The organism is Kocuria salsicia (genome assembly GCF_007681555.1).
Classification (GTDB): domain Bacteria; phylum Actinomycetota; class Actinomycetes; order Actinomycetales; family Micrococcaceae; genus Kocuria; species Kocuria salsicia.
The window spans coordinates 1-112,635 of the sequence record NZ_VELE01000006.1; the positions used below are offsets into that span (position 1 = coordinate 1).

Sequence of the window (112,635 nt, forward strand, 5' to 3'; positions counted from 1 at the left end):
GCTAGGGGTTCGAGCACGCTCGAAGACAAGCCGCAACGTCGATCAACGTCCGCGGTCAGTACAGCTAGTAGAGGAATCCTCCCCGGCCGCGTCTTCGTGCTTTGGCGCGGAGTTCATCCAGTCGTACCAGCACCTCAATCTGAAGTAGGCACGGCCACCCGTGGACCACCAGCCCCAAACCCAAGCAACCCATGGCCCACCAGGGATGGGCGGAGACCGTGAGAGCAGCTGCGGCCAGCAGATGGATCGCAAGCGACACAGCGTGACTGACCAGTGACCCGGCGGCATCAGACCTGAACGGATTAAGGTCGGCGAAGGACCTGATGGGGCGACGTACCTGCCGGTTCCACCGCGCCCGGTCCAGCACTCGGGCCAGCGAACGTGGCCTGGTCCAGCGAATCATCGAGGACCCCAGAGCTGTTCGTCGCCACTGGTGGGCGAGCAGCCGCTGGGTGGGACGCCCGTAGAACACGCCCGCCCCGAAGGTCCCGGCGGTCACCAGCCCCACGTACCCGCCCGGGGATCGCGGCACGACGACAACGAAGCCACACGCCAGGACAAGTACGGTCACCAACGCGGCAAAAACACTGGAAATCGTCATCCCCGGCAATCCATTTGGCAATCTACGGTCTTCTCAGCGCAGGTCTCGATGCCTGCGCCCCATGGACACTGCTCCATCACCAGCCGCCGGTAGCCTCACCCGGGAACACCGTCATCCAGTAGTCCGGCAGCACCTCGCGCAACGACTTCCACACAAGCTGCGTGGGATCGTCCGGCGCCGCGACACCCACCAGCACGTCGGGTCCGTGAACGGCCAGCCTCTCCCGGCACACGCCGCACGGGCTGAGGACCAGGAACCTTCCCGCTTCATCCCGGTGCAAGCACACAGAGGCCACGATCTCCTGGTCGAGCCGGAACGCCGCCGCGTAGGGCTCGATCTCGTGGCACACCTCCACCGCCGGGTTCACCGCATCCGGAGCGGTGCCGGTGAGAACGGCCCCATCCGCGAGTAGCATCGCAGCAGCCCCGCGCTGGTCGCCCTGAGGAAAGCGAACTTCAATCAGATTCAGACAGGCGTTGACGGTTTCATCCAGTTGCTCTCGCTTCATACTGGAACTCTAGGCTGGCGCCAGGACACCTTTGCGGTACCCGCGTGAGCGCGTTCCTGGACACCCGGAATCCCCGCCAATATCGTGCTCATCACGACGAACCGGTCACCGGGGCGTTGTCTGCCGGAGGCCCTACTGGGGCCTCCGCGCTTAGGTGAGGCACCCACTTGCGTGCGGTCTGGTCCGTCCGCTTCCGGTTCCACGTGCATACACCCATGCGCGACGACGCACTGCACGCCGCGCCCTCTGCCCGGTCATGTCGTCAGACACCTACGCAGAAGCACCCAGGTGCGCCGCGAAGTAGTCCTCGATCCTCCGCCACGCGTGCTCGCGGTCCTCTCGGGTGCCCCCGAAACCCGCCACGTGCCACAGCGAAGCCAGGGCGGCAGGTCCCGGCATCGAGTCGTTGAGAAAGGCGTGCCCCGCGCTCGGGTACTCCTGGATGTCGTACCCCACCGAGGCGGCGTCGAGCTTTGCCTCCAGCTTCTGCGCCGCACCCCGGTTCTGCAGGTCCCGCGCACCGTAGGAACCCACCGCCGGGCAGGCGTGGCCCATGTCCTCGGGGACGGTTCCATAGTTCACGCTCGCCACGGCGTAGCGGTCCCGGTCGCAGGTCAGCAGCGCGAAGCCCCCGCCCATGCAGAAGCCGATGATGCCCACGGCCTCGGTGGTCTCCGGCTGGGCGAGCAGCCACTGCCGGCTGGTCTCGATGTCCACCAGCGCCTTGCCCGTGCCCGTCATCAGGGAACGCATCGTGGCAACCAGGCACCGCCGCGCCCCGCCGTCCGCGTACAGGTCCGGGACGACGACCTCGTAGCCCCACCCGGCAATGCGGCCGGGGTTCATTCATGCCCCGGAGGGCTCAGCCCCGGAACGCCCCCGCCAGGTTCCGTGCCCCGGAAGCCAGCAGGGCGACGTCGGCGCCCACGTTCACGAAGTCCGCGCCCGCGGCGAGGTAGTCCCGCGCCTGGTCCTGCGCGAACGCGTTGACGCCCACGAACTTGCCCGCCGCCTGCACCGCGGTGATCACGTGCTTCACGGCGGCGACGACGTCCGGGTGGGTCTGCTGCCCGATCAGCCCCATGGAGGCGGCGAGGTCCGAGGGGCCCACGAACACGCCGTCCACCCCGTCCACCGCGGCGATCTCCTCGATGCCCGCCACGGCCGCCGCGGACTCCGCCTGCACCACAAGGGTGATGGTCTCCCGGGCACGCGGCAGGTAGCCGGGGATCCCACCCCAGCGCCCGGAACGCGCCAGTGCCGCACCCACGCCGCGCACGCCCGCGGACGGGTACGCCACGGACCGGGCTGCGGCCTCCGCCTCGGCCACGGAGTCCACCATGGGCACGATCAGCGACTGCACCCCGAGGTCCAGGTACTGCTTGATGGTGACCTCGTCGTTGTCCGGCACCCGCACCACGGAGAGCGTGGGGTAGCCGGCGATCGCGCGCAGCTGCGCCTGGATGGACTCCAGGGACAGGGGCGAGTGCTCGCCGTCCACCAGGAGGTAGTCGAAGCCCGCACTCGCGCAGATCTCCGCCGCGGTGGGATCCCCCGAGGACAGGAAGATGCCCGTGACCGGGTCCTCCGGTGTGCGCGGCAGCGCGAAGAGGTCCTTGAGGCTCGGCAGCACGCCGGGCAGGTTGGCGGCGCCTTCAGCGCGGAAAGTGTGGATCAGCTCGTTCACTCGAAGCGACACGTGATGGCTCCCAACTGTCCGTAGTCCGCGTGGACGGTGTCCCCGGGGTGCACCCACATGGGCTTGGTGAAGGACCCGGCAAGCACGATGCTCCCGGCCTCCAGCGCGTCCCCGTGCGCGGCCAGCTTGTTGGCGAGCCACGCCACGCCGTTCGCGGGGTGGTTGAGCACGGCCGCGGCCACGCCCGTGTCCTCCAGGGTCTCGTTGCGGTACAGCAGCGCGGAGACCCACCGCAGGTCCACGGCGTCCGGAGCCACGGGGTTGCCGCCGTAGACCATCCCGCCGAGGGCGGCATTGTCCGAGATGGTGTCCACGATCGTGCGGCCCTCCATCTGGATCCGCGAGCTGAGGATCTCCAGCGCCGGCACCACGTACTCGGTGGCCCGCAGCACGTCGAAGATGCTCGTGTGCGGCCCGCGCAGCTCGTCCTTGAGCACGAACGCGAGCTCCACCTCGATCCGCACGTTCGAGTACTGCCCGTGCTCGATCACCGAGCCGTTCTCGTGCACCTGGTCCGCGAAGATCGCCCCGTAGTCCGGTTCCGTGATCCCCGTGGCCTCCTGCATCACCTTGGAGGTCAGCCCGATCTTCCGGCCCACCAGCCGCCGCCCGGACTCCTGCGCGCGCCGGCGCCACTCGTTCTGCACCGCGTAGGAGTCCTCCACGGTCATCTCCGGGTAGCGCAGCGTGAGCCGCTCGATCATCGTGCGGTTCGCCTCCGCGGCGGCCAGTTCGTCCGCGATGGCCACCACGCGTTCCTGGTCAAGCATGTCCTTGCCTTTCGGTTGGTCCGTGCGCCGTGGGCCGCGCCCGCCAGGGTGAACGGGCACGGCTCACGCGTAGGAGGCGGGCCTCAGAGCTGGTGGCCCATCTTGTACTCGCCCTGCTTCCACTCGGGCATGGACTCCTCGCCCTCCTCGGGGCGCGTGTAGGAGAAGCCGTCCGCGCCGATGGTCACCGCGAGCTCGGAGTCGTCCGTGCGGGAGACGACCTCCTGCGGGTTGCCGTCCAGGTCCAGCACCAGGGACGCCTCCGTGTACCAGGAGGGGACCACGGGGGTGCCCCACCAGTCGCGGCGCTGGTTGTCGTGGACGTCCCACGTGACCACGGGGTTGTCCGGGTCACCGGTGTAGTAGTCCTGCGTGTAGATCTCCACGCGGTGCCCGTCCGGGTCCCGCAGGTACAGGTAGAACGCGTTGGACACGCCGTGGCGGCCGGGGCCGCGCTCGATCCGGTCCGACTGGCGCAGCGCACCGAGCTTGTCGCAGATGGCCAGGATGTTGTGCTTCTCGTGGGTCGCGAAGGCCACGTGGTGCATGCGGGGGCCGTCCCCGCCGGTCATGGCGGTGTCGTGCACGGTGGGCTTGCGGCGCATCCACGCGGCGTACACGGTGCCCTGCTCGTCCTGGATGTCCTCGGTCACGCGGAAGCCCAGGTCCTGCATGAACTTGGTGGCGCGGGGCACGTCCGGGGTGACCTGGTTGAAGTGGTCCAGGCGCACCAGTGCGCCCGGGGTGTAGAGGTCGTAGCGCCACGCGAGGCGCTCCACGTGCTCCACGTCGTAGAAGAACTCGTAGGGGAAGCCCAGCGGGTCCTCCACGCGCACGGACTCGCCGATGCCCTTGGTGAACCCCTCGGGGCGGCGCTCCACGCGGCAACCGAGCTCCTCGTAGAAGGCCACGGCCCTGTCCAGGTCCTCCGGGGTGCGCACGCGGTAGGAGAACGCCGCCACGGCGGCCACGGGGCCCTGGCGCAGCACCAGGTTGTGGTGGATGAACTCCTCGATCGAACGCAGGTAGACGGTGTTCGCATCCTCCTCCGTGACCGTGAGCCCCAGCACATCCACGTAGAACTCGCGGGACGTCACGAGGTCCGTGACCACGAGCTCCATGTACGCGCAGCGCAGGATGTCCGGCGCGGGCACGGAGGGGGTCGTGATGGGGTTGTCGGTGGTGATCGGGGCTTCCTGCGAAACATAGAAGCCCGAGGACGTCATTGTCCGATCAGCGGGATTCGTCATGGTGTGTCCTTCGTGGTGAGAGTGCCTCGTGATGACAGTGAAAGGGTCGTGGGGGGTCTGGCGCCTCCCGCAGCCGCGGGCCGGGCGGCCCGCGGCGGCGGGAGCGGCGTGGGACCGGCGTGGGAGTGCTGCGTGGGCGGGGCTCAGCCGTCCGTCTTGGCGGCGGCGTCCTCCTGCTTGCCGAACACCGGGTTGTGCACCTCGCCCAGGTTGATGTGCACGGCCTGCTGGTCCGTGTAGAAGTCGATCGAGCGGTAGCCGCCCTCGTGGCCCAGCCCGGAGGCCTTCACACCGCCGAACGGGGTGCGCAGGTCGCGCACGTTGTTGGAGTTCAGCCACACCATGCCCGCCTCCACGTTCTGCGCGAAGTTGTGGGCGCGCTTGAGGTCGCTGGTCCAGATGTAGGCGGCCAGGCCGTACTTGGTGTTGTTGGCGAGCTCCAGCGCCTCCTCCTCCGTGTCGAACGGGGTGATGGCCACCACCGGACCGAAGATCTCCTCCTGGAAGATCCGGGCGTCCGGCTTGACGTCCACGAACACCGTGGGCGCCACGTAGTTGCCGGTCTCGAAGCCCTCGGGGCGGCCGCCACCGGCCACCAGGCGGGCCTCCTGCTTGCCGATCTCCACGTAGGACATGACCTTCTCGTAGTGCTCCGGGTGCACCAGGGCGCCCACCTCGGTGGACGGGTCCGAGGGCAGACCCACCTTCACCCGCTTGGCCTGCGCGGCGTAGCGCGCCACGAACTCGTCGTAGATCCCGCGCTGCACCAGGATGCGCGAGCCCGCGGTGCAGCGTTCGCCGTTGAGGGAGAACACCCCGAATACCGTGGCGTTGATCGCGGCCTCGAGGTCCGCGTCCTCGAAGACCACGGCCGGGGACTTGCCGCCCAGCTCCATGGACAGGCCCTTGAGGTACGGGGCGGCGTTGCCGAAGATGATCTGGCCCGTGCGGGACTCGCCCGTGAAGGAGATCAGGGGCACGTCCGGGTGCTTGACCAGGGAGTCACCGGCGTAGCCCTCCTCGCCGAAGCCGTTGACCAGGTTGAACACACCGGCGGGCACGCCGGCCTCCTCGAAGATCCCCGGCCACAGTGACGCGGACAGCGGGGTGAACTCTGCGGGCTTGAGCACCACGCAGTTGCCGGTGGCCAGGGCGGGCCCCAGCTTCCAGGACTCGAGCATGAACGGGGTGTTCCACGGGGTGATCAGACCGGCCACGCCGATGGGCTTGCGGTTCACGTAGTTCACCTGGCGCCCGGGGACCTTGTAGGCGTCGTCGATCTGGGCGACGACCAGGTCCGCGAAGAAGCGGAAGTTCTCCGCCGCGCGGCGCGCCTGGCCCAGGGCCTGGGTGATGGGCAGCCCGGAGTCATAGGACTCCATGGCGGCCAGCTGGTCACCGCGGGACTCCACGATGTCCGCGATCTTGTGCAGGATCCGGGAGCGCTCGCGCGGGAGCATCTTGGGCCAGGGGCCCTCCTCGAACGCCTTCTTGGCGGCGGCCACGGCGGCCTCGATGTCCGCCTTCTTGCCGGAAGCGGCCGTGATGTAGGGCTCGTTGGTCACGGGGTTGAGCACGTCGAACGTGTCGCCGTCGATCGAGTCCACCCACTCGCCGCCGATGTAGTGGCGGATGGAATCGGGAAGGTTCTCGGGCTTGGTGTCCTGCAGAGCGGCCATGTGATGGCTCCTCGAATCTGTGGCTGCGTCAGTGATTGCTTGTCTGTGGGTCACGCGGTGTGCCGTTGCGCCTCGTCCGGCTCCTCGCGGCTGCTGAGATAGCTGCGCAGGGTGGCCGCACGGTGCTGGCGCACGGCACGCTCCACGGCGTCCGCCGGGGCGTGGGTCTCGATGAGGTGGAGGATCTGGTGGTGCTCGTTGACCGAGGCGCGGGCGCGCTCCGGGACGAACGAGAACGTGGAGGTCCTCAGGTGGTTGAGGCGTTCCCACTCCACCGTGACCAGGTCGTTGAGACGTTCGTTGGGGCACCGGCACGCGAGCACGCGGTGGAACTCGTGGTTGGTCTCCGTGAACGTCTGCGGGTCGAAGTTCTTCAGGGAGGCTTCCATGGAGGCGTTGAGCTCGCGCGCGTGGGCGAGGTCCTCGGCGGTGATGTGCGCGGCGGACAGCGCGGTGGCCGCGCCCTCCAGGACCGCCAGGACTTCCATGCTGTAGCTGTACTGCTCGCCGTCCACCATGGACACCCGTGCGCCCACGTTGCGCTCGAACGTCACCAGCCCCTCGGCTTCGAGCCGTCGGATGGCCTCGCGCACCGGCACCACGGACATGCCCAGGGTCTCGGCAATGCTCGCGAGCACCAGGCGGTAGCCCGGGGAGAAGGCCTGGGACATGATCTGGGCCTTGATCCAGTCGTACGCGCGCTGCGCCTTGGAGGGTGCGGCATTCGCGGTCAGGGGCATGTGGTCCTCGGTTCGGTTCGGTGGGTTCGGGGGGGGTCAGGCGCGGGTCACTCGGAGGGCGGCGGGTTCTCGGCCAGCCACTGCTGGAACTTCTGCTTCCACTCCCCCGTGGGCGGGAACAGCCCGTCCACCGGGTGGCCCTCGGCCACGCGCTCGGCCACCCAGGCGTCCTCGTGCTCCTTGGCCAGGGCATCCTGGGCCACCTCCTCGGCGAGCTCTCGCGGGATCACGACGACGCCGTCGTCGTCCCCCACGACCACGTCACCCGGGAGCACCGTGACGTTGCCACAGGCCACGGCCACGTCCGACTCCCACGGCACGTGCCGCCGGCCGAGCACGGCAGGGTTGGGGCCCTTGCAGAACACGGGCAGCCCGATCTCCTGCACCGCCGCATAGTCACGCACGCCGCCGTCCGTGACCACACCGGCCGCGCCGTTGTGGCGGGCCCGCAGCGCGAGGACGTCACCGAGGGTCGCGGACCCGGTCTCCCCGCGCGCCTCGATCACGATCACCTCGCCCTCGCCCACGGCGTCGAACGCTCGTTTCTGGGCGTTGTAGCCACCGCCGTGGGCCTTGAAGAGGTCCTCGCGGTTGGGCACGAAGCGCAGGGTCTTGGCGGTGCCCACCAGCTTGGTCCCGGGGGTCTGCGGGAAGACGTCCGCGACCACCACGTTGTTCAGCCCGCGCTTGCGCAGCTGGGCGGAGAGGCCCGCGGTGGGGGCCTTGTCGAGCTTCGCCCGTAGCGCCGGGCTGAGCGCGTGCTCCCCGCCCTGCTCGGGCAGGCCCGCGGACTCGCGCGAGCCCCACGCCTCCTCGCGCTGGGTGTCGTTCACGGCGGGCATCGCACCCAGGCCCTCGTCGAAGCGCTCGTGGCCTTCGGTCACGCGGCTGAGCAGGCGGCCGGACGACGGCGCTCCGGCCGCGGTCGGCGCGTCCACCTCCACCTCCACGACGTCCCCGGGCTGCGCGACGGAAGAACCGGCGGGGGTGCCCGTGAGGATCACGTCCCCCTCCTCCAGGGTCACGTGCTGGGAGAGGTCCGCCACGAACTGGGCCAGCGGGAAGATCATGTTCTCGGGGGCCGTGGTGTCCTCCTGGACCACCTGGCCGTTGAGCCACGTGCGCACGCGCAGCTGCTCCGGCGAGACCTCGCGGGCGTCGATGAGGGAGGGGCCCAGGGAGGTGTAGCCGTCCCGGCCCTTGTTGCGCAGGTTGGAGCCCTTGTCCGCGGCGCGCAGGTCGTAGAGGCCCCAGTCGTTCGAGGCTGTGACTGCCGCCACATGGCTCCAGGCGTCCTCGAGGGACACGTTGCGGGCGGGCGAGCCGATCACCAGGGCAATCTCCCCCTCGAAGGCCAGCAGCTCGGTGCCCGCGGGGCGCTCCACGGCGGCACCGGACCCGGCCAGGGAGCTGGCGGGCTTGAGGAAGTAGGACGGCACGGCGGGCTTGCGACCGCGCTGGGCCGCGCGGGACTCATAGGCCACGTGCACGGCGACGATCTTGCCGGGCCGCACCGGGACGGGCTGCACCTCACCGGCTCCGACGGACGGGTTCTGAGCGTTCTGCGGGTTCTCGGTCACGGCGAGGGCCTCCTCGGATCATCAGAATGTTATTCGAAATCGTATATTATCCCGAGGGGGTGGGCAAGTGGTCCCGCTCACACCATTGTGCGCGGGGAAGCCAGGAAAGTCTCGCAGGCAAACCCTCGTGGACCCCGAGCGCTGAGACATGCATCCACCGTTCTCCCCGGTGGGGCCCGCGAGACAAGGGTCGACGCGCCGCGGAACCCGGCCGAGAGCAGAGCCTCCGAGAGCGACGGCCGGAGCGGCGTCGTGCCGGGCACCGTGACCCCTGTTACCCCGGCCACACATCGTATATGATCTGGATTACACCCTGAACTCCACCGACTCCCCGCGGAGCGAGCAACGTGGCTCCTCCCGGGCAGGGCCTGCCGGCCCACCCCATCGCAGAACGCAGGAGAAGGCATGCTCTTTCACCAGAACGGATACGTCTCCGAGGATCCCCGGATCGAGGAGGCGCGCGGTCACGGGATCGACCGCCCGGAGGACCTCCCGGACACCATGGACGTGCTCATCGTGGGCTCCGGCCCGGCCGGTGTGATCGCCGCGGCCCAGCTGTCCCAGTACCCGGAGGTGAGCACCCGGCTGATCGAGCGCCGCCCGGGCCGCCTGGAGATCGGCCAGGCGGACGGCATCCAGGCCCGCAGCGTGGAGACCTTCCAGTCTTTCGGCTTCGCCCAGGAGATCATCCAGGAGGCGTTCATGCTCCGCGAGATGTGCTTCTGGAACCCGGACCCCACCAACCCGCAGAACATCGTGCGCACGGGCCGCCCCGCGGACGACCCCCACGGCGTCTCCGAGTTCCCGCACATGATCGTGAACCAGGCGCGCGTGATGGACTACTTCCTGCGCTCCGCCAAGCGCGGCCCCGGGAAGATCGAGCCGGACTACGGCATCGAGTTCGTGGGCCTGGAGATCAACCAGGACCACGAGCATCCCGTAGCCGTGACCGTGCGCTACGCCGCCGGACCCCGCGAGGGCGAAGAGCGCACCGTGCGCGCCCAGTACGTGTTCGGCTGCGACGGCGCGGCCTCACGGGTGCGCAAGTCCATCGGCCGCAAGCTCGAGGGCCAGGGCGCCAACCACGCGTGGGGCGTCATGGACGTGCTGGCCAACACTGACTTCCCGGACATCCGCACCAAGTGCGCGATCAACTCCGTGAACGGCTCCATCCTGCTGATCCCCCGCGAGGGCGGCCTGCTGTTCCGCATGTACGTGGACCTGAGCGAGGTGCCCGAGGACGACAACCACGAGATCCGCAAGACCCCCGTGGAAGAGGTCATCCGCCGGGCCAACCAGATCATCCACCCCTACAGCGTGGACGTGAAGTCCGTGGCGTGGTCCTCCGTGTACGAGGTGGGCCACCGCCTCACGGACCACTTCGACGACGTCGACACCGAGGACCGCGGCACCCGCTGCCCCCGCGTGTTCATTGCCGGGGACGCCTGCCACACCCACTCCGCGAAGGCCGGCCAGGGCATGAACGTGTCCATGCAGGACGGCTGGAACCTGGGCTGGAAGCTTGGCGCGGTGCTCTCGGGCCGCGCGGACGAGTCCCTGCTGGACACCTACTCCGAGGAGCGGCAGGTGATCGCCAAGAACCTCATCGACTTCGACCGCGAGTGGTCCACGCTCATGGCCACCCCGCAGGACAAGCTCCCGGACCCCAAGTACCTGGAGGAGTTCTACGTGAAGACGGCCGAGTTCCCGGCCGGTTTCATGACCGAGTACCAGCCCTCGCTGATCGTGGCGGGCACCGAGCACCAGGACCTCGCCAAGGGCTTCCCGGTGGGCAAGCGTTTCAAGTCCGCCGAGGTCCAGCGCGTGTGCGACGCCATGGTGGTGCACCAGGGCCACGAGGCCACCGCGGACGGGCGCTGGCGCATCCACGTGTACGCCGACGCCGCCGTGGCCGGGGCGGACTCCCCCACCACCGCGTTCGCGCAGTGGCTGCACAACGACCCCACCTCCCCGCTCGTGGCGTTCCGCCGCGAGGGCGACGGCGAGGCCACCCTGTTCGACGTGGACGTCACCTACCAGCAGCCCTACGACCAGGTGGACATCAACGCCGTCCCGCGCGCCTTCAAGCCGCAGGTGGGCCCGTTCGAGCTGAACTACTGGGAGCGCGTGTACGCCGCGATCCCCGGCAACGACATCTTCGAGCAGCGCACCATCAGCCGTGACGGCGCCGTGGTGGTGGTCCGCCCGGACCACTACGTGGCCGCAGTCCTGCCGCTGGACGCCACCGCTGAGCTGGGCGAGTTCTTCGCCGGGTTCCTGCGCAGGGGGTGACCCGCAGGGCCCCTGCTACCCCCGGGGATGAAACGACCCGCCGCGCACTCCTTGGGGGAGTGCGCGGCGGGTTGTTCGTGCAGACCGGGGTCAGTGGGAAATGACCACGCTCGCCTCGGAGGTGTTGACCCGGAACGTGAGGGTCTCACGAAGGTACAGGTCCACGGTCTCAGCCGTGTGAGAGGAGTAGCCGATCGCGGTGTCCAGACCCAGGTGCAGCTCGTAGTCGCCACCGCGCGCGGAGAGCAGCAGGGCGTCGTCGAGCGCGGGGGCCCAGATGATGCTGCCGTCGCCCAGGATGCGGGAGATGTGGTCGTAGATCGGGTAGCCGTGGTCGGTGGTCTCCGTGACCTCCGTGTAGAGGTCCGCGGGCAGCAGCAGGTTGTACGGCCCGGCCACACCGGCCAGCCGCAGCTCCGTCTTGGCCTTCGCCACCGCGTTGGGAAACTCGCGGACGTCCTGCGGCATGGTGACGCGGCCGTTGTCGCTCGCGGGCGCGATGCCCTGGATCCCCGCGGCGTCCGAACCGTAGAACACCGTGCGGTCCTCGGCGGAGGCCAGGGCCACGGCGGCGTCCTTGACGGGCTGCCAGTCCGGGTCCGTGGCGCCGCGCTCGACGTCGTCCACGTCCGAGCGCTTCACGGTGAACGGCGCGCGCAGCTCCACCACGCGCACCACGTGGCGCTGCAGCGCCTGCACGCCGCTGGTGTCCGCCTCGATGCGACTCACGTGGCCGGTGCCCAGCGCGGAGAACTCCGCTCCGGCGGGCTCCGGCATGTCGACGACGCGGCGCGCGGCCACGCGGGCCCGGAAGGTCCTGCGGGCCTCGTCCTCCATGTCGGACCAGGCTGCGGAAGATATGGGGGCGAGATCGCGGTACAGGTTGTTCATCGTCAGCTCCTTGGATCAGGTTGTCGTGTGGTGGGTCCGGCTCGTGTCAGGGTCGCTTCAGGCTGCCGATGCCCAGGGAGCCGTCCGCTGAGGCGGCGGGCACAGGGGAGGCGGGCACAGCGTCGTCGTCCGGGGCGTCGGCACCGGAGGAGGTGTCCTGGGCGGGAACCGTGGTGGGGTCGTCCAGGAAGGACCTGGGCGGGGCGAAGAACAGGCCGCCCGTGACCGCCGTGGAGAAGTCGAGGATACGGTCGTACGTGCCCGGCGGGTTGCCGATGAACATGTTCTCCAGCATGGTCTCGGTGACCGCGGGGTCCGCGGCGTAGCCGATGAAGTAGGTGCCGAACTCGGCCGAGCCCACCTCGCCGAACGGCATGTTGTCCCGCATGATCTCGCGGGCGTGGCCGTCCACGTCGTCGAGGTCGTTCAGTGCCACGTGGGAGTTCGCCGGCTTCTGCTCGTCCGACATCTCAATGTCCTCGAGCTTCGAGCGCCCGATCACCCGCTCCTGCTCACCCGTGGACAGGGCCTCCCACTCGTCCATCTGGTGCAGGTACTTCTGGACGAGCACGTAGCTCCCCCCACGGTAGGAGGGGTCCTGGTCCCCCACCACGGCGGCCGACTGGGCGTCCTCGTCCTCCGGGTTGGCGGTGCCGTCCACGAAGCCCAGCAGGTCCCGCTCCTCGAAGAACTTGAAGCCGTGGACCTCGTCCTGCACCCGCGTGTACGGGCGCAGCCTGCTCATCAGCTGCTTGGCGAGCTCGAAGCACACGTCCTGTGTGCCGGCGCGCAGGTGGATGAGGATGTCCCCCGGGGTGGCCGGTGCGGAGTGCACCTCCCCGTGGAACTCCCGGAACGGGTGCAGGTCCCTGGGCAGCGGAGCGTCGAAGAGCCGACCCCAGGCGTCGTGCCCGATGCCCACCACGCACAGCAGGTTGCTCGTGGGCACACGGAACGAGACCGCCTTGGTGAGGTCCGAAACGCCGGTCAGGACATCCGCCACCTGGGCCTCCGCGCCCTCGTTGACGGTGAGGACCAGGAACATGGCGGCTTTGGCCGGTGGGGCCACGATCTTCTGAGTGGGCATGGTGCCTCCATGGGGTGAGCGGGCTACCGTTGCGGGCCGATGACTGATCCCACAGTAGCGCCCGAGCCCACCTCCTTCAGTGGGCCGCGCCCGAGCCCACCTCCTTCAGTGGGCCGCGCCCGTCTCGATGAGCAGCACGCCGCCCACGATCAGCACCAGCCCCAGGCTCATGACCCACGTGAGGGGTTCCTTGAAGACGAGACGGCTGATCACCGCCGTCAGCGCCACCCCGGCGGCGGCCCAGATGCCGTACGCCACCCCGAGCGCCATGCCCTGGGCGAGCACCGCCGCCAGCAGGGTGAAGGCGGTGAGGTAGCCCGCCACCACACCGATCCACCACCTCCCACCGCCCGCGCTCGCCATGCGCAGGCAGACCGTGGCGGTGACCTCCGAGAGGATGGCCAGCGCGAGGAGCAGAAGCGGGAACGCGGTCATCGGGTGGCCTCCGTTGCGGTGGGGGTCGAGCGGATGCTCCCGGGCGTCCGGCCGTCGTCCGCCCCGCTCTGGTCCGCCCCGCCCCGCCTGTCCAGCTGTGAGCCGACCTCCACGAGCAGCACGCCCAGCATGACGGCCACGAGACCCACGCCCATGAGCAGGGTGATGGGCTCGCCGAAGATCAGCATGGACATCACGGCGGTGGCGGCCACCCCGGCGGCGCCCCAGATGCCGTAGCCCACGCCCAGACTCATGCCGCTGCGCAGCGAGACGAACAGGCAGACGAACGCGCCCACGTAGCCGAGCGTGGCCAGGGCGTAGAAGCCGGGCGACTCCACGGCGGCCTTCATGGACAGCGAGCCGGTCACCTCGCAGCCGATCGCGAGGACCAGGAAGAGCCACTTCTTCACGAGTCCGCCCCCTCTGCCCCGAGGCCTTCCGCCGTGGGGCCGTCCCCTACCAGGCCCAGGGTCACGTCCACGACGGCGCGCCGATGGTCCTCGTCCAGGTCCAGCATCCCGAGGCAGCGGTCGATCCACGCACCGTCCGCCACCAGGCGGGCTGCCACGATGTTCGGGCGGTCGGAGTCCCCGAACCACTCGCTCATGCGCTCGCTCCACCGGGCGGCAAGCTCGGGACGCAGCCGTGAGTCTGCGAGGACGGCGAGGTCCGCCGGGTCCAGCTCGTTCAGCAGCGCGAACTCCACGTAGGCGCGCAGGCGTGTGACGGCGTCCGGGTCTGGTCCCGCGCGATGCATCAACTCCGTCTCCCAGTGGTCGAGCAGGTGGTCCACCACGGCCACGGAGAGCCTGTCCTTGGTGGGAAAGTGGTGCACCACCCCGGGCTTGGTGATGCCGACGGCGCGCGCCACGGCGTCCAGCGTCAGGGCATCCCCCGCGCGCAGCACGTCCAGCGCGCGGTCGAGGATCTCGGGTTTGGTCGTCATGCGGTGCAACCTACCATACGTATGGTAAGCATCGCCGAGCTGGCACGTGCCGCGAAACGCCGTGCGGCTCGGCCGGAGCACGTGCCCGAGAGCGTCCCAGTGACCGCGGCAGATCTCCTCGGTGCGTGCTCGGCTCGGCAACCGGCGGCCGGCCGCGGGTGCGATGACCTCCTCCGAACGGCGGTCACAACCCCCTGAACTGCTCCACCACGTCCGTCGCGGTGGTCTCCCGGCACGCCGCGAAGCCCGTTCCGGCCCACAGGTTCAACCCCGCGGGGTCCTGCGCGGAGGCCGCCCGCAGCGGGGCCGTCATGTGGTGGACCTGCGGGTAGCCGCTGATCTGCTCGACCTCCAGCCGGTCGGTGAACGCGTTGCGCAGCGCCCGAGCCGCCCGCCCGGAGAACACCCGGGTCACCACCGTCTCCCCAAACCTCCCGCTCAGCAGTGCCTCGCGGTGCGCCGGTTTGGTGCCCGCCTCCTCGGTGGTCAGGAACAGCGTGCCCACCTGCACGGCGTCCGCGCCGCGCTCCATCAGGTCCTCCGCGGTCTCCCGGTCGGCCACACCGCCCGCGGCGATCAGCGGCAGCGCCGTCGTCTCCCGCACCGCACTCACGAGGTCCGCGGTGGAGATCTCCAGGGGGGTTTTCGCCTGGCCGTGGGTGGCCCGGTGGCCCCCGGCCTCGGTCCCCTGCACCACGATCGCGTCCGGGTCCAGGACCAGCGCCGCGCGGACCTCGGCCTCGTCGGTCGCGTTGAGCACCACGACCGTGCCCGCGGACCGCAACCGGGCGACGTCGTCCGGGGACGGCAGCCCGAACGTGAAGGAGACGAGCGGTACGGAGTGGGTGGCGAGGTGGTCGAGCTTGGCGGCGTAGTGGTCGTCGGAGAACTCGCCGGGCTGCGGCGCGGCCACGCCAAGCTCAGCAGCCACCGGGGCCAGTGCGCGGGCGTAGGCCTCGAGCTCCCCAGGGTCGGACGGGTCCTGCTCAGGGACGAAGAGGTTCACGCCGAAGCGGTCCGTCTTCACGGCGACCTCCCGGATCTCCTGCGCCATGGCCTCCACGGTCTTGTACCCGGCGGCGAGCATCCCCAGCCCGCCGGCCCGGGCCACGGCAACCGCGAGCGCCGCGGTGGACGGCCCGCCCGCCATGGGCGCCTGGAGCAAGGGCACGGGCAGTTCGCTGAGGGGGTTGGTCACGGCGTCTCCTTAGACTGGCGGGCATGTCCGCTTCCCATGATGCTCGCCCGGGTGCCCTCGCGTCCTCTTCGAGTCCCCCGGCTGCTCCGGTTGTTCCAACCGCCTCGGCTTCCCCCGCCGACGACGACGCCCGCCCCGTCATCAAGGTCACCGGCGTGGTGCTGCGCCGGGCCCGAGACGGCCACGTGCTCACGGTGCGCAAGCGCGGGACGTCCATGTTCATGTTCCCCGGGGGCAAGCCCGAGGCCGGGGAGTCACCCGTGGAGGCGGGCGTCCGCGAGGTGCGCGAAGAGCTGGGGTTGGACCTGTCCCCCGCGGACCTGATGACGGTGGGCGAGTGGCACACGGACGCCGCGAACGAGCCGGGCCACGCCCTGCACAGTCACGTCTTCCTCAGCACCGTCCCGCTGGAGGGCACGCCGACGCCCGCAGCCGAGATCGAGGAGCTGCGCTGGCAGCCGCTCGACGGCGTGGAGGACGTCGAGGACCTCGCGCCCCTCTCCCGGTGGCATGCGATTCCGGCAGTGCGGGGGATGGGAATCTAACCCCGGGAGTCGTCGACCGCGGTCTTCTCAGCAGGCGGTATCTGCCCCGTGTTCTCCAGCATTCGTGAGCGAGCCCTGCGGCTCAAGAACTGGATGATCACGCTGAACGTGGCGAACGCGGCGGTGTAGGTCACGTAGTACCACCCGAACTCGTGGTCCGGAACCATGAGAATGATGAACGCGGTAAGCCCCAAGAAGAAAAAGAAGTACGCCAGCCATGCCACGGCCGCCCGCCACCCCGTGTGCGGGTAGTAAGGATCTGCTCTCAGAATCTCCTGCCGCCGGGGCCTCCGGCGAGTCCCGGCGGGCCGCCCTGCGGACCTGGAGGGCCCCGTGGAAGCCCAGCAGGATGAACCCGGTGGCTATCACGAGGGCCCACTGGGTGGCGTGGGTGGATCCTGTGGCGGTCAGTGCGGAGGGCAGCGTCAGGCCCATCGACACGGACAGCGCCGCGCCCGCGAAGGCGGTGCCAAGCGCCGAGCCGATCTGGCGCACGGTGCTCTGCGTTGCGGATGCCTGGCCCGACGACGCCACGGTCACGTCCCGCAGCACGGTTCCGGTCGGCTGGGCGGAGGCCAGGCAGAGGCCCACGCCGTAGCCGACGAGCGGCAGCGCGACGAGCCACGCGGAGGTGCTCGGCCCCATGAGCAGGGCCAGCACCACCACGCCAACCACCTCGAGACCGAGCCCGATCAGGACCGTCCCCGGCGCGGCGAACCGGGCGGCCAGGTGACGGGCGGAGGCACCGGAGATGAACGCGCCGACCGCCATGGCGGCGGCCAGGTGGCCCCACGAGAACGTGCGCAGCTGGAAGAGGTCCAGGTCCAGCAGGGCGGACCGGCGGACACGAACCCACGGGACGTCCCACGGAACAGGGCGTTCACCGTGGACAGGGTGGACGGCATGATGAACGCCGCACCCAGCGCCTGGACGGCACGAGCTGCGATCAGTGTCCCCGCCGTGCCGGACAGTGCCGCAAGCAGGCTGCCCCGGCGAAGACCACAAGCCCCGCGGCGAGCGCAATCAAGTCCCTGCGGATCGGGGCGGGGTCGTTCTCGACGTCACCCGGTTGCGGTTGCGCCGCAGGTGTCCGCGCCGTGGTCAGGCCTTCAAAGATGGTTCGTGCCGGTGCGCCCTCCCGTGGGCTCCTGCCCGGCGGCACCTGTGCTGGCGCGAGCTCTATCCGCCCGGTCCATGCGGGTGCATCTTCCCGTGGCGGCGTGAGCTCAGGTGCGGCGCATGACGGTGGCCGCGTCCACGGGGACGTCCCCTGCGCCCGGGACCGCGGCGTCGTCGTCCGTGAGACCCGCAAGGGTGACGTCCCAGAAGGGCGTGGGGGCCGTGGTCCCCAGGTCCTCGCGGGGGACGGCGTGGGTGTCCTGGGAGCGGTCGTCCACCGGGGCGCGCAGCAGCGTGGCCGTGGCCCAGCCGTGGGTGAGGAGGTAGTGGTCGCTGTCTGGCTCCTCCGGGCCGGTCTCCGCGCTGTAGGTGACCGCGATGTGCTTCTCGTCCCCGCGGCCGATCTGCGCCTGCACCGCCCCGAAGCTCGCCAGGTGGGCGGGCTTGAGACCGCGCAATCGCCCGGGGGCCACGTCGGGGACGTTGAGGTTGAGGATCCACTCGTCGAAAGGCCGGTCCTCCCAGTGCTCCAGCGCGAAGCGGGTGACCAGCAGGGCCGTGTCCCAGTGCTGCGGGGCGCCCGAGGTGATGGAGACGGCGATCCCGGGGATGCCGTGGGACGCGGCCGTCAGCACCGCACCCACCGTCCCCGAGTGCAACGTGGCCTTGCCCGTGTTGGCCCCCAGGTTCACCCCGGAGAGCACCATGTCCGGGCGCTTGCCGAACGCGCCGTAGGAGGCCAGGAAGGCAATCAGAGCGGGGGCGGCCTTCACACCCACGCACTCCACACCGTGGGGCATGTTCGGCGGCGCGGCCTCCACCAGGGCGATGCGGCCATCGACCTCCTCACCGGACAGCGAGGCGCTGGCACCCGAGTACTCCTCGGCCGGGGCGGCCACCGTGACGCTGTGCCCGCGGTCCAGGGCTGCCTGCGCGAGAACCGCAAGTCCCGCGGAGGAGATGCCGTCGTCATTGGTGACCAGGATGTGCATGGGCACCATGGTGGCACGCGGCGTGCGAGCGGGCCAGGGTGGATCCGGACGGGAGCACGCGGTACCGGACGGAACGGGGCAGTGCGGGCAGGTCCGGCGCGACGCCTCAGGAGACGGTGCGCACGGTGATCTGCCGGGCGAACTTCTCGATGGTCGTGCGGTTGCCCGTTCCCAGACCCCGGCGGGCCACGTTCAGTGCCCCGGCGGAGGCCCCGAGCGCGACGGCGTCCACCAGGTCCAGGCCCCGGGCGAGCCCCACCGAGATCCCCGCGGTCATGGAGTCCCCGGCGCCGCGGTGGTCGAGTGGGGTGATCGACGGCGCGGAGACCTCCCGCACCCGGTTCTTCTCCACGAGCAGGGCAGGGTCCTTCGCGCGGGAGACGACCACGGCACCCGCGCCACGCTCCAAGAGCATCCGGCCCGCCTCGACCAGCGACTCCGGGGTGTCATCCGAGCCCAGGTCCAGGTCCCGGACCTCCTCGTGGCTGATCTTGAGCACGTCCACCTTCGCGTCCACGGCCCCGAGCGCCGGGGCACCGCTGACGTCGGCGACCACCGTGGTTCCGGCATCCCGGGTGTCCCGGATGAGGCGGCCGAAGAAGGACGCGGGCACCACGTCCCCGGGCTCCGCTCCCGTGACGGTGAGGACGTCCGAGGCCAGCGCATCCACGAACGCCGTGCCGTAGAGGTCGTCCAGCTCGTGGCGGGAGAGCTCGGGCGGCGGCATGTGGGCCACGGTCTCCCGGTCCTCGCCGCGCAGGTCGTAGACGTAGCCGCCGTTGCCGTAGCCGTAGCGCACCGCGTTGACCTGCATGCCGAGCCCGTCCAGCATCGAGCGGATCAGGGCGCCCAGCTCACCGCCGAACGGGCCGCTCACGGACACGTCCGCCCCGAGCGAGCCGGCCATGCGCGCCACCCACAGGCCCTGCCCACCGGGGTGCATGTGCACGTCCGACTCGTGCGGGCTGCGGTTGCGGTACGCCGCCGGCTCCGTGATCTCCGTGATCAGCAGGGGCGTGGGCACCAGCACGGACAGGCGCGGTTTCTGGGGGCTGCGGGTCTCGGTCACGAACGAAAGCTACAGGAGCGGGCCGCTGGTGAACAGCACACCGAGGTGCCACCATGGTGGGATGAATGCCACCGCACCGATTCGCATCGTGGAGGGTCAGGCCGCCAGCGAGCACACGCTCCAGGCCCTGAGTTCCTACTTCAGCGAGCTGGACAACAGGATCGACGGCGGCTTCGACCCGGAGCTCACCGAGGTCACCCGCCCCGAGGACGTCACCCCGCCGCACGGCGACTTCTTCCTCATGACGGACCTGGTCACCGGCTCCGTGATCGCGTGCGGGGCCGTCCGCAGGATCGACGACGAGCGCGTGGAGCTGCGTCGGATCTGGGTCACCCCCGAGCACCGCGGGCAGGGCCACGCCCGCACCCTGGTGCGCGCCCTGGAGAACAAGGCGCGCTCCTTCGGTGCCACCACCGCCGTGGTCTCTCTCAACCCGGAGATGACCGAGGGCGTCGCGATGTTCCGCAACCGCGGCTACGAGTCGGTGGAGTCCTTCCACGACGCCACCACGGCCTCGGTGTTCCTGGCGCGGCAGCTCTAGCGCCGCGGCCGGTCCCCCGGTGCGGCCGGTCTGACATCTGAGGTGTAGAAGTACCCGGATTCTGTGCCGCTGGGCCGTCATCTCTACACCTCAGATTCGCGGGGTCCCGCGCCGGTGACGACGACGCCGCTCGCCCCCCGAGCGCGCGAGGCTCAGGACCGCGCGTCCCGCGTCTTCTTCTCGTTCGCCCTCTCGATGGCCGCCACCAGCTCGTCCTTGCTCATCTCCGAGCGCCCCTGGACGTCCAGCTCCTGAGCGATCCCGTAGAGGTGCTCCTTCGTGGCGTTCGCATCCACTCCCCCGGCGGTGTCCTCGGAGTTCAGCCCACCCTTCTCCGCGCTCGCGTCCGAGGGGCCGTTCTCCTCCTTGGGCTCCCAGCGGTCCCCGACCTTCTCGTGGGTGTGCTTCACGGCGGCCCACGCGGTGCGGGCGGCCCGGGCGTCGTCGTCGTACTCGTCCTGCGCGGCGTCGTAGGTCTGCGCGAACGTGTCCTGCGCCTTCTCGTCCGAGCGCCGCAGCGTGGACGGGATCTCGTCCTGGATCGCGTGGCCGTTCTTCTTCGCCTTGGGCACCGCTGCCTCCTGGGTCCGTGCCGGAATGGTGGGCACCTCCGATCCTAGGGACGACGACGCCGCCCGCCCCACCCTTTCGGGTCCCCCTGCGGAGTTCTCTGGGCACTTGTGCGCCTTGAGCTGAATCCGCTCAACTTTGCTGCGCAGGGTCTTGGCACTCACTTGGGGTGAGTGCTATCTTTTCAGTAGTTGAGTCACAGGGACTCAAGAAACGTGAAGGCTCCACTTCCAGGGGATGAACAGGACGGCGGGGCACCTCACGGTGGCGCCACGCATGCAAGGAGCAGACATCATGGCTACTTTCGATCCGTTCTCCGAGGTCCAGAACTTCGCCAACCAGGTCCTCTCCAGCCGCAACGGGCTGGAGCAGATGCCCATGGACCTCTACCGCCAGGGTTCCGACTACTTCCTCGCGGCTGACCTTCCGGGCATCGACCCGTCCAGCGTGGACGTGGACGTGGACGGCCAGCTGCTGACCATCCGCGCTCAGCGCCGCCTGCCCTCCGCAGAGAAGGACACCAAGTGGATCGTGCGGGAGCGCCGCAACCACTCCTTCGTGCGCCAGCTGAACCTGGGTCAGGGCATCGACACCGAGAACATCACCGCCGCCTACGACAACGGCGTGCTCACGGTGCGCATCCCCGTCTCCCCCAAGTCCCAGCCGCGCAAGATCCAGGTGGCCACCGGCCAGAACCAGGACAACGTGGTGCTGGAGCACGGCGGGAAGTCCGAGAAGTCCGACGAGAAGAAGGACTCCGAGAACTGACGGCACCACGGTTCGACATCATGACGGTCTGACGGCGTCCCGTCATGACGGTCATGCGACCACGGCGAACGGGCCCGCGGGAGAGATCCTGCGGGCCCGTCGTCGTACCCGGGGGGCCGCGAGTGGACGGTGCCGGTAGCAGCGCGGAAGGTGCGGCCGCGGCAGGGACGGACGGAGCGGCGTCGTCGTGCCCCGCACGCAGGACCCCCGCGACGACGCAGCCCGGGACCCGGCCCGCGCCCCACCTCACCCGGCGAAGAAGAACCTCGTGAGGTGGAAGAACACCGGGGCGGCGAAGATCAGGGAGTCCATGCGGTCCAGGATGCCGCCGTGGCCGGGGATGAGCGTGCCGAAGTCCTTGATCTCGCGGTCCCGCTTGAGGCTGCTCATCACCAGGCCGCCCGCGAATCCGAGGAGGCACGAGAGCAGAGCCAGCACGGCGGCTTGCCACGGCGTGAACGGGGTGAGCCACCACAGGGCGGCACCGAGCGCCGTCGCCGAGAGGATCCCTCCGACGAACCCCTCCCACGTCTTGTTGGGACTCACGGTGGGTGCGATCCTGTGCCGCCCCACAGTCTTGCCCCAGAGGTACTGGAGCACGTCCGAGCCCTGCACCACGACCACCAGGAACAGCAGCAGCGCCCCGGCCTCCGGCCCGCCGGATCCCACCGGGGAGCCGTCCGCCGCAGCCTTGCCGTCCCGGAACACCACGGGCAGCTGGAGCACCGCGGGCAGGTAGCTCAGCGCGTAGACGCACACCATGAGCCCCCACTGGCTCAGCGCGGCCCTGTGGAGGAAGGACTCCGTGCGCCCGGACAGGGCCAGCAGCACGGGCAGGAACAGGAACACGTAGACGGGGATGAAGATGGCGTACATCCCGTACCAGTGCTGCCACAGGAACCAGAAGTGCAGGGGGCTGAGCACGGCCATGATCCACACCATGACCCGCTGGTCCCGTTCCCCTCGCGGCATCAGGTCCGCGAACTCGTGCATGGCCACCAGCGAGAGCGCCAGGAACAGCAGCACCACCGCGGTCTCGCCGAGCGCCAGGGCGCCCACGAGCACACCCACCATGAGCCACCACGCGACGATCCGCTGCCGCACGTTCACGAGCGTGGTCCGCAGCCCGTCCGAGCGGGTGCGGCGGTACATCGCCTCGGCCGCGAGCGTGGCCAGCACCAGGACCACGAGCAGTCCGAGCACCAGGCGCCAGCTCTGCGGGCCGAGCAGGCCGATGGTCGTCACGGCCTAGCCCCGGGCCCGCAGCTCGCGGGAGATCGCGCCCAGCCGGGAGGCCACGGTGAGCGCACTGCCCAGCGCCACCACCAGGAGCGTGAGCCACAGGACGATCCCGGGCTGCCACCCCAGCAGGGGCTCGACCAGACTCAGGAGGATGCCTCCCATGAGCACCCACATGCGGCGCTGCTTGGGCAGCACTCCTCCGAACTGCTGCGCGCACCCCACGCTCACGCCGAGCGTGCGCACGTAGGCGGTCAGCACGGCGAGGCTGCCGGCGAGCCACCCGAGGGCAACACCGCCCGTCACGGACGACGCCGCCCAGCCCGCTCCCGCGAGAAGCGCGAGGTCCGAGACACGGTCCGGCACCTCGTTGTACAGCTCCCCGGTACGGGTCCGCAGACCGCCCTCGACGGCGAGCATCCCGTCCAGCATGTTGCACAGCAGCCGCAGCGGGATGCAGAGAGCGGCGAGCAGCAGCGCGACCGCGCGCAGTGCGCCGTCTGCGTGGCCCGCCACGACCAGGAAGCCGCAGCCCACGAGTGCTGTGACCACCGACGCCACGGACACGTGGTTGGGGCGGATGCCGGCGCGCTGCAGGGTCGAGGCGGCAGCGGTCGCCCACCCGGCGGTGCGCTGGGGAATGGGGCGGCGCAGGGGGCCGGTGGGGGACATGTCGCTCCTCGTCTCATGGGTTCCTCATGCATTTTCACAGAATTTGCGCCCTGAGGACACGAGGCAACAGTGGCAGGGGGGACGGTCCTGTGGGGTTGGATGTCCACAGGGCAGCAATCAAGACCGCTGAGGAGAGTGCCGTGGACAGGACGTCTGGTCGTCGCAGGGACCACGTGGTCGCCGGGCTCTGGGGTTTCGCGGAGGCCACGGGGTTCTTCGTGGTGCCGGACATGTGGCTCTCCGCGCTGGCCGTGAAGAACCTCCGGCGGGGACTGGCGAGCACCGTCTCCGCGACGGCCGGGGCCGTGGTGGGCGGGGCGCTCATGCACCGCTGGGGCGGGCGAGTTCCGGCGGGGCGCTCGGCCGGGCTGCTGACCCGGCTGCCCGCCGTCTCCCCCGCCATGGTGGAACGGGTGGAGCGGGACATGGCCTCGCGCGGGTTCGTCGCCGTGCTCCTGGGGCCGCTGCGGGGCACCCCGTACAAGCTCTACGCGCGCACCGCCGGGCTGCGCGGGGACCCGCTGCTGCCGTTCCTGGCATGGTCCGTTCCCGCCCGGGCGCCGCGGTTCGTGGTGGTCACGACGGCGGTCGGCGCGATCTCCGCCCTGCTCCGGTCCCTCCGCCCCCACACCCCGGAAGGGGTGCGCTGGACGATCTTCGCCGCCGGGTGGACCGCGTTCTACGCGTGGTACTTCCGCACGGTGGGCAGGGACTGAGTGGGTCTACGCGCGGGAGGGGCGCGGCTGACTGCGGCTCACCGCGGCTGACCGCTGCTTTCTCTGGCTGGCGCACCCGGGGACGACGACTCCGCGTCACGCCACGTAGCGCGCCCGCACCTCCTCCGGCAGCATCCCGCCACCGGTCAGCCACGCCATGTGGGTGATGTTCTCCGGTGCGGCACCGAAGGGCTCGCCCTCCTCCGAGACCCGCCGGATCGACTCCAGAGCAGCCGCGGCGGACGGCTCCACCACCATGCCCTCAGCCCTGTGCAGTGCCCTGACCTGCACGGACATCTGCTCGTCGGTCGCAGTGACGTAGCCGTCCACCAGCCTCTGGACCGCGCGCCCCACGAAGCCGGAGGGCCTGCCCACGGCCAGCCCGTCCGCAATGGTCCGGGTGCTCAGACCAAGCTCCGCCACGGATATCCCGTCGTGCCGGCCGGTGCGCACGCCCAGCAGCATGCACGGGGCCTGCGTGGGCTCCACAAACACGCAGTGCACGGCGTCACCGAACTCACGTTTGAGCCCGTAGGCCACGCCTCCCGGCGCACCGCCGATCCCGCAGGGCAGGTGCACCACCAGCGGGTGCTCGCTGTCCGCCGCAACACCCTGCTCTCGCAGCTGCGAGGCAACGCGGGCCCCCGCTACCGCATACCCCGCGAAGAGGCTCAGGGAGTGCTCGTCATCCACGAAGTGCACGGTCTCGTCCTGCTCCGCGGCGGCGCGTCCGGCGGCCACGGCCTCGGTGTAGTCGGTGACGTGCTCCACCACCTCCACGCCCCGGGAGCGCAGGAGGTCCTTCTTCCACTGCTGCGCGTGCGTGGACATGTGCACGGTGGCCTGCAGTCCCAGCGCGGAGGAGATGATCCCGATGGACATCCCCAGGTTGCCGGTGGAGCCCACCACCACGCGGTGCCCACCCATGAGCTTCCGGAAGGGCGCGGTGGCGAAGACGGAGTAGTCCACGTCTTCCCCAGCAGCTGTGAAGTGGGAGGGGGACGACAGGGCCAGCAGCCCGTGCCCGACGGCGAGCGCCTCCGCGTACTGCAGCACCTCGTGCACCCCGCCGCGGGCCTTGACGGAGCCGCTCACGGGGAGGATGTCGTCCCGTTTGAGCAGCACGCGCCCGACCGCGGGGGCCTGGTCTGCGCGCCACGCGGGAGCCGCGTGCAGGGGCGACTCGATGAGTCCACTGGCGGCAGCGGTGTCCGGGAACGTCGCGGCGATCCACGGCCGGAACCGTTCCAGCCGCGCGGCGGCGTCGGCCACGATGGATGGGTCCACGCCGGAGGCGGCGAGACCGCGGATGGTGTCCGAGGCGGCGTCGTTCCACCAGGTCACGGGCTCCTCGCGCGCGAGCCGGGAGACGAGCGGATCGGCGAGCAGAGCGGCGTCGGGCTCCGGGGAAGCGGCGGGCGGGGTGACTCCGGAGTTCGTCATGACCTCGTCATGTCGCGCCGGGCCAGCTCCCGGTACTGCGACGCCAGGCGCACCGGTGCGTTGGGTGCGCCGAAGCCCTCGTAGCCGTCGAGACGCTGCACCACCTCCACGAACACCTCCCCGAGCGTGGGCGTGTAGAAGTGCAGGAACTCGCCGGTCTCGTCCCGGTCGTAGAGCAGACCGTTGGACTCGAGCATCCCCACGAAGTCGGCGTCCAGGTCGAAGCGGGCCACGAGGTCCTCGTAGTAGTTGGTGGGGACCGGCAGGAAGGCGAGGCCGCGGCGTCGTGCCCGCTGGGCCACGGCCACGATGTCCGAGCAGGCGAGCGCGATGTGCTCCGGGTACGCCGCCCCCGTGAAGGCGACCTGCTCGGCAGCCATGGGCGCCACGTTGAGGGGGATACGCACGGCGCCGCCCGCCGAGCGCATGACCTGTGAGCGCACGAGCCCGGAGGGGCCCGCCACGTCCTGGGACGGCGCGGGGTGCAGGTCCAGCAGGGAGGTGAGGAACAGGACGGCCTCGTCGTAGTGCTGCCACGGCTGGGCGAGGTTCACGTGGTCCACCCCCGTGAGCAGGGACGCCGGGGCGTCGTCCTGCGGGTCCGCGCCGAACTCCGCGAGCCACGGGGGCACGCCCTGCTCGCCGCAGGGCCCGAAGAAGATCTCGGTGCCGTCCGGGGCGACGACGCCGTGCAGCACGGTCTCGTCCGGCAGCTGGGCGCGGTCCGCGGTCTGGGCGAGCAGCCTCTCGGCGCGGTACGCGGCGACGTCCGGGTCCGCGACCTGGAAGCCGAGCGCCGCGAGCCGCGTGGGCTGGGCCGTGGCGCGGGGGTCCTCCGAGACCACGATCCGCACGGGGCCCTGCGTCCACGCCTGCACCGAGTCCTTGGAGCGGTGGTGGCCGGAGAGCGAGAAGCCCAGCTGGTGCAGCATGCGGGTGACGTGGCCGAGCTCGCGGGTGCGCAGCTCCAGGAAGTCCCACGCGCGGGGCGCCTGGGGTGCCGGGAGGTCCGTGAGCATGAGCGGCGCCCGGTCCGGGTCACCGCCGGCCCCGCGGACCGCGTCCGCCGTCTGGTCCTCCAGCCAGCGCAGGGAGCGCAACCCGTCCACCGCGGTGCGGTGCACGTCCGCCTGGCGGAACGAGTCGTTGAAGATCTCCAGGGAGACCGGGCCCGCGTAGCCGACCTCGTGAAGCCGTCCCAGCAGGTCCACCAGGTCGAAGTCCCCCTCGCCCGGGAACACCCTGTGGTGGCGGGACCAAGAGAGGACGTCCTGCTTCAGCAGGGGTGCGTCCGCGAGCTGGACGAAGAAGAGCTTGCGGGGATCGCAGTCCTCCAACCCCTCCACGGTGTCCCCGCGGGAGAAGATGTGGAAACTGTCCAGACACGTGCCCACGCGAGGGTGGTCCGCGAGCTCCACGAGTCGGTGGGCGTGGCGCCACGTGTTCACGTGCGCGCCCCAGGCCAGGGCCTCGTAGGCCAGGTCGACGCCGCACTCGGCCGCGACGTCGCCCGCCGCGCGCAGCTGCTCCGCAATGGCGGCGTCGTCCTTCAGGACTCCCGTGGCCACGTTCGAGCACACCAGCAGCACCGAGGTGCCCAGCCGGTTCATGAGCTCGCACTTTACGCGCAACCGCCGCAGGGAGTCCGGGAACGCCTCGGGTGCCACCTCCACGCCGTCCCGGAAGGGCTGGTACATGTCCAGGGAGAGGTCCAGCTCGGCGGCGAGATCCCGCAGCTGCTCGGGCGAGGAGTCGGAGACCACGAGGTCCGGCTCGAAGACCTCGATGCCGTCGAAGCCGGCCGCCGCGGCGGCGCGCATCTTCTCCTCGAGCGTGCCGGACAGGCACACGGTCGCGATGCTGGTCCTCACAGGGCATCACCGCCGAGCACGTGGCCGGAGTCCGTGCCCGCCGGGGCCTCCTGGCCCGTGAGCTGCAGGAAGTGGGCGCGCATGCGTGCGCTGTCCGGCGTCGTTCCCGTAATCAATGCAAACGCATCGACAGCCTGGCCCACCGCCATGTGGCCGCCGTCCAGCACCGCGCAGCCCAGCGCGCGGGCCGCCCGCACGAGCGGGGTGTCCATGGGCAGGTAGACCACGTCCGCCACCCAGTGGGTGGGCCGCAGCAGGTCGAGGTCGAACGGGGCGCCCGGGTGGTGGTGCATTCCCATGGGGGTCGCGTTGACCACCCCGTCCGCCGCGGCGATCTGCCCTGGAGCCTGCGCGGCGGTGACCGACTCCACGGTGGCCTGCGGATAGCGTGCGGCCAGCTCCGCGGCCCGCTCCGCGGCGCGCGCCACGTCCATGTCCACCAGCGAAAGCTGCACGGCGCCCAGGCCCAGCAACGCCTCCGCCACCGCGGAGCCGGCACCGCCGGAGCCAAACTGCACCACCCGGCCCGGCGCCACGCCATCGAGCCCCTTCTCGAAGCCCCGGGTAAAGCCGGAGCAGTCCGTGTTGTGGCCGATGAACCTGCCGTCCTGGAGCAGCACCGTGTTCACCGCCTGGATCGCCTCGGCCTGCGGGTCGATCTCGTCCAGGTGCTCCAGCACCAGCTGCTTGCACGGGTGCGTGATGTTGAAGGCGTTGAAACCCAGGTCCCGACCGGCGCTCAGCAGCTGCCCCACGTCCTCGCCCGGGCGGCCGATCACCGCGAGGTCCACGGGGCGGTAGAGGTAGCGCAGACCGTGGTGGTCCGCCTCGCGCTCGTGCATGGGCGGAGTGAGGCTCTCGGTGATGCCGTCACCGACCAGCCCCACCAGGTAGGACTCGTTGCGAGTGGACATGGGATTCCCTTTCCGAAGGATGCGTGGGGCGCGAGATCCGCGGGATTCGTGGAGCACGTGCGCGGCGACATCGCCGCCCCAGGTTTTCAGCGTCGTTGCGGGAGCAGAGCGGCGAGCCTGTCGGCGGCCTCCCGCAGCAGCGGCAGGTGCTGCACCAGCTCGTGCGGGTCGCAACGGTGGACGGGGGCGGCCAGGGCGAGCGCGGCCCGCACGGGAGCCCCCGGGGACAGGACGGGGACGGCCAGGGCCGCCATGTCATCGTCGTGCTCCTGGTCCTGCAGCGCCCAGCCCTGCTCGCGGACGCGGCCGAGTTCGGCCCTCAGCCCGTCCCGATCCGTGAGCGAGTTCTCCGTACGGGCTGGCATCTCGATCGTCTCGACGAGGTGCTCCCGGGTCTGCGGGTCCGAGAACGCGAGCAGTGCACGGCCCAGCGCGGAGGTGTGCAGCTCTCCGCGGTCCCCGGGGTCCGTGGTGGTGCGGTGGTGGGGCCCGTCCACGGTGTGCACGGTCAGGAAGCGGTCCCCGTCCAGCACGGCCAGCAGGCAGCTCTCACCGGTGGCCTCCACCACCTCGCGCATCACAGGGAGCGCGGTGCCGGCCCAGCCCCTCGCCGAGGCCACCCTCTGGCCCATCGCGAAGAGCAGCAGCCCCAGCCGGTAGCGCTTCGTCTCCGGTTCGAACTCCGCGTAGCCCTCGTCCACGAGCGTGGACAGCAGCCGGTAGCACGTGCTGAAGGCGTAGCCCGAGTCCTCGACCAGCTGCTTCGCCGTGGCACCGTCCGGGTGCTCGGCGAGCAGCGGCAGCAGGGCCAGACCCTTGCGCACCGTGCCGGAGCGGTCGCCGGCACGGGACGTGCCGTTCGCCGCGGAGGCCCCGGACGACGTCGCCTCGCGGTCCAGGCGGGGCGACGCCGCCCCGTGGACCGGGCTCGCGACGTCCTGCCGCGCGGACGTGGAGGGGGTGGGGGACATGAGGTGCTCCTGCTTCACGGACGAACTTCTTGCGAAACCACTTGACGAACAGTGTGACCCACACCATGCTGGGGTTTCAAGTATTCGGAAGTGATTTTCATTATTCAGCAATCATCGTTCGTGCTTGCCTCTTCACCCGTTAGGACACGCTCATGACCACACCCCCGGAAACGGGCGGCCGCGACGGCGCGGCCCCCACGGGTGCCGAGCACTCCGGCCCCGCCAAGACCCCCAGGAAGGCCGCACTCGCCAGCTGGGTGGGCTCCGCGCTCGAGTACTACGACTTCGCGGTGTACGGCACGGCCGCCGCGCTCGTGCTCAACCACCTGTTCTTCCCCAAGGACACCTCCCCGGGTGCGGCCATCCTCTTCGCCATGGGGACCGTGGGTGTGGCCTACATCGTCCGCCCGCTGGGCGCGCTCATCATGGGTCCGCTGGGCGACCGCCTGGGGCGCAAGTTCGTACTCATGCTGACCCTGTTCCTCATGGGCGGCTCCACGTTCGCGGTGGGCTGCCTGCCCACCTACGACCAGGTGGGGCTGCTCGCGCCCGCGCTGCTCGTGCTGTGCCGCGTGATCCAGGGGCTCTCGGCCTCCGGGGAGCAGGCGAGCGCCATCTCCGTGTCGCTGGAGCACGCTGACGACCGCCACCGCGCCGTCACCACCTCATGGACACTGCAGGGCACCCAGTTCGGCACCCTGCTCGCGACCGCCGTCTTCATCCCCTTCACCCTGCTGCTGAGCGAGGAGCAGCTGTTCAGCTGGGGCTGGCGCATCCCGTTCTGGATCTCCGCTGTGGTGGTCCTGGCCGCCTACCTGATCCGCCGCCACCTGGAGGAGCCGCCGGCCTTCGAGGACGCCCAGTCCGAGATGCCGGAGGAGAAGCCCGCCACCCCGCTCTCGCTGATGTTCAAGTACCACAAGACCGCCGTGATCCGGATCGCCGCGGCCGCGCTGATCAACACGGTGAACGTGGTGTTCCTGGTGTGGTCCCTGTCGTTCGCCACCTCAGTGGTGGGTCTGGAGCGCTCCACGATGCTGTGGGTGTCCGTGCTGGCCAACTTCGTGGCACTGTTCACGATCCCCGCATGGGCCACCCTCGCGGACCGGATCGGGCGCAAGCCGGTGTTCATCGGCGGCGTCATCGGCTCCGCCGTGCTGATGTTCCCCTACCTGGCCGCGGTCTCCGCGGGGAACTGGGTCATGATCTTCGTGCTGGGTGCACTGCTCTCCGGCGTGCTGTACTCCATGGCCAATGGCGTGTGGCCGGCCTTCTACGCGGAGATGTTCCCCACACGGGTGCGCGTCTCCGGCCTGGCGCTCGGCACGCAGATCGGCTTCGCGATCTCCGGAGGCATCACCCCCACGCTCGCCACCGCCGTGGCGGGCAGCGCGGGCGACAACTGGTTCAACGTGGCCCTCGTGGTCTGCGGCGCGGCCCTGATCGCCGCGATCGCCGCCTTCACCGCCACCGAGACCAAGGACCGCTCGCTGCGCGACATCGACAACCTGCACACCACTCGCACCGAGGCGCTGGCCATCATCGCGCTCGACAAGCAGCAGGGCGCGCGCGGCTGAGCGCTCCCGCCGAGTGGCGGACGACGACGACGCGGTGGCCGGCTTCTTCCCGGCCACTGCGGCGTCGTCCCCGGCTCAGAACGGCACGCCGCTGCGCAGCGCGATGTTCGCGTACGGGGTGCACTCGCCGGTGCGGACGATGAGTTTGGCCCGGCCGAGCATGGCCTTGAGGGCCTCGTGGGAGACCTCCTGGACAGGGCATTCGAGGCCCGCCCACAGCTGCGACGCCTCGTGGCCCTTCGCCTCAGAGGCGACCGTGGCCCCCTCGACCTCCAGGGCACCCGTGACGGCGGCGTAGACGTCCGAGAACGTGGGCACACCGGCCACGAGGGCGAGGTCCACCACGGTGTCGGAGACCGGCAGGGGCATTCCCGCGTCCACGATGAACGTGAGATCCGTGTGACCCAGCAGGGACAGCCTCCGGTTGAGTTCCGAGTTCAGGATCCCGCGCTTCAGCACGTCGGCCCCTCTGCGATCAGCTCAGGCAGCTCGGCGCCGCGCAGAGGGTAAGAGGACTGCGTCCCGGCGCGTAGCACCGCTCCTGCCGCGAACCTTGCCGCGTACGAGGCCGCCGCGCCCAGGTCCGCCCCCTCGGCCAGCCGTGCCGCGGCGGCACCCACGAAGGCGTCGCCCGCCCCGGTCGTGTCCACGGCCCTCACCCGGGCCGCCGGTGTGGCACGGACTCCGGAGTCATCAGCCACCAGGGCCCCGCGGGCGCCCAGCGTCATGACCACGCTGGGGACACCCGCCGCGAGCAGTGCCACCACGACCTCCTCCTCGCTGGCGCCCTTCGGGTCTCCCCCGAGGATCCGCAGAGCCTCCGCACCCTCGTGCTCGTTCACGATCAGCGGGTCGGCGGCGGTGAGCACGCGGGGGGGCACCTCGATCACAGGAGCAAGGTTCACCACCACGCGCCCCGGGGCGCGTTCCGCAGCCCGGGTCACGGCCTCCGCCGGGATTTCGCCCTGCAGCAGGACGACGCCCTCGAGCCCACCGCGCTCGGCCACCCGGTCGACGTCCTGCGCCGTGATGCTGCCGTTGGCGCCCGGAACCACCACGATGGAGTTCTCCGCCGAGTCCTCCACCCAGATCAGGGCCGTGCCGGTCGGCACGCCCTCGCGGGTGAGGACCGCGGAGAGGTCCACACCGTCGGCCTGGAGGTGGGAGAGCGCGGTGGGTGCGGCGTCGTCGTTCCCCACCGCCCCCACGAAACGGACCGAGGCACCGCCACGAGAGGCGGCAAGCGCCTGGTTCGCACCCTTGCCGCCCGGGGAGGAGAGCAGCGAGGTGCCCAGAAGCGTCTCGCCCCGACCCGGAAGGCGCGGGACCGTGGCGGTGACGTCCACATTCGTGGACCCCACGATGGTCACGTCCACGGGCCGGGCGGGCCCCAGGAACGGCGAATCGGAGGGAGAGGGGTGCATCAGGACTCCTTGGCCTTGTTCATGAATTCGTCCACGTTCTTGCTCGTCACCGTGGTGACCGCTACGGGGACGCTCTCCTGCAGCGGCTTGCCGTCGATGGCTCGCAGCGCCTGCAGCACCGCCTGGCGGCCGAGCTCAGCGGGGCTCTGAGCGATCGTCCCGGACAGGGTGCCCGCCTTCACCGCCTCGAGCGCGTCCCCGCCGCCGTCGAACCCGATGATCTTCACGTCCTTGCCGGCACGGGACCCCAGGGCCACCGCGGCACCCAGTGCCATCTCGTCGTTGTGGGCGTAGACGGCGTCGATGTCCGGGGCGGCCTGGACCATGTTGGCCATGACGTCCAGCGCCTCCTCACGGTCGAAGTTCGCCGTCTGGGAGGCCACAACCTGCAGCCCGGAATGCTTGCGCAGCTCCTCCAGGAAACCCGCCCCGCGGTCGCGAGTGGCCGAGGCCCCCGGCTGGCCCTCCAGCACGGCGATCCTGCCTGCGCCGCCCAGCAGGCCCGCGAGCAGGGTTGCCGCCTGTCGTCCGCCCGCCACATTGTCGGAGGCGATGAAGCTGCCCGGCGTGCGGTCCGTGATTCCACGATCCACGGCGATCAGGGGAATGCCCTGGTCCATGACCGCGGTGGCGGCCGGTTTCGCAGCGTCGGAGTCCACGGGGTTGACGATCACCGCGCGGGACCCGTTGACCGCCGCGGTGCGCAGCTGGTCGAGCTGGCTTTCGGGATTGTCCTGCGCGTTGACCACCGCGAGGTCGATCCCGGCCGTTCGCGCCGCCTTCTGCGCGCCGTCGCGAAGGTCCGCGAAGAACGGGTTGGACAGCGTGGACAGCGCCAGCGTGGCCTTGGGCGCGGAGTCCCCGGAGGCGCAGCCCGTGAGGGCCACCCCGGTAATCCCGGCCAGCGCCAGGCTGATGAAGGTACGCCGTGTCGAGTGCGTCATAGTGTCTGCCTCCTCCGTCACAAGCGGGTGTTCTTGTGGCGGATCACGTCGAAGAGCACGGCCAGGGCGATGACCACCCCAATCACCACCTGCTGCCAGAACGGCGAGACGTTCAACAGGTTCAGGCCGTTGCGGATCACGGCCAGCACCAGTGCGCCCACGAGTGTGCCGGAGATCCGGCCCACTCCGCCAGACAGGGAGGCCCCACCGATCACGACGGCGGCGATGGCGTCCAGCTCCGCACCCGTGCCGATCGTCGGCTGCACGGAATCCAAGCGCCCCGCGGTGACCATGCCCGCGAGCGCCGCGAACACCCCGGAGAGCAGGAATACGAGCACGACCACGCGCTTGACCGGGATGCCCGAGAGCCGCGCTGCCTCGATGTTGCCGCCCACGGCGTACATGTAGGAACCGGCCACGGTGAAACGCAGGACGAACGCCGCCACCAGACCGGCGATCACCAGCACCACAATCGGCACGGGGATGGGACCCAGGTCACCGCCCAGAGCGGCAACCTGGCTCGGAGCCTCGACCGGACGACCGTCTGAGATCACCATGGTCAGGCCACGCGCTACGGACATCATCGCGAGGGATGCGATGAACGCGGGAAGCTTCCCGTACGCCGCGGCGATGCCGGTCACCGCACCTGCGAGGGCACCGACCACCAGACCGGCCACGATGGTCAAGACCTCCGGCAGGCCCCATCCGGCCACCATGGATGCGGAGGCCATAGCAGACAGCGCCGCCACCGACCCCACGGAGAGGTCGATGCCCGCGGCCACGATCACGAACGTCATGCCGAAGGCCAGGATGGCGATCGTCGCCACCTGCTCCCCCACGTTGACGAGGTTCTGCGCGCTCAGGAACGCAGGCGAGGCAATGGCCATGACCACGGCGAGGACGATCAGCCCGATCAGGGCGCCGTTGTTCGCGGCAAAGTTCTTGAGGTCGAAGCCACGCTGCCTCGAGATCCCGGTTGCAGTACTGTTCATGCTCGTTCTCTCGTCTCTCGTTCCAACGTGTCGATGGCGCGTTCCGCGCTCGCGTCACTGTGCGAATTGGACACGGCCAGTGCCATCACGGCGTCCTCTGTGGCCTCCTGCGCCTCCAGCTCCCCCGTGATCCGCCCCTCGGACATCACCAGGATCCGGTCGGACATCCCCAGCACCTCCGGCAGCTCGGAGGACACCAGCACCACGGCGCCGCCGGCATCCGTGACGTCACGGACCAGCTCGTAGATCTCGACCTTGGCCCCCACGTCCACACCGCGCGTGGGCTCGTCCAGAAGCAGCACGGTGGACCCGGCCACCACCCAGCGAGCGAAGACCACCTTCTGCTGGTTGCCCCCGGAGAGGTCCCGCACGTGCTGGTCCACGTCCCGCATGCGCACCCGCAGCTTCTGCGCCACGTCCTGCGCACGACGCCGCTGGCCCGCCCGGTCCACCAGCCCGGCCTTGGCCGTGCGGCCCAGCGTGGCGTAGCCGATGTTGTGCTTGACGGGGGCGTCCAGCACGAGGCCCTGGTGCTTTCGGTCCTCGGGCACGTGGCCGATGCCCGCGCGTACCGCGGCCCCCACGTCATTGGCGGACAGCTCCTCACCGCAGAGGGTGACGGAGCCGGTGCGCTTCTCAGCGCCGGCGATCGCCCGGACCAGCTCGGTGCGTCCGGCCCCGACCAGTCCTGCCAGACCCACGACCTCTCCGCGGTGGACGGAGAAGCTGGCGTCCTGGACCAGACCACCGGTGGAGACGCCCTCCACGCGCAGCAGCTCCTCGGCGTCGGCGTCCCTGCGGCGGGGCCGCCTGGGGAACTGCTCGCTGAGCTGGCGACCGACCATCAGGCGGATCAGCTCGTCCTCGGACGTGCTCGCCGGCACCTCGGTCACCACGTGTCCGTCCCGCAGGACCACCACGGTGTCCCCCACGCGGGCGAGCTCGTCCAGGTGGTGGCTGATGAAGACCATGCCCACCCCGCGAGCCTTGAGCTCGTCCATGACCGCAAACAGTGCAGCGGACTCGGCCCCGGTCAGGGCGGCCGTGGGCTCGTCGAGGATCAGGATCCGGGCGTCCAGGGACAGTGCCTTGGCCACCTCCACCAGCTGCTGGCGGGCAACGCCCATCTCGCCCAGGTTCGCGGCCGGGTCCAGGTTCATCCCGATCCTCGCCATGGCCTCCCGGGCGGTGCGGGCCAGTTCCTTCCGGTCCACGACCCCGAACCGGCGGGGCTCCCGCCCTAGGGAGATGTTCTGGGCCACACTCATCGTGGGCACCAGGTTGAGCTCCTGATGGATCGTGGCGATGCCCAGGCGCTCTGCGGCTTTAACATCCGGCAGGCTGACCTTCTCCCCCGCCACGTGGATCTCGCCGGCGTCCGGCTGGTAGATGCCGGACATCATCTTGATGAGGGTCGACTTGCCCGCACCGTTCTCACCCAGCAGCACGGTCACCCGCCCCGGGTGAACGTCCACACTGACGTCCTCGATCACGCGGACCGGACCGAACGCCTTGCAGACGTTCACCAGCCGCAGCAGCGGTTCACTCACGAGTCATCGCCTCCTTCCATGGTTGTCGTGCTCTTCTGGAGACCTGCTTCGGCCACGGACCCCCGTTGGATGAACAGCGTCGGTTGCCGCACCGTGCGTTCCTCACCGTCCGCGGGTGGTTCCAGCAGCAGGTTCAGCGCCACCGCCCCCATCGCGGCAATGTCCTGCGCGATCGCCGAGACCGGCGGATCGCACAGTCGGAACGCGTCGAGATCATCGTGTGCCACCACGGAGAGGTCCTGCGGGATCCTGACCCCGCGCTCGTTCAGCGCTGCGAGCGCACCCACAGCCATCGGCCCGTCCGCGATGACCACTGCACTCGGACGTCTTCCCGGAGGCAGGCCCAGCAGACGTGCAACACCCTCTCGACCGGACGCGGGCTGGAAGTCCCCCTCGTGCACCAGGTCCGGATCCGGCGTCGCCCCGGCCGCGTCCAACGCGGCGTCGAAAGCCAGACGCCGCTCTCGCCCCGTGGAGGATGTCGCCGGGCCCGCGATCAGCGCGATGCGCTCGTGGCCCAGTGCCAGCAGCTCGTTCACGGCGTCGGTGAGACCGTTCGTTCCAGGGACAACGGCGGGCACGTCCAGACCCGAGACCATCCGGTCCGCAAGCACCAGAGGGATTCCGCGCTGCACCACGGCGTCGAGCGCCTCCGGTCCCCTGGGGCTGTCGCGGCGACCCTGGGGCACCACGATCAGACCGTCCACGTTGTGGGACATCAGTAGCCGCAGGGCGGTCTCCTGGGTGTCCAGTCGCTCATCGGACGCTGAGATCAGGGTTACGAGGCCACGCTCCCGCGCATGCATCTCCACACAGTGGGCGAGGTCCCCGAAATGGGGGTTCCTGATGTCCGGGATCAGCAGACCGATCGACGCCGTGCGCGAGCTGCGCAGCGCCCGGGCCTGGACGTTCGGGTGGAAGTCGAGCTGCGCCGCAGCGGCGGTGACCGCCTGGCGGGAGGTGGAGCTCGTGGCGGGGTTTCCCGACAGGACGCGGGACGCCGTGGCCACGGAGACACCCGCCGCCGCCGCGACATCACGCAGGGTGGCCGGGGGCCGAGGTGTGGAGGGCAGCTGCGCCACGCCAAGCTCCTTTGCTCGCGTGTCAGGTGACAGCGTCATGGAAACGTTTCCATGACATCGTATCCACAGCATGCCACGGACATGTGATCCACGACAACCTCTGCTGTGCGCTGTGACATGGAGTGGCTGAGAGGCAACGCCGTTGTTCGGACGTCAGCGCAAGCCGCAGCCAACGACCGGCAGGGCACCCGGGGTGCCGCGGCGTCGTCGTCCCCTTCCTCTGCCGCCTACTCCACGACCGTGCGCCCGGGCTCCGAGCGGGTGACGTGCAGCGCCACGGCGGCCACCATTCCCACGAGCCCTGCGGCGAGGGTGAGCAGGAAACCGTGCCGGGGCACCGCGGAGAGCACACCGCCCAGGGCGGAGCCGAAGGCGACTCCCAGCACCAGGCAGGTGGTCAGCATGGTCATCACGCTCGCGATCCGGTGGGACGGCGCCACGTGCTCGCCGCGCGTGTAGGCGCTCACGAGCATCGTCCCGACGCCCAGGCCGGTTACCATGAACAGCAGCCCCAGCACCGCGGGCCCGGGAATGCTCAGGAGCACGAGCGCCACGAGCGAGACGAGCATCGCCCCGCCCGCCACGCGGACAGACAGCGGCAACCGCCGGGGCAGGCGGGAGACCAGCATGCTCGCCAGCGCACTGCCCACGCCCATGCAGCCGTAGATGAGACCCGTGTACCCGGCCGTACCGCGGGCGTCGTTGATGGCGGTCAGCACTGTCTGCGTGGAGCCGAACACGGTCCCCACGCACAGGCACACGAGCATGGGCGGCAGCACAGCGGCCCAGCGGATCCGGGGTGCGGTGCCGTCGGCGACGTCCAGCGTGTGGGTGTCCACGGCGAGTCCGCGGCGGCTGAGCAGGTACACGATGAAGCACCCCTGCCCCAGCACCACCCAGGCCATCAGCACCCCCAGCGCTGGGTTCGGTCCGAGCAGGCCCACCAGCACACCCGCGATCACGGGGCCCAGGATGAACCCCACCTCGTCGCACGCGGTCTCGTAGCCGAGCGCCCTGCTCACAAGTCCCGGTAGCCGACGTCGCCGCGCGATCGCCGACCAGCGCGCCCGCGCGATCGCACCCACCTGCGGGTTCGCGGAACCGATCAGTGCGGCGAAAACGAGCACGAGGGCGGAGGGCCCGTCATGGAGGACCACGAGCAGCAGCGACCCCATGCCGAGAAGCTGCACCACTGTGGCGGCGACGACCACGGGCAGCGGCCCGAACCGGTCCACCAGCCGCCCCACCAGCGGTGCACCGATCGCGGAGCCGAGACCGGCCGCGGCCACGGTGAGCCCGGCGAGCCCGAGACCCAGCCCGGCCCCGCTCACGTAGAGCAGCAGCCCGAGCTGCACGGTCGCGGCGGGCAGGCGCCCGATCAGCGCGGTGACGAGGAACGCCCAGCCGCCCACAGCCGGGAGGGACAGGGACCCGCCCGCCTCAGAGGGGTGGGACGACGTCACGGGGGCGGCAGCGGCGTCGGGCGCCGTGCCGGGCGAGGGGGAGGAAGTCATCAGAGTGCTCCAGGGTAGGGCGAACGCCCGCGCACCCGACCACACGCGCGGAGAATCCCCTGGCAACACCACGATGCTACCGGGAGGCCCGCACAAGTCCGCACGCAAAGACAACCACCGCACGTCCAGAAACGAGACTCACATCACATCGAAGGGCAGGATGGCCCCATGACTGAACAGACAAACCCCGCCCGCCACATCGTCGTCGTGGGCGCGGGAACCGCCGGATCCATCGTCGCGGGGCGCGCCGCCGCCGCGGGCCACCGGGTGACGCTGCTCGAGGCCGGCAGCCAGGACACCAACCCCGTCATCACACGGCTCGCCCGCCTGGGAGAGCTGTGGCACGGCCCGGAGGACTGGGACTACTTCACGGTCCCGCAGGAGCACGCGTCTGGCCGCGTCATCCACTGGCCGCGCGGACGGGTCCTCGGCGGCTCTCACGCCCTGAACGCCGCCATCTGGGTGCGCGGCAACCCGCTGGACTACGACGACTGGGCCGCTGCGGGCTGCAATGGCTGGGCCTGGAGCGACGTCGCCCCCGTCTTCGAGGCGCTGGAGGCCTACGACGGCCCCACCACGGACGACGCCGCCGCGGCGCCCCGCGGCACCGACGGTCCCGTTCCCGTGGTGGGCACGTACGAGCTCAGCCCCGTCTTCGACGCGATCATCGCCGCGTCCGAGGCGGTGGGCGTGCCCTTCAACGAGGACTACAACGGGGCCACCCAGGACGGTGTGTCCCAGGAGCAGCTCACCGTCCGGGACGGCAAGCGCGTGACCACGTACATGGCGTACGCGAAGCCGTGGGTGGACAAGGGGGCGATCGAGGTCCACACCGGCGCGGTCGTGGAGCGGCTGGTCATCCGGGACGGGCGCGTGGTCGGCGTCCAGCTTCACGCGGGGACGACCTCCGAGGTGGAGGGCATTTCCGGCGAGCCGCCCACGGCTGGTGAGTCCTCGGACGGCGAGGTGATCGAGGTGGACGAGGTGGTCCTGTGCGCTGGGGCCCTGGACAGCCCCAAGATCCTCATGCGCTCCGGGATCGGCCCGGCCGAGCACCTGCGGGAGGTGGGGATCGAGCCGGTCGTGGACCTGCCCGGCGTAGGGGAGAACCTGCACGACCACCTGCTGGTGCCGGTGATCGCTGAGGCCACCGCGAGGACCATCGAGCACGCCGAGGACGAGATCGCGGTGACCCAGACCCACCTGTTCTGGCGCTCCACGAAGGACCAGGACCGCCCGGACACCCAGCCCCTCCACTTCTGCGTGCCCATGTACGACGACTGGATGGAGGGCCCGGGCAACGCCTTCACCCTGCACTCCGGCCTGGTGCGCCCGTACTCGCGCGGCCGGATCACCCTGACCGGGCCCAGCAGCACGGACCCCGCCCGGTACGACCCGAACATCTTCGCCGACCCTCGGGACCGCGAGGCCCTGCGGGCGTCCTTCCACCAGGCACGCGCGATGGTCGCGACGCCGCCCCTCGCGGACGAGTGGGGTGCGCGGGAGATCTACCCCGGGCCGGAGGTCACGGACGAGGCGTCCGAGGACGCGTACATGGACCGCGCCGTGACGACGTACCACCACCAGGTGGGCACGTGCCGCATGGGAACGGACGAGCTGGCCGTGGTGGATCCCGCCACCCTGGAGGTTCACGGTGTGGCGGGCGTTCGGGTGGTGGACGCCTCGATCATGCCGTCCATTCCCACCGGCAACACGAACGCCCCGTCCGCGCTGATCGGCGAGAAGGGCGCGCGGATGCTCCTGGGCGAGTGACACCGCAGCTCATCCCGTGCAAAAACTGAGCAGATGCTGATTTCGGGGCTGAAATCTGCATCTGCTCAGTTTTTTGCAGCGGTAGGCGCGGCGCTCTACTGCACCGCCGTTGAGCCCACGGGGCGCTTTCGGCCCCTGAACTTCGCCGTCAGCGCCTGGTACGCCTCCTTGCCCACGCAGACCGTGGCAAGCATGAAGGTTCCCTTGGACGTCAGCAGGATGCCCGTGACGATGATCGCCCGCGTGCCTCCGCTCAGCGGCGCGAGCTTACCTTTGCGGGTATTCAGCGTTTTCCCACGGTTGCCGTGTCACACCCGGACGCGCGAGTCCGCGAACGGGTAGTCCACGTACCCCTTGGGACCCCCCAGGTAGAAGGTCTCGGGGTCCGGGGTGTTCAGAGCCAGCCCGTCGCGCCAGCGCTCCACGAGGTCCGGGTTGGCGAGGAGCTCGCGGCCCACCATCACGCCGTCTGCCAGGTCCGCGGCCATGATGTGCTCCGCCTCGGCCAGCTCGGTGTACTCGGAAAACCCGCTGTTGAGGTAGAAGACGCCGTCGAACTGCTCGCGCAGCTCGCGGACGAAGGGGCCGTCGATGTCCCGGTGCAGTACGGAGAGGTACGCAAGACCCAACCCGCGCAGGCCGGCGAGCAGCGCGGCGTAGGTGGCGCGGACGTCCTCATGGTCGTCCTCCAGAGCGCCCTGGACGTTGTGCTCCGGCGAGATCCGCAGGCCCACCCGGTCCGCGCCGATCTCCTCGGCGACGGCGCGCACCACCTCGACCACGAAGCGCGCACGGTTCTCCGGCGAGCCGCCATAGGAGTCGGTGCGGTGGTTGGCGGACGGCGCGAGGAACTCGTGGAGGATGTAGCCGTTGGCGCCGTGGACCTCCACGCCGTCGATCCCGGCGTCCACCGCGCGGCGGGCGGCGGCGACGAACTCCTCACGGATCCGGGGCAGCTCGTCCGTCTCCAGCGCGCGAGGAGTGGGCACTGCCTGCTTGCCGCTGGGCACGTGGATGGACTGGTCGATGCCGACGGCGCTCGGCGCCTCGGGCAGCGGACCACCCGTGAGCTCCGGGTGGGAGACGCGCCCGGCGTTCATGACCTGCAAGAACATCACCCCGCCCTTGTCGTGGACGGCCTCCGCCACGCGGGACCACCCGAGGGCCTGCTCGGCCGTCTCGATCCCTGCCTGGCCCCAGAAGCCGCGGCCCGTCACAGCGGGGAACGTCCCCTCGGTGACCACGAGCCCCGCGGAGGCACGCTGCGCGTAGTACTCGACGTTCATATCCTTGGGCACGCCGTCCTCGTCGGAGCGCATACGGGTGAGCGGCGCCATGGCCACGCGGTTCTTCACGTGCACGGCACCCACGGTCATGGGGTCGAAAAGACTGGGCACGGGTTTTCCTCCGTCGGGACGAGGTCTACTGACTGGTCATCAGGGCCAACACGCTTCCCCGCATCACTATTCCCCCGCCCACAGTTCCCCCGGAAAGTTCCCGCGGGAAGCTCGTGGCCTCCGGCACCCACGACGGTGCGGACGACCCGAGACCTGGGCCGCCCGCACCGTCGTGCCTGGTGGGCATCCAGGAGGGGGTCGGCGAGAGAAAACCTGCCCGCAGTCACGCCGAACCCGGCCCGCCCCACCCTGTCGAGTGGTCGCGGGCCCGTCTCCCCGTGGGGCCCGTCGAAGGAACCGGTCATTCCCCTGTTCCTGCAGGCAGGCTCCCGCTCAGCCGTACCACTTCTCCTCCGCGGCGGCCTTGGTGCCGTCCTGGCTGGCGATGTCCAGCCAGTTGTCCACGTACTCCTCCCACACGGTGTCCCCCTGCGGCAGCAGGTAGCCCTTGTCGAAGTGGTCGAAGGGCTTGTCGGGATGCACCGAGCACAGCTCCGGGTGGGTGTGCGCCACCCAGCGCGTCTCGGAGGCGTCCGTGACCATCACGTCCGCCGTGCCGTCCACGATCTGGTCGAAGATCGTGTTGTTGTCCTTGTACTTGGTGACCTGGGCGTCCGGGAAGTTCTTGTCGGCGAACTTCTCGTTGGTCCCGCCCAGCGGGGTGACGACCTTCACCGAGGGCTTGTTGATCTCCGCCACGGTGTCGTACTTCTCCTCCTCGCCGCAGCGCACCACGGGCGTCTTGCCGTCCGGGGAGGTCGTGTCCGAGAAGGCCGCCTTCTGGGCGCGGTCGGTCGTGTAGGAGATGCCGCCCACCGCGATGTCGCAGCTCGCGTCCATGTCCGTGACCACGTTCGCCCAGGAGGTCTGCACGAACTCCACCTCCGCGCCCAGGGACTTCCCCAGGCTGCGGGCCATGTCCACGTCGATCCCGGACCACTCACCGCTCTTCGGGTCCTTGTAGGTGTACGGCCGGTAGTCGCCGGTGGTGCACACCTGAATCCTCCCCTCCCGCTGCACCTCACCGAGGTGCGAGTGCTGGGCCGTGGGTGCCACACCGGCACTCGCGAACGACGACGATGTCGTGCCCTCCTGCCCCTGCGACCCGCACCCCGTGAGCACGGCGGCGATCCCCACGGCCACCGCAGCGGCCGTGATCCCTGCCGGGCGTGACCGTGTGATCATGCGCTTCCTCCCGTGCCTCACGGGGTGCCGGGCGGCAGACCTCAACGGGAGATGACCCTGCTGGCCGCGACCGACTTGAGGCCCTCCACGCCGAACTCCAGGCCGAAGCCGGACTTCTTGATGCCGCCGAAGGGGATGCGCGGGTCCACGGCGCCGTGCTTGTTGATCCACACCGTGCCGGCCTCGAGGCGCTGCGCCACGGCCATGGCGTTGTCCGTGCTGGAGCCCCACACGGAGGCACCGAGCCCCACGTCCAGGCCGTTGGCCATGGCCACGGCCTCGTCCACGTCCGAGTATCGGATGACGGGCAGTGCTGGGCCGAACTGCTCCTGGGTCACCAGGGGGTTGTCGTTGGGCAGGTCCGCGATGATCGTGGTGGGGTAGAAGTAGCCGGGCTGCTCGGCCACCGGGTCTCCGCCCATGAGCACGCGGCCGCCACCCTTCTTGGCGTCCTCCACGAGCCCGGCCACGATGTCGTACTGCTGCTTGTTCTGCAGCGGGCCCAGCACGTTCTGCTCCTCGCGGCCGTTGCCCATGGGCATCTGCCGGGCGACCTCCACGAGGGCCTCGCACACCTCCTCGTAGACGTCCTCGTGGACGTACAGCCGCTTGAGCGCCGCGCACGTCTGGCCGGTGTTGATGAACGCGCCCCAGAAGAGGTCCCCGGCCACCGCCCGGGCGTCCACGTCCGGGAGCACGACGCCGGCGTCGTTGCCTCCCAGCTCCAGGGTCAGGCGGGCGAGGCCGTCCGCCGCGGCGCGCATGATGGCCTGACCGGTCTTCGTGGAGCCGGTGAACATGATCTTGTCGACACCCTCGTGGGTGGACAGCGCCTTGCCCGCCTCACCGCCACCGGGGACCACGCGCAGGACGTCCTCCGGCAGGGCCTGGTTGAGCACGTGCACCAGGCCCACCACGGACAGCGGCGTGTACTCGGAGGGCTTGACCACCACGGTGTTGCCCATGCGCAGGGACGCGGCCACCTGCCACACGGTGATCATCATGGGCCAGTTCCAGGGGCCGATCGCCCCCACCACGCCCAGCGGCACGTACTCCATCTCCGCGTACCCGGACTCGTCGTCCACGAGCACCTCGGGCTCCAGCGGGAAGTCCGCGCTGGCACGCAGCCACCCCACGCAGCCACCCACCTCGAACGCCGCATTCGGGCCGTTCTTCACGGGCTTGCCCTGCTCGCGGGACAGCAGCTCGGCGAGCGCCTCCGCGTTCGCCTCGACGGCGTCCGCGGCCCGGTGCAGGTACTCGGAGCGCTTCGCGTGGCCCAGCCCCGCCCAGTCCGGCTGGGCCGCGCGGGCGGCGGCCACGGCGTCGTCGAGCTCGGCGGTGGTGGACTCGTGGACCGTGCCGACCACCTCCCCCGTGGCGGGGTCCAGGATCTCGCGGCCGGACGGGTCCGTGATGGCGGAGAGCAGGTCTTGGCAGGTGTTCACAGTGGCTCCTCTGGGGCGGTGGACGGGCGGCGCGGGTGAGCGCGGCCGGCTGCCCCCATTGTGCCGTGGATCACTCGCGCGCAGCAGGCGCCGGAGGTGCTGCGCAGGCAGAGACAAGTGGGGCGCACTGTGGGACAAGGTGCTGCGATGTGGTCCAGGACACACTGGGGACAACGATCCCCGGACCACAGGAGGCCCCCGTGGCAGAGACCACCACCCTTGCGAGACGTCACCTGTCCACCACGTCCGTGGTGTTCATGATCATTGCGGCATCCGCCCCGCTGACCGTGCTGGCGGGCGGCGTCCCCACCAGTTTCGCGGTGTCCGGGCTGCTGGGCGTGCCCCTGGGCTACCTGGCGCTGGGGATCGTGATCATGGTCTTCGCCGTGGGCTACGGCGCCATGAGCGGGCACGTGCAGAACGCCGGAGCGTTCTACGCCTACGTGACCGAGGGTCTGGGCAACCGACAGGGCATTGCCGCGGCCATCCTGGCCCTGGTGTCCTACAACATGATGCAGGTGGGCCTCTACGGCCTGTTCGGCTTCTCCCTGGCCACCCTGCTGTCCTCGACCCTGGGCGTGGCCGTCCCGTGGTGGGTGGCCGGGGGGATCGGGTGGCTGGTGGTCGCCGCGCTGGGCGTCAACAGCGTGGACCTCTCCGCGAAGGTGCTGGGCTTCCTGGTGGCCCTGGAGTTCCTGGTGGTCACCGTGGTCTCCGTGATGGCCCTGGTCAGTGCCCCGGAGGGCCTGTCCCTGGAGACCGTGAACCCCTCACACTTCCTCACCGGGGGTGTGGGCGTGCTGCTCGCCTTCGGCATCGCCGCGTTCATGGGCTTCGAGTCCGGCGCCATCTACTCGGAGGAGACCAGGAACCCGCGCCACACCGTGGCCCGTGCCACGTACATCGCGGTGGGTGTGATCGCCGTGTTCTACGCGCTGTCCGCGTGGGCGCTCTCCGTGGGGGTGGGCCCGTCCGCGATCGTGGGGGCCTCCCAGGAGCTCGGGCCGGACCTGGTGTTCGCGTGGCTCGGCGAGCGCAGCCCCGCCCTGGCCACGGTGGCCAACGTCCTGTTCATCACCTCGCTGCTCGCGGCCCTCGTGGCGTTCCACAACGGCGCGGCCCGCTACTTCTTCGCCCTGGGCCGCACCGGCGTGCTGCCCCGCGTGCTGGGCCGGGTGTCCGCCCACTCCGGCGCCCCCTTCGCGGGGTCCCTCGCGCAGTCCGTGGTGGGCCTGGTGGTCATCGTGGTCTTCGCGGTGGCCGGAGCGGGGTCGGAGCTCGGGGAGATGTTCCCCGTGCTCACCCTGTTCACGTGGCTGACCAACGCCGCCGCCTTCGGCCTGGTGTTCCTGCTGGCCGTGACGTCCGTGGCCGTGGTGGCCTGGTTCGCACGGGACCACCACGGCCACGGGCTCTGGACCCGGCTGGTGGCCCCGGTGATCTCGGCCGTGGCCCTGATCGCCGTGGCCGCACTGATCCTCTCCAACTTCGACCTCATGATCGGCGCGGAGGGCTTCTCCCCGCTGGTGGTCGTGATGCCCGGGATCATCATCGGCTCCGGCGTGGTGGGCCTGCTGTGGGGCGAGGTGCTGCGCCGCACCCGCCCGGAGATCTACGCCGGGATGGACCACGTGGACCGGATCCCCGAGTCCCAGGAGATCCCCGTGGTCCCCGAGCGCCGCTGAGCCCACCCCGTTCCCGGACGACGACGCCGCACCCGGCCCACGGACGCCCTGCACCACCGTGCACCACCCGCCGGCACCGGGCGCCCGAGGCGCGCTCGGCACCCGGGTGACCAGGCGGCGTCGTCCGCACCCTGTTCGTCCCGACAACCCGCAACCCCTGGAGGTACCCGTGAGCAACCCGCATGTCGTGATCGTCGGAGCCGGTTTCGCCGGCCTGGTGGCCGCCCGTGAACTGCAGATGGCAGGCGTGGACGTGGAGATCGTGGAGGCCCGCGACCGCGTGGGCGGCCGCGCCTGGACCGAGGAACGCATGGGCCGTCCCCTGGAACTGGGCGCCACGTGGGTGCACTGGATGCAGCCGCACGTGTGGAGCGAGATCACCCGCTACGACCAGAGCATCTACCCCAGCCCGTTCTGCGACGACGCCTACTGGATCACCGGGGGCCGGGTGGAGCACGGCACCGAGGCGGACCTGGATGCCGCTCTGGCCCGCCCCATGGCCAAGATCTTCGAGGACTCGCGGGAGTTCTTCCCGTACCCGTACGAGCCCCTGCACGTGCTGGACGAGAGCAGCGGCAGCACCCCCGAGCTGCGGGAGCGCTTCCGCGCGGCGGACCAGGGCAGTGTCCTGGACTGCCTCAAGGGCGGTGACTTCACCCAGGAGGAGCGGGACCTGTGCGACGCGTACTGGTCCGCCGCGTACATCGGGGACCCGCACCAGGGGTCACCGCTCATGGCCAAGCAGTGGGCGGCGCTGTCCGACCACCGGTTGAGCCTGGTGGACGAGCAGACCCTGCGCTTCAAGCTCACCCACGGCATGCGGGGACTGTACGAGAACATCGCCGCGGACCTGCGCTGCCCCATCCGCCTGAACACCCCGGTCACGGCGGTCGACCACCGCTCCGACGGCGCCACGGTCACCCTGGGCACCGGCGAGAAGATCTCGTGCGACAGCGTGATCGTCACGGTGCCGGTGGGGGCGCTGCCAACCATCGAGTTCACCCCGGGCCTGCCCTCGGGGATGCGCACCGTGATCGACCAGCGCTGGAACTCCACGGGCTGCAAGATCTGGGTCAAGGTCAAGGGCCACCACAGCATCCTGGGCTACGCCCCCACCCCTCACAAGGCCGCCGTGTTCCGCAGCGAGTTCTTCATGGACGACGACACCACCATCTGCGTGGGCTTCGGCTCCCACCACGACGCCGTGGACCTCACCGACCCGCGGGACGCCCAGGCAATCGTGGACCAGTGGCGCCCCGACCTGGAGGTCGTGGACTGCACGGGCCACGACTGGGTGGCGGACAGGTGGAGCGGTCAGGCGTGGGCCACGCTGCGCTCAGGGCAGTTCACCAACGGCTGGCACCACTTCCGCTCCACCGACTCGCGGCTGCGCTTCGCCGGGGCGGACTGGGCGCGCGGCTGGCGCGGCGTGGTGGTGGACGGCGCCATCGAGACAGGCCTGTCCACCGCCCGGGACGTCCTCCGGGACATCCGCGCCTGAGCCGCACCGCAGGACGACGCCGCTCGCGCCCTTCCCGGGGCGGGCGGCGTCCGCGCGTGCGAACCGTGCCGGTGTGTCTGCGGCGCGCGGGATGCTCCGCGCGGTGCGACACGGAGGCCGCCGGCGGCGTCGTGCGCCGGCACTTTCAGGAGGAGCTGAGCACGCGGCGTCGGTAGGCGGTGGGGGACTCCCCGTACTCGGCCTTGAAGGCCTTGCTCACGTGGGCGGGATCCGTGAGGCCGTGCCGGGCGCTGATGGTGTGGACGGTGTCGTCCCGGTGGGCCGGGTCCACGAGCTCCGCGCGGATGGCGGCCAGGCGCACCGCGCGGATGTGGGCGGCCACCGTGAGGTGCTGCGCCGCGAACCGGCTGTGCAGCTGACGCACCGACACGTACAGGGCGCGGGCGATGGACCCCGGGGAGAGCTCCGGATCCGCGAGGTGGTCGGCGATGTACGCGGTGGCCTGCTGCACCAGGAGGTCCCCCGCGTGCGCCCCGGCCGGCTCCACCACCTCCGCGGAGAGCACACTGACCAGCATGTCCAGCGCGGAGCGCACCAGCTTGCTCGCGTGGGGGCCGCGCAGCAGGTCCATGTTCTCAGCCAGGTTGCGGAACATGGGAACGGCCACCCGGCCCAGACCGTCTTCCTGGCCGATGCGCTGGGCGGTCACCAGGTCCAGCTGGGCGGGGATCAGCTGCACCACCGAGCGCGGGAAGGTCATCACCAGGCTGTGCTGGGGGCCGTCGTAGACCAGCTCGTACGGGCGGTAGGCCGCGTACAGGCCCAGTCCGCCGGGACCCAGCACGCACTCCCGCCCGTCCTGGCGCAGCCGCGCCCGACCCTGCAGCTGCAGGCTCAGCTTGAGGTACTCCCCCGCGTCCCGGGCCACCATCTCGGCGGTGCGCACCACCCGGTGGGCGCCGGTGGTCATGTCGAAGAGGTGGACGTCGTCCAGTTCCACCGTGGTGAGATCCGCACGGAACTCGCTGTCCACGGGAGCGGTGATCTCCAGGGCCGCGAAAGAGGCGTTGATGGTCTCGCGCCACTGCGCGAGGGTGAGGTCCGTGCGGCGCCCGGCGGCTTCCTGGCCCGTCATGCGCGCCCCCTCTCGGATCCGCCCGCGGCACTGCGGGCCCGTGTCCGCATGCTACGCCGCCGCGGGCCGCGGCTCCGGGCGTCACCGGGGAAACACCCGCACCCCCTGCCCCTAGAGTGTTCTCAGACCGCGCCGCCGCCCGCCCTCGGGTGCGGCTCCCCGGGCCTGCACCGCTGCGGCCCCGACGTCCGGAGGACCACCATGTACGCCGATCCGAACGACATGAACGCCATCCGCGAGTTCCTTCACGAGATCCTGCGCAACGACCCCACTCCCCTGCACCTGGGCATCGAGCTGGGCGAGATCGAGCAGGGCCGGGTGAGCATGACACTGAGCATCGAGGACTTCATGGCCAACGGCCACGGCATCTGCCACGGCGGCTACCTCTTCACCCTCGCGGACACGACCCTCGCGTACTGCTGTGCGACCGCCGGTGCGCCCATCGTGACCCGCAACGCCGAGATCACGTTCACGGCCCCCGCCCAGAAGGGCCAGACGGTCACCGCCACGGCCACGCGCCGGGTGAGCTTCGGCAGGAACCAGATCTGCGACGTCGTGCTCGAGGCCGACGGCGCCGTGGTCGCCTACTTCACCGGCCAGGGCACCACCCCGCCAGCCCCGAAGACCCAGGTACAGGCCTAGGGGGAGCTCCACTCACACGGCGTCCGTGCGGTGGACGATCCGCCCGTCGCACACCGTGAGCTCCGCCGTGACGTCCTTGAGCTCGGAGGGGTCCGCGTCGAACGGGTTGCGGTCCAGGAGGACGAGGTCCCCCAGGAACCCCTCCTCGATGCGGCCCAGCCGGTCCTCGTCGAAGGACGCCTTGGCAGCCTCCACGGTGTAGGCGTCCAGGGCCTCGGCCACAGTGACGTTCTGGACGGTGTCCGCGACCTGCCCGGAGACGGTGGTGCGGGTGACGCACGCGGAGATCCCGAGCCACGGGTTCGCGGTGGTCACGGGAAAGTCCGAGTTGCTGGGCGCAAGGATCCCGCGGTCCAGGAACGTGCGCATGGGGTACGTGCGGGCCATCCGCTGCGGGCCGAGGTTCCGGCAGTAGGAGTCCCCCAGCTCGTGGATGAACGCCGTGGAGGACGCCGCCACGATCCGGTTCTCCACCAGCCGCCGCAGGTCCTCCTCGGTGGGCAGCGCGCAGTGCTCCACCCGGTGCCGCCGGGTGGTGACGAGCGCGCGGTAGGCAGCCTCGGCGTCGTCGTCCTCCGCCGCGACCTCCCGGCCCGCGCCCTCGATGAGGTCCAGGGCCTGCTCCACGGCCCGCTCGCCGATGCCGTGGATGGCCAGCCGCAGCCCGTTGCGCAGCGCCTGGGCGGCCATGGGGGCGATGTCCGGGGTGTCGTAGTAGAGGATGCCGCACGAGTCGCCGCCCTCAAACGGTTCCGCGACCGCCGCGGTCTGCCCGCCCACGGAACCGTCCAGGATGAACTTCATGCCCTGGATCCGCACCATGTCGTCCCCGAGCCCGCTGCGGATGCCGGTGCCGATCACCTCGTCGTAGCTGCCGTGGAAGTCCCCCAGCTCCAGCGCGAAGTACCACGGGCGGAACCTGGTGCTCAGCTCCCCGGTCTCCTGCAGGTGCAGGTACGTGCCCATCTCCAGGGGCCCGGTGCTCATGTCGTGGACCGTGGTGAGGCCCCACGCCGCGAAGTCCTGCTGCGCCACGCGCATCCCGTCCAGCAGCTCGCGCGGCCCACTCTCGGGCAGGTCCGCCAGGGACATCGCCGTCTCCTGCAGCAGGCCCGTGGGCTCGCCGGAGCCGTCCCGCACGATCCGACCGCCGGAGGGGTCCGGGGTGTCCGCCGTGATCCCCATCCGCTCCAGTGCCGCGGTGTTCACCAGGGCCATGTGGGCGCAGGTGCGCTTGAGGTACACCGGGTGCTCCGGGGCCGCCTCGTCCAGGTCCTCGCGGGTGGGCCCGGGGCCCTCCATGCGGTGCTCGTCGTAGCCCCAGCCGACCACCCACTCGCCCGGCTCCGCGGCGGTCGCGGCCTCGCGGATGGCGGCCACGACATCGCCCGCGCGCGGTGTCGTGGCCGGGCGGCAGTCCGCGTTCAGCGCCAGTCGGGCGTAGAGGCCCGGATGGCCGTGGGTCTCGATGAACCCCGGCACGAGGTACCGCCCGCCCGCGTCCACGACCGGTGCGGAGGGGGCCGCGCGGCGTCGTGCCTCCTGCGGCTCCCCCACGAACGTGATCACGCCGTCCTCGACCACGACCCCCTTCGGCTCGCGCTCGAACGCCCCTCCGGGGCGGTGCACGACGGCGTCCAGCACGGTGACGCTGCGGGTGGTCGGCTGCTCCATGGGGGTCTCCTGGTGGTTAGTGGAATGCGGGCCTCGGTGCGCCGGCCCGGTCCGCCAACTCGGGCCCTGTGCTCCGGAGCTGCGGCGCGGCCCGACGGCGCGCTGGCCGCACGTCGTCGTCAGCGCTGCAGCAGGTCGCCGGTGATCTGGTCCACGTTCTGCTCCTCGTCCCGGCGGATCAGGCGCCGCGCGAAAATCGAGGAGACCAGGGAGATCAGCGCGAGCACCAGCAGCAGCAGGGTGGGCCCGAGCGAGGTGCCGCCGGTCGCCCCCAGGATCCACGCGGCCAGGGCGGGCATGAACCCGGCGACCACGCCTGCAATGTTGGCGCACAGGGCGATGGCCGAGTACCGCACCTTCACCGGGAACAGCTGGGTCAGCACGGTGCCGACCGGGGCGTACGGGATGGAGGCGAAGCCGATGCCCAGGACCATGGCGGCGGTGATCAGCACCGTGCTGCGCGTGTCCACGAGCCAGAAGATGGGGAACGCCAGGACCGCTGCGATGGCGTAGCCCACGACCACCACGATGGAGGGCGAGGTCCGGTCCGCGATCTTGCCCGCGATGGTCATGGTGATGATCTCCGCGACCGCGCCCCACGTGATGGCCGTGAGGATCACCGTGGAGGGCATGCCCAGCTGGCCGGTGGCGTAGCTGATCATGAAGGTGGTGAGCACGAAGAACCCGGCGTTGCCGAAGAGGTACGTGCCGATGCCCAGCAGCAGCCGGCCGGGCACGGTGCGCACGATCTCGACGGCGGGCAGGCCCTCCTTGACCTCGGGCGCGGCGGCGCGGGCGGCCTGGGCGTCCTTGTAGTCGTCAGTCTCGTCCACGCGCAGCCGGATCCACACGCCCACCACGACCAGCAGGATGGAGATCAGGTACGGGATGCGCCAGGCGCCCTCCAGGAACTTCTCCCCGGACAGTCCCACCACGGCGGCCACGATCATGGAGGAGAGGATGGTGCCGGTGGGAGAGCCCAGCTGCACGACGGCCCCGTAGAACCCGCGCTTGTCCTCCGGTGCGTTCTCCACGGCCATCAGGGTGGCCCCGCCCCACTCGCCGCCGGCGGCCATGCCCTGCACGAACCGCAGCGCGGCCAGCAGGACCGGTGCCACGATCCCCGCCGTCTCGTAGGTGGGCAGCACGCCGATCAGGGCGGAGGCCAGGCCCATCACCACGATGGTGACCATGAGGATGGTGCGCCGCCCGAGCCGGTCCCCGAAGTGCCCGGCGAGCAACGCACCCACGGGGCGGGCGAGGAACCCGATGCCGAACAGCAGGAAGGACTGGATGACCTTCAGCGCCGGGTCCTCCCCGCCGAAGAACAGCGGCGCGAAGACGATCGAGGCGGTGGTGCCGAACAGGAAGAAGTCGTACCACTCCAGGGACGTCCCCACGTAGGCGCCGATCAGGGCGCGGCGGGCCTTGCGGGGGTTGTGCTCGCGGACCGGGGCGGTCTCGGGCGTGGGGGACATGTGGACCTCTGGGTCGGGGACGGCTGGGCGGGCCCGCGTGCTCACGATCATTCACGAGGTCGTGGCCCTGGTCATGTCACTATGTGACCTGCTCCGCACGCCGTCAACTGGTGCGGGACGGCCCCCGCCTCAGCCCCGCAGCGTGCGCACGAACTCCCACAGGGTCTCGGCGGCCGCCGGGAGGTTGTGCGCGAAGCCCTCGAGGTCCTCGCTCGTGTCCCGGCGGTAGTTCACGCAGAGCTCGTAGCCGTCCGTGTGGGTGGTGTAGGTGACCCCGAAGCCCTCGGGCGTGGTGGGGGCGAATGCGTAGCGCACGATCCGGTCCGAGCTGCCGATGGACGTGGTGGAGAGGAAGTCCCGGCGCAGCGCGGCGAGCGCGGGGAGCTCGAAGAACGGAGACTCCTCACCCAGCGTGGCGGCCACGGTGGCGAGTCCCAGCAGGTGGCGGTCCACACCGTGGGCGCGCTTGCACGCCTTGACCCAGGCGCGGTGGGCGTCCAGAGCGGCGGTGAACTGCTCTGCGGTGGCCGTGCCCTCGTGCAGTGCGCGGACGAACGACACGGCCTGCGGGGTGACGGGGCGCAGGCACTCGGTGCGCCCGGCCTGGTACTCGCGCACATCCACGGCCTCGTAGACGCCGCGGGGCCTGCCGTACGTGGCAACCTGGGCGAGCAGCATGATCAGCTGCTGCGCAGCGTCGTCGCTGATGCGGAAGGGGCGCTCGGCGCGGTGCAGCCGGGGCACGAACACACGGTGCACGCCCAGCAGGGCGGCCTCGCTGCGGTAGGCGGCGGTCGCGGCCACGAGCTCCTCGCGCAGCGGTGCGTCCAGTTCCCAGGTGAGCGCGCGGGGTGCGGGGGTCTCGGCGGGCGGCTCCTCGTCCGGGATCGTGACCTCCTGCAGTGCGCCGACCACCGCGAGGATCGTGGCGCCGTCCACGGTGCTGTGCTCCACGTGCATCGCGAGCCAGTCGTCCTCCAGGCACACCTCGTACGTGATGGGCTTGTACGCCCACGCGTGGCCCACCTCGAACGCGGAGCGCTCCAGGTGCTCCACCACCTCAGCGCGAGCCTCCACCACGTTGACCACGAACAGCATGCGCGTCAGCCGCTCGTAGACCTCCCGGTTGTGCTCCACGCCGGTGAGCCGCTCCAGCAGGGGCGCGGCCACCTCGCCACCCAGGTAGGACAGCGCCCCGAAGGGCAGCTCGGTCTCGCGCGGCTCGTCCCGCTCGACCACGGCGCGCAGGGCCTCGGCCACCGAGCGCAGGGGCAGCGGCTTCAGCTGCGGGGTACCGATGGGCATCGCGTACAGCCTGCCGCGGTGGATCACGCCGATCTCCGGGACCGCGGCGGGGGCCGGCTCCGCCGTGGTTTCCCGGTGCGGTGACGACGACGCCGCCCAGCCCGGTCTGCGGATCTCGTCCCGTTCCGGAAGGGGGTGCCTGATGCCTCCCTCCAGGCACTCCCACTGGGTCATGTCCACGGGGTTGCCGCGCGGATCGACCTCCTGCGGGGTCTCCCGGCGGACCTGCCGCAAGTGCACGGACGCCGCCCGGTACACGAGCTCGGCGGCACGACCCACGCCCGGCGCCCCGAAGTCCCCGGTGATCTGGAAGCCCACGCTCGTGGTCAGGGGCAGGGGCGTGCGGACTGTGAGGTAGCCGTCCAACCACTGGCAGGAGAGCCAGCTGCGCCCCTCGGCGTCCTCGGAGCGGGCGAAGCCCTCGAGGGCGGCCTGCAGCCGCGGGCCCTCCTCAGACCCGAACCGCCGGACCTCGGTACGGGTCGCCGCGAGCGTCTCCGCGTCCACGAGGGGCTCGGCAGCGGTGAGGAAACGCTGAAGCGTCTCGCCCAGAGGCGGCACGGGGAGCGGCTTCACGCTCATGGCGGGGTCCTTTCGGTGGGTGGGGCAGGCCCTGGGGTGGAACTCAGTTCTCGCGCTGGTACCTCTCGATGGCGCTCGCCAGCCGCTCCACGCCCTCGCGGATCACGTCCGGGGCGTGGGTCACGAAGGACAGCCGCATGGTGGAGGTGTCCGGATCGTGCGCGTAGAACGAAGCACCGGGCACGAAGGCCACGCCCTCCTCCACGGCCATCTCCAGCAGCCGGGTGGTGTCGATGCCGTGGCCCAGACGCGCCCACAGGAACATGCCGCCGTCCGGGCGGGTGACCTGGGCACCGTCGGGCAGCACCCGCTCCAGCTCCGCGTACATGGCCCGCGCGCGCTCGGCATAGACGGGACGGACACGCTGGAGGTGCGCCTCGACGTCGGCGGTCTCCAGGTAGCGTGCCACGGCCAGCTGGTCCGGCACCGGGGACTGCAGCCCGATGGCCTGCTTGGCCACGGTGAGCGTGAACTGGATGGCGCCCTCGGAGCGCATCCACCCCACCCGCACGCCCGGGGCGATGATCTTGGACACCGAGTTCAGCAGGATGGTCTGCGCGGACATCCCCGGCAGGGACGCGATGGGCGGCATGGGGTCGCCCGCGTAGGCCAGTTCGCCGTACGGGTCGTCCTCCACGAGCGCCGTTCCCGTGCGCAGCAGCACGTCCGCGACGGCGCGGCGCCGCTCCATGGACATGCAGATGCCGGCGGGGTTCTGGAAGGACGGGATCAGGTACACGAACTTGGGGTGGTGCTCCCCGATCAGCCGCTCGAGCTCGTCCGGCAGCACACCGTGCTCGTCCGTGGGGACACCCACCATGTGCGCGCCGTTGAGGTCGAAGGCCTGCACCGCGGCGAGGTACGTGGGGCGCTCCACCAGGATGGTGTCCCCTGGGTTCACGAGAGCCTGCGCCACCACGAAGAGCCCCTCCTGGGAGCCCGTGGTCACCTGGATCTGCTCCGCGGTGGTGGGCAGGTCACGGCTGATCCGGAGCGCCGCCTGCTCGCGCAGCTCCGGCTCCCCCTCGCTGGAGGCGTACTGCAGGGCACGCTGCGGCTGGTGCTCGAAGACCCACGCGTAGGCCGCCCGGACGTCCTCCACCTCGAAGTAGTCCGGATCCGGGACACCGCCCGCGAAGGAGATCACCCCTTCCTTGGAGACGATCTCCAGCAGGTCCCGCACGGGCGAGGTGTCCACCCCTGCCAGACGGTCGGCAACGCGGAACGAGAAGGTCTCCGAAGTACTCATGCCGCCAGTATCCCACCGGCTCAGGACCCGCTCCCGCAGCGGCCGCGCCGTGTGCTCAGGAGGCCTGCAGGGGGTCCACGCACCACGCCCGCACCAGGGAGAGCACGTGCCGGTCGAAGGAGCGCTGCGCGCCCTCCCCGGCAACCACGGGACGGCGCAGCTCGATGGTCACCCAGCAGCGCCAGGCCCCGGCGCCCCCCGGCTGCCGCGGCGCAGCCGCCGTACCACCCACCACACGGCGACGAGGACCACGCTGACCAGCACCACTCGGGAGAAGATCCCCGCGTACTGCTCGGCGATGTGCCAGTTCTCACCCAGCACGTAGCCGACCAGCACAAAGAAGGTGTTCCAGATCAGCGAGCCGGCCGCACTGAGCAGCACGAAGCTTGCAAAGGGCATCCGCTCGATGCCGGCGGGGATGGAGATCAGGGAACGGAAGATGGGGACCATCCGGCCCAGGAAGACGGTGGCCCTGCCGTGGCGCGCGAACCACTCCTCGGTGCGGTCCAGATCCGCGAGGTCCACCAGGGGCATCTTCGCCACCACGAGGCGCAGGCGACGGCGCCCCACGGCCGCGCCGATCCAGTACAGGGCGGTCGCCCCCACCACCGAACCGAGCGTGGTCCAGAAGATGGCCTCCACCAGGGTGAAGCTGCCGCGGCTCGCGGTGAACCCGGCCAGCGGCAGGATCACCTCGGACGGCAACGGAGGGAAGAGGTTCTCGAGCGCCACCAGAAGACCCGCCCCGGGGGCTCCGATGGACTCCATGACGTCCACCACCCACCCAGAGATCCCGGTCATCGGTGAAGCGCTCTCGGACGGTGTGGCAGCCAGGGTGACAGGCAGGGACATGAAGAAGTTCTCCGCGCGTGGTCGTCAGGGGAGTCAACCACGCTATCCGAGGCGGCTGGGGTTGTACTCCGAGCTCTCCGGGCAGAACCTGGGCAGATCCCGTGGAACCGGGCGCCCTGCGGAACGCGGGAGCAGCACCGGCCTCCCGCAATGCGTTTGAATGGGCGCATGCGTCTGTGGTCCGTACACCCGTCTCTGCTCGACCGTCGCGCCCTCGTAGCCTGCTGGCGGGAGGGTCTGCTCGCGCAGAAGGTGCTGCTGGGGCGGACGAAGGGCTACACGAACCACCCGCAGCTGGAGCGGTTCCGTGCCACGAGCGATCCTGTCGCCTCCGTGGTCACCTACCTGCACGGCATCGCGGACGAGGCGGACCGCCGCGGCTACTCCTTCGACCGCACCCGTCTGGTGGGTCCGCCGGAGCCGGGCGTCTCGCTCACCGTCACGGACGGCCAGCTCGCGTACGAGTCCACCTTCCTGCTGCAGAAGGTCCTCGGGCGGGACCCGGGGTGGGCGGCCACCACCCTTGCCGAGCTCTCACCGGAGGAGGTCCGGCCACACCCCGTGTTCGTGCGCGTCGAGGGTCCCGTGGCCTCGTGGGAGCGCGTCAAGGACTGAGCTTACGATCACCTCGTGCCCTCCCGCGGACGCGGCCGTGCCGATGCTCCCCTACCTGGGACGAGTCACGGTCGCCGCCGCGCTGAACCCGAGGATCGCGCTGTTGAACTGAGCCAGCCTGCCCAACGAAAGGCCACCACTCATGAGCCACCTCTTCCAGACCGTCGACACCCCGGACGGCCCCTTCACCGCCGTCGCCGGACCGAGCGGCGCCGTGATCGCCTCCGGGTGGACGGACTCGGTGACCACGCTGCTCTCGCGGGTGCGGCCGGAGAACCGGCCCGGCGCCGTCGTGCCCGGAACCGTGACGGCGGTGGACGCGGTCCTCGCGTACTACGACGGTGGTCCCCGCAGCGTGACAGACGTTCCCGTGGAGCTGCACGGCACCGACGGCCAGCTCGCCGGGTGGGAGGCGCTGCGCCGGATCGCCCCCGGGCGGCCGTTGACGTACACGGAGTTCGCGGCGCAGCTGGGGAACCCGCGGGCGGTGCGGGCGGCGGCGTCCGTGTGCGCGCGCAATCCCGTGGCGCTGTTCGTGCCGTGCCACCGGGTGCTGCGCGCGGACGGATCACTGGGCGGGTTCGCGTGGGGTGAGGACGTCAAGCAGCGTCTGCTGGACCGCGAGGAGCGGACCACCACGGTGTGAACGGGCTCCCGGGCAGTCGTCCCGGGACGGGATGACAGACTGGACGGGTGGAACGAGAGCGCACGGAGAACGGTATGAGCTGCAGCGTTGTCATCCCAGTGCGCAACGACGTCCGCTACCTCGAGCGCTGCCTGCGGGCCCTCGGGCAGCAGACGTGCCCTCCGAACGAGATCGTGGTGGTGGACAACGGCTCCACGGACGGCCTGGCGCACCTCCTGGACCGCCACCCAGAGGTGCGCAGCGTGGCGGAGCCCGTGCGCGGCGTCGCCATCGCGGCAGCCGCGGGGTACGACGCCGCCCGAGGGGACATCATCCTGCGCTGCGACGCGGACAGTGTGCCGGCCCCCGGGTGGATCGAACGGCACGTGAGCATTCTGGACGCGGCGCAAACGGCACCCCGCGGCTCTTCGGCGCACAGGGGCACCGGACGGCAGCGGGAGACCGTAGCCGTCTCCGGGATCGCCCGTTTCGGCCCCCGCCACCCCGAGCTCGGACGTCTCACCGGCGCGGCCTACATCACGGCATACCGGCTCGTGGCTGGCACTGCCCTCGGCCACTGGGCCCTGTGGGGCTCCAACGTGGCGTTTCGGCGGGAGTGGTGGGAACAGGCGTCACCCCACGTCCACCGGACTCCGCGCGTGCACGACGACTTCGACCTCAGCTTCCGGGTCCAGCCCCACCAGCGTGTGGTCATGGACCCGCACAACGTTGCGGTGGTTTCCTGGCGCGCGGTGGTCTCCCCCGCGCGCATCCGCCGCCAGCTGGGCATGGCCGCCGCCACCGTTCTCACGAACTGGGCGGACGAACGGCCGTGGGTGCGGTGGGAAGGCCGCCTTGCCTGGCGGAGCGGCGGGCATCGGTGACCCGCGGGGCGGCTGGGGCCGGTGAGGCACGGAGGACACGTGGAGGAGTGGGCTGGGCCTCCGTGGGACGGCCGCTCGGGTCGGTCCTGGGGGCCACCACGTGCTTCACCGCGATCCTCGCGGCGGCGTACTACGCGCTGGACACGTGGTGGGTGGACACGGCCGTGCTGATGCTCGCGGGGCTTGGACAGGTGCTCGCGTTCCTGTGGTTCCGGGCGGCGGCGCCGCGGGCCATCTGCTCGCTGGTCCTGCTGGCCGCCGCGCTCAGTGCCGCCGCGCAGCTCTACAGTGCGATCTGGTGGTGGGACATCCTCATGCACTTCGTGACGCTGCACGCCCTGGTGTGGATGGCGTGGAACCGTGCCCTCACGGGGAGCCCTGAGCTGCGGGCACGTGCGCGGTCCCGGCCAGGGGAGGCATTTGCGCTGTGCGCGGTGGTGGGGTTCCTCATCGCGGTCGTGTGGGAGGTCATGGAGCTGCTGGGGTTCCTGTTCGTGACACCGGAGATCCACATTCCGCTGCTGGACACCCTCGGGGACGTGGCCGTGGGCGTGCTCGGTGCGGCGCTGGTGGGCTTCAACCGCGAACCGCGCTGAGTTCCCACCGGCTTCCTGCCGAGCCTCCCCGAGACCGGGGTGCCCGGGGGCAGTGCGGTGGCGGGGCGACGTCGTCGGGCCCGGCATGCAATTCTTGATCCCATGTCGCACGAGAACCCTTCCCAGAAAGCCCCCACCACCGCCGAGGAGTGGGACGAGCGCTACGGCACCGCGAACCTGTGGAGTGGTGAGCCCAACCAGACCCTCACCACGGTGGTTGCGGACCTCGTGCCGGGAACGGTGCCGGACGTCGGGTGCGGCGAGGGCGCCGACGCCGTGTGGCTGGCCCGGCACGGCTGGAGCGTGACCGCGCTGGACCTCTCCCGCGTGGCGGTCGAGCGAGGGCGGGCACGGGCGGACGCCGCCGGGCTGGCGATCACGTGGCTCGTGCAGGGGTTCGGGGAGGCGGAGACCGGGAAGTTCGACCTGGTCTCCGTGCAGTACCCGGCCATCCCGCGCGGCGGTGACGAGCATGTGGAGGAGGCGCTCGAACGGGCCGTGGCGCCGGGAGGAAGGCTGCTGTTCGTGCACCACGACATGGACGAGGCGCCCCACGGGTACGACACGCAGGACTACGTGATGCCGCAGCACGTGCTCGCGCACGTGGCCGGGCGCGGGTGGGAGATCGAACGGGACGAGGTCCGCGAGCGCCATGTGCCGGGCGGGGCCGGTGCGGGGCACAGCCGGGACCGGGTGGTGCTGGCTCGAAAAGTCTGACGCACCGGGCAGGCCGCGCGGGTCCGCGAGCGCCATGTGCCGGGCGGGGGCGCCGGCGGTTCCTCGTTGAACGACGCCGGGCCTGCGGGCCCAGGGCAGCACGCCCCACAGAGCGGTCCCCCACTCAGCGAGGCTCGATCCCCCAAGAACCGAGTCTCGCGTCGAACGCGTCCTCAGCAACGGCGGAGCTCCATTGCCTCGGGCAGAGGGTACCTCCGGTGCAGGCGTGCTGCTGCCTTCCACCGACGACACCGGGACGGGATCCTGGACGCGCCGGGAAAGGCCGCGAGTGAGTTTAGTTGCTCGCTTCTAAGTTGTCCACAATTGAATGCATACGGGTGGCACTTCCTGGTGGTCGGCCAGGGCTCCGGGCGCGTCGGGGAGCCTTGGTCGTTGAAAGGGCGGGCGGTTCAGAAGCTGCCGCCCACGCCACCGCCCATTCCACCCGGGCCGCGACCGCCGGGCCCGCCGGGGGCCCCACCGGGACCGACGCCGGGGCCACCACGACCCGGGCCCCCGAAACCGCCGGATCCGCCGTCGGGACCACCGGGGCCCCTCTCGCGGACGGACCCGCCGCCGCCGATGAACCCGCCACGGTGGCCGCCGCGGGAGGAGCCGTAGCCCTGGTCGTCGCCGTAGCCGCTCCCGTACGAGGAGCCGCCGAAGAGTCCACCCAGCCCGCCCGGGCGACGGCCACCACCGAACAGTCGGGAGAGCAGCCCGGGACGCCCGCCCACACCGTCGCCGCCCGTGAGTCCGCTCCACACCGCGGAGCCGACGAACCCGGCCGCCAGCGACGCCAGGACCGTACCGCCCCCGCCGAGCGAGCCCGTGAGGCTGCTCATGCTCCCCGGCTGGCGCATTTCCAGGCGGGTCGCCGAGCGGGCGAGCGACGCGGAGGACGTGTCCGCGGGAGACTCACCGTTCCGAGCGAGCGCGGCAAGAACCTCCTGACGCTCGGTGGGCGTCATCGCCGCGAACGCCTCCTCGTGGGCCTTCTCGATCTGCTCCGGGCTGCTCGTGGACAGCAGGTACCGGTACCGGGCCACGGCGTCCGTGCTCTGGGCGGATCCGTACGCGCTGGTGGTCATGGTCGCACTCTCCTTCGTGGATTCCTTGCGGGCTGTCGGCCCGTGCTTCCACGGTAGGAACGGCAGGTGTGGCCCGTGCTGGCGGCGGCTGTGCGGGGGCTGTGGGGCGTGTGCCGGTGAGGGGTGACGACAGCGCGGGAGGTGCGCATGCGACGTCGGCAACGGGTCAACCCGTCCCGGGAACCCGCCCAGAGAGGGGCAGCGACCCCGGGACGAAGAACGTCGCAGGGGCCGCCGCATGCCTGTCCGTGGGGGCTGGGCCTGATAAGGGCTACAGACCCTCGCCCGAGGGGGAGACCAGGATCTTGACCGCGGTCTCGGTGCGGTTGATGAGAGTGTCGAAGCCCTCCTCGACCAGGCCCTCCAGGCCAATCTTGCCGGTGATGAACGGCTTGAGGTCGATCTTGCCGGACTCCACGAGCGCGATGGTCGCGGGGTGCGAGTTCACGTAGGCGATCGTGCCCCGCAGGTCGATCTCCTTCATGACCAGCTTGTGCATGTCGAAGTCCGCACGCTTGCCCCAGATGGAGACGACCACAAGTACCCCTGTGGGACGCAGTGCATCCATGAGGGTATCGAGGACCACCTGGACGCTCGTGCACTCGAAGGCGACGTCCGCGCCCTTGCCGTTGGTGAGCTTGCGGACCTCCTCAGCCACGTCCGTCTCCCGGGGGTCCAGTGCGTAGTCGGCGACACCGGCCTCGACGGCCTTCTCGCGGCGCAGGGTGCTCAGTTCGGACATCACCACGGTGACGCCCAGGGCCTTGAGGACGGCGGCCGTCAGCAGACCGATGGGGCCGGCACCACCCACGAGGGCGACGTCACCGGCCTTCGCGCCGGAGCGCTCGACCGCGTGGTAACCCACCGACAGCGGCTCGATCAGAGCAGCCTCGTCCAGGGGGATCTCGTTGGAGATCGGGTGCACCCAGCGGCGCTTCACGGAGATCTTCTCCCCCAGACCGCCGCCGCCACCGGCCAGGCCGATGAAGTTCATGTTCTCCGAGAGGTGGTAGTCCCTGCTGTCCGGACCGGTGTCCACACCCTCACCGATGATGTAGGGCTCGACGACGACGTGCTGGCCGACCTCCACGTCGTCCACACCGTCGCCAACGGCGTACACGACGCCCGAGAACTCGTGTCCCAACGTGACCGGGGACGTCTCGCCCGAGATGGGGTGCGGGGTGTCCGGCGTGGGGCAGAAGATGGGACCCTCGAGGTACTCGTGCAGGTCCGTGCCGCAGATGCCGCACCAGGCCACATCGATTCCCACCATGCCGGGTCCGACCTCTGGCTCGGGCAGGTCGTCGATGCGAATGTCCTTGCGTCCGTAGTAGCGTGCCGCTCTCATGAAGGGCTCCTCCCATAGGCGGACGCGGACGTCCCGCGCCCTGCCCCCAATTTTATGCTTTTGCGGCGCCGATCATGCGGTCGCAAGCTTCAGGACATCTGTTGTGAGAGGTAGTCACGCCAGAAAGCATCATCCGCCCAGCCCTCGAACATTCCCCTGGGCCTCAGCGCAACGGCCGGCGTCTGGTCCAGACGTTCGACCAGTCATTACACCCAGCTGCTTCGAGGAGACAGCGTGTCGAGAACGGATACAGAGACGCTAGGACCGGGTAGAGACGCTTCCGCCGATGCGCCTCCTCCTCCAGGACGCTTCTTTCGTCCAGCCAGGCTATGGAACAGCCGGCGGGAATGGCGGGGTACACTCCCAGGCCAACATTTCAGAGACGACCGTGGTGAGCACAGACATTCAGCACTCGAACATATGTTTTCAGCCAGGACGACATCACGGACTCATTGAGCCCCAACCACCTGGCGACCGGTGCTCTGCGCCGCCGCACTCACTACCCTTGGCCCCATGACCTCCTCCCCCACCCACCGCTTCACCGGCCACATCGCCGGCGTCGGAACCGAAGGCGGCACGCGCCTTGTCCTCGGCTGCTGGTCGAGCACCCCGCACGGGCCGTTCGCTGACGTGATGGTCGCGCACCCGGACGGCCGCCGTGAGCTGCTCGCCCCGGACCCGTGGGTCGCCGAGTTCGTCTCCGCCACCTACACGTTCGACGCCGTCACCCGCGTGCCCGTGAGCGTGACCCGCACCGGGTTCTCCCGTGGCTCGCGCTGGACGGTCACCGCCGGGCCCCTCGCCTGGCAGTTCAGCGTGGGCCCGCGAGCACCGCTGGGGTACCTCCTGCAGGCGGTGCCGCGCCCGCTCGGCGCGTCGCTCGGTTTCGCCCGCCTCACGGATCCGGTGGCGCGCCGCGTCATGCCCGGCGTGCGCACGCTGGGCACCGCGGGCGGCGGCCGCACCGAGTGGTACTCCGCGCACGACCTCCACACCATCACGTTCTCGCATGCCACGTGGGGCGGCCACGATCTGGGCCCCCTCACGGACATGACCCCCGCCCCGGACTTCGGCTTCAGCTCCACCCCGCGCCGCCCGAGCCTCACCGCCCTGACAAGTTCCGTCCGCCTGCCGGACGACGCCGCTCACGCGCCCTCCGCACAGCAGCTCACCTCGGGCGCACCCACGTGACGATCCGGCTGTGGACCACCAGCCCGGCAATCGCCAGCGCGAGCCACTGAACGGACTGAGCCATCGTTTCTCCTGGGGTGGCGGGCTCAGCGCCGGGCCACCCGCGCCTCCAACCCGGTCTTCACCGAGGGCCACTCGTGGGCGAGGACCGAGTACACCACGGTGTCCCGCAGCACCCCGTTGCGCTCCAACCGGTCCGCGCGCAGCACACCGTCCAGGCGCGCGCCAAGGCGTTCGATGGCGGTGCGCGACTGCTGGTTGGCCCAGCTGGTCTCGTAGCGCACGCACTGGCAGCCGAGCTCCTCGAACGCGTGGGTCATCAGCAGCAGCTTGGACTCCGCGTTGGTGCCCGTTCCGTGGGTGGAGGCCCGGTTCCACGTGTGGCCCACGCTCACGCGCGGCACTGCCCACTGGGGGTCGTAGAACGTGGTCATCCCCAGCACGGCGCCGTCCGCCTGCCGCACGGTCACGAAGGGCAGCATGAATCCCTCGTCCTGCCACGTGAGCCGCTGCTCCACGGCCGCCGCCATCCCGTCCGGGTCCGCGACGCTCGTGTACCAGCGCTCCCACATGCGCCCGTCCTCGGTGGCCCCGATCAGCCCGTCCAGGTGCTCGCGGCTGAGGGGTTCCAGGCGGACCAGCCGCCCGCGCAGTGTCACCGGTGTCCACGTCATGGGATCACTGTCTCACGACGACGCCGCGCGGTCCGCGCGCGCAGCCCGTGACAGGTTCACAACCGGGCATGACGGCGACTGCCTCCCTACAGGTGTATGCCCACCCCCAAGGGTGCTGACAGTATGGGAGCACCAGGTCGCACTCCATGTCCGCGGCGTGCGTCAGCTTCGTAGGAGGATCGTCATGTCCGCACACGAGAACCAGTCACCCCAGGTCCCGGGAGTTCCCGGCACCAGCGAGCCGACCGTCGAAGAGCCCACCGCAGCACACCCGCCGCTGCCACCCAAGCCGGATCAGGGCTCGCCCGAGCGTGTCACCCCCACGGGTGCCACCACGGACGTCCCGGCCACGAGCATGGCCCAGCAGGGTGACTACCTGACCACCGCCCACGGCACGCGGCTGACCACCTCGGACCTGACACTGAAGGCCGGTGCCCGCGGGCCCGTCCTGCTGCAGGACCACCACTTCCGCGAGAAGATCTCCCACTTCGACCACGAGCGCATCCCGGAGCGCGTGGTGCACGCCCGCGGCGCGGGTGCCCACGGCACGTTCCGCGGCTACGGCTCGGCCACCAAGCTCAGCCGCGCGGGCCTGTTCGCCAAGGACAAGGAAACCTCCGTGTTCGTGCGCTTCTCCACCGTGCTGGGCTCCCGCGGCTCGGGCGATCTGGCCCGTGACACCCGCGGCTTCGCCACCAAGTTCTACACGGACGAGGGCACCTGGGACCTGGTGGGCAACAACATGCCGGTGTTCTTCATCCAGGACGCCATCAAGTTCCCGGACGTCATCCACGCCGGGAAACCCCACCCGGACCGCGAGATCCCCCAGGCGCAATCCGCGCACGACACCTTCTGGGACTTCGTGTCCCTGCACACCGAAGCACAGCACCACGCCATCTGGAACATGTCTGACCGCGGCATCCCGCGCTCCTTCCGCACCATGGAGGGCTTCGGCGTCCACACCTTCCGCCTGGTGGCAGCGGACGGGAGCACCGTGCTGGTGAAGTTCCACTGGAAGCCGCACCTGGGTGTGCACTCGGTGGCGTGGGAAGAGGCCCAGCTGATCAACGGCGCAGATCCGGACTTCCACCGCCGTGACCTGGCGGACGCCATCGAGGCCGGGGCGTTCCCGCAGTGGGAGCTGGGCGTGCAGGTCTTCGAGGACAACGAGGAGCAGAGCTTCCAGGGCATCGACCTGCTCGATCCCACCAAGCTCGTGCCGGAAGAGCTGGTTCCCGTGCAACCCGTGGGTCTCATGACCCTGGACAGGAACCCCTCCAACTACTTCGCGGAGACGGAGCAGGTGGCGTTCAACCCGAACAACCTGGTCCCGGGCATCGACGTGACCAACGATCCTCTGCTGCAGGGTCGGCTCTTCTCCTACTTGGACACCCAGATCACCCGCCTGGGCGGTCCCAACTGGAACCAGCTGCCCATCAACCGTCCGCACGCCCCGGTCAACGACATGCTGCGGGACGGCTATCACCAGAGCGCCGTGCACTCCGGTGTGGCCCCCTACCGCCCCAACTCGCTGGACGGCGGCAATCCGTTCGAGACGCCCGAGGGCGAGCACGCGTTCATCGACTACCCGGCCCCCGTGGCGGAGTCCGTGAAGGAACGCGCCCGGCCACAGTCCTTCGACGACCACTTCTCCCAGGCGCGCATGTTCTGGCTCTCCCTGAGCGAGGTGGAGCGTGAGCACACCGCGCAGGCGTACGCGTTCGAGCTCGGCAAGTGCTGGGACGAGACCATCCGGGTGCGTCAGCTGCGGCACCTCTTCACGATCGATCCCGCGCTCGGCCACGCGGTGGCGCAGGCGCTGGGTCTGCCGGACCAGGAGCCCACCGTGGCTCCCGCCCAGGACGTGGACCCCTCACCGGCGCTGTCCCAGGTGGGTGGCACGTGGCCCGTGGCCGGGCGCCAGGTGGGTATCCTCGTGGGCCCGGATACGGACGCCACCCAGCTGACCGAGCTGGTCTCGGGCATCGACGCCGCGGGCATGGTCCCGCTGGTGATCGCACCCCAGGGCGGGGAGGTGACCCCCGGCGTCGTCGCCCACCGGACGCTGCTCACGGCGCGTTCCATCGAGTTCGACGCCGCCGTGGTCACCACCGCGGGTGCCCCCGCGCACCAGGTGGCTGCGGGCCTGGACGCGAAGGCCGGTGCCCCCAGCCCGGGCGACATCGACCCCCGCGTGAGCCTGCTGCTCAACGAGATGTGGCGCCACGCCAAGGCGATCGCCGCGTTCGGCCCCGGCACAGACGTGCTGGACGCCCTGCAGATCGCCCAGACGCCCGGCGTCGTGAGCGCGGACTCCGCCAAGGACGTACTGAGCACCGTGTTGGAACTGCTCGGCAGCCACCGGGTCTGGGAACGTTTCCCGACCACGGGTATGTTGGCCTAATGAATAGGAAGTAGTCGTACTATTTCCGCCGATTGCCCGCGGACCGCACCACCGCGGTCCGCGGGCAATCCCCGTCTTCAGAGGCACCCCGCCCGCGCCGAGCACCCATCTTCCCGAGCGGAGAACACCATCATGACGACCGCCCCCACCCGAACCGTGGCCCCGACCGCTCGCGGACCCGTGAGCACGGCCCTCCTGGAGATCCTGACCGGCCCGGAGGAGACCCCGGCGAGCGGGTACGCGGCAATGTCCGAGGCTGCGGCCACCGCGGTTGACGCGTCGCAGGACGTCCTCGCGGACGAGGACCTGCAGCTGGCCCTGTTCCTGCTCTACCTGTTGCACTACGGGCCCGCGGAATTCGTGACCGCGGACCGCGAGTGGGATCCCGAGCTGCTGCGCGTGCGCACAGTGCTCGAGGCCGGTTTCGAGGCCGAGCTGCGCCGTCGCGTGCCCCTGCCCGATCCCCTGCCCGGTGACTCCGCGCAGCTCGTGGACACGATGTTCGCCATGACCGGCGGGGACGCCAAGCCCACCCTGGCCACGTGGCTCGCCCGGCACCCGAGCGAGGAGATCCTGAGCGAGTTCCTGGTCCACCGCTCCATCTACACGCTGCGCGAGGCGGACCCCCACGCGTGGGGCATCGCCCGGTTGCGGGGCCGCGCGAAGGCAGCGCTCGTGGAGATCCAGTCGGACGAGTACGGCGGGGGCCGTCCCGAGCGCGTGCACGCCACGATCTTCGCGCAGACCATGCGAGGTTTCGGCCTGGACGACACCCCGGACCACTACCTGGACCTCGTGCCCGCCCCCACGCTCGCGTCCATGAACCTCATGAGCCTGTTCGGACTGCACCGCCGGTTGCGCGGGGCCATCGCGGGTCACCTCGCGGCGTTCGAGATGACGTCCTCGATCCCCAACAAGTACTACGGACGGGCGTTCCGCAAGCTCGGCTACGACGCGGACGTCACCTGGTACTACGACGAGCACGTGGAGGCCGACGCCGTTCACGAACAGATCGCCGCGCGTGACCTCGCCGGGGCGCTCGCCCAGGACGAGCCCGAGCTGCTCGAGGACGTCCTGTTCGGCGCGGCCGCGTGCCTGTACGTGGACGGGCTCATGGGTGATCACATGCTCGAGTGCTGGTCTGACGGGAGGACCTCCCTGCGCGGGAGCATGCCGGGACTGCAGACCGTGGGTTCCGAGGCCCCGGCCGAAGAGCGGGTGGCCCTGTGAGCGAGCAGGATCCCCGCACCACGGACGACGGGAGCCCCGTCCTCTCGGTGGCGCACGACGCCGAGGATCCCGTGGTGATCACCCCGTGCCCGGACGGACCGCTCTTGGTGCGCGGTGACGTGCTGATCGCCCCGGAACCGGGGGCCGAGCCGCAGAAGCCGCCGCGGCGCGTCGTCGCCCTGTGCCGGTGCAACATGTCGTCGATCGCGCCGTTCTGCGACGGTTCGCACAAGCTCGCGAACTTCCGCACCCGCCCGCCGCGGTACAACATCGGCAACCCCCGCGAGGATCCCGGCGAGGAGGACTGAGCCGGACACCAGAGACCTGAGTACGCGATCGGCCCGTGGCATGTGCCACGGGCCGATCGCGTAGTGGTTCAGGTCAGTTCTCGGTGGCGGGCTCGTCGCCCTTGTTGTCCGTCATGGCGCCCACGCCCTCGTCGGCGGGTTCGGCGTCCTCCTGGGTCTCCTGACCTAGGGCCGCGCTCTCTTCCTGGGGGCTCATCTTGATGGATTCCTCGCCCGCGTTGGCGGGATTCTTCTCTGCCACGTGCTGTCCTTTCCTCGGACGTCTCGGTCGGCGGAATCGCTGACCCTCCCATCCTCGTCAGCGTACTGACGGCTGACAAGGGGAGACGCCCCCCCGGCCGATGTCAAGCGGATGTCATCGCACTACACGTTGTGACGCACGGCGCAACATTCCTTAGGTGAGCGCCCGCCCGGTTCCTAGGCTGAGCCATCTCACCCCTTCGACTGCACAGGAGTCGCACCGTGCGCACATTGATCTTGCTGGCCCTGGTGGGTTTCGGGGCGCAACTCGTGGACGGTTCGCTCGGTATGGCCTACGGCGTGACCTCCTCCACCCTGCTGTTGGCCGTGGGCCTGACCCCCGCCTCGGTCTCCGCGACCGTGCACCTCGCGGAGGTGGGCACCACCCTGGCCTCCGGGCTCTCGCACTGGCGCTTCGGCAACATCGATTGGCGCGTCGTGGGCTTCATGGCGGTTCCCGGCGGGATCGCCGCATTCGCGGGCGCCCATCTGCTGACCCTCTCCGGGGAGGCCGCCACACCGGTGATGTCCGTGATCCTGCTGCTGCTGGGCTGCTACGTGGTGTGGAGGTTCTTGCGGCTCGGCGGGCGGCGCCCGAACTTCACGGGCAAGGTGCGCGGATTCTTCCTGATCCCCCTGGCCACGGTCGCGGGCTTCATGGACGCGATCGGCGGCGGTGGGTGGGGCCCCGTGGGCACCCCCACCCTGCTGGCCTCCGGCAAGATCGCCCCGCGCAAGGTCATCGGATCCATCGACACGTCCGAGTTCGTGGTCAGTCTGGGTGCCTCCATCGGGTTCCTGATGGCACTCGGCAGCCAGGGCGTCGACTTCGGCATGGTCCTGGCTCTGCTGATCGGCGGTGTGGTGGCCGCGCCGATCGCCGCGTGGCTCGTGCGTTGGCTCGCCCCGCGCATCCTCGCCGTCGGCGCCGGCGGACTCATCATCTTCACGAACACGCGTACCCTGTTGCGCCTGGACGCCGTGCAGGCGCGCCTCCCCGGCGACGCCGCGTACTACGCGATCCTCGGCGCGCTCGCCCTGCTGTGGATCGTCGCGGTCGTCTGGGTCGTGCGCCGCGAACTCGCCGACCGCCGCTCCGCGACCCTGCGCACCGAGGTGCGCGTCCCCGAGAGCGTCTGAGGGCGACGTCGCGCCGAGGGGACGTGACATCCCCCTCGGCGCCGTGGGGCTCGTGGCCCCCGCCCGTGCGTCACGGCACGGCCCCGTCAGGGCCTCAGTGGGCCCCAGGACGCCGGGGACGTGCCGTGCGCTCTCGTCGGGCGCGGTGCGACGCGCTCGTCAGTCCTCCACCACGGTCACGGTGACCTCGATGTTGCCGCGCGTGGCGTTGGAATAGGGGCAGACCTGGTGCGCGGCGTCCGCGAGCTCCTGGGCCGCGTCGTGCTCGAGTTCGGGGATGATCACTTCCAACTGCACGGCCAGGGTGAACCCGCCTGCGCCGTTGTCGCCGATCTGCACGCGGGCACCCACGGCGGAATCACCGAGCGAGACCTTCTGCTGGCGGGCGACCATCTGCAGGGCGGAGTGGAAGCAGGCCGCGTACCCGGCGGCGAAAAGCTGCTCGGGATTGGCGCCGTCCCCGGATCCCCCCATCTCCTTCGGCACGGCCAGGTCGAACTGCAGCGACCCGTCCTTGGTGGCGACGCTGCCGTTGCGGCCCGCGCCCTGGGCAAGCGCTTCCGCGGTGTACATAGCGTTCATGGTGATTCCTCGTCCTTTCCGTGGCCGGTGAGCCCCGGCACTGAACGCCGGGTGGTGCGACCGCAATCGATGGTAGGTCGCGGTATTTGGATTGTCCACAATCTAGACGTGCACTTTTCATGCGGGACGGGCCGGTGAGGGCCACCCGGAATCCCCCTCCCCTGCACCCCACCGCGTGATCCGCACGCCGTTCTCCCTCGCTCCAAAATTGCCCCCCCGGGGGGCATGTGCTGCAGCGAGCACGGCTCGCTTCGGCACGCACCCCAGGACCGTCATCATCCCGCAGGGGTGATCGCGCTCATCGTCGTCATCGCAGGGCTGCTGGTGGGGCTCGTCATGGGCGCGCTGGGCGGCGGCGGGGCCATCATGACCGTGCCGATGCGCACCTTCGCCCCGGGACTCCCCCGACCCACGCAACGGTGGGTTCCCTGGTGGTCGTGATCTCGGGTGCGATTTCGGGCCTGGTCCCGCCCGTCCTCGAACCACGACGACCCCGAGAACCGTCCCGCGTGGGCCACCGGATCAACACGCGCCTGCTGTCGTTGGGCTTCGCCGGTCTGCTGGTGCTCACGGGGTGTTACACCGCCCTGCAAAGCGTGCCCCGGCTCCTGGGCTGACCCTGTGACACCCCGCACCCGAGCCGGGCACCGTCCCGTCCGACAGCCACTCGAGAAGGAGAACACCATGTCCTCACCCGCCACCGTTTCCGCCTCCGAACTCCAGGACCCCCATGAGGGTGCACCGCTGTTCCTGGACGTCAGGACCCCCGTGGAGTTCGGCATCAGTCACATTCCGGGCTCCGTCAACGCCCCCTGGCTCTCATCGAGAAGCACACCCGGCAGATCGGGCAGCTACTACCCCGCGTCACCGTGGTGATCTGCCGCTCCGGAGCCCGCTCAACGCGCGCCGCGGAGCTGTTGACCTCGGCGGGTATGACGAGCGCAACCGTCCTGACCGGCGGGATCGACGCATGGCGCGACGCCGGACGCGCGGTGCGCACCGGTCACGAACGCTGGGATCTGGAACGCCAGGTCCGACTGACCGCCGGGTCCCTGGTACTCGCAGGGATTCTGACGAGCACCGTGGCGCCGCGTGCCACATGGTTCTCCGGCGCCGCCGCTGTACCACTGCTTCGGGATGGTGATGGGAAACCTCGCGGCCACGTCCCACGGCAGCGCGATCATCCTGTCGGGGCCGGGGTTCGACCCGCGGGCCGCGCTGCGCGCCGTCTCCCAGGAGAAGGCCACAAGTGTGTACGGGCTGCCCACCATGTTCATCGCCGAGCTCGAGCTGCCAGACTTCGGGGACTACGACCTGTCCTCGCTGCGCAGCGGCGTGATGGCTGGTTCCCCGTGCCCCATGGAGGTCATGCGCAAGGTGATCGACAAGATGCACATGAGCGAGGTCGCGATCTGCTGCGGCATGACGGAGACCTCGCCGGTGAGCTTCCAGACGCGCGCGGACGACTCGTTGGACCGCTGCGTGGAGACCGTGGGCCGGGTGCGCCCGCCCGTGGAGGTCAGGATCGTGGATCCCTCCATGGGTGAGACCGTGCCGCGCGGCACGGCCGGGGAGTTCCACACCCGCGGCTACTCGGTCAGGAGGGCTGCTGAGGTCAGGAGGAGAAGACCCGCGAGACCATCGATTCCGACGGCTGGTTGCACACCGGGGACATCGCCGTGATGGACCAGGACGGCTACGCGCGGATCACCGGGCGCATCAAGGACATGGTGATCCGCGGCGGCGAGAACATCTACCCGCGCGAGGTGGAGGAGTTCCTCTGCACCCACCCGGACATCGTGGACGCCCAGGTGATCGGCGTGCCCAGCGAGAAGTACGGCGAGGAGCTCATGGCCTGGCTGCGGCTGCGCGACGGCGCTCCCGCCCTCACCGCCGAAGCCATCCTGGAGTTCGCGGACGGGAAGATCTCCCGCCACAAGATCCCCCGCTACGTGCACGTGGTGGACGAGTTCCCCATGACCGTGACCGGCAAGGTCCGCAAGGTGGAGATGCGCGAGGAAGCGCTGAAGCTCCTGGACCTGGAGCGGTGAGAGCACCAGTCGTTCGTTTATAAGTGGAAATGCGTTAGGTCTAACTGCACGAACAGTGACCACTGCACTCCAGGAGCACGCCATGACGACCACCGTCGAACGGATCAACATCTCGGCACAGACCGTGCGGGAGGCGCAACCCCCGGCACAGCACGGCACGAGCCTGGTTCTTCGCGATGCCGCAGGCCACGATGTAGCCCTCCCGGCGGAGGTTCAGAGAACACTTCTCCGCGCGCTGTCCGCCATCGCGGAACACGGCTCGGCGAACATCGCCCAGACGCCCGAGGAGCTGACGAGCACCGTGGCCGCCAATCTCCTGGGCGTCTCCCGCCCCACTCTCCTGCGGTGGGCTCGCGAGGGCATGATCGACTCCTTCAAGGTCGGATCCCATGCCCGGTTCCGCCGCACTGACGTGCTCCGCTTGCGCGAGGAGCGCGAAGCACAGCGGCGCACGGCCTTCCAGAAGCTGCGGGAGCTGGATGCCGACAACGACTTCGAGTTCTACACAGACTGACGACGCCCGCCCACAAGCGGTGGGCACCTTCCCGAAATGCCCGTGGCCTGCGAGGGCGCAGAGGCGCTGCGCCGCTTCTGGGGATCGACTGCGGCTGACCCGGCCCCGGAGTGCGACGCACGGGGCCCTCAGCGGGCCGGCGGCGTCCAGACCTGGATCTCAGCGGTGTCGTCGTACCAGTGCCCGCCCGGGATGGCCTGCAGCTCGAAGAGCGTTCCCCACGGCGCGCGCACGTAGACGCTCGCGTTGCCCTCCGTGTCCTCGTGCGGGGAGTTCGGGTGGGGCTCCGAGAGGGCTTCGCCGCCCGCCGCGACAGCCCGGCGCAGGGCGTCGTCGACGTCGTCCACGAACACCGAGAGGTGGTTCAGCCCCAGGTCGCTGAGCTTCGCGGGGGCCTGCTGCTGGGCCCCTCGACCTGGAACATCTCGATGCTCGGGCCCGTCCCGATCTGCACCATGCGCTGCCGGGTGATCGCGGCCCCGGACGGCAGCCCCAGCTGCTGCTCGGTCTCCTCGCCCTCGCGCGGCGGATCGCCGGGTCCCAGGCCGTCGTAGGCGAGCTTCGCGTCGAAGGCCGCGCGCAGGAAATCCGTGGCGGAGTCGATGTCGGGGACGGTCAGCCCCACGTGGTTGCACCCGCGGGGCAGGGTCCCGAACCGGTCCTCCCGGGGCCCCAGGGGCAGCACGGCGGACGTCTCGGTGGTCGCGTCACCGATGATCGGGTGGGCCTCGCCCACCACCACGAGCGTGGCCCGCTGGTCCAGGAAGTTCGGCTCGTCCGCTGCCACCACGTTCCTGAACGTCTCGGAGCCCATGACCGCGTCGAGCCCCTCGGGGCTGTCGAACCACAGCTGCGCGGTGCCGTCGAAGTCCGCGGGCGTGACCGAGGAGATGCCCGTGTCCCCCGGGTGGGTCTGCAGGTAGCGCAGGATGTGCTGGCGCCCCTCCGGAATGGAGCGCATCAGCGCGCCGTGCACCGTCACGTGGTGGTGCACGAACTCCTCGTGGGTGATGCCCGGGGCCTTCTTCAGGGACATGGTCATGGTGATCATTCGGGGGTGCCTTCCTCGTGGGACTCGGTGTGCTTCCGCTGTCGTTCCCCAGTCTGCTGAGCACCCGGCCACCGGATCCACGCCGCAGCACCGTTCCGGCCAAGTGGCGTGGTCAAACGATTTACCAAAGGATGGGGCCATGCACCGTTCCAGGATCACCATGTCGGAGGTGGCCCGCGCCGCCGGGGTTTCCGTCTCGAGCATCTCCAACGCCTACAACCGCCCGGAGAAGCTCTCACCCGCGGTGCGCAACCGCATCCTCGACGTCGCAACCTCCCTCGGTTACGTGGGACCGGACCCCGTGGCCCGCAGCCTGCGCCGCCGCCGGACAGGAGGCGTGGGGGTGGTGTTCACGGACGACCTCGAGTTCGCCTTCTCCGACCCCGCCTCCTCGGGCTTCCTCGCCGGGGTGGGCCGGGAGCTCATGGCCCGCAGCAACCACCTGGTCCTGCTGCCCACGGGCACCCCGGACCGGGACCGGCTGGCGGAACTGGACCGTGCCGCCGTGGACGGGGTGATCCTGCACTCCCTGCCCTCGCGCAACGCCACCCTGGACCTGCTCGAGCGCCGCGGTGCACCCGCTGTGGTGGTGGACCAGCCGGGCCCCGTCCCCGGCCTGGGATGGGTGGGCCTTGACGAGGTCGCCGGAATGCGCGCCGTGGGCGAGCACCTGCGCGACCTCGGCCACCGCCACGTGGGCGTCATCACCTCGCGCCTGTCCACCCGGCCCTACGACGGCCGGGTCGGCGGGGCACGGCGTCGCCGCAGCGTCTACGACCTCCCCCGCTGGCGGATCCACGGACTGGAGGAGGGCCTCGGCCGCACCGTCACGGTGGAGGAGCGGTGGCGGGTCAGTGAGGACGACGGCGCCCGGGCGGCCGCCGCGCTCTGGTCACAGCACCCGCGGGTCACCGCGATCGCCTGCATCGCGGACACCTACGCGCTCGGGGTGCTGCGCTGGGCGCGGGAGCGCAGCATCGAGGTCCCGCACCACCTGACCGTGACGGGCTACGACGACGTCGCCCGGGCCGCGGAAGTGGGTCTGACCACCGTGGCCCAGCCGTTCAGCGAGAAGGGACGCGCGGCCGCCGGCCTCCTGCTGGAGATGGTCGACGGCGTAGACCCCCGCCACGTGGTCCTGCCCACCCGCCTGCACGAACGCGCCAGCAGCGGCCCGCCCCTCGTCCGCTGACCCGTCCGGCTGCCGACACGGGGTATGACCGACCCCGAATCTACAGTTGACTACAAGTAGTCCTCTTGCTCCCAGCAGGAGAGGAAAACCATCATGACCACCGCGACATCAGTCAAACTGTCCGACGAGACGGCGGCGAAGCTCGAACGGCTGGCGGCCGAACCGGGCGCTCCAAGCGCTACTACCTTCGTGAGGCAGTAGAGACCCACATCAACCGGCTGGTACAGGAATACGAGATCCTCGAGACCGCCCAGAACGTCCGAGCTGGGCGGGAACGCACCTACACCCTTGCCGAGGTAGAGAAGATCCTTGACCTGGGCGATTGAGTTCTCTGAAACGTCCCTGCGAGCGTTGAAAAAACTCGACCGACAGGTCGCCAGGCAAATCACGGCATATCTCCGTGACGTGGTGACGTGGTTTCCCTGGACGACCCGCGAGCAGGCGGCAAGGGACTCACCGGAAACCTCGCGGGGCTCTGGCAATACCGCGTGGGCAACTACCGCGTCATCTGCGAGATCCACGATGAGATCGTGACCATCTACGTCATTGACGTCCCGCACCGATCAAGTGTCTGCCGCGGGTGAGATCCTCCCCGCCGCACTCTCCCGGCAGCCCTACCCCGCAAGCCACTCCTCGAACCGCGTGCTCGTGACGAACGCGTCCTGCGGGATGAGCCCGCCGTTGGCGATGCCCCGGCCGAGGTACGGCGCCTCCTTGACCGTGCGGGGTCGCTGACCGCCCAGGTCCCCGCCGGCCGCGAGGATGCGGCGTGCAAAGTTCGCGATGGTGTCCGCCTCCGGGCCGCGGATCGCGCGGATCTCGTGCCGCGCCTGCCCGGGTGCGGTTACGACGTCGGCGACGAAGTCCGCGACCTCCTCGCGCAGGGCCGGCGCCATGAGCATGGTGGGCGCCAAAGCCACGGACCCCTTGGAGACCATGCCCACGGTGGCGGGGACGAGGTCGAACCACTGGGTGGAGCGCACCGTGGTGGAGGGCACCGGGGCCTGCTGGTAGATGCTCTCCTGCGCGGCCTTGCCCTTGTAGTAGCCGAACCCGCCGTTCACGCGGGGATCCGCGGCACCGGCGATGGACAGGCACACGATCCGGGACACGCCCTGCTCGTGCGCGGCGGACGCGACGTTGCCGGCGGCCGCGGTGAAGAACGGGACGGACTTCCGCGCCCCGAACGTGTTGATGTGCAGCGCGTCCACCACGGCGTCAGCACCCTCGAACGCCCGGGCCAGCCCCTTGCCCGCCACCGCGTCCACGCCGGTGCTGCGGCTCGCGCGTACCACTGTGTGACCCCTCTGCTCGATGACGTCCGCCACGTTCGTCCCGAAGTTTCCACTTGCTCCCAGCACTGCGATCTTCATGGACCCCAGCGTAGCCACTGTCTCTTACGCCCTCACAGCCCCGGCACAGCACCGCCCCACACCCGACAAAGCCTCGGTTCGTAGCGTCGTGGGCAGCACGAAACCAGGACCACCACCTGTCGATGAGGAGACCCTCCATGACCCCGATCTTCCCCCGCCGCAGCATCCGCACCTACCCGGCCGCGTCCGAGGCGCCGCGGGTGCGCAACGACACAGGGGACGCCGCCCCGGGAGCGCAGGGCACGACGTCGCCCGCGGACTCCGCGCGCTCCGACCAGCAAGGTACCGGGCAGCAGGCCGGCACCACCCACGAGCAGCCCACCTTCGAGGGGCGCCCTCTGGACCGCCCGGAGGAGGACGTCGAGGACCAGGGCCTCGCTTTCGACCTCGGAACGCTGATCGACCGCCGCCGCGCGCTCGGCATCTTCGGGGCCGGCGCGAGCGTCTTCGCACTGGCGGCGTGCACGGGCACCACGACGTCGGGCTCGTCCGGCTCCGCCTCCGCGACGGCATCGGCGTCCGAGACCGCGAGCGCCACGCCATCGCCCTCCAAGACCTACGACGAGGAGATGCCGCAGGAGACCGCTGGGCCCTACCCCGGTGACGGCTCCAACGGTGCAGACGCGCTGGACGTCTCCGGGGTGGAGCGCAGCAACATCACCGCGAGCATCGACGGCGGCGCCGCGGTGGACGGCGTAGCCATGACCCTGACGATGAACATCGTGGACATGGTCAAGGACAACGGCCCCATGACGGGCGCGGCCGTGTACGTGTGGCACTGCGACCCGGACGGCAACTACTCCATGTACTCGGAGGGCGTGGAGGACGAGACGTACCTGCGCGGCGTCCAGGTGGTGGGTGACGACGGCAAGGTCACCTTCACGTCGATCGTCCCGGGCTGCTACGCGGGCCGCTGGCCGCACATCCACTTCGAGGTCTTCCCGGACATCGGCTCGATCACGGACGCCACCAACGCGGTGCTGACCTCGCAGATCGCGCTGCCGGAGGAGATGGCCAACACGGTCTACAAGGACTCCCGCTACCCGGACTCCGCCACGAACATGTCCCAGATCACCCTGGAGACGGACAACGTCTTCTCGGACGGGGTGGACATGCAGATGCCGAAGGTCTCAGGCAGCGTGGCCAAGGGGTACACGGTGACGATCGACGTCCCCGTCGACACGAGCACCGAGCCCACGGCCGCCGCAGCACCGGGCGGCGCGGGCGGTCCCGGCGGCGCCCCGGGCCAGTGATTCCGTCGAACGAGTGATCCCGCAGGTCCCGCCGCGGACGACGCCGCCGCACCGCCGGCTCCCCGGCACCCGTGCGCCGGGGCGCGAAGCCGGGTGGAGCGGCGTCGTCCGCGGGTCAGGCGTCGCCGCCCGGGCGTGGGAGCCTGCCGGGGTGGGGACTCAGGGCAGCAGCCCGTAGACGATCCCGCTCACGGCCACGATGCCGGCCACGGTGACGAACACGTTGGAGATCTTCCCGCGGTACGGCTCCAGCGCGGGGAGCCTGCGGATGGCGTACATGGGCATGAGGTAGAGGATCACGGCGATCACGGGTCCGGCCAGGGACTCGATGAGCGAGAGGATGCTGGGGTTCGCAATGGCCACGAGCCACGTGGTGATGAAGATGAACACGGCCACGGCGGTCTTCAGGGCCTTGTCGCTGATCTTCGTGCCCCGGGGGTCCACGGTGGAGCGGACGATGCCCACGGCGCCCTCCGCGGCACCCATGTAGTGCCCGAAGAAGGAGGAGGCGATGGCGGCGAGCGCCACGCCGGGGCCCAGGTAGGTGATGAACGGGCTGCCGTGCTCGTTGGCCAGGTAGGACAGCACGGGCAGGTTCTGGTCCTTGGCGGCCTGCAGCCCGGTGGGGCCCAGTGCCAGGACGCAGGACCACACGAAGCCCATGGTGAAGATGACCAGCAGCACGGTGCTGCGCTTGAGCACCACGGAGGCACGCTCGCTCGCGCGGTCCCCGTACTCGTGCTTCATGGCCACGGAGAACTGGGAGATGGCGGGCGAGTGGTTGAACGCGAACACCAGCACCGGGATGATCGTCCACACGGACATCAGGAAGTCGCCCGGGGCGTGCGCGCCCTGGAAGACGCTGAGGTCCCACCTGGGGATCAGGTAGAGCGTCACGCCCAGCAGGATCAGGATCAACGGGTAGACCAGCCACTGCGTGATGATCAGCATGATCCGCTGGCCCGCGAGCATCACGGCCATCATGGCGGCCACGAGCAGTCCGGAGAGCAACCAGCGCGGCGGGGAGGCCAGGTGGAACTGGTTGACCAGGAGGCTGTCCACGGTGTTGGTGATGCCCACGCCGTAGATCAGCACGATGGGGTAGATCGCCAGGAAGTACACCACTGTGACCACCCGGCCCAGCCCCTCACCGAAGGCGCGGCGGGCCACTCCGGTGATGTCCTCGCTGGGCACGGGCGAGGCGCACACGAACCGGGACAGCGCCCGGTGGGACAGGTACGTCATGGGCCCGATCAGGACGGTCACGACCAGCAGCGGCCACAGTCCACCGAGGCCCGCGTTGATGGGCAGGAAGAGCACACCCGCGCCCACCGCGGTGCCGAAGAGTGAGATGGCCCAGTTGGTCTCGAACCGGCGGTTCGCGTGGTCCGAAGCCGGGGCCGGCGCGGAAGTCGCCGTGGCCGTGGACGACCCCCCGGTGCGGGCGGTCGTGGGGTCGTGGTCGTGTTCCGCCACCGGGGTCTCCATGCTGTCGGGGAAAGGGAAGAGCAAGAGGATGCGGACACCCTGTGAGCCGGGTCATAGCTATACGCGACTCCCCCGGATTGTTCAACAAGTTTGCGTTGACCCAGTTCACGCGGCCCTCGCCGCCGCTGCCTCCGCGACTCGGCGAAGGGTGGCGGGCAATTGCGTGGCACGCCGCACGATGTGCTGTCGCATGTCCCCTGCACGCAGTGCGCCCCGTAGCATGTGTGCATGACTCCCGACCTCCGCCTGGACACGCAGCTGTGCTTCGCGCTGTACTCGGCTTCCCGCAAGGTCACCAGCGCGTACCGGGAACCCCTGTCGAAGATGGGGCTCACCTACCCCCAGTACCTTGTGCTCCTGGTGCTGTGGGAGCAGGACGAGCGCACCGTGAACCAGCTGGGGGAGGCGCTGATGCTGGACAGCGGCACTCTCTCCCCCCTGTTGCGCCGCATGGAGAACGCCGGTTTTGTGACCCGCCGACGCTCCGAGCAGGACGAGCGCTCCGTGATCGTGTCCCTCACGGACACCGGCCGCGCCCTCGAGGAGGACGCGGCCGGAATGCAGGAGAACCTGCTGGACAGTCTGGACATGAGCGTCCGGGACCGGCTGGCCCTGCACGGGCTGGCGCAGAAGCTGTGCCGCATGCTCTGACACCTCCTGCGCCGCGCCCGCGCGGCCACACCGGTCATCGGGCTCACATCACGCCGTACTCCTCCAGCAGCTCGCCGATCTCGCCGTCCTCCAGGCGACGGCGCAGCCGCTTGCGCAGCGGCTCCGGGCCCGGGATCCGGACCTTCTCACCGTCACGCAGCCGCGTCAACGCATCCAGCAGCACGCGGACGTCGTAGGTGCTGCCCCAGGTCTCGGGCACGCCGCGGTCCAGGTCCAGCAGCTCGTACACAGCCTCCATGCCGGTGCGCACCGAGTACTCGGTGGTGAAGATGCAGTCCCGGCCGGTCTCCGCGAACTGGCCCAGGAACGCGAAGTTCTTGGCGCCCTCGGGAACCACCTGCGGGCGGTCGCCGGCGTGACGGGGCATGAAGAAGCTGGTCACGTACGGCATCATCACGGGCACCGTCTTGGCGCCGGTGGCCGCGAGCTCCGGGATCTCCTCCACGGGCACACCCATGTGGTACAGCCACTCCTGGGTGATCTCCTCGCCGGTGCACTCGGACATGGACTTCTTGACGAAGTCGCCCGGGGTGTCCACGAACAGCGAGTAGACCCACACCACGATCTGGTCCTTGGGCTGCTTCTTGAAGTGCGGCTGCCGGTTGACCGTCCAGCTGAGCAGCCACGAGGAGTCCTCGGCGGTGACGATGCCGCCGGTGACCACGCGGCCGCTGAACGGGTCCCGCTGCGCGATCTTGCGGATGTACTCCGGGATCCGCTCGTCCAGGGTGGTGACGGTGGCGGACTCCCACTTGGTCTCGTCGATCGAGGAGCAGAACACCTCGGGACGCCCGAACGAGGGGTCCTTGGCGGCAATGCGCTTCCACAGGTCCCACGCGGAGGCGGGTCCGCGGTCCAGCTTCGCGGGGGTGGCGTGGTCGCCGTCGTTCGAGTTGTCCACCAGGGAGCCGATGGTGGTGAACACGAGGTCGTGCTCACCGAGCTCCTGGGTCTCCTCGGCGCCCTCGCGCGTCCAGTGGATCGCGGTGGCACGGATCTCGCCGTTGCGGTGGGAGAAGTCGATGTCGCGGACGTCCGTGTCGTACTGGAACGTCACACCCTTCTCCGTCAGGTACTTGATCAGGGGCAGCACGAAGGACTCGTACTGGTTGTACTTGGAGAACTTCAGCGCGGAGAAGTCCGGCAGACCGCCGATGTGGTGCACGAAGCGGTGCAGGTAGAGCTTGAACTCCAGCGCGGAGTGCCACTCCTCGAACGCGAACATGGTGCGCCAGTACATCCAGAACGGGGAGGCCAGGAACTCCTTGCTCATCACGTCCTGGATGCGCTTGCCCTCCATCTCCTCACGGGTGGCCAGGAAGACGTGCAGCAGGTCCTTCTGGGCGCGCTGCGGGAGGTCGAACTTCCCCTCGTGCCCGGCGTCCTGCCCGCGCTTCACCGTGGCGCGGCGCAGGGAGTAGTTGGGGTCGTCCCGGTTGAGCCACGCGAACTCGTCCAGCACGGACGCGCCCTCGATCTCCAGGGACGGAACGGAGCGCATCATGTCCCACAGGCACTCCATGTGGTTCTCCAGCTCGCGTCCGCCGCGGATCACGAAGCCCTTCTCGGGGACGTCCAGGCCGTCCAGGGCCCCGCCGGGCAGGTGGCCCTTCTCCACCACCGTGACGTTCTCGCCGGGAACACCGCCGTCACGGACCAGGAACACGGCGGCGGCGAGCCCCGCGAGCCCGGACCCCACGATCCAGGCGCGGGTGTCCTGCGCGTGCTCTGCCGGCCGTGCTTTCACGAAGGCCTCGTAGTTTCCTGCTGTGTGCTGCATGACGTTCCTCCTTCGTCTCCTGGGACGCCCGTCCGGCGTCCCGTGGGAATGTTCTTGAGTGTACTCAATATTGAGTGTCATACAATAATTTTCGTGCACACTTCAGCCCAGCCTTCGTCGCAGTCCCCCGAAAACATTCGGGGGACGACGCCGCCCGCGCCCCGCCGCGCGGCTGGCGCAACGCCCCCGACCACCGGCCGCCGGGCCCGTGCCAAAGCGGAGAAGCGGGCCAGGATCCTGCGCTCGGCGCGCTCGCTCATCAGCGAGAAGGGCTACGCGCAGATGTCCATGAGTGAGGTGGCCGCCCGCGCGGACGTGGCCGCCGGAACGGTGTTCCAGTACGCCGCCACCAAGGCGGAGCTGCTCATGATGGTCACGGAGAGCCTGTGGGCGGAGCACATCACCACCGTGGTGGCCACTCCGCTGGCCCCGGGCAGGCAGTCCCCCGCCGCGGTCGTGGAGCGGATCGTGGAGTTGCTCTCCCCGTTCTTCGAGATGTCCCTGCACTGGCCGGAGACCACGGCATGGATCGCGCGGGAGATCCTGTTCGGGGAGGAGCTGCCCCACCGAGCAGAGGTGCTCGCCCTGGTGGAGAAGCTGGAGGAGCACATCGCCCGGGTGCTGGGCGGGTGCCTGGACGAGGTGTCCCCCCGGCACGTCGCACACCTGGAGGTGGGGGCACGCATGATCGTCACCAGTTCGCTCGCGGAGCTCAACCGCGCGCGGCAGGGGCGCACGGAGGAGCGCACCCTCACGGACCGCATCCGGGGCGCCGCCACCCTCGTGGCCGCGGGCGTGAGCCACTGAACGGGCGGCCCCATGCTGCGGCGGTGCGCTGCCCCTGGAGGCGCAGCGCCCGCTCCCGCGCACGACGCCACCGCTCCCAGCCCCCCGTGGTCGCCCGGTGGCTTGCGCCCGAGAGGGCGAGGCAGCGCGAGGGGCCGGGCGTGCGGCGTCGTCTCCCGGGCATGAAAGAGCCCCGGCTCGCTGACGGGCCGGGGCTCTCTCCGGGGCTGATCAGGTGCGCGGCAGGGTGATCAGTGCGGTGTGGTCGTCGAGGTGCGGACGGTTGCGGCCGTTGCCCCTCACGAACAGGACATAGCCCACGCCGAGCAGCACGAGCCACACGGCTCCCACGATCAGCGCTACCCGGGTGTCCGGGAACCAGCCGAGGAGCACGATCACGAAGAGGATAGCGGCGGTGGCCACCCACGAGGCCACGGGCCACAGCGGCACCTTGAACGCGGACTCCGGGCGGCCCTTCTTCTCGATCTCGCGGCGCATGGCGATGTGCGAGAAGAGGATCATGAGCCACACCCACACGGTGGCAAACGTGGCGATCGAGGCGATCACCAGGAACACGTTCTCCGGGATCACCGCGTTGAGTACCGCGCCGATGCCCAGGGCCACACCCATGACCACCACGGTCAGCCAGGGCACGCCGTTGCGCGAGACCTTGGTGAACGCCCGGGGGGCCTGACCCTGCTCGGCGAGGCCGAAGAGCATGCGCCCGGCGCCGAAGGTGTCCGCGTTGATCGCGGAGATCGCCGCCACGATCACCACCACGTTGAGGATCGCGGGGGCGGCGGGGATGCCGAGGGCGGAGAAGATCTGCACGAACGGGCTGGCGTCCCCGGTGATCTGGTTCCACGGGACCAGGGACATGATGACCACCATGGTGCCCACGTAGAACAGCATGATGCGCGCGGGCACGGCGTTGACGGCCTTGGGGATGGAGCGCGCGGGATCGCCCGCCTCACCGGCGGTGATGCCGATGGTCTCGATGCCGCCGAACGCGAAGACCACCACGGACAGCGCGGCCAGCAGACCGCCCACGCCGTTGGGCATGAACCCGCCGTGGTCCACGAGGTTCTGCGGGCCCACGGTCTCCCCCGGGGCGAACGAGACACCGATGACCATCAGCGCGATGCCGCCGGCGATCATCGCGAGGATGGCGCCCACCTTGACGATGGTCAGCCAGAACTCGAGCTCACCGAAGATCTTCACGTTGCGGGTGTTGATCGCGGCGATGAACAGGATCACCGCGGCCACCCAGATCCAGCGGGGCGTGTCCGGGAACCAGAAGCCCATGTAGACGCCGAACGCGGTGACGTCCGCGATGGCCACCACTATCATCTCGAACACGAACGTCCAGCCCGTCACAAAGCCCGCGAACGGGCCCAGGTAGCGGGCGGCGTACTGACCGAAGGAGCCGGGCACGGGGTGGCGCACGGCCATCTCACCCAGGGCGCGCATGACCATGTACACCGCCGCACCCGCGAGCACGTAGGCCACGATCACGGCGGGACCAGCCATCTGGATGGCGGTCGCCGAGCCGTAGAACAGCCCCGTGCCGATCGCCGAGCCCAGCGCGATGAACTGGATGTGGCGCATGCTCAGACCGCGGGCCAGGGTGTGGGTCTCGTGCGCAGACGCCTGTGGAGCCGGGCTCTGCGGTGCGGGCGATGGGGACGCGGGACTACTCATGGCGCTCTCCTGTGGTGTTCCCGGCGCGGCCGGTCGGTGGGGTGGGTGTCGTGCTCAGGACGTCGTGCGCCAGGGTGGTGATGAGGCGCGCGGCGGTGCGGGCGGTGCGGCCGTCCACGTCCAGGCGGGGCAGCAGCTCCACGACGTCCACCAGCACAAGCTTGCCGCTGCGGGCCACCCGGTGGCACACGGCCTGGATGGTCTCCACGGGGACACCGTATCCCGCCGGGGCGCTCACACCGGGAGCCACGGAAGCGGGGAGGACGTCCAGGTCAATGCTCAGGTGGATTGCGTCCACACGCTCGACGAGGCGGTCCACGACCTCCAGGACGGCGTCGAGGTGGCGGGGCTGGCACTGCTCGTCCGTGAGGAACTCGACGCCCAGCTCCTCCGCCGTGCGGAACAGGATCCCGGTGTTGTTGGGCTCGCTGATGCCCAGCACGGTGTAGTCGAACTCGCGGCCGGCCGCCTGGTCCGCCTGTGCCATCTGCAGGAACGGGGTGCCGGATGAGGGCTCGTCCGCCTGGCGGAGGTCGAAGTGGGCATCCAGGTTCAGCACGCCCACCCGCTGGCCCCGCAGACGGTCGCTGCGGATGCGGCCCAGGTAGCTGCCCCACGCGGTGTCGTGCCCGCCGCCCAGGACCACCACGGGATTGCCTGTGTCCAGGAGCTTTGCGACCTCGTTGCCCAGGGTGTCCTGGCCGCCCTCCAGGTCACGGTCCGGGACCACCACGGTGCCGGCGTCGTGGATGCCGACATCGGCATGGAGGGCGAGCGGGGCGAGAGCGGCGCGCAGGGCGTCGGGCCCCTCGGAGGCACCCACGCGGCCCTTGTTGCGGCGCACACCCTCGTCGCAGGAGAAGCCAACGAGTTCGACGGCGGGCGCCTCCGCACTGGCGCCGCCCTGGTCGCTCCTTGCGGGGCGCACCCTCTGGTGCCAGCGCAGGTGCTCGGGGGTGTCCCCGTCCGTCCTGCCGCTCCACACCTCGGGGTTCGGCGGTGTGATCCGGGTGGTCGTCATGCAGCGTCCTCCCCCGCAGTGCCGCCTCCCCGGGCCGCCTCGCGGTACTCGCGTGTGATCTGAATTACCTTCTGCTCCACACAAGCCCATCACCGGGGATCGCGGGGCATCCCGACACCAGATATCGTCTGGTATTCCAGACACGCAGATCGTACGACACACGACGTCGACGGCGCCGCTCACCAGCTCTTCGGGGTGGGGCGCGGCACGGTGGAGACGGCCGGGGTGCGCGCAGGGTGACCGTGCGGCGTCGTCGAACACCACCACCGACCGGAGGAAACGCGATGACCGGAGCGAAAGTCCCCGCGGCGCAGAACACGCTGCGGATCCTGCGGTTCCTGGCGTCGCGGAAGGGGCCGGTGGCGGCGTCGTCAATTGCGACGGCGCTGGAGCTGCCGCGGTCCAGCGTGTACCACCTGCTGGCGGTCATGACGGAGCAGGGGTTCGTGGTCCACCTGCCGGAGGAGCGGCTGTACGGGTTGGGGATCGCGGCGTTCGAGTTGTCCTCTGCGTACACGCGGCAGGACCCGATGGCGCGGCTGGGCGAGCCGCTGCTGCGCGCTCTCGTGGACGCGGTGGGCGAGAACGCGCACCTGGCGGTGATGCACGGGCGGGACGTGGTCTACGTGGTGGAGGAGCGGGCGCCGTACAAGCCGTCGCTGGTGACGAACGTGGGGGTGCGCATCCCGGCGCACCTCACGGCGAGTGGGCGGTCGATGCTCGCGGGCCTGCCTGCGGCTCAAGTGCGGGCGCTGTACCCGGACCGGGGCTCGTTCGCGTCGCGCTGGGAGAGCACGGCGATCACGACGCCGGGTCAACTGCGCGCCGAACTGGAGCGGACCCGTGAGCGCGGCTGGGCCGTGGAAGAGGGGGACGTGACGCCGAACTTCGCATCCGTGGCAGTGGCGGCCCACGACCATCGGGGACTGCCGGTGGCGGGGGTGGCGCTCACGTTCCTAGGGCACAAGATCGACGACGAGCGGCGGGCAGAGCTGGTGGGGCACGTGCGGCGGACAGCGGAGGCGCTGACTCGGCGCTTGCACGGGGCGGTGCCGGGGGTTGGGGGCTGACAGTTGGGTGACTCAGCTAGTGCGTTCGCCGCAAGGGCCGATCCAATCCCACTTAAAGAGAAGCGGGTTTCGCTCACTTAGGGTGGCGTCAACAGCGACACACCTGCACTTCGCCTATCATTACCGCCATGTCCGACTACGACTTCCGCTCCCTCTCCCCCATCGATTTTGAACAGTTCGTCCGAGATCTACTCAACGCCGACCTTGGAACGCGCTTCGTGAGCTTCGCCGTGGGCCCGGATGGTGGGGTGGATCTGCGTGACACGAGCCATAATCAAGAAATTATAGCTCAATGCAAACACCGCCCCGACGCAAAAAAAGGCGAGCTGGCTGCAATGGCCAAAGCGGAAACCAGCCCTGATCGCTGGCAAAACAAAAACCTTAGCAAGTATTACTTCGTCGTGTCAGCACCCATGACCCCCGCCGTAGAGCAACAGGTGAAATTAGCCCTAGCGCCCCTCCCCGTAGATTCCGATTCAGTTTGGCATCAAGGTTCGTTGAACGCAGCCTTAGCGCGCCAACCGCATGTAGAAGAATCCCACTTTAAACTCTGGTTGTCGAGCGCAACCGTGCTCGGCAACATCATTGACGCAGCTTTATGGAAGCGGAGCGAGGAGCTGTTGCAACGAGTCAGCGAGCGTGTCAAGCTTTATGTACACACGCCCGCATATGCTCAAGCTTCGGACATCTTAAAGCAAGAGTCTGTAGTAATAATTTCCGGCGCCCCTGGCGTGGGCAAAAGTACCCTGGCAGAAATGATGCTGCTGGCCCTTTGGAACCAAGGCTGGACGGTGGTAAATATAGCTTCTGACATCCAGGAGGCATGGAGAAACCTCAAGGTCCAGGACGAAAAGATTGTATTTTTTTACGATGACTTTTTGGGTCAAACCAATGTCGCTGAGATGCAGAAAAACGAGGCTCCTGAAATTCTCGCATTGATGGATTTGGTTCGAAAAAGCCAAGGAAAGAAATTACTCATATTGACGACCAGGGAACAGGTACTCGGACAGGTCGAGTCAGGGGGAGACGATAGGGCACGTCGAATTGCTAAAGACCGCGCGAAAATGCGGGTTGAATTAAAAGAGATAGATCGAAGCAAGCGGGCTCAAATATTATTCAACCACTTACATTTTGGGTTTTCAGATAAAACGTCACGTCGATTGCTTGCGCATGATGTTCGATATCGCGATGTGGTCGATCATCAAGGTTTCAATCCGCGCGTATTAGAGTCAGTAATCTTGCGGCAGGACCACAAGAATATTGACTCATTTTATGCTACCCTCATGCATTCCCTTGACCATCCTGAAGATATCTGGTCCGGCAGTTTCCGTCAGCTTTCAACCACAGCTGTAGACATTTTGTTTCAGATCGCGAGCTGTCCCCCCTCCATGATTTCACTGGAAGAACTAAGGGAATTTGTCAGCTTCACAGATGCTCGAGAGTGGAATTCCGCCCTCAAAGTCCTTGAAAATACATGGGTGCGCCTTGTCTCTAAAAATAAGCAGAAAAATCCTGGGGTCGTCGACACAATTACACTCTTTGATGCTAGTCGCCGGGATTTTTTGCTAGATCTATTAAACGATCCAGCTTATTTCGATATGAATCTGGATAAGTTGTCATCTCTAAAACAATTGAATTATTTGTTGCGTCTTGCCAATTTATTAGGTTCTAAAATTACTAGAACGAACACTAGCCCCAAGGTGTTTCTGACCCAATCTTTCAAGCGTAGATCGAATGAAATCGACCAAATTTCCGCTTATCTGGCTAAAAAGGACCTCGAACGGGCAACCCGAAAGAAACAGAATTCACAAGAAAAAATTGAAGTTTTGATAAGGCTTGCTACCGTATGTTTTGACTCAAAATTACCCACTATTGAATCTGAGAGTTTCCTATATCAGCAGCTCGATGGGCTACTGCAGGTGCTCGGTCAGCGTAATTACATGCGTACTTCGTCAATTTTCAAGCTTTCTAGTCTTCTAGCAACTGATCTTGAACTACCCCATTTTGAAAAATACGCTTTCCCACTTGCACGTCTGGCCATTGAGGAAATGGATGATTTAGATGGCTTGGAGGCTTACTTTGAGTTGCCGGATGTATTTCGCGAAGATTACTTGGATCAACTTGCGAAAGTTCAAATCCAAAATGTATTTGATTGGGAATTGGAGAGTATAGATCAGGAAAATGATCCTGAGCTAATGAGATCGCTCCTGGACGACCTTGAAATGCTCGCACATATCAACGGATATGAGATCGATTCAGAGGCACTAAGTGAAAAAATTGAAAGTCTGGAAGACCTGGAGGAGATGCGGCGTGCAGACCGCGCACAAGATGGCTACTTCATGCCCGCACCTAGCGAATATTCTAGTCCCAGCGACGGCAATGAGGAATTGCAGGAACTTTTTAAAAAACTTATATAGTTCAGAGTTACGTAACTTTCACAATCTTCATTAGGCACTTATGTTTTTTTGCTATTTTGGCCTCGCAGAATTTCAATCGCATAATATACGCTCTACCCGAATTGCATGCTCCGTGAACCAGTTGATTGCCTGTCGAACAACCTACTCCACGTGAGCTTCACGTGTGCCCTACACGTTTTGGATACCGCCCCGATGGTCTCCCTTGGCCAAAACCATACCCGTCCATCATAGCGACGTAGACAGGGCCAGCGCTAGTGCACTATTTTTCCTTCGGTACATCTAACTGTTGTGGGTTATGACTTTGTTGACGCGGGCCCCACCATCACGCCACGAGCCGGGTGTACCGCTGCCGAGCGGCCTCACCGGTCGTTCCGACGAAAGTGCCGATTGCAGCCCATGACATGCCCGCGTGGCGAGCCGTGCGCACGGCGTCGATGACATGACGTTCCGCAACAGACTGTTCCGCAACGGCCGCGCGCAGAGCCGTGATTGCATCCACGTCCAGCTCGTCCTCGGGCCGCGCCTCGTACTGCTCGAAGCGCGCGGCCAGCTCATCGGCGTGCGCGAGGATCTCCTCCACAGTTCGGGGCATGGTCATCACCTCAGATATTTCCGACGGACAGGCATGGCGTGGAGAATGTCAGCCTCCGCGAGTCCATGCTTCAACGCTGACGGCGCGATGATCGGCTCATCCACACTTACAAGTTATTTCGCATTGCAGTAGAGCTATAAGGGTTTTGCCCCGCGCCTCTGTCTGGGATCCCAGACACAACCCCCTCCGGAACCCGTGACCCCCGTCACCGTCCGTGGTCCCATGGACTCATTCGCCGTCCGCAGCCCGCACGCCCCGGACCGACCCGCACCAGGAGGCACCTCATGGCACTGCCCAACGCCCGCCCCGTCCGCGCACCCCGCGGCGCCGACATCAGCGCCAAGAGCTGGCAGACCGAAGCGCCCATGCGCATGCTGATGAACAACCTGGACCCCGAGGTCGCCGAGCGTCCTGACGACCTGGTGGTCTACGGCGGCACCGGCCGCGCGGCCCGCAGCTGGGAGGCATTCGACGCCATCGTGAAGACCCTCAAGGAGTTGGAGGACGACGAGACCCTGCTGGTCCAGTCCGGCAAGCCGGTTGGCGTGTTTCGCACGCACAAGTGGGCCCCGCGCGTGCTGATCGCCAACTCCAACCTGGTGGGCGACTGGGCCACGTGGCCCGAGTTCCGCAAGCTCGAGGACGAAGGTCTCATGATGTACGGCCAGATGACCGCCGGGTCCTGGATCTACATCGCCACGCAGGGCATCCTGCAGGGCACCTACGAGACGTTCTACGCCGTCGCCCGCAAGATGCACGAGGAGGGGCGCATCCCCGAGGCCACCCTCGCCGGCACTCTGACCATCACCGGCGGCTGCGGTGGCATGGGAGGTGCCCAGCCGCTCGCGGTGACGCTCAACGGCGGCGCGTGCCTCGTCGTGGACGTGGACGAGACCCGCCTGAAGCGCCGCCAGTCCAAGCGCTACCTGGACGAGGTGGAGACGGACCTGGACACCGCGCTCGCCAAGGTCATGGCAGCCAAGAACGAGCACCGCGCGTTGTCCGTGGGGTACTTGGGCAACGCCGCGGACGTGTTCCCGGAGCTGCTGCGCCGCCACCGCGCGGGCGAGATCTCCGTGGACGTCGTGACCGACCAGACCTCCGCGCACGATCCCCTGTCCTACCTGCCCACCGAGTTCACCGTGGAGCAGTGGGATGCGGAGGCCAAGGCGGACCCGATCGGCTTCACCAAGAAGGCCCGCGAGGCCATGGCCGCGCAGGTGCAGTCGATGGTCGAGTTCCAGGACGAGGGCGCCGAGGTCTTCGACTACGGCAACTCCATCCGGGACGAGGCCCGCCACGCCGGCTACACCCGCGCGTTCGAGTTCCCGGGCTTCGTCCCGGCGTACATCCGACCGCTGTTCTGCGAGGGCCTCGGCCCCTTCCGCTGGGTGGCGCTCTCCGGTAACCCCAAGGACATCGAGGTCACGGACAACGCGATCAAGGAGCTCTTCCCGGACAACAAGCACCTGCACGAGTGGATCGACGCCGCGCAGGAGCACGTGGAGTTCGAGGGCCTGCCCGCGCGCATCTGCTGGCTGGGCTACGGCGAGCGCCACAAGGCCGGGCTGCTCTTCAACCAGCTCGTGGCCGAGGGCAAGGTCTCCGCGCCCATCGTGATCGGCCGCGACCACCTGGACTCCGGTTCGGTGGCCTCGCCCTACCGCGAGACCGAGTCCATGAAGGACGGTTCGGACGCGATCGCGGACTGGCCCCTGCTCAACGCGCTGACCGCCGCGTCCTCGGGCGCCACCTGGGTGTCCATCCACCACGGCGGCGGCGTGGGCATCGGCCGGTCGATCCACGCAGGCCAGGTCTCCGTGGCGGACGGCACGGATCTCGCGGCCGAGAAGCTCGAGCGCCTGCTCACCAACGACCCCGGCATGGGCGTGATCCGCCACGCGGACGCCGGCTACGAGCGTGCCATCCAGGTGGCGGACGAGCGCGGCGTCAACATCCCCATGCACAACGACCTCGCCACCACCCGGGACGCGGACCAGTGAGCGAGCTCATCACCGGCATCGGCGAGCTGCACACCGTGGACCCCGCCCGCGGCGAGGACTCCGTGCTCAGGGACGCGGCCGTCGTCGTCGAGAACGGGCTGATTGCGTGGGTGGGTCGCGCTTCCGAGGCGCCCGCGGCGGACCGCGCCGTGGGCGTGGAGGGACGCGCGGTGCTGCCCGGCTGGGTGGACTCGCACACGCACCTGGTGTTCGCCGGGGACCGCGGGGAGGAATTCGCGGCGCGTATGGCCGGTGAGGCATACGCGGCGGGCGGCATCGGCGTGACCACGAACGCCACCCGGGAAGCCAGCGACGAGACCCTGCGCGGGCTCGTGGCCGGGCGCGTGCGGGATGCCGTGGCCGGTGGCACCACCTACCTGGAGACGAAGACGGGCTACGGCCTGGACGTCGAGCAGGAGCTGCGCGCCGCGAAGATCGCCGCGGACGCCGCGGACGAGGTCACGTTCCTGGGCGCCCACCTGGTGCCCGAGGGTGTGGACGCGGACGAGTACGTGGAGACGGTGTGCGGGCCCATGCTCGAGGCCGTGACCCCGTACGTGCAGTGGGCGGACGTGTTCTGCGAGCGCGGCGCGTTCAATCCGGAGCAGTCCCGCCGCGTGCTGGAGGCGTGCCGGGAGGCGGGGCTCGGGCTGCGGGTGCACGGCAACCAGATCGGCCCCGGTGAGGGTGTGTCCCTGGCCGTGGAGCTGGGGGCGGCGTCCGTGGACCACTGCAACTTCCTCTCGGACGAGGACGTGGCGGCGCTGGCCGGCTCGGACACCGTGGCCACCGTGCTGCCGGCGTGCGACCTCTCCACCCGCGCCCCGCTGGCCCCGGCCCGTGACCTGCTGGACGCGGGTGCCACCGTGGCGATCGCCTCCAACTGCAACCCCGGCACCAGCTACACCACCTCCATGAACTTCTGCATGGCCACCGCCGTGCTGCAGATGAAGCTCACGGTGGACGAGGCGATCCGCGCGGCCACGCTCGGCGGTGCCAAAGCGCTGCGTCGGGACGTCTCCACCCCGGACCGCCCCGCCGTGGGCCACCTCGCGGTGGGAACGCGCGCGGACCTGCACGTGCTGGACGCCCCACAGGCCGTGCACCTGGCCTACCGCCCCGGCATGCCCCTCACGTGGGGCGTGTGGCGGGCGGGCCGCCGGGAGATCTGAGCCGGAGGCCCCGCGATGTGCCGCGGGGCCTCCCGGATCGGGTTCTTGCCCGGCACTGCCGCACCACGCGGCACACGACCACCACCCGCGATCCACCCATCACGAGGACGTGACATGAGCACACTCCAGGAACCCGCGCGCACCCGCCGCGCCGACGTGCTGCGCTTCGTGCTCTACAGCGCCATCGGCATTTTCATGTTCTTCGTGCCCGTCACCATCGGCGGCAAGAGCACCATTCCGCTGGATCACATTGTCACGTGGCTCCGGGAGAATGTGGGCGCCGCCGTGCCCTATTACGCGCTGGCGGTGATTCTCGCCGGGACGGTGTTCCCGTTCGTCACGGGCTCCTGGCGGGCCTCCCCTGTGAAGATGGTGTTCGCACTCCTGAACATCCTGGGTCTGGTGGTCGGCTGCGCCCTGGTCTTCGGTGTGGGCCCGGACTGGCTCATGGCCAAGGACATGGGCCCGTTCCTCTTCAACTCCCTGGTGATCCCGGTGGGTCTGATCGTGCCCATCGGCTCCGTGTTCCTGGCCCTGCTGATCGGGTACGGGCTCATGGAGTTCATCGGGGTGTTCCTGCAGCCGGTCATGCGCCCGGTGTGGCGCACCCCGGGCCGCTCGGCCATCGACGCAGTGGCGTCCTTCGTGGGCAGCTACTCCCTGGCACTCCTGCTCACCGACCGCGTCTACCGGGAGGGCCGCTACACGGCGCGGGAAGCCGCCATCATCGCCACGGGCTTCTCCACCGTGTCCGCGAGCTTCATGGTGATCGTGGCCAAGGCCCTGGACCTCATGGACCACTGGCTGCTCTACTTCTGGCTGGCCCTGGTGGTCACCTTCCTGGTCACCGCCATCACCGTGCGGATTCCTCCGCTGAGTCGCATTCCGGACGACCCGTACCCCGGCGTGGAGCACCAGCCGGAGAAGCTGGTCACCGGGCGGCGGTTTCACCACGCATGGGCCGAGGCACGCGAGGCCCTGCACACCGCCCCCAGCCTGGGCCGCAACGTGTGGGACAACCTGCGGGACGGTCTGAAAATGGCCATGTCCATCCTCCCGTCGATCCTCTCGATCGGTCTGATCGGACTGGTGCTGGCCCGCTACACTCCGATCTTCGACTGGCTGGGGTACCTCTTCGTGCCGTTCGCATGGATCGTGGGCCTGCCGGAGCCCCTGCTTGCGGGTAAGGCCTCGGCAACGGGCATCGCGGAGATGTTCCTCCCCGCAACCCTCGTGGCCGGGCAGGAGTCGCTCGTCCTGCGCCTGGTGATCGCGATCGTGTGCGTCTCGGCGATCATCTTCTTCTCCGCCCTCGTGCCCTCCATCCTGGCCACCAGGATCCCGGTCTCCATCCGATCGCTGGTGGTCATCTGGTTCGAGCGCGTGGCCCTCACCATTCTCATCGCCACTCCCCTCGTGAAGCTGCTCACCTAGCGCGCGGCACCCGGACTGCCCTGACACACTTCGCCCGAACCACTCCCGACCGGAAGGACCCTTCCCCATGACTCTCTTCGACACCGACCTCCCCACCACCGTGCAGCTGGGATCCTCCGGCGTCACGGTGGGTGACGTGATCGCCGTCGCCCGCCACGACGCCGGCGTGGAGCTGACCGGGGAAGCCCGCGAGCACGTCGCGACGGTGCGGCGCCACATCGACGAGCTGGCGGCGTCGGACGTGCCCGCGTACGGCATCTCCACCGGCTTCGGGGCGCTGGCCAACAAGCACATCCCGCTGGAGAAGCGCACGCGGCTGCAGAAGTCCCTGGTGCGCTCCCACGCCGCGGGCACCGGGCCCACCGTGGATCGCGAAGTGGTGCGGGCGCTCATGTTCCTGCGCGCCAAGACCCTGGCGTCCGGACACACGGGCATCCGGGTGGAGACCCTGGAGACGATGCTCGCCGTGCTCAACGCGGGCATCACCCCGGTGGTGCACGAGTTCGGATCCCTTGGCTGCTCGGGGGATCTAGCCCCGCTCGCGCACTGCGCGCTCGTGCTCATGGGCGAGGGCCGCGCCGTCGGACCGGACGGCACCGAGCGCCCCGTGCCCGAGCTGCTCGCCGAGGCCGGGATCGAGCCCGTGATCCTCGCCGAGAAGGAGGGCCTGGCGCTGATCAACGGCACCGACGGCATGCTGGGCCAGCTCATCATGGCGCTGGCGGACCTGCAGAACCTGCTCACCGCCGCGGACATCACCGCCGCGTTCTCGGTGGAGGGTCTGCTGGGTACGGACCGCGTGTTCGTCCCCGAGCTGCACGAGCCGCTGCGCCCCCACCCGAGCCAGAAGTATGCCGCGGCGAACATGCTCAAGGTGCTGGAGGGCTCCGGCATCGTGGCCTCCCACCGCGTGGGTGACAATCGCGTGCAGGACGCCTACTCGCTGCGCTGCGCCCCCCAGGTGGCGGGCGGCAGCCGGGACACCGCGGCGTACGCCCTGAACGTCGCGCAGCAGGAGCTCGCCGCGGCCGTGGACAACCCCGTGGTGCTGGACGACGGCACCGTGAGCTCCAACGGCAACTTCCACGGCGCCCCCGTGGCCTACGTGCTGGACTTCATGGCCATCCCCATCGCGGACCTGGCCTCCATGTCCGAGCGCCGCACGGACCGCATGCTGGACCCGGCCCGCTCCCACGGCCTGCCCCCATTCCTCGCGGAGGACCCGGGCACGGACTCTGGGCTGATGATCGCCCAGTACACCCAGGCCGGGCTGGTCTCGGACATGAAGCGCCTCGCGGTGCCGGCCTCGGTGGACTCGATCCCCAGCTCGGCCATGCAGGAGGACCACGTGTCCATGGGCTGGCACGCCGCCCGCAAGCTGCGTCAGGCCGTGCTGAACCTGCGCCGCGTGCTCGCCATCGAGCTGCTCACCTCCACCCGCGCAATCGCCCTGCGCGCTCCCCTGGAACCGGGCGCGGCGGCGTCGGCGGTCATTGCGGACCTGGACGGCCGCGTGGGCGCACCCGGTGAGGACCGTTTCATGGCGCCGGAGATCGAGGCCGCCGAGGAGTACGTGGCCTCGGGGCGCCTGGTGCGCACGGTCGAGTCCGCGGTGGGTCCGCTGAACTGACCGGCACGCGCGGGGGTGGGGCACGACGTCGCCCGCGCGTCTCCCCGCGCGCGGCGGGTACGCGCGGTGCGGAACGCCGCGTTTGCGGAGAGGCTCTGCCGCTGGATATTGCGTTGTCGGGGGCAGGACCTCTCCCTGCACGTCCGGCCTCCCGCAGGGCAGCCCCCGGCCCTGTCCCCTCTTCAGACCGGGTTGTATTGTGGCTTACACGCGTGAAGGGAGCATCCATGCCCGTCTACGAGTTCCGGTGCGAGGCCTGCGGGCCGTTCGACGCCCACCACGCCATGGCGCAGGTGCCGCGCTCCCAGGACTGTCCCGCGTGCGGCGCGGACGCACGGCGCGTGTTCTCCGCTGTGGGCCTGTCCCGCGCGAACTCTCCCCGGGCACGCGTGATTGACGACGCCGCCCGCACGGCTGACGCGCCAGACGTCGTACGATCCCTGCCCCGCCAGCTCGGCGCCCCCGGCGCGGCCCCGGCCGTGACCCGGGACCCCCGGCACGCGAAGCTGCCGCGGCCGTAGCTTCCCCGCACTGCCGCGCGGGAACCGCCCGCGGGGCTCTCCAGAAAGGTCACGGACCATGCCAGAAGTGATTTTCCCGCTGGACTCGACCAAGCCCTTCACCGAGCAGAAGCTGGCCGGCCACAACCGCTGGCACCCGGACATCCCGCCCGTGGCCACGCTCAAACGTGGCGAGAGCTACCGCATCGACTGCCGCGAGTGGTTCGACGGCGCCATCAAGAACGACGACTCCGCGGACGACATCAGGGACGCACCCCTGAACCGGGTGCACGCACTGTCCGGGCCGTTCCGAATCGAGGGCGCGGAGCCCGGTGACCTGCTGATCGTGGACATCCTGGACGTGGGTCCCATTCCGCAGGAGGAGGGGCCGCTGGCCGGGCAGGGCTGGGGCTACACCGGGATCTTCGCGCAGAAGAACGGCGGCAGCTTCCTGGTGGACCAGTTCCCGGACGCCTACAAGGCCGTGTGGGACTTCCGCGGCGGCGAGTGCACGTCCCGGCACATCCCCGGCGTGAAGTTCACGGGCATGGTCCACCCCGGTCTCATGGGCACCGCGCCGTCCTCCGAGCTGCTGAAAACGTGGAACAAGCGCGAGGGCGATCTGATCGCCACCGATCCGCAGCGCGTGCCCCCGCTGGCTCTGCCACCCGAACCCGACGCCGCGATCCTGGGTTCGCTGACCGGTACCGACTTCGACCGCGTGGCCGGCGAGGGCGCCCGCACGGCTCCCCCGCGCGAGAACGGCGGCAACCAGGACATCAAGAACTTCACCAAGGGCTCACGAGTGTTCTACCCGGTGTACGTGTCCGGGGCGAACCTCTCCATGGGGGACCTGCACTTCTCCCAGGGGGACGGTGAGATCACGTTCTGCGGCGGCATCGAGATGGGCGGGTTCATCGACATCCACGTGGACGTAATCAAGGGCGGCATGGACACCTACGGCGTGAGCGAGAACGCCATCTTCATGCCCGGGCGCAACGGTCCCGTCTACTCGGAGTGGCTGGCGTTCTCGGGCACGTCCGTAACGCTCGACGGCGAGCAGCGCTACCTGGACTCGCACCTGTCCTACCAGCGCGCGATCCTGCACGCGATCGACTACCTCGCCAAGTTCGGCTGGTCCAAGGAGCAGGCGTACCTGCTGCTGGGCGCCGCGCCCATCGAGGGCCGCTTCTCCGGGGTGGTGGACATCCCCAACTCGTGCGCCACGGTGTACCTGCCCACGGAGATCTTCGACGTGGACATCCGCCCCTCCGCCAGCGGCCCCACGCAGGTGGACCCGGGAATGGGCGCGCCGCGGGCGATGAACCCGGGCTGATCCCGCCACGGCCCCGCGCGGACGACGCCGCTGGGTCGCCTCGCGCAGGTGGGCGCACTTCCGTCGCGGGAACCACGGTTGCCCGCCGGTGGGAGTGCGCACGCATGTCTAACGGGAGACCCCCTCAGTTTCGTGCAGCGGCCGCCAGGTGCTCCTGGATCTCCGCCAGCACCTCGTCCGGGCGCTCCTCCACCATGAAGTGCCCGGTGGGAACCGCCCGGCCGGTGATGCGCGGCAACCACGGCCGCCACGCCTCCAGCGGATCCGTCTGGGCACCCACCACGCCGTTGCTGCCCCAGAGCAGCAGGGCGGGGAGGTCGCGGGAGGTGCCGCGGTCGGCGTCGTCGTGCTCCCGATCCACCCCGGCGGCTGCGGCGTAGTCCGCGCACCACGCGGCCACGACGGACGGGTTCCGGGCGGCGGCCTCGTAGGCGACGAGCGCCTCGGGGTCGAACGTGTCCAGGGAACCGGGAGTGCCACTGAGTCCCCCGAGGGCCGCGTGCAGGAACGTGAGGGGCTCGGCGCTGATGAGCCCCTGCGGCATGGGTGCTGGCTGGGCCAGGAACAGCCAGTGGTAGTACCGGATGGCCAGCCAGTCGTCCATGAGCTCCCACACGGTGGGGGTGGGGAGGATGTCCAGCAGCGCCACGGAGCGCACGGCGTCCGGGGCGTCCAGAGTCATGCGGTGGGCGGTGCGGGCGCCGCGGTCGTGGGCCACCACGTGGAAGGACTCGTGGCCCAGGTGGCGCATCACGGCCACCATGTCCGCGGCCATGGCCCGGAAGCTGAAGTCCTCACTGTCCGCGGTGGATTCTCCGTAGCCGCGCAGGTCCGCGACGACCATGCGGTGGTCCCGCGCGAGGGCCGGACCCAGGCGGTGCCACATGGCGTGGGTCTGCGGGAAGCCGTGCAGCAGCAGGAGCGGCTCGCCCCGCCCGGCGGTCCGCACGTGGATGGTGGCCCCGGGGACCGGGATGCGGTGGGTCTCGAAGTTCTCGAACATGGGGCCATTGTGCGCTTCCCAGGTGGGAGACCATCCATGTAGCCGGGCCCGCGCCACCAGGCCCGTCAATACGTTCGAGGCGGGATGCCACACGGCTGCGGTCGGAGCAGCACCGCGAGACGGCCGACGACGTCCCGTGGGCCTGGGTTGTCGGAGCCCTACTCCCCCTCGAACGGCCAGCCGTGGGCCTCGAGCATCGCGCGGATGCGTTCGAGCTCCTCGGGCTTGGGCTCGTCCTCGGTGGCGCGCTGGATGGCGGCGCGGGCGTCCGCCTCGGAGGGCGCCACCCCCTGCTCACGGGCGTCGTGGGCGAGCTGGTCCGCGATCGCGGCCATGTCCTCGTCGTTGAGCTGCGGGCGCAGCACGGCGAGCACGGGCAGGTAGTCCTGCGCGGGTACCCCGTTGGGGTAGTCTGCGCGCAGCCAGTTCATCACCCGGGCCACGTAGCCCGGCTGCCGGGGTGGCTCGTCCTGGCTCGCGCCCACCAGGGGCCACCCGGCGCGCGCGAGCTCCGCGGCGACGTCGCCCAGCTGTTCCGCGGAGGCCGCGGCGGGCCCCAGAAGGTCTCCCGCCTGGATGCCCAGGGTCTCGAGCAGCCGCTCGGTGCGGTGAGGGCCTACCGTGCGGGCCAGCAGCTCCGCGAGCGCCACGTGCTGCTCCGAGGGAACACCGTGGGGGTAGGCGGCGCGAATGTGGTCGAGTGCCGCATCGAAGGTCATCATCCGAACACCGAGATCCCTAGGTAGTGGTCCAAGCTCTTGCGGGTGATCCACAGGACCCCGATCACCACGGCAGCGAGCACGATCGCAAAGCAGAGTACCGCCCCGGCGAGCGCCAGCGGTTTGCGGCGGGCAACGCCGTCCGGGCCGGGCTCGGGGGTGGCCCGGCTCCACAGGGTGATGCCCACCGTGAACAGCGCGGGCAGTCCCGCCCCGAAGCACAGCCCGGCGAGCAGCACGGCGAGGACAGATCGGGCCATCTCGACAATCATCAGCGGGCCACCTCCTGGGCGTCGGCGCGGTCGGAGTCGGCGGGGACCACGGAGTGCGTGTCCTCGTCCCAGTCCGCGTTCACGTTGTGGCGGTCCACCTTCTGGTGCCGGGACCGCGCGAAGATCACGGCGGAGGCCACCACCAGCAGCAGGAAGATCACCACGGCGCCGGACAGCCCGCCCACGGCCCGAGCGATGATGAAGCACACCGCACCCACCACGGCCGCGGCGGGCAGGGTGAGCAGCCACCCCACGACCATGCGCCCGGCCACACCCCACCGCACGCGCGCGCCGGGCTTGCCCACGCCCGAGCCCAGGATGGAACCGGTGGCCACGTGCGTGGTGGACAGCGCCATGCCGAAGTGGCTGGAGGTCAGGATGATGGCCGCCGAGGATGCCTCGGCCGCCATCCCCTGCGGCGGTTCGATCTCCACAAGGCCCTTGCCGAGCGTGCGGATCACGCGCCATCCGCCCAGGTACGTGCCCAGGGCGATGGCCACCGCGCAGCTCACGATGATCCACACCGGCAGCCCGCTGCTCTCGATTCCCTGGACGCTGAGGCTGCCGTGGGCGATCAGCGCCAGGGCGATCACGCCCATGGTCTTCTGCGCGTCACCGGTGCCGTGGGCCAGGGACACCAGCGACGCCGTTCCCACCTGTCCCCAGCGGAACCCCCGGTCCCGGTGCGCCTGGGACGCCGCGCGGCCGATGAGGTAGACCAGGGCGGTGCCCACGGCGGCCACGCACCCGGCGATGAACGGCGCCAGCGCGGCCGGGACGAGGATCTTCTGGACCACACCGGCCCAGTTCACGCCGGCCACGCCCAGGGAGGCGAGCCCGGCCCCGATCAGCCCGCCGAACAGCGCGTGGGAGGAGCTGGAGGGCAGCCCGAACAGCCACGTGGCAAGGTTCCAGAGGATGCCCCCGATCAGCCCGGAGAAGATGAGGGTCAGGGCAATGGTGGGGTCCAGCCCGGAAACGAGTCCGCCGTCCTTGGTCTGGATGAGCAGCACGTCCTTGGTGACCGTGGTGGCCACTTCCACCGACAGGAACGCGCCCACCAGGTTCAGCACCGCGGACAGGGCCACCGCGGTACGGGGCTTGAGCGCCCCGGTGGCGATGGAGGTGGCCATCGCGTTGCCGGTGTCGTGGAATCCGTTGGTGAAGTCGAAGGCCAGAGCGGTCACGACCACCAGGCCCAGGATCACCAGTTCAGCTGTCATGGTCCCAGGATGACGGCCCCTGGCGCCGCACACCAAACCCGCCCCCAGGACGGCCCAGAGGAGCATGCGACGGGCAACCAGTTCATGCACACGAACAGGAGCGTTGGGCGCGTCTGAACCCGGGGGCATACTCTCCCCATGACCTCTGGCTCCCACCACGGACCGGGCTCCGGCGAGACCTGGCACGAACGCTCCCCGGCCACGGGAACCGGCGAGCTGCCCATCCTCAGCCCGCGCCCGGATCCCCAGACCCACCGGGGCTACGCCCACGGCACGGATCCGCGGCGGTGGCGGATCCTGGCCGTGCTGCTCGTGGCCATCTTCATGTCCCTGGTGGCCGTGAGCATCATCAACGTGGGGCTGCCCTCCATCCAGGAGGGGCTGGGCGCCTCCGAGTCCCAGCTGCAGTGGATCCTCTCCGGCTACGCACTGACCTTCGGGGTGGTCCTGGTGGCGGGTGGCCGCGCCGGGGACGTGTTCGGGCGCGGGTTCCTGTGGATGCTCGGGGTGGCCATCTTCACGCTGTCCTCGATCGCCGCGGGCCTGGCAGCGGATCCCACCATGCTGATCGTGGCGCGCTTCGTGCAGGGGGTGGGCTCCGGGCTGCTCAACCCTCAGGGCGTGGCCATGATCCAGCAGTACTTCAAGGGAGCGGAGCGCGGGAAGGCGTTCGGCATGCTGGGCAGCGCCGTGGGTGTCTCCGTGGCCATCGGCCCGGTCCTGGGAGGTCTGCTGATCCAGACGGGCGGCGCGGCCGAGGGGTGGCGGTGGCTGTTCGTGGTGAACGTCCCCGTGGGCGTCGTCGCGCTTGTGCTCGCGTTCCTGTGGTTCCCCCGCCCGCTGCTGCGCGGGCCCGAGGGCACCACCATCCGCCACGCCCTGCGGGAGATGGACCCCACGGGTGCGGTGCTCCTGGGCATCGCGCTGCTCGCCACCCTGCTCCCGTTCATCGAGATCGGCTCCCCCGGCACGAGCCCGTGGGTGTGGGCCCTACTCGCGGTCGCCGCCATGTTCCTGGCCCTGTGGATCGCGTGGGAGAAGCACTTCAAGGCCTCTGGGCACCAGCCCATGGTGGACCTGAACATCTTCAAGGTCAGCAGTTTCCTCAACGGCACCCTGCTGATCTCGCTGTACTTCCTGGGCATCACGAGCGTGTGGGTGCTTGTCACCCTCTACATGCAGAAGGGGCTCGGCCACACCGCGCTGGCCGCCGGTTGCGTGGGCCTGCTCAATGCCCTCGCGAGCGCGGTGGCCTCCAACCTTGCCGGCAGCCGCGTGAACCGGATGGGCCGCAAGATCGTGGTGCTCGGCATGCTCAGCGTGGTCGTGGGCCTGCTGCTGAGCATGGCGGTGATCCTGCTGCACGACTCCTGGCACATCAGTGAGTGGTGGCTCGTGCTCACCCTGGGCTTCGTGGGTTTCGGCCAGGGCGCCGTGGTGAGCCCCAACCAGACACTCACGCTCGCGGAGGTGCCGCTCGAGTACGCGGGCAGCGCCGGTGGTGTGATGCAGACCGGCCAGCGCGTGGGCACCGCCGTGGGCATCGCCATGATCACCGCGGTGGCGTACGGAGTGATTGCCGACCAGGGCTGGTCCGTGGGCATCGCGGCGGGACTGGGCGTTGTGGTGCTCGTGGTGCTCGTCGCCCTGGCCGTGGCCCTGCGGGACATGCGCCACCGCGCCCGGCAGGACTCCCGCGCCTGAGTCACGGCGCGCACACCACGACGACGCCGGAGCGCTCACCCCCCCGGGGGGGGCCGCGCTCCGCACTCTCCCGGTGGTACGACGATGCCGCCGCGCCCTCCCAGCCCCGGCCCCCGGCAGACGGGGATGTGAGGCGCGGAGGTGGCGCGGCGGCGTCGTGAACCGGGATGCCTGCCGGGTCAGCCCTTCTTCAGGGTGATCTGCCAGCTGGCGTCGCCCTTCTCCACGAAGTCGGTGACCTCGTGGCCGTCCGTGGCCGCCCACTGCGGAATGGCCTCGGTGGCCTGGGTGCAGTCGAAGTCGATCACCAGGTGGTCGCCGGTCTGCAGGGTCTGCATGACGTCCTTGGCCTCGATCAGCGGGAACGGGCACACGGCACCGAGCGAGTCCAGGGCGTAGTAGCCGTCGCCCAGGTCCGTGAGCTTCTTCGACGGTGCACCTGCCGGGTCCTTGACCATGAGCGCGGTGGGTGCCGCGGCGAAGCCCGAGAACACGTTCGCACCCGAGGTGCGGGGAGCGCCCGCGGTGGGGGCGGCGTCGATCGAGTTGTCGTCCGGTGCGGTGGCGTCCACCGTGTGGTCCAGGCTCTGGGCGGTGGAGTAGGTGCCGTCTTCGCCGGTGGCGGGCTGCGTGACGGTGGGCTTGAGCCAGATCTTCGTGGCCGCCCCCACGCCCAGGGCGATGAACAGCAGCGCGATCCAGCCCTGGAAGGTGAACAGGCTGGTCTGGACCATGCCGTTGCCCACTGTGCAGCCACCGGCCAGGGCCGCGCCCACACCCATGAGCAGGCCGCCCGCGATGGAGCGCACCGTGGTGGTGGCGTCCGGGACGCGCACGCGGAACTCACCCGTGGACTTGGCGGCGATGAACGAGCCCACCAGGATGCCGAGCACGAGCATCACGCCCCAGTCCAGCTTCCCGTCCGCTCCGGTGACCAGGAAGTTCAGCAGGTTGGCGGTGGGAGTGGTGATGCCCAACCCGTCATTGCGGCCGGTCGCGGCGGACAGCGGCCACGCGATGACGCCGATCAGACCCACGAGCGCGCCGGCGGTGTAGACGTGCAGGGGCTTCTTCCATGCGGGACGGCCGTTCAGCCGTGCGGGCTTCACAGTGTTCTTCTCGCGGTTGAGGAAGTGGCGCACCATCACACCGGTGACCGCGGCCAGGACGATCACGAACAGCCACGGGGAGACGCCCAGGGCACTGGGGATGGTGGTGAGCCCGGTGTCCCACTGCTTCATACCGGAGTTGAAGCCCTTGAGCACGCCGGTCTTCATGGCGGACGCGGACAGCGCGTACATGGCCAGCGCAATCCAGGAGCCCACGAGGCCCTCGCCGGAGCGGTACCACGTGCCGGAGGCGCAGCCACCGGCCAGGATGATGCCCACCCCGAACATGAACCCGCCCACGACCACGGCCAACGGCATGAACGAGGGGTAGTCGGGGGAGATCACCCCGAGGGTGGTGAGCGCAGCGAGCCCCACGGCGTGCACCGTGATCACCACGAGCAGAGCCGTGAACGTGCGCCACGAGCGCTGCAGGAAGATGTCCCGCAGCATGCCCGTCACGCAGAAGCGCCCGCGCTGCATCACGATGCCGAGCACGGCACCCAGGACGAGTCCGGAAAGGATCATGAGTGTGTACCTGGTTCCTGTGCGCCCGGGAGAGCGCACGTGTCGGAAATGGTTGACGAGGGAAGGACCACTACTGAACTACGCTCGAGCGCCGAGGTCCAGGGAGGTGTCACACGGCGCAACAGTGGGCCCAAGTTTGCTGCCCGAGTCGATGTTCCAGACTGAGGTATGCAGTCCACCCCCGCACCACCCCCGAGCAGGCTCCCGGCGACCACAACGGCGTCGTGATCCCCACGGACACGCATTTTGGGATCAGATGCACCGGCGGGTCCACCGCGCCCGCGTGGTCCGGGGCGTTTGCCAACAACTGTGCCACCCAGCTGATCGGGGGCGATGACTCAAGCCGATCACCCGGAGCAAAACTGAGGTTTTGTCGGCCATGATGAGAGGCCCCTGCTCAACACCGCCTTGAGCGCCTCCCCCACCCGCCCCACCGACATCGGCACCTGCCCGAACACCGCTCTGGGGATCGGGCAGCGGCACAGCTCCGCCGTGCGGGACTCGTCCCAGTCCACGTAGACGTACCAGCCGCCCTCGTTGTCGCCTCGGACCTCCGCGGGGTCGGCCTCCACACCGTCCACCTCGAACGCCGTCCGCCGCACCCTCCCCACCGCGCACAGCTCCTGCCGCTTGGACAGGTACGCCCAGATCACGTCCCCCGACTTCATGGTGCGGAAGCCCGTGCGCAGGCACCAGCGGTCGATGGGCTGCGAGCGCCCGATGGCCTCCCACACCTCGGTCGCGTCCTCACGGGTGCGCCAGTCCGCGGGCATGTGCTCCGCGTGCGATGCGGGGTTGATGGGCAGGAACCAGTGGACGTCCTCGCTCATCCTCGCCCCACCCACGAGTCCGCGGAGCCGTCCGCCAGCAGCGCGTCGTACCCCTCCCGGTACGTGGGGTACCGCCACTCCTCGCGGGGCACCAGGGCGTGCACCAGCTCCCCGTCCACGATCTTCCCGAGCGGCCCCTCCCCCGGCCCGGAGTCGTCCGGGGGCACGGGCACGCCCAGCCGGTGCGCGAGGTGCGCGGCCACGTCACCCAGCAGGGCGGCGTCGTGGTCCACGGCGTGCAGCAGCCGCGGGAGGCGGGAAGCAGCCGACGACGCCGCCGCGCCGCCTCCCCCCGTGACCGTCCCGTTCTGCGGGACGTCCGTTCGCTCACTCTCTGCAGCACCGCCCCCACCGGTGGTCAACGCCCGCTCGCCCGCCACGGTGCCCCGCTCCAGCAGGGTGGCCAGAACCGTCACGAGGTCGTCCCGGTGGATCCGGTTGGTCACCCGCCGGTGGGCCAGGGGCGCGCCGCGGCGCACCCGGTCGACCATGGACGTGCGCCCCGGGCCGTAGATCCCCGCGGGCCGCACGATCACGAGGTCCGGGAACAGCTGCCCGGCCAGCTCCTCCGCCGCGAGCAGCACGTGGGCGGTGGGCCGCTGCGGATCGGGCGGGGTGGCCTCGGTGACACGTTCGCCGTCGCCGCCGCCCAGCACACCCGTGGAGGACACCAGGACCACGAGTGGCTCTTGCTCCCCGAGTGCGCGCCGCAGCCCTCGCAGGCCGCCCAGGTAGGTGTGCTCGTAGCCGGCGACGTCGTGGCCGTCCGACGTGAGGGTGACCACCACCGCGTCGACCGCGGGAAGCTTCGTGCCCGCGGGGTCGGTGAGGTCCAGCGAGAGGCCGGTGAGCGGTGCGGGTAGCCGGTCCGCGTGGCGGCGCACACCCGTGGCCGCCCACCCCCGCTCCACCAGTCGCAGGCCCAGCGCGGTTCCCACGTCCCCGCAACCGGCCAGCAGAACGGTTCGCGTCGCGTTTTCAGTCATGCCCTCAGCCTGTCACGCGCACACCGCGTCGCAACCCCGCCGCCCGTTCCCCGGCCGCTCAGCACGACGACGCCGCCCGCCCCCGTTCCGCGCCACCCGCCCTCGTCCAGGGGGCCGGGCGCCAACTTCCGGCACTGCTGCGCGCTACGCGGTCGAACCGGCCAGGAGCTCCTGCACCGCACGCGTCATCGGCCCCGGGGCCCACGAGCCCACACCCGCGATACGACCCACGGGCCGGGCGCCGCGCAGAGCGTTGGTCACGAACACCTCCGAGGCCTCAACGCAGTCCTGCACGGTGAACGGCCGCTCCCGCACCTCGACCCCCGCGGTGCGCAGCGCCGAGAGAACCCGGGCGCGCATCACCCCGGGCAGGATCCGGCCGTCCACGGGCGGGGTGGTGACCACGCCGTCGCGCACCACGAACACGTTGGCCCGCCCGGTCTCCAGCACCGTGCCGTCCTCGTCTACCAGCAGCGGATCGCACACCGGGGACCACGGCCCGGGCACGGCGTCCAGGGCGCAGCGGTCCGCCCACTTGTGGCACCCCCACCCGCCGGGCACCACCACCGGGCGCAGCACCCACGGCTCCACGGGAGGGGCCGCGCCGGGAGGGTTCAGCGGCGCGTGGGGCATCTCGGTGCAGAGACCGCCCGCGTCCGGGACCGCCGTGACCCGCAACCGGTGCGGGCCGTCCAATCCGGCGGCACGCTGGATGATCTGCTCCGCGAGCGCCCCCGGCAGCTCACGGGAGAAGCACTCATGGACGCTGCTCCCGAGTCGCGCCAGGTGCTCCGCCAGCTGCTCGGGGCGGCCCTCACGCACGAGCATCGTGGTGAAGATCCCCAGGGAGGGGTCGGGGGTCGAGCGGATCACGGGCGCGCCCCGCAGGATGGCCGCGCACCCCGCAGGCTCGCGTTCTTTCGTGGCGGACCGCCCGACGAGCGACGTCGCAGAAACCGGTCCCCACCCGTCACCGCCGGGCGCCGCCCCGGCACGAGCGGACGGGCCCGGCGAGGCGGTCGGACCCGTCACGCTGCCGCTTCCCTCAGCCGCCTCGTCGCGGGCTCCGCCGTCCTGGGAGGCATCGACCACGCACCCCGGGGTCTCCACCTCCGCGGACTCCGCGTGCTCCCGCCACTCCCGGGACAGCCCCGCCCCGAACCGGGCGCCCACCGCATCCAGCAGCGGAGCGGCCTTCACGAGCGTCTCGAACGCCTCCCCGTCTGGGTCCGAGTCCGCGACGATCCCGCCGCCCACACCCAGGCGCACGGCCCCGCCGGAGAACTCGAAGGTCCGGATGGCCACGTTCATCGCGAGCCCCGCCACCGGGCTCACGCACCCCACGGCGCCGGTGTAGACGCCCCGGGCCGTGGTCTCCAGCGCGTTGATGATCTCGGTGGCCCTGATCTTCGGCGCCCCCGTGCACGAGCCGGGCGGGAACGTGGAACGCAGCAGGGCGGCGTCGTCGAGCCCGGGGCGCAGCGTGCCGTGGACGTCCGCGACCAGGTGGTGCACGCCCGTGTGCGGCTCCACACGCGGCACGGCGGGGCTCAGGACGGAACCGGGGACGCACGCGCGGGAGAGGTCGTTGCGCATGAGGTCCACGATCATCACGTTCTCCGCGCGGTTCTTGGCGGAGGAGTGCAGCGCGCGGGGGTCCGAGTCCGCGGGCGCGGTGCCCTTGATCGGGGAGGTCAGCACGTCGCGGCCGGTGCGGCGCAGGTAGAGCTCGGGCGAGAAGCTGGCCACCGCGCCGCCCGGCACGCGCAAAAACCCGGCGAAACGCGGCCGCAGCCACTCGTACCCGGCGCAGAACAGGTCCAGTGGGTCACCGTCGAATGCCGCCGTGAGCTCGCGGCAGATGTTCGCCTGGAAGATGTCCCCGTCCCGGATGTGCTCCAGCGCGCGCCGCACGGCCTTCGCGTGGGCCTCGCCGGTCACGGCGGCTTCGAACGGCCCGCACCGGTACGGGCGCGGGGCGCACACCCCGGACGACGACGCCGGGCCGGACCCGAGCGCCCGCCCCACCGCCGCGATCGTCTCGGCCACCCGGGCAGGGTCTGCTCCGGGAAGGGACTCGCAGAACCAGCGGTCCGCGGCGGCGTCGTGCACCAGGACGTGGTCATAGTGCGCGAGGTGGTGCTCCGGCAGGCCGCCCGAGCGCGGAGGGGCGGGCGGAAGCGACTCGAGGCGACGCGAGAGCTGGTAGCCGAGGTAGCCGATCCACCCGCCGCCGAACCGCGCGGGACCAGCGTCATTGCTTCCCGCAAGAGCGCGGACCGGAGCGTCGTCGGTCGCGGAGCCCAGCGCGGCGAACGGGTCCTCGTCCGCACCCACCACGCGCGTGGGCCGGACGCCGATCACCGCGTCCCCGTGCGCCCAGTCGCCGAGCAGCGCCGCGAGCCCGGGCTCGTCGCGCAGCGCGCGCAGCATCTGCACGGGACTCACGCGGTGCGGCAGGGCGGTGCGGGGCACGGGTTCCTCTCGAGGGCGGGGCTGGTCGAGCCCATGATACGAACCCACCGCCCCGCGCGGGTGCGCGGAGCGGCGGGTTCGACGAGGCAGGGGCGGGTGGCAGCGGCGTCGCCGTCCCGGGGGGGGAGGCACCCGCGGGGCACGACGACGCCGCGCGCTCAGTCCTCGGGCGCGGCCTCCAGGGCAGAGGCGTGGTGCGCGGCCCGCGAGCCGGTCTTCTCCGACTCGACCTCGTGCACCGGATCGTCGTCCGTGGCCTTGAACGTCTGACCCTTGAACTCGAACTCGTCCGTGTGCGTGGACCGGACCGTCCCCCGGGTGGGCCCCTGCGGGGTGTTCCACTGGACGCGGTCGCCCGTGCTGAACGCCATGGTGTGCCTCTCCTCAGTGGTGCGCGGTGATCAGATCTTCACGACCATCTTGCCGGTGTTCGCGCCCTTCATCATGTCGATGAAGGCGTCCACGGCGTGGTCCAGGCCCTCCACCACGGTCTCGTCGTAGGCGATCTTCCCGGAGGTGAACCACTCGGTCATCCGGGAGGTGTACTCCTCGGTGACGTCCCAGTGGTCACCCATGGTGAAGCCTTCGAGCATGAGCGAGTTCTTGATGATGTTGCCCATGTTGTCCGGACCGCAGGGGCGCTCGGTGGAGTTGTACTGGCTGATCGCGCCGCACACCGCCACCCGGCCGTGCCGGTTCAGCACGTCGAGGGCCGCCTCGAGGTGGTCGCCGCCCACGTTGTCGTAGTAGACGTCCACGCCGTCCTCGCCCACGGCCTTCGCGAGCTGCTCACGGATGGGGGCGTCCTTGTAGTTGAGCACCGCGTCGAAGCCGTACTTCTCGGTCAGCAGCTTGGCCTTCTCGTCCGAACCGGCGGAGCCGATCACGTACGAGGCGCCCAGCTGCTTGGCGATCTGACCGGCCGCGGAGCCCACGGCACCGGCAGCACCGGAGACGAACACGCGGTCGCCCTCCTTCAGCCCGGCAATGCGGGTGAGTCCGGTGTAGGCGGTCATGCCCGTCATCCCCAGGATGCCCAGGTACACGGACAGCGGGGTGTCCGGGAGCTCCTGGATGGCGGTGAACTCGTCCGCGGAGCCCTGTGCGAGGTCCCGCCAACCGTACTGGTGCAGCACGGGGGTGCCCTCAGGCAGCTTCTCGGAGCGGGACTCGACCACGCGGCCCACGGCGCCGCCGGTCATGGTCTCGTTCAGCGCGAACGGCGGCACGTAGCTCTTCTCGTCCCGCATACGGCCGCGCATGTAGGGGTCCACGGAGATGAACTCGTTGCGCACGCGCACCTGGCCGTCCTGCAGCTCGGGCAGCTCCACGGTCTCGGTGCGGAAGTTCTCGGGCTCGGGCCACCCCTCCGGGCGGGAGACGAGCTGGATCTGTGTGCTGATGGAATCGTTGGTAGCCATGTATGCATCGTGGCACGCCCGGACGCTTGCCGCAGCAAGGATTCGCGCCCAGCGGACGTTGCCCCCGGTTGCTCGTCACATGGGGCAGCCCAGGAGTAATTTACGCGCCCCACGGTGATTGCCGACGCCGCACGGACCGGCTCCCGGGGGCACCCCGCGCGCGGCTCAGCCCTGACGAGCCTTCATGCGCGGGTTCTTCTTGTTGATCACGTAGGTCTTGCCCCGGCGGCGGACCACCTGCGAGCCGGGGATCTGCTTGAGGGAGCGGAGCGAGTTGCGGACCTTCACGGACCCTCCTTTTTGCGAATAATTCTCATTCAGGAGAATAGCACGGCGGGTCGGCATCCACGGCCCGCTGCACCGGTTCGCCCTGCTGGGTCGCCAGGGGGAGATCCAGCGTGACGGTGGTGCCTTCCCCCTCCACCGACTCCAGGGCCACGGACCCCCCGTGCTGCTCCACGATGGTGCGCATGATCACGAGCCCCAGTCCCGTTCCGGGCACCTGCTGGGCCGTGGCGTTGGAGGCCCGGGTGAAGCTCGTGAAGAGGGACCCCACCTCTTTCTCGGGAATGCCCATCCCGGTGTCCGTGCACGTCAGGCGGACTCCCGTGCCACCGGAGGTGCGTTCCAGCGTCAGCGTGACCGCGCCGTGGGGCGGGGTGAACTTGATGGCGTTGCCCACCACGTTGGTGACGGCCCGCTCCAGACGGTCCCGGTCCCCGGACACGGGCCACGAACCGTCCGTGTCCACGTGGACGGTCACCTCGCCCGCCGCGGCCTGGGGAACGAGATTGGTGACCACCCCGGACACGCACTCTGCGAGGTCCATCACACGGTGGCGCGCCGAGCGGTTCTCCTGGTCCTGGTCCAGCTTGTTGATCAGCAGCAGGTCCTCGATCAGCAGCCGCAGCCGTTCCGTGTTGCGCCGCACCACTTCCAGCACGCGGGCCTGTTCCGGGCCGACACTGCCGAAGTCCCCGTCCTGGAGCATCTCCACATAGCCGCTGATGGACGTGAGCGGGGTTCGCAGCTCGTGGTTGGTGGTGGAGACGAACACGGATTTCTGGCGGTTGAGCTCCGTGAGCTGCTCCAAGGTGCGCTCCCGCTGCTCCGCCACGTCCCGGGCCTCGCGGGTGAAGGCGTTGAAGGACGCGGCGAGGCCCACCACTTCACGAGCGCCGTGGGAGGTTTCCGCGACGGCGTCGTGATCGCCCGCGCGCTGCCTCGCCACCGTGCACTGCAGCGCGAGCAGCGGCGCCCCGAGGGCGCGGTCCGCGCGGCCCAGGGCGAGGAACGCCACCGCGATCGACAGCATCGCGGCAGTCACCACGGCGGCCGCGGCCAGGGTCATGGACCGGTTCAGATCCGCTCTGCGCTGCTCCCGCAGGCGGGAGGCGTCCGCCCGGACGTCCTCCAGTGTGCCGAGGGCCCGGTCCATGGCGGATGTCGTAGTGGGCAGGTCCAGAGATCTCCGCGGGGTGTCCCTCCCTGGTTCCCGGGTGAGGCCTAGCCACGTGTCCACGGACTCGTTCAAGGACCGCAGCTGCGGCAGCCGTCCGGCCGCCACCTCACCCAGGACGTCCTGGGCTGCAGTGAGGTCCGCAGTGGCCTCAGCGTACTCCCGCGCGAAAGCCTGGTCTCCGCTGACCGAGTAGCCCCGCGCGGCCGTCTGGGCGCGCAGCAGCGTGGCCTCCACCTGGTGCGTGGCATCCATCAGGGGTGTGATGGTGGTGCGCGTGGCAGCCACGTTCTGCTGCACCGTGTGCAGTCCCCACAGTGCGGTGGCGCCGGTGAAGAGCAGTGCGAGGCACAACAGGGCGAGCACCTGCAGGAGGATGGCGCGCACCCCGCGGTGGCGGACACCGTCCCGCACGCGGGTTACTGCCGGGAAGCGGGCGCTCATTCGTTCACCTCCGTGAAACCCGAACGGGTCATGGTGCCCCACTTCTGCTCACGCCGGGTCAGGGCGGCGAACCAGCCCTCCATGCGCCACCACGCCGTGAGTTGGCGGTAGCCCACATTCTCGAGCACCGTGGCCACGAGGGTGACCCCCAGGTCCCGCCAGCGCGGGTACTTGTGGTAGCTCAGCTCCTCCACGGTCACGGCGGCAAGCGTCACGATGATCGCGTACGCATAGGCCACGAGCATGAATAACAGGAAGTACTGCCAGGACACGAGTCCCAGCGCGAAGCCCAGGGCGATCAACACCAGTCCGGCGAGTTCCAACAGCGGGGCAATCAGCTCGAAGAGCCAGTAGTACGGCACCGCCACGAGTCCCAGGCGGCCGTAGCGGGGGTTAAACAGCATGCCCCGGTAGGCCCACAGGGTCTCCCACAGACCGCGGTGCCAGCGGGAGCGCTGTCGGCGCAGCACGGGCAGGGTGCTGGGGACCTCCGTCCAGCAGATGGGCTCCGTGAGAAAGGTGACGCGGTAGGACCGGCGCTGCCTGCGGAAGGTCCGGTGCAGACGCATCACCAGTTCGAAGTCCTCACCGATGCTCGAGGCGTCCAGGCCTCCCACCGCCACGAGGGCATCCCGGCGGAAGACACCGAACGCGCCGCTGATCAGCAGCAGCGCGTTGATCCGGGACCAGCCTGCGCGTCCCAGGTGGAAGGCTCGCAGGTACTCCATCACCTGGATGTCCGCGAGCGGCGTGCCCGGCATGCGCACCTCCAGGACACGGCCGCCCTTCACGCGGCACCCGTTGACTGCGCGGATCACTCCCCCGGCGGAATTTTTCAAGGTGTTTGAGGCCAGTGGGTGTCAGGCGGCTACCGGTTCGGCGGCGGTTGGTTGGTTGATCCAGGCGTGGGTGGGTAGCGCGAGGATTTTCGGGTCAGCGGTGGTGGAGAAGCGCTCGGGGTGAGTAGCGCGGGCCGCGGCCAGGGCCGCTGAGCGCTGCTGACTCACGGTCGCGGCGTGGCCGTAGTGGACGTCGGCGGGGGTGTGCAGCCCGATCCCGGTGTGACGGTGTCCGTGGTTGTAGGTCTCGACGAAACCGGCCATGAACGCGCGGGCGTCGGCCAGAGACCCGAAGCGGTCCGGGAAGACCGGGGCGTACTTCAAGGTCTTGAACCACGCCTCGGAATACGGGTTGTCATTGCTCACGCTGGGTCTGGAGTGGGAACGGGTGACGCCGAGGTCGGCCAGCAGCGCGGCCACAGGTTTGGAGGTCATCGAGGTGCCGCGGTCGGCGTGCACCACGGTGGGCACACCGTGAACCCCGAAGATCTCCTTCATCATCTCCTCGGCCAGAGGCCCGGACTCTCGGGCGTGGACGTGGGCGCCGACGATGTAGCGGGAGTAGACGTCGAGCATCACGTAGGCGTCGTAGTAGACGCCCTTGGCCGGGCCGGGCAACTTGGTGATGTCCCAGGTGTAGACCTGACCGGATCCGTCGGCCATCAGCTCAGGGATCGCTCGGGCCGGGTGACGGGCCTGGCGCCGGCGTTCCTTCACCTGCGCGGCGGCTGCGAGGATGCGGTACATGGTGGCGATCGAGCACAGGTACACCCCGCGCTCCAGCAGCGTGGCGTAGACCTGGGCCGGGGGCTGGTCGACGAATTCGTCACTGTTGAGCACCTCCAGCACCCGTTCCCGCTCAACGCGACTGAGCCGGTTGGCCGGCTCC

The 112,635-nt window shown here is 69.8% G+C and carries 105 protein-coding genes and 3 pseudogenes (1 of these 108 only partly in view); 39 read left to right on the forward strand and 69 right to left on the reverse strand.

Translation table 11 applies throughout. The annotated features are described in order from the left end of the window. Positions 1 to 677: 677 nt before the first annotated feature. The 8 genes from FS770_RS09275 to FS770_RS09310 all read right to left on the reverse strand — a co-directional run bounded on the left by FS770_RS09275 (position 678) and on the right by FS770_RS09310 (position 8,827). The gene (locus FS770_RS09275) at positions 678 to 1,109 is read right to left on the reverse strand and encodes a cytidine deaminase (protein ID WP_145011305.1); all 432 of its coding nucleotides are present in this window, start codon (positions 1,107 to 1,109) and stop codon (positions 678 to 680) included. Between the two features lie 270 nt (positions 1,110 to 1,379). Next, a complete protein-coding gene (locus FS770_RS09280; protein WP_145011307.1) occupies positions 1,380 to 1,955 on the reverse strand; it encodes a dienelactone hydrolase family protein in 576 nt (191 codons plus the stop codon). Between the two features lie 16 nt (positions 1,956 to 1,971). Beyond that, entirely contained in the window at positions 1,972 to 2,742 is a 771-nt protein-coding gene (locus FS770_RS09285; RefSeq protein ID WP_145011492.1) for an HpcH/HpaI aldolase family protein, read from the reverse strand. Positions 2,743 to 2,792: 50 nt separating this feature from the next. Continuing rightward, positions 2,793 to 3,578, reverse strand: a complete 786-nt coding sequence (gene hpaH / locus FS770_RS09290; protein WP_145011309.1) for a 2-oxo-hept-4-ene-1,7-dioate hydratase — start codon at positions 3,576 to 3,578, stop codon at positions 2,793 to 2,795. Between the two features lie 83 nt (positions 3,579 to 3,661). Beyond that, a complete protein-coding gene (gene hpaD, locus FS770_RS09295) occupies positions 3,662 to 4,828 on the reverse strand; it encodes a 3,4-dihydroxyphenylacetate 2,3-dioxygenase (protein ID WP_145011311.1) in 1,167 nt (388 codons plus the stop codon). A gap of 143 nt (positions 4,829 to 4,971) precedes the next feature. Further along, positions 4,972 to 6,507, reverse strand: coding sequence for a 5-carboxymethyl-2-hydroxymuconate semialdehyde dehydrogenase (hpaE, locus tag FS770_RS09300; protein WP_145011313.1), 1,536 nt, complete (start codon positions 6,505 to 6,507; stop codon positions 4,972 to 4,974). A gap of 50 nt (positions 6,508 to 6,557) precedes the next feature. After that, positions 6,558 to 7,247, reverse strand: coding sequence for a GntR family transcriptional regulator (locus FS770_RS09305; protein WP_145011315.1), 690 nt, complete (start codon positions 7,245 to 7,247; stop codon positions 6,558 to 6,560). Positions 7,248 to 7,294: 47 nt separating this feature from the next. Continuing rightward, positions 7,295 to 8,827 carry a fumarylacetoacetate hydrolase family protein gene (locus FS770_RS09310; protein WP_145011319.1) on the reverse strand — a complete coding sequence of 511 codons (1,533 nt, stop codon included), beginning with the start codon at positions 8,825 to 8,827 and terminating at the stop codon, positions 7,295 to 7,297. 405 nt (positions 8,828 to 9,232) lie between these two features. Between FS770_RS09310 and FS770_RS09315 the strand changes: the two genes are divergently transcribed. After that, on the forward strand, positions 9,233 to 11,119 hold the full coding sequence (locus FS770_RS09315; protein ID WP_145011322.1) for an FAD-binding monooxygenase: 1,887 nt from the start codon (positions 9,233 to 9,235) through the stop codon (positions 11,117 to 11,119). Positions 11,120 to 11,209: 90 nt separating this feature from the next. Here the strand turns inward: FS770_RS09315 and FS770_RS09320 are convergent, their stop codons facing one another. From FS770_RS09320 to FS770_RS09345, 6 genes are all read right to left on the reverse strand, one after another. Next, positions 11,210 to 12,010: a family 1 encapsulin nanocompartment shell protein gene (locus FS770_RS09320; RefSeq protein WP_102613629.1), complete on the reverse strand. Its 801-nt coding sequence runs from the start codon at positions 12,008 to 12,010 to the stop codon at positions 11,210 to 11,212. Between the two features lie 46 nt (positions 12,011 to 12,056). Then, positions 12,057 to 13,097 carry a Dyp-type peroxidase gene (locus FS770_RS09325; RefSeq protein ID WP_145011325.1) on the reverse strand — a complete coding sequence of 347 codons (1,041 nt, stop codon included), beginning with the start codon at positions 13,095 to 13,097 and terminating at the stop codon, positions 12,057 to 12,059. Positions 13,098 to 13,202: 105 nt separating this feature from the next. After that, a complete protein-coding gene (locus FS770_RS09330; protein WP_145011328.1) occupies positions 13,203 to 13,532 on the reverse strand; it encodes a DMT family transporter in 330 nt (109 codons plus the stop codon). After that, positions 13,529 to 13,942 carry a DMT family transporter gene (locus FS770_RS09335; RefSeq protein WP_145011331.1) on the reverse strand — a complete coding sequence of 138 codons (414 nt, stop codon included), beginning with the start codon at positions 13,940 to 13,942 and terminating at the stop codon, positions 13,529 to 13,531. The genes FS770_RS09330 and FS770_RS09335 overlap by 4 nt, the downstream gene beginning before the upstream one ends. After that, positions 13,939 to 14,478 carry a TetR/AcrR family transcriptional regulator gene (locus tag FS770_RS09340; RefSeq protein ID WP_145011334.1) on the reverse strand — a complete coding sequence of 180 codons (540 nt, stop codon included), beginning with the start codon at positions 14,476 to 14,478 and terminating at the stop codon, positions 13,939 to 13,941. Before FS770_RS09340 ends, FS770_RS09335 begins: the two co-directional genes overlap by 4 nt. 184 nt (positions 14,479 to 14,662) lie before the next feature. Further along, complete coding sequence (locus tag FS770_RS09345; protein ID WP_145011337.1) at positions 14,663 to 15,676, reverse strand: NAD(P)H-dependent flavin oxidoreductase; 1,014 nt, start codon at positions 15,674 to 15,676, stop codon at positions 14,663 to 14,665. 23 nt (positions 15,677 to 15,699) lie between these two features. Between FS770_RS09345 and FS770_RS09350 the strand changes: the two genes are divergently transcribed. Further along, the gene (locus tag FS770_RS09350) at positions 15,700 to 16,221 is read left to right on the forward strand and encodes an NUDIX hydrolase (protein WP_144942987.1); all 522 of its coding nucleotides are present in this window, start codon (positions 15,700 to 15,702) and stop codon (positions 16,219 to 16,221) included. 27 nt (positions 16,222 to 16,248) lie between these two features. Here the strand turns inward: FS770_RS09350 and FS770_RS14120 are convergent, their stop codons facing one another. The 3 genes from FS770_RS14120 to FS770_RS09370 all read right to left on the reverse strand — a co-directional run bounded on the left by FS770_RS14120 (position 16,249) and on the right by FS770_RS09370 (position 19,401). Then, positions 16,249 to 16,992 carry an MFS transporter gene (locus FS770_RS14120; RefSeq protein WP_244944856.1) on the reverse strand — a complete coding sequence of 248 codons (744 nt, stop codon included), beginning with the start codon at positions 16,990 to 16,992 and terminating at the stop codon, positions 16,249 to 16,251. A gap of 455 nt (positions 16,993 to 17,447) precedes the next feature. Then, positions 17,448 to 18,332: a 5'/3'-nucleotidase SurE gene (surE, locus tag FS770_RS09365; protein ID WP_145011340.1), complete on the reverse strand. Its 885-nt coding sequence runs from the start codon at positions 18,330 to 18,332 to the stop codon at positions 17,448 to 17,450. A 106-nt stretch (positions 18,333 to 18,438) separates the two neighbouring features. Continuing rightward, positions 18,439 to 19,401 carry a 1-phosphofructokinase family hexose kinase gene (locus tag FS770_RS09370; RefSeq protein WP_145011343.1) on the reverse strand — a complete coding sequence of 321 codons (963 nt, stop codon included), beginning with the start codon at positions 19,399 to 19,401 and terminating at the stop codon, positions 18,439 to 18,441. Between the two features lie 61 nt (positions 19,402 to 19,462). On the opposite strand from FS770_RS09370, the gene FS770_RS09375 reads away from it, so the two are divergent. After that, positions 19,463 to 19,942, forward strand: a complete 480-nt coding sequence (locus FS770_RS09375) for a GNAT family N-acetyltransferase (protein WP_145011346.1) — start codon at positions 19,463 to 19,465, stop codon at positions 19,940 to 19,942. A 152-nt stretch (positions 19,943 to 20,094) separates the two neighbouring features. On the opposite strand, the gene FS770_RS09380 is transcribed toward FS770_RS09375, so the two are convergent. Then, positions 20,095 to 20,514, reverse strand: a complete 420-nt coding sequence (locus FS770_RS09380; protein ID WP_144943059.1) for a ChaB family protein — start codon at positions 20,512 to 20,514, stop codon at positions 20,095 to 20,097. A 292-nt stretch (positions 20,515 to 20,806) separates the two neighbouring features. Between FS770_RS09380 and FS770_RS09385 the strand changes: the two genes are divergently transcribed. After that, positions 20,807 to 21,280, forward strand: coding sequence for an Hsp20/alpha crystallin family protein (locus FS770_RS09385; RefSeq protein WP_144942991.1), 474 nt, complete (start codon positions 20,807 to 20,809; stop codon positions 21,278 to 21,280). 246 nt (positions 21,281 to 21,526) lie between these two features. Here the strand turns inward: FS770_RS09385 and FS770_RS09390 are convergent, their stop codons facing one another. Both FS770_RS09390 and FS770_RS09395 read right to left on the reverse strand, forming a co-directional pair. Continuing rightward, positions 21,527 to 22,525: a phosphatidate cytidylyltransferase gene (locus FS770_RS09390; RefSeq protein WP_244944857.1), complete on the reverse strand. Its 999-nt coding sequence runs from the start codon at positions 22,523 to 22,525 to the stop codon at positions 21,527 to 21,529. Positions 22,526 to 22,528: 3 nt separating this feature from the next. Continuing rightward, positions 22,529 to 23,191 carry a CDP-alcohol phosphatidyltransferase family protein gene (locus tag FS770_RS09395; protein WP_144942992.1) on the reverse strand — a complete coding sequence of 221 codons (663 nt, stop codon included), beginning with the start codon at positions 23,189 to 23,191 and terminating at the stop codon, positions 22,529 to 22,531. A 140-nt stretch (positions 23,192 to 23,331) separates the two neighbouring features. Between FS770_RS09395 and FS770_RS09400 the strand changes: the two genes are divergently transcribed. After that, positions 23,332 to 23,907, forward strand: coding sequence for a hypothetical protein (locus FS770_RS09400; protein WP_145011349.1), 576 nt, complete (start codon positions 23,332 to 23,334; stop codon positions 23,905 to 23,907). A 96-nt stretch (positions 23,908 to 24,003) separates the two neighbouring features. Here FS770_RS09400 and FS770_RS09405 read toward each other — a convergent pair whose 3' ends face one another. The 4 genes from FS770_RS09405 to FS770_RS09420 all read right to left on the reverse strand — a co-directional run bounded on the left by FS770_RS09405 (position 24,004) and on the right by FS770_RS09420 (position 29,124). Further along, positions 24,004 to 25,350: a D-serine ammonia-lyase gene (locus tag FS770_RS09405; protein ID WP_145011352.1), complete on the reverse strand. Its 1,347-nt coding sequence runs from the start codon at positions 25,348 to 25,350 to the stop codon at positions 24,004 to 24,006. Then, positions 25,347 to 27,221, reverse strand: a complete 1,875-nt coding sequence (locus tag FS770_RS09410; RefSeq protein WP_145011355.1) for a bifunctional sugar phosphate isomerase/epimerase/4-hydroxyphenylpyruvate dioxygenase family protein — start codon at positions 27,219 to 27,221, stop codon at positions 25,347 to 25,349. The genes FS770_RS09405 and FS770_RS09410 overlap by 4 nt, the downstream gene beginning before the upstream one ends. Continuing rightward, a complete protein-coding gene (locus FS770_RS09415) occupies positions 27,218 to 28,135 on the reverse strand; it encodes a shikimate dehydrogenase (RefSeq protein ID WP_144942996.1) in 918 nt (305 codons plus the stop codon). Before FS770_RS09415 ends, FS770_RS09410 begins: the two co-directional genes overlap by 4 nt. 86 nt (positions 28,136 to 28,221) lie before the next feature. Next, positions 28,222 to 29,124 carry an IclR family transcriptional regulator gene (locus FS770_RS09420; protein WP_244944858.1) on the reverse strand — a complete coding sequence of 301 codons (903 nt, stop codon included), beginning with the start codon at positions 29,122 to 29,124 and terminating at the stop codon, positions 28,222 to 28,224. 134 nt (positions 29,125 to 29,258) lie between these two features. Between FS770_RS09420 and FS770_RS09425 the strand changes: the two genes are divergently transcribed. Next, on the forward strand, positions 29,259 to 30,683 hold the full coding sequence (locus FS770_RS09425) for an MFS transporter (protein ID WP_144942998.1): 1,425 nt from the start codon (positions 29,259 to 29,261) through the stop codon (positions 30,681 to 30,683). A gap of 75 nt (positions 30,684 to 30,758) precedes the next feature. On the opposite strand, the gene rbsD is transcribed toward FS770_RS09425, so the two are convergent. The 7 genes from rbsD to FS770_RS09460 all read right to left on the reverse strand — a co-directional run bounded on the left by rbsD (position 30,759) and on the right by FS770_RS09460 (position 38,189). Beyond that, entirely contained in the window at positions 30,759 to 31,142 is a 384-nt protein-coding gene (gene rbsD, locus FS770_RS09430; RefSeq protein WP_144942999.1) for a D-ribose pyranase, read from the reverse strand. Further along, complete coding sequence (locus FS770_RS09435) at positions 31,136 to 32,107, reverse strand: ribokinase (RefSeq protein WP_145011358.1); 972 nt, start codon at positions 32,105 to 32,107, stop codon at positions 31,136 to 31,138. The genes rbsD and FS770_RS09435 overlap by 7 nt, the downstream gene beginning before the upstream one ends. Beyond that, complete coding sequence (locus tag FS770_RS09440; RefSeq protein ID WP_144943001.1) at positions 32,107 to 33,051, reverse strand: substrate-binding domain-containing protein; 945 nt, start codon at positions 33,049 to 33,051, stop codon at positions 32,107 to 32,109. The genes FS770_RS09435 and FS770_RS09440 overlap by 1 nt, the downstream gene beginning before the upstream one ends. 17 nt (positions 33,052 to 33,068) lie before the next feature. Continuing rightward, entirely contained in the window at positions 33,069 to 34,043 is a 975-nt protein-coding gene (locus FS770_RS09445) for an ABC transporter permease (RefSeq protein WP_144943002.1), read from the reverse strand. Beyond that, positions 34,040 to 35,593: a sugar ABC transporter ATP-binding protein gene (locus FS770_RS09450; RefSeq protein ID WP_144943003.1), complete on the reverse strand. Its 1,554-nt coding sequence runs from the start codon at positions 35,591 to 35,593 to the stop codon at positions 34,040 to 34,042. The genes FS770_RS09445 and FS770_RS09450 overlap by 4 nt, the downstream gene beginning before the upstream one ends. Next, positions 35,590 to 36,714, reverse strand: coding sequence for a LacI family DNA-binding transcriptional regulator (locus FS770_RS09455; protein WP_186366743.1), 1,125 nt, complete (start codon positions 36,712 to 36,714; stop codon positions 35,590 to 35,592). Before FS770_RS09455 ends, FS770_RS09450 begins: the two co-directional genes overlap by 4 nt. 188 nt (positions 36,715 to 36,902) lie before the next feature. After that, entirely contained in the window at positions 36,903 to 38,189 is a 1,287-nt protein-coding gene (locus FS770_RS09460) for an MFS transporter (protein ID WP_144943005.1), read from the reverse strand. Positions 38,190 to 38,357: 168 nt separating this feature from the next. Between FS770_RS09460 and FS770_RS09465 the strand changes: the two genes are divergently transcribed. Beyond that, positions 38,358 to 39,962 carry a GMC family oxidoreductase gene (locus FS770_RS09465; protein WP_144943006.1) on the forward strand — a complete coding sequence of 535 codons (1,605 nt, stop codon included), beginning with the start codon at positions 38,358 to 38,360 and terminating at the stop codon, positions 39,960 to 39,962. A gap of 308 nt (positions 39,963 to 40,270) precedes the next feature. Here FS770_RS09465 and FS770_RS09470 read toward each other — a convergent pair whose 3' ends face one another. The 3 genes from FS770_RS09470 to FS770_RS09480 all read right to left on the reverse strand — a co-directional run bounded on the left by FS770_RS09470 (position 40,271) and on the right by FS770_RS09480 (position 43,992). Further along, entirely contained in the window at positions 40,271 to 41,359 is a 1,089-nt protein-coding gene (locus FS770_RS09470; RefSeq protein WP_068469683.1) for an oxidoreductase, read from the reverse strand. A 333-nt stretch (positions 41,360 to 41,692) separates the two neighbouring features. Beyond that, positions 41,693 to 42,544: a transporter substrate-binding domain-containing protein gene (locus tag FS770_RS09475; protein ID WP_145011361.1), complete on the reverse strand. Its 852-nt coding sequence runs from the start codon at positions 42,542 to 42,544 to the stop codon at positions 41,693 to 41,695. Positions 42,545 to 42,585: 41 nt separating this feature from the next. Beyond that, complete coding sequence (locus FS770_RS09480; protein WP_144943008.1) at positions 42,586 to 43,992, reverse strand: aldehyde dehydrogenase family protein; 1,407 nt, start codon at positions 43,990 to 43,992, stop codon at positions 42,586 to 42,588. 200 nt (positions 43,993 to 44,192) lie between these two features. Between FS770_RS09480 and FS770_RS09485 the strand changes: the two genes are divergently transcribed. Together FS770_RS09485 and FS770_RS09490 are read left to right on the forward strand one after the other, a co-directional pair. Beyond that, positions 44,193 to 45,677: an APC family permease gene (locus tag FS770_RS09485; protein WP_144943009.1), complete on the forward strand. Its 1,485-nt coding sequence runs from the start codon at positions 44,193 to 44,195 to the stop codon at positions 45,675 to 45,677. Positions 45,678 to 45,846: 169 nt separating this feature from the next. After that, entirely contained in the window at positions 45,847 to 47,178 is a 1,332-nt protein-coding gene (locus FS770_RS09490; protein WP_012399304.1) for an NAD(P)/FAD-dependent oxidoreductase, read from the forward strand. 145 nt (positions 47,179 to 47,323) lie between these two features. On the opposite strand, the gene FS770_RS09495 is transcribed toward FS770_RS09490, so the two are convergent. Beyond that, a complete protein-coding gene (locus FS770_RS09495) occupies positions 47,324 to 48,274 on the reverse strand; it encodes an AraC-like ligand-binding domain-containing protein (RefSeq protein ID WP_144943010.1) in 951 nt (316 codons plus the stop codon). A 201-nt stretch (positions 48,275 to 48,475) separates the two neighbouring features. Here FS770_RS09495 and FS770_RS09500 point away from each other — a divergent pair, with 201 nt between their 5' ends. After that, positions 48,476 to 48,916: a PaaI family thioesterase gene (locus FS770_RS09500; RefSeq protein ID WP_144943011.1), complete on the forward strand. Its 441-nt coding sequence runs from the start codon at positions 48,476 to 48,478 to the stop codon at positions 48,914 to 48,916. A gap of 12 nt (positions 48,917 to 48,928) precedes the next feature. On the opposite strand, the gene FS770_RS09505 is transcribed toward FS770_RS09500, so the two are convergent. The 5 genes from FS770_RS09505 to FS770_RS09525 form a co-directional block, all read right to left on the reverse strand. Continuing rightward, positions 48,929 to 50,590 carry an amidohydrolase gene (locus tag FS770_RS09505; RefSeq protein ID WP_144943012.1) on the reverse strand — a complete coding sequence of 554 codons (1,662 nt, stop codon included), beginning with the start codon at positions 50,588 to 50,590 and terminating at the stop codon, positions 48,929 to 48,931. A gap of 119 nt (positions 50,591 to 50,709) precedes the next feature. Next, the gene (locus FS770_RS09510; protein ID WP_144943013.1) at positions 50,710 to 52,068 is read right to left on the reverse strand and encodes an MFS transporter; all 1,359 of its coding nucleotides are present in this window, start codon (positions 52,066 to 52,068) and stop codon (positions 50,710 to 50,712) included. Positions 52,069 to 52,197: 129 nt separating this feature from the next. Continuing rightward, positions 52,198 to 53,955 carry a choline/carnitine O-acyltransferase gene (locus tag FS770_RS09515; protein WP_144943014.1) on the reverse strand — a complete coding sequence of 586 codons (1,758 nt, stop codon included), beginning with the start codon at positions 53,953 to 53,955 and terminating at the stop codon, positions 52,198 to 52,200. A 43-nt stretch (positions 53,956 to 53,998) separates the two neighbouring features. Further along, the gene (locus tag FS770_RS09520) at positions 53,999 to 55,204 is read right to left on the reverse strand and encodes an aminotransferase-like domain-containing protein (protein WP_144943015.1); all 1,206 of its coding nucleotides are present in this window, start codon (positions 55,202 to 55,204) and stop codon (positions 53,999 to 54,001) included. A 168-nt stretch (positions 55,205 to 55,372) separates the two neighbouring features. Next, positions 55,373 to 56,056 carry a DedA family protein gene (locus FS770_RS09525; RefSeq protein WP_144943016.1) on the reverse strand — a complete coding sequence of 228 codons (684 nt, stop codon included), beginning with the start codon at positions 56,054 to 56,056 and terminating at the stop codon, positions 55,373 to 55,375. A 168-nt stretch (positions 56,057 to 56,224) separates the two neighbouring features. On the opposite strand from FS770_RS09525, the gene FS770_RS09530 reads away from it, so the two are divergent. The 5 genes from FS770_RS09530 (at position 56,225) to FS770_RS09550 (ending at position 59,493) form a co-directional block, all read left to right on the forward strand. Further along, the gene (locus FS770_RS09530; protein WP_094393306.1) at positions 56,225 to 56,671 is read left to right on the forward strand and encodes a pyrimidine dimer DNA glycosylase/endonuclease V; all 447 of its coding nucleotides are present in this window, start codon (positions 56,225 to 56,227) and stop codon (positions 56,669 to 56,671) included. 142 nt (positions 56,672 to 56,813) lie between these two features. Next, positions 56,814 to 57,317, forward strand: a complete 504-nt coding sequence (locus FS770_RS09535; RefSeq protein ID WP_145011364.1) for a methylated-DNA--[protein]-cysteine S-methyltransferase — start codon at positions 56,814 to 56,816, stop codon at positions 57,315 to 57,317. Positions 57,318 to 57,391: 74 nt separating this feature from the next. Then, positions 57,392 to 58,180: a glycosyltransferase family 2 protein gene (locus FS770_RS09540; RefSeq protein ID WP_145011368.1), complete on the forward strand. Its 789-nt coding sequence runs from the start codon at positions 57,392 to 57,394 to the stop codon at positions 58,178 to 58,180. A 62-nt stretch (positions 58,181 to 58,242) separates the two neighbouring features. Then, a complete protein-coding gene (locus tag FS770_RS09545; protein WP_244944859.1) occupies positions 58,243 to 58,776 on the forward strand; it encodes a hypothetical protein in 534 nt (177 codons plus the stop codon). A gap of 102 nt (positions 58,777 to 58,878) precedes the next feature. After that, positions 58,879 to 59,493 (forward strand): class I SAM-dependent methyltransferase, encoded by a 615-nt coding sequence (locus tag FS770_RS09550; protein WP_145011372.1) that lies wholly within the window; start codon positions 58,879 to 58,881, stop codon positions 59,491 to 59,493. Positions 59,494 to 59,903: 410 nt separating this feature from the next. Here FS770_RS09550 and FS770_RS13750 read toward each other — a convergent pair whose 3' ends face one another. Together FS770_RS13750 and FS770_RS09560 are read right to left on the reverse strand one after the other, a co-directional pair. Continuing rightward, positions 59,904 to 60,584 (reverse strand): hypothetical protein, encoded by a 681-nt coding sequence (locus FS770_RS13750; RefSeq protein WP_186366744.1) that lies wholly within the window; start codon positions 60,582 to 60,584, stop codon positions 59,904 to 59,906. A 271-nt stretch (positions 60,585 to 60,855) separates the two neighbouring features. Next, positions 60,856 to 61,932, reverse strand: coding sequence for a 2,3-butanediol dehydrogenase (locus tag FS770_RS09560; protein ID WP_055085784.1), 1,077 nt, complete (start codon positions 61,930 to 61,932; stop codon positions 60,856 to 60,858). Positions 61,933 to 62,445: 513 nt separating this feature from the next. Between FS770_RS09560 and FS770_RS09565 the strand changes: the two genes are divergently transcribed. After that, entirely contained in the window at positions 62,446 to 63,123 is a 678-nt protein-coding gene (locus FS770_RS09565) for a hypothetical protein (protein ID WP_145011378.1), read from the forward strand. An 86-nt stretch (positions 63,124 to 63,209) separates the two neighbouring features. On the opposite strand, the gene FS770_RS09570 is transcribed toward FS770_RS09565, so the two are convergent. Beyond that, on the reverse strand, positions 63,210 to 63,797 hold the full coding sequence (locus FS770_RS09570) for a GNAT family N-acetyltransferase (protein WP_144943022.1): 588 nt from the start codon (positions 63,795 to 63,797) through the stop codon (positions 63,210 to 63,212). A 184-nt stretch (positions 63,798 to 63,981) separates the two neighbouring features. Here FS770_RS09570 and FS770_RS09575 point away from each other — a divergent pair, with 184 nt between their 5' ends. The 3 genes from FS770_RS09575 to FS770_RS09585 all read left to right on the forward strand — a co-directional run bounded on the left by FS770_RS09575 (position 63,982) and on the right by FS770_RS09585 (position 67,739). Continuing rightward, positions 63,982 to 66,201: a catalase gene (locus FS770_RS09575; protein WP_145011399.1), complete on the forward strand. Its 2,220-nt coding sequence runs from the start codon at positions 63,982 to 63,984 to the stop codon at positions 66,199 to 66,201. Between the two features lie 132 nt (positions 66,202 to 66,333). Then, positions 66,334 to 67,431 (forward strand): iron-containing redox enzyme family protein, encoded by a 1,098-nt coding sequence (locus FS770_RS09580; RefSeq protein WP_145011402.1) that lies wholly within the window; start codon positions 66,334 to 66,336, stop codon positions 67,429 to 67,431. Then, positions 67,428 to 67,739 (forward strand): CDGSH iron-sulfur domain-containing protein, encoded by a 312-nt coding sequence (locus FS770_RS09585; protein ID WP_307723023.1) that lies wholly within the window; start codon positions 67,428 to 67,430, stop codon positions 67,737 to 67,739. The genes FS770_RS09580 and FS770_RS09585 overlap by 4 nt, the downstream gene beginning before the upstream one ends. A 73-nt stretch (positions 67,740 to 67,812) precedes the next feature. On the opposite strand, the gene FS770_RS13755 is transcribed toward FS770_RS09585, so the two are convergent. Next, positions 67,813 to 67,980 carry a hypothetical protein gene (locus FS770_RS13755; protein WP_186366745.1) on the reverse strand — a complete coding sequence of 56 codons (168 nt, stop codon included), beginning with the start codon at positions 67,978 to 67,980 and terminating at the stop codon, positions 67,813 to 67,815. Between the two features lie 221 nt (positions 67,981 to 68,201). Between FS770_RS13755 and FS770_RS09590 the strand changes: the two genes are divergently transcribed. Further along, positions 68,202 to 69,119 (forward strand): sulfite exporter TauE/SafE family protein, encoded by a 918-nt coding sequence (locus tag FS770_RS09590; RefSeq protein ID WP_094393296.1) that lies wholly within the window; start codon positions 68,202 to 68,204, stop codon positions 69,117 to 69,119. A 159-nt stretch (positions 69,120 to 69,278) separates the two neighbouring features. On the opposite strand, the gene FS770_RS09595 is transcribed toward FS770_RS09590, so the two are convergent. Next, complete coding sequence (locus FS770_RS09595; protein ID WP_055082468.1) at positions 69,279 to 69,701, reverse strand: organic hydroperoxide resistance protein; 423 nt, start codon at positions 69,699 to 69,701, stop codon at positions 69,279 to 69,281. Between the two features lie 288 nt (positions 69,702 to 69,989). Between FS770_RS09595 and FS770_RS13760 the strand changes: the two genes are divergently transcribed. The 5 genes and pseudogenes from FS770_RS13760 to FS770_RS09615 all read left to right on the forward strand — a co-directional run bounded on the left by FS770_RS13760 (position 69,990) and on the right by FS770_RS09615 (position 72,266). Beyond that, entirely contained in the window at positions 69,990 to 70,142 is a 153-nt protein-coding gene (locus FS770_RS13760; protein WP_157053080.1) for a hypothetical protein, read from the forward strand. 243 nt (positions 70,143 to 70,385) lie between these two features. Beyond that, the gene (locus FS770_RS09600) at positions 70,386 to 70,577 is read left to right on the forward strand and encodes a rhodanese-like domain-containing protein (protein ID WP_144943025.1); all 192 of its coding nucleotides are present in this window, start codon (positions 70,386 to 70,388) and stop codon (positions 70,575 to 70,577) included. Further along, positions 70,574 to 70,621, forward strand: a pseudogene (locus FS770_RS14320) (hypothetical protein); the annotation flags it as partial. The gene FS770_RS09600 and the pseudogene FS770_RS14320, both read left to right, overlap by 4 nt. A gap of 196 nt (positions 70,622 to 70,817) precedes the next feature. After that, positions 70,818 to 71,752 (forward strand): annotated as a pseudogene (locus FS770_RS09610) (AMP-binding protein); the annotation flags it as partial. Positions 71,753 to 71,834: 82 nt separating this feature from the next. Further along, on the forward strand, positions 71,835 to 72,266 hold the full coding sequence (locus tag FS770_RS09615; protein WP_145011405.1) for a helix-turn-helix domain-containing protein: 432 nt from the start codon (positions 71,835 to 71,837) through the stop codon (positions 72,264 to 72,266). A gap of 128 nt (positions 72,267 to 72,394) precedes the next feature. Here the strand turns inward: FS770_RS09615 and FS770_RS13890 are convergent, their stop codons facing one another. Continuing rightward, positions 72,395 to 72,619 (reverse strand): VOC family protein, encoded by a 225-nt coding sequence (locus FS770_RS13890; RefSeq protein ID WP_222126507.1) that lies wholly within the window; start codon positions 72,617 to 72,619, stop codon positions 72,395 to 72,397. Positions 72,620 to 72,630: 11 nt separating this feature from the next. After that, positions 72,631 to 73,317: an EthD family reductase gene (locus FS770_RS13895; RefSeq protein ID WP_198145159.1), complete on the reverse strand. Its 687-nt coding sequence runs from the start codon at positions 73,315 to 73,317 to the stop codon at positions 72,631 to 72,633. 139 nt (positions 73,318 to 73,456) lie between these two features. Here FS770_RS13895 and FS770_RS09630 point away from each other — a divergent pair, with 139 nt between their 5' ends. Beyond that, the gene (locus FS770_RS09630; RefSeq protein WP_186366746.1) at positions 73,457 to 74,509 is read left to right on the forward strand and encodes a LacI family DNA-binding transcriptional regulator; all 1,053 of its coding nucleotides are present in this window, start codon (positions 73,457 to 73,459) and stop codon (positions 74,507 to 74,509) included. 50 nt (positions 74,510 to 74,559) lie between these two features. Here the strand turns inward: FS770_RS09630 and FS770_RS13900 are convergent, their stop codons facing one another. After that, a complete protein-coding gene (locus FS770_RS13900) occupies positions 74,560 to 74,898 on the reverse strand; it encodes a hypothetical protein (protein ID WP_222126508.1) in 339 nt (112 codons plus the stop codon). A 24-nt stretch (positions 74,899 to 74,922) separates the two neighbouring features. On the opposite strand from FS770_RS13900, the gene FS770_RS09640 reads away from it, so the two are divergent. Continuing rightward, positions 74,923 to 75,093: a type II toxin-antitoxin system RelE family toxin gene (locus FS770_RS09640; RefSeq protein WP_222126509.1), complete on the forward strand. Its 171-nt coding sequence runs from the start codon at positions 74,923 to 74,925 to the stop codon at positions 75,091 to 75,093. Positions 75,094 to 75,123: 30 nt separating this feature from the next. Here the strand turns inward: FS770_RS09640 and FS770_RS09645 are convergent, their stop codons facing one another. After that, positions 75,124 to 75,882: an SDR family oxidoreductase gene (locus FS770_RS09645; protein WP_145011410.1), complete on the reverse strand. Its 759-nt coding sequence runs from the start codon at positions 75,880 to 75,882 to the stop codon at positions 75,124 to 75,126. Positions 75,883 to 76,019: 137 nt separating this feature from the next. On the opposite strand from FS770_RS09645, the gene FS770_RS09650 reads away from it, so the two are divergent. Further along, the gene (locus FS770_RS09650) at positions 76,020 to 77,135 is read left to right on the forward strand and encodes a dioxygenase family protein (protein WP_145011413.1); all 1,116 of its coding nucleotides are present in this window, start codon (positions 76,020 to 76,022) and stop codon (positions 77,133 to 77,135) included. A 159-nt stretch (positions 77,136 to 77,294) separates the two neighbouring features. Here the strand turns inward: FS770_RS09650 and FS770_RS09655 are convergent, their stop codons facing one another. Next, complete coding sequence (locus FS770_RS09655; protein ID WP_244944860.1) at positions 77,295 to 78,611, reverse strand: SLC5/6 family protein; 1,317 nt, start codon at positions 78,609 to 78,611, stop codon at positions 77,295 to 77,297. A 240-nt stretch (positions 78,612 to 78,851) separates the two neighbouring features. Between FS770_RS09655 and FS770_RS09660 the strand changes: the two genes are divergently transcribed. Then, positions 78,852 to 79,274: a MarR family winged helix-turn-helix transcriptional regulator gene (locus FS770_RS09660; protein WP_055082456.1), complete on the forward strand. Its 423-nt coding sequence runs from the start codon at positions 78,852 to 78,854 to the stop codon at positions 79,272 to 79,274. A 43-nt stretch (positions 79,275 to 79,317) separates the two neighbouring features. On the opposite strand, the gene FS770_RS09665 is transcribed toward FS770_RS09660, so the two are convergent. Beyond that, the gene (locus FS770_RS09665) at positions 79,318 to 81,075 is read right to left on the reverse strand and encodes an oleate hydratase (protein ID WP_055082454.1); all 1,758 of its coding nucleotides are present in this window, start codon (positions 81,073 to 81,075) and stop codon (positions 79,318 to 79,320) included. A 93-nt stretch (positions 81,076 to 81,168) separates the two neighbouring features. Between FS770_RS09665 and FS770_RS09670 the strand changes: the two genes are divergently transcribed. Further along, the gene (locus FS770_RS09670; RefSeq protein WP_232300186.1) at positions 81,169 to 81,882 is read left to right on the forward strand and encodes a TetR/AcrR family transcriptional regulator; all 714 of its coding nucleotides are present in this window, start codon (positions 81,169 to 81,171) and stop codon (positions 81,880 to 81,882) included. 210 nt (positions 81,883 to 82,092) lie between these two features. On the opposite strand, the gene FS770_RS09675 is transcribed toward FS770_RS09670, so the two are convergent. Both FS770_RS09675 and hutG read right to left on the reverse strand, forming a co-directional pair. After that, positions 82,093 to 83,562, reverse strand: coding sequence for an amino acid permease (locus FS770_RS09675; protein ID WP_145011416.1), 1,470 nt, complete (start codon positions 83,560 to 83,562; stop codon positions 82,093 to 82,095). Then, the gene (gene hutG, locus FS770_RS09680; RefSeq protein ID WP_144943034.1) at positions 83,555 to 84,583 is read right to left on the reverse strand and encodes a formimidoylglutamase; all 1,029 of its coding nucleotides are present in this window, start codon (positions 84,581 to 84,583) and stop codon (positions 83,555 to 83,557) included. The genes FS770_RS09675 and hutG overlap by 8 nt, the downstream gene beginning before the upstream one ends. A 284-nt stretch (positions 84,584 to 84,867) precedes the next feature. Between hutG and FS770_RS09685 the strand changes: the two genes are divergently transcribed. Continuing rightward, on the forward strand, positions 84,868 to 85,653 hold the full coding sequence (locus FS770_RS09685; protein ID WP_145011419.1) for an IclR family transcriptional regulator: 786 nt from the start codon (positions 84,868 to 84,870) through the stop codon (positions 85,651 to 85,653). Between the two features lie 128 nt (positions 85,654 to 85,781). Next, positions 85,782 to 88,070 (forward strand): nSTAND3 domain-containing NTPase, encoded by a 2,289-nt coding sequence (locus FS770_RS09690; protein WP_145011422.1) that lies wholly within the window; start codon positions 85,782 to 85,784, stop codon positions 88,068 to 88,070. A gap of 322 nt (positions 88,071 to 88,392) precedes the next feature. Here FS770_RS09690 and FS770_RS09695 read toward each other — a convergent pair whose 3' ends face one another. Next, complete coding sequence (locus FS770_RS09695; RefSeq protein WP_244944861.1) at positions 88,393 to 88,662, reverse strand: hypothetical protein; 270 nt, start codon at positions 88,660 to 88,662, stop codon at positions 88,393 to 88,395. 284 nt (positions 88,663 to 88,946) lie between these two features. Here FS770_RS09695 and FS770_RS09700 point away from each other — a divergent pair, with 284 nt between their 5' ends. The 6 genes from FS770_RS09700 (at position 88,947) to fmdA (ending at position 96,737) form a co-directional block, all read left to right on the forward strand. Beyond that, positions 88,947 to 90,665: a urocanate hydratase gene (locus FS770_RS09700; protein WP_145011429.1), complete on the forward strand. Its 1,719-nt coding sequence runs from the start codon at positions 88,947 to 88,949 to the stop codon at positions 90,663 to 90,665. Beyond that, the gene (gene hutI / locus FS770_RS09705; protein ID WP_145011432.1) at positions 90,662 to 91,837 is read left to right on the forward strand and encodes an imidazolonepropionase; all 1,176 of its coding nucleotides are present in this window, start codon (positions 90,662 to 90,664) and stop codon (positions 91,835 to 91,837) included. Before FS770_RS09700 ends, hutI begins: the two co-directional genes overlap by 4 nt. Before the next feature lie 114 nt (positions 91,838 to 91,951). Beyond that, complete coding sequence (locus FS770_RS09710) at positions 91,952 to 93,271, forward strand: YjiH family protein (RefSeq protein WP_145011435.1); 1,320 nt, start codon at positions 91,952 to 91,954, stop codon at positions 93,269 to 93,271. Between the two features lie 67 nt (positions 93,272 to 93,338). Beyond that, on the forward strand, positions 93,339 to 94,901 hold the full coding sequence (gene hutH / locus FS770_RS09715) for a histidine ammonia-lyase (RefSeq protein ID WP_145011439.1): 1,563 nt from the start codon (positions 93,339 to 93,341) through the stop codon (positions 94,899 to 94,901). Between the two features lie 227 nt (positions 94,902 to 95,128). Next, positions 95,129 to 95,422 carry an FmdB family zinc ribbon protein gene (locus FS770_RS09720; RefSeq protein WP_145011442.1) on the forward strand — a complete coding sequence of 98 codons (294 nt, stop codon included), beginning with the start codon at positions 95,129 to 95,131 and terminating at the stop codon, positions 95,420 to 95,422. A 58-nt stretch (positions 95,423 to 95,480) separates the two neighbouring features. Further along, positions 95,481 to 96,737: a formamidase gene (fmdA, locus tag FS770_RS09725; protein WP_145011445.1), complete on the forward strand. Its 1,257-nt coding sequence runs from the start codon at positions 95,481 to 95,483 to the stop codon at positions 96,735 to 96,737. 124 nt (positions 96,738 to 96,861) lie between these two features. Here fmdA and FS770_RS09730 read toward each other — a convergent pair whose 3' ends face one another. The 4 genes from FS770_RS09730 to FS770_RS09745 form a co-directional block, all read right to left on the reverse strand. Continuing rightward, positions 96,862 to 97,740, reverse strand: coding sequence for an alpha/beta fold hydrolase (locus FS770_RS09730; RefSeq protein WP_145011448.1), 879 nt, complete (start codon positions 97,738 to 97,740; stop codon positions 96,862 to 96,864). Positions 97,741 to 97,898: 158 nt separating this feature from the next. Next, positions 97,899 to 98,462 (reverse strand): DUF3349 domain-containing protein, encoded by a 564-nt coding sequence (locus FS770_RS09735; protein WP_145011452.1) that lies wholly within the window; start codon positions 98,460 to 98,462, stop codon positions 97,899 to 97,901. Further along, positions 98,459 to 98,719: a hypothetical protein gene (locus FS770_RS09740; RefSeq protein ID WP_226905803.1), complete on the reverse strand. Its 261-nt coding sequence runs from the start codon at positions 98,717 to 98,719 to the stop codon at positions 98,459 to 98,461. The genes FS770_RS09735 and FS770_RS09740 overlap by 4 nt, the downstream gene beginning before the upstream one ends. 11 nt (positions 98,720 to 98,730) lie before the next feature. Beyond that, positions 98,731 to 99,954: an inorganic phosphate transporter gene (locus FS770_RS09745; protein WP_145011455.1), complete on the reverse strand. Its 1,224-nt coding sequence runs from the start codon at positions 99,952 to 99,954 to the stop codon at positions 98,731 to 98,733. A 138-nt stretch (positions 99,955 to 100,092) separates the two neighbouring features. Here FS770_RS09745 and FS770_RS09750 point away from each other — a divergent pair, with 138 nt between their 5' ends. After that, positions 100,093 to 101,658, forward strand: coding sequence for an MFS transporter (locus tag FS770_RS09750; RefSeq protein WP_145011458.1), 1,566 nt, complete (start codon positions 100,093 to 100,095; stop codon positions 101,656 to 101,658). A 179-nt stretch (positions 101,659 to 101,837) separates the two neighbouring features. Here the strand turns inward: FS770_RS09750 and FS770_RS14125 are convergent, their stop codons facing one another. The 11 genes and pseudogenes from FS770_RS14125 to FS770_RS09800 all read right to left on the reverse strand — a co-directional run. Beyond that, positions 101,838 to 102,071: a sulfurtransferase TusA family protein gene (locus FS770_RS14125; RefSeq protein WP_226905974.1), complete on the reverse strand. Its 234-nt coding sequence runs from the start codon at positions 102,069 to 102,071 to the stop codon at positions 101,838 to 101,840. A 315-nt stretch (positions 102,072 to 102,386) separates the two neighbouring features. Continuing rightward, positions 102,387 to 103,292: pseudogene (locus tag FS770_RS14130) on the reverse strand (YeeE/YedE family protein); the annotation flags it as partial. Between the two features lie 347 nt (positions 103,293 to 103,639). Further along, entirely contained in the window at positions 103,640 to 104,122 is a 483-nt protein-coding gene (locus tag FS770_RS09760; protein ID WP_144943047.1) for a hypothetical protein, read from the reverse strand. Continuing rightward, positions 104,119 to 105,108: a Rossmann-fold NAD(P)-binding domain-containing protein gene (locus FS770_RS09765; protein ID WP_144943048.1), complete on the reverse strand. Its 990-nt coding sequence runs from the start codon at positions 105,106 to 105,108 to the stop codon at positions 104,119 to 104,121. The genes FS770_RS09760 and FS770_RS09765 overlap by 4 nt, the downstream gene beginning before the upstream one ends. A gap of 144 nt (positions 105,109 to 105,252) precedes the next feature. Next, positions 105,253 to 107,583, reverse strand: coding sequence for a bifunctional anthranilate synthase component I family protein/class IV aminotransferase (locus tag FS770_RS09770; RefSeq protein WP_244944862.1), 2,331 nt, complete (start codon positions 107,581 to 107,583; stop codon positions 105,253 to 105,255). A 158-nt stretch (positions 107,584 to 107,741) separates the two neighbouring features. Further along, positions 107,742 to 107,954, reverse strand: a complete 213-nt coding sequence (locus FS770_RS09775) for a hypervirulence associated TUDOR domain-containing protein (protein WP_144943050.1) — start codon at positions 107,952 to 107,954, stop codon at positions 107,742 to 107,744. Positions 107,955 to 107,984: 30 nt separating this feature from the next. Beyond that, positions 107,985 to 109,004, reverse strand: coding sequence for an NADP-dependent oxidoreductase (locus FS770_RS09780; RefSeq protein ID WP_012399383.1), 1,020 nt, complete (start codon positions 109,002 to 109,004; stop codon positions 107,985 to 107,987). Between the two features lie 165 nt (positions 109,005 to 109,169). Then, positions 109,170 to 109,292 carry a type B 50S ribosomal protein L36 gene (gene ykgO / locus FS770_RS09785; RefSeq protein ID WP_019310359.1) on the reverse strand — a complete coding sequence of 41 codons (123 nt, stop codon included), beginning with the start codon at positions 109,290 to 109,292 and terminating at the stop codon, positions 109,170 to 109,172. Between the two features lie 25 nt (positions 109,293 to 109,317). Beyond that, on the reverse strand, positions 109,318 to 110,907 hold the full coding sequence (locus FS770_RS09790) for a sensor histidine kinase (RefSeq protein ID WP_145011467.1): 1,590 nt from the start codon (positions 110,905 to 110,907) through the stop codon (positions 109,318 to 109,320). Next, entirely contained in the window at positions 110,904 to 111,668 is a 765-nt protein-coding gene (locus tag FS770_RS09795) for a glycosyltransferase family 2 protein (protein ID WP_244944863.1), read from the reverse strand. The genes FS770_RS09790 and FS770_RS09795 overlap by 4 nt, the downstream gene beginning before the upstream one ends. Before the next feature lie 99 nt (positions 111,669 to 111,767). Beyond that, positions 111,768 to 112,635, reverse strand: a protein-coding gene (locus FS770_RS09800) for an IS3 family transposase (RefSeq protein WP_370518181.1); it runs 520 nt beyond the window's last position. Within the gene, positions 111,768 to 112,635 belong to an annotated coding region that runs on past the window's edge; the region does not span the whole gene.

Excerpts from the sequence above, each read along its gene's own strand:
- FS770_RS09275 (WP_145011305.1), bottom strand. The coding sequence starts at position 1,109 with ATGAAGCGAGAGCAACTGGATGAAACCGTCAACGCCTGTCTGAATCTG.
- FS770_RS09280 (WP_145011307.1), bottom strand. The coding sequence starts at position 1,955 with ATGAACCCCGGCCGCATTGCCGGGTGGGGCTACGAGGTCGTCGTCCCG.
- hpaH (WP_145011309.1), bottom strand. The coding sequence starts at position 3,578 with ATGCTTGACCAGGAACGCGTGGTGGCCATCGCGGACGAACTGGCCGCC.
- hpaD (WP_145011311.1), bottom strand. The coding sequence starts at position 4,828 with ATGACGAATCCCGCTGATCGGACAATGACGTCCTCGGGCTTCTATGTT.
- hpaE (WP_145011313.1), bottom strand. The coding sequence starts at position 6,507 with ATGGCCGCTCTGCAGGACACCAAGCCCGAGAACCTTCCCGATTCCATC.
- FS770_RS09305 (WP_145011315.1), bottom strand. The coding sequence starts at position 7,247 with ATGCCCCTGACCGCGAATGCCGCACCCTCCAAGGCGCAGCGCGCGTAC.
- FS770_RS09315 (WP_145011322.1), top strand. The coding sequence starts at position 9,233 with ATGCTCTTTCACCAGAACGGATACGTCTCCGAGGATCCCCGGATCGAG.
- FS770_RS09320 (WP_102613629.1), bottom strand. The coding sequence starts at position 12,010 with ATGAACAACCTGTACCGCGATCTCGCCCCCATATCTTCCGCAGCCTGG.
- FS770_RS09325 (WP_145011325.1), bottom strand. The coding sequence starts at position 13,097 with ATGCCCACTCAGAAGATCGTGGCCCCACCGGCCAAAGCCGCCATGTTC.
- FS770_RS09330 (WP_145011328.1), bottom strand. The coding sequence starts at position 13,532 with ATGACCGCGTTCCCGCTTCTGCTCCTCGCGCTGGCCATCCTCTCGGAG.
- FS770_RS09340 (WP_145011334.1), bottom strand. The coding sequence starts at position 14,478 with ATGACGACCAAACCCGAGATCCTCGACCGCGCGCTGGACGTGCTGCGC.
- FS770_RS09350 (WP_144942987.1), top strand. The coding sequence starts at position 15,700 with ATGTCCGCTTCCCATGATGCTCGCCCGGGTGCCCTCGCGTCCTCTTCG.
- FS770_RS14120 (WP_244944856.1), bottom strand. The coding sequence starts at position 16,992 with ATGGCGGTCGGCGCGTTCATCTCCGGTGCCTCCGCCCGTCACCTGGCC.
- surE (WP_145011340.1), bottom strand. The coding sequence starts at position 18,332 with ATGCACATCCTGGTCACCAATGACGACGGCATCTCCTCCGCGGGACTT.
- FS770_RS09375 (WP_145011346.1), top strand. The coding sequence starts at position 19,463 with ATGAATGCCACCGCACCGATTCGCATCGTGGAGGGTCAGGCCGCCAGC.
- FS770_RS09385 (WP_144942991.1), top strand. The coding sequence starts at position 20,807 with ATGGCTACTTTCGATCCGTTCTCCGAGGTCCAGAACTTCGCCAACCAG.
- FS770_RS09395 (WP_144942992.1), bottom strand. The coding sequence starts at position 23,191 with ATGTCCCCCACCGGCCCCCTGCGCCGCCCCATTCCCCAGCGCACCGCC.
- FS770_RS09405 (WP_145011352.1), bottom strand. The coding sequence starts at position 25,350 with ATGACGAACTCCGGAGTCACCCCGCCCGCCGCTTCCCCGGAGCCCGAC.
- FS770_RS09415 (WP_144942996.1), bottom strand. The coding sequence starts at position 28,135 with ATGTCCACTCGCAACGAGTCCTACCTGGTGGGGCTGGTCGGTGACGGC.
- FS770_RS09425 (WP_144942998.1), top strand. The coding sequence starts at position 29,259 with ATGACCACACCCCCGGAAACGGGCGGCCGCGACGGCGCGGCCCCCACG.
- FS770_RS09435 (WP_145011358.1), bottom strand. The coding sequence starts at position 32,107 with ATGCACCCCTCTCCCTCCGATTCGCCGTTCCTGGGGCCCGCCCGGCCC.
- FS770_RS09440 (WP_144943001.1), bottom strand. The coding sequence starts at position 33,051 with ATGACGCACTCGACACGGCGTACCTTCATCAGCCTGGCGCTGGCCGGG.
- FS770_RS09445 (WP_144943002.1), bottom strand. The coding sequence starts at position 34,043 with ATGAACAGTACTGCAACCGGGATCTCGAGGCAGCGTGGCTTCGACCTC.
- FS770_RS09455 (WP_186366743.1), bottom strand. The coding sequence starts at position 36,714 with ATGACGCTGTCACCTGACACGCGAGCAAAGGAGCTTGGCGTGGCGCAG.
- FS770_RS09460 (WP_144943005.1), bottom strand. The coding sequence starts at position 38,189 with ATGACTTCCTCCCCCTCGCCCGGCACGGCGCCCGACGCCGCTGCCGCC.
- FS770_RS09465 (WP_144943006.1), top strand. The coding sequence starts at position 38,358 with ATGACTGAACAGACAAACCCCGCCCGCCACATCGTCGTCGTGGGCGCG.
- FS770_RS09475 (WP_145011361.1), bottom strand. The coding sequence starts at position 42,544 with ATGATCACACGGTCACGCCCGGCAGGGATCACGGCCGCTGCGGTGGCC.
- FS770_RS09495 (WP_144943010.1), bottom strand. The coding sequence starts at position 48,274 with ATGACGGGCCAGGAAGCCGCCGGGCGCCGCACGGACCTCACCCTCGCG.
- FS770_RS09500 (WP_144943011.1), top strand. The coding sequence starts at position 48,476 with ATGTACGCCGATCCGAACGACATGAACGCCATCCGCGAGTTCCTTCAC.
- FS770_RS09505 (WP_144943012.1), bottom strand. The coding sequence starts at position 50,590 with ATGGAGCAGCCGACCACCCGCAGCGTCACCGTGCTGGACGCCGTCGTG.
- FS770_RS09510 (WP_144943013.1), bottom strand. The coding sequence starts at position 52,068 with ATGTCCCCCACGCCCGAGACCGCCCCGGTCCGCGAGCACAACCCCCGC.
- FS770_RS09515 (WP_144943014.1), bottom strand. The coding sequence starts at position 53,955 with ATGAGCGTGAAGCCGCTCCCCGTGCCGCCTCTGGGCGAGACGCTTCAG.
- FS770_RS09520 (WP_144943015.1), bottom strand. The coding sequence starts at position 55,204 with ATGAGTACTTCGGAGACCTTCTCGTTCCGCGTTGCCGACCGTCTGGCA.
- FS770_RS09525 (WP_144943016.1), bottom strand. The coding sequence starts at position 56,056 with ATGTCCCTGCCTGTCACCCTGGCTGCCACACCGTCCGAGAGCGCTTCA.
- FS770_RS09530 (WP_094393306.1), top strand. The coding sequence starts at position 56,225 with ATGCGTCTGTGGTCCGTACACCCGTCTCTGCTCGACCGTCGCGCCCTC.
- FS770_RS09535 (WP_145011364.1), top strand. The coding sequence starts at position 56,814 with ATGAGCCACCTCTTCCAGACCGTCGACACCCCGGACGGCCCCTTCACC.
- FS770_RS09540 (WP_145011368.1), top strand. The coding sequence starts at position 57,392 with ATGAGCTGCAGCGTTGTCATCCCAGTGCGCAACGACGTCCGCTACCTC.
- FS770_RS09550 (WP_145011372.1), top strand. The coding sequence starts at position 58,879 with ATGTCGCACGAGAACCCTTCCCAGAAAGCCCCCACCACCGCCGAGGAG.
- FS770_RS13750 (WP_186366744.1), bottom strand. The coding sequence starts at position 60,584 with ATGACCACCAGCGCGTACGGATCCGCCCAGAGCACGGACGCCGTGGCC.
- FS770_RS09560 (WP_055085784.1), bottom strand. The coding sequence starts at position 61,932 with ATGAGAGCGGCACGCTACTACGGACGCAAGGACATTCGCATCGACGAC.
- FS770_RS09565 (WP_145011378.1), top strand. The coding sequence starts at position 62,446 with ATGACCTCCTCCCCCACCCACCGCTTCACCGGCCACATCGCCGGCGTC.
- FS770_RS09570 (WP_144943022.1), bottom strand. The coding sequence starts at position 63,797 with ATGACGTGGACACCGGTGACACTGCGCGGGCGGCTGGTCCGCCTGGAA.
- FS770_RS09575 (WP_145011399.1), top strand. The coding sequence starts at position 63,982 with ATGTCCGCACACGAGAACCAGTCACCCCAGGTCCCGGGAGTTCCCGGC.
- FS770_RS09580 (WP_145011402.1), top strand. The coding sequence starts at position 66,334 with ATGACGACCGCCCCCACCCGAACCGTGGCCCCGACCGCTCGCGGACCC.
- FS770_RS09595 (WP_055082468.1), bottom strand. The coding sequence starts at position 69,701 with ATGAACGCTATGTACACCGCGGAAGCGCTTGCCCAGGGCGCGGGCCGC.
- FS770_RS09600 (WP_144943025.1), top strand. The coding sequence starts at position 70,386 with ATGTCCTCACCCGCCACCGTTTCCGCCTCCGAACTCCAGGACCCCCAT.
- FS770_RS09615 (WP_145011405.1), top strand. The coding sequence starts at position 71,835 with ATGACGACCACCGTCGAACGGATCAACATCTCGGCACAGACCGTGCGG.
- FS770_RS13895 (WP_198145159.1), bottom strand. The coding sequence starts at position 73,317 with ATGATCACCATGACCATGTCCCTGAAGAAGGCCCCGGGCATCACCCAC.
- FS770_RS09630 (WP_186366746.1), top strand. The coding sequence starts at position 73,457 with ATGCACCGTTCCAGGATCACCATGTCGGAGGTGGCCCGCGCCGCCGGG.
- FS770_RS09645 (WP_145011410.1), bottom strand. The coding sequence starts at position 75,882 with ATGAAGATCGCAGTGCTGGGAGCAAGTGGAAACTTCGGGACGAACGTG.
- FS770_RS09650 (WP_145011413.1), top strand. The coding sequence starts at position 76,020 with ATGACCCCGATCTTCCCCCGCCGCAGCATCCGCACCTACCCGGCCGCG.
- FS770_RS09660 (WP_055082456.1), top strand. The coding sequence starts at position 78,852 with ATGACTCCCGACCTCCGCCTGGACACGCAGCTGTGCTTCGCGCTGTAC.
- FS770_RS09665 (WP_055082454.1), bottom strand. The coding sequence starts at position 81,075 with ATGCAGCACACAGCAGGAAACTACGAGGCCTTCGTGAAAGCACGGCCG.
- FS770_RS09675 (WP_145011416.1), bottom strand. The coding sequence starts at position 83,562 with ATGAGTAGTCCCGCGTCCCCATCGCCCGCACCGCAGAGCCCGGCTCCA.
- hutG (WP_144943034.1), bottom strand. The coding sequence starts at position 84,583 with ATGACGACCACCCGGATCACACCGCCGAACCCCGAGGTGTGGAGCGGC.
- FS770_RS09685 (WP_145011419.1), top strand. The coding sequence starts at position 84,868 with ATGACCGGAGCGAAAGTCCCCGCGGCGCAGAACACGCTGCGGATCCTG.
- FS770_RS09690 (WP_145011422.1), top strand. The coding sequence starts at position 85,782 with ATGTCCGACTACGACTTCCGCTCCCTCTCCCCCATCGATTTTGAACAG.
- FS770_RS09695 (WP_244944861.1), bottom strand. The coding sequence starts at position 88,662 with ATGCCCCGAACTGTGGAGGAGATCCTCGCGCACGCCGATGAGCTGGCC.
- FS770_RS09700 (WP_145011429.1), top strand. The coding sequence starts at position 88,947 with ATGGCACTGCCCAACGCCCGCCCCGTCCGCGCACCCCGCGGCGCCGAC.
- FS770_RS09710 (WP_145011435.1), top strand. The coding sequence starts at position 91,952 with ATGAGCACACTCCAGGAACCCGCGCGCACCCGCCGCGCCGACGTGCTG.
- hutH (WP_145011439.1), top strand. The coding sequence starts at position 93,339 with ATGACTCTCTTCGACACCGACCTCCCCACCACCGTGCAGCTGGGATCC.
- FS770_RS09720 (WP_145011442.1), top strand. The coding sequence starts at position 95,129 with ATGCCCGTCTACGAGTTCCGGTGCGAGGCCTGCGGGCCGTTCGACGCC.
- fmdA (WP_145011445.1), top strand. The coding sequence starts at position 95,481 with ATGCCAGAAGTGATTTTCCCGCTGGACTCGACCAAGCCCTTCACCGAG.
- FS770_RS09730 (WP_145011448.1), bottom strand. The coding sequence starts at position 97,740 with ATGTTCGAGAACTTCGAGACCCACCGCATCCCGGTCCCCGGGGCCACC.
- FS770_RS09735 (WP_145011452.1), bottom strand. The coding sequence starts at position 98,462 with ATGATGACCTTCGATGCGGCACTCGACCACATTCGCGCCGCCTACCCC.
- FS770_RS09740 (WP_226905803.1), bottom strand. The coding sequence starts at position 98,719 with ATGGCCCGATCTGTCCTCGCCGTGCTGCTCGCCGGGCTGTGCTTCGGG.
- FS770_RS09745 (WP_145011455.1), bottom strand. The coding sequence starts at position 99,954 with ATGACAGCTGAACTGGTGATCCTGGGCCTGGTGGTCGTGACCGCTCTG.
- FS770_RS09750 (WP_145011458.1), top strand. The coding sequence starts at position 100,093 with ATGACCTCTGGCTCCCACCACGGACCGGGCTCCGGCGAGACCTGGCAC.
- FS770_RS09760 (WP_144943047.1), bottom strand. The coding sequence starts at position 104,122 with ATGAGCGAGGACGTCCACTGGTTCCTGCCCATCAACCCCGCATCGCAC.
- FS770_RS09765 (WP_144943048.1), bottom strand. The coding sequence starts at position 105,108 with ATGACTGAAAACGCGACGCGAACCGTTCTGCTGGCCGGTTGCGGGGAC.
- FS770_RS09775 (WP_144943050.1), bottom strand. The coding sequence starts at position 107,954 with ATGGCGTTCAGCACGGGCGACCGCGTCCAGTGGAACACCCCGCAGGGG.
- FS770_RS09780 (WP_012399383.1), bottom strand. The coding sequence starts at position 109,004 with ATGGCTACCAACGATTCCATCAGCACACAGATCCAGCTCGTCTCCCGC.
- FS770_RS09790 (WP_145011467.1), bottom strand. The coding sequence starts at position 110,907 with ATGAGCGCCCGCTTCCCGGCAGTAACCCGCGTGCGGGACGGTGTCCGC.
- FS770_RS09795 (WP_244944863.1), bottom strand. The coding sequence starts at position 111,668 with ATGCCGGGCACGCCGCTCGCGGACATCCAGGTGATGGAGTACCTGCGA.